Genomic DNA, 115,343 nt, shown 5'->3' with positions numbered 1-115,343 from the left:
GCCTTCGCACGCGGCGACATTCTTCCCGTGGTGCTGATCTCGATCCTGTTCGGCTGCGTGCTGTCGCGGCTCGGCGAGCGCGCGAGGCCGATCCGCGACATGATCGACGGCGGATCGATGCTGATCTTTGGCGCGATCAACGTGATCATGCGCTTCGCGCCGATCGGCGCGTTCGGGGCCATGGCGTTCACCGTGGGCCGCTACGGCATCGCCTCGCTCGGCCCGCTGGTCAAGCTGGTCGGGCTGTTTTACCTGACGTCGGCGGTGTTCGTGTTCGGCATTCTCGGCCCGATCGCCTGGTGGTCGGGCTTCAGCATCTGGAAGTTCCTGGTCTACATCAAGGAAGAGATCCTGATCGTGCTGGGAACCTCGTCCTCCGATCCGGTACTGCCGAGCCTGATGGAGAAGCTCGAGCGGCTGGGCTGCTCCAAGCCGGTGGTCGGGCTCGTCGTTCCGACCGGCTATGTGTTCAACACCGACGGCTCGTCCATCTACATGACGCTGGCCGCCCTGTTCGTGGCGCAGGCCACCAACACCGACCTCTCGATCTCGCAGCAGATCGCGATCCTCGCCGTCGCCATGCTGACCTCGAAGGGCGCCAGCGGCGTGACCGGCGCGTCGTTCATCGCGCTGGTCGGGACGCTGTCGGTCGTCCCCACCATCCCGGTCGCAGGCATGGCGCTGATCCTCGGCATCGACCGCTTCATGAGCGAGGCACGCGCGCTGGTCAATGTGATCGGCAACGGCGTGGCGACGATCGTGATCTCCAGAACCGAGGGCGAGCTCGATCTGGCCCGCGTCAACGCCGTGCTGGACGGCAGGGCGACCGGCGCCGAACCGGAGGAAGCTCCGGCGACTCTGATCGATGACAGCCCGCTGCCTGCCCGCAACCAGGCCTAGCTGCTGCGCCAGCAGCGCGGCGATCTGCTCTGGCGCGATCCCCCAATCCGCGGCGCTCGCGATGTGGGCTCCAAGCCAGCCGGCACGGCTTTGCCAAGCACGTATGCGATCGCGCGAATGTTTCAGCGTCACCAGGGGGAGATCCGTGCCTCGATGCGAGGTCCACACATCGTCGTCCACCCCTCTGCTTCGGTTCGCTTCCGCAGACTCTGGCAACGCTCACTGGATCCTGACCGCGGTCCACGATAGCCGCGCCTATAGCCTCGGCCAAACAGCGAAACCTGGCTGCGATTAGCCGTCCTCTCCCCGATTGACGGAAAGCCTTGCCGCTCTGCCGCCACGCCGGGATTTGGGCATCGCCGCGCAACAAATAACCGTGTCTGACGACGGACACCTCGATAATATATTAGCTATATCAATATGTTATAACCAAGCGAAGGATTCTCGAGAAATTCCCGGAATCTTCTATGGGCTTGAACGTCCGCCCCCTCATAACTGACAAATTGGGGTCGAGATCGCCACTTCGTGAAACGCGGCCGGCGCCATTGCTCGATGCGTGGGATTTTGCCGCTTTTCAACGAAGCAAGTGATCTTGTTGGAGGTTCGCCATGGACATGGATAGGCTCCTCAGAGTTTTCATTCTCCTTATTGGTTCAATTCTATTCGCTTCTCAGCCAGCGTGGGCGACCAAGCGAGTCGCGCTGGTGATCGGAAACTCCACCTATCAAAACGCACCATTACTTACAAATCCAGCCAATGATGCCGCCGCTATCGCCGCTACACTGAAACAGGCTGGATTCGATGTGGTGGACGCTCGGCTGGATCTGGCCTCGAGCGGCATGCGGCGGGTACTGAGGGATTTCGCCGATCAAGTCCGCGACGCCGACATTGCCATCGTCTACTATGCAGGTCATGGCATCGAAATTGACGGCACGAATTATTTGATCCCGACAGATGCCAGGCTCGAACGCGACACCGATATCTATGACGAGGCCTTCTCGCTCGATCGGATCCTATTGGCGATCGAGCCCGCGAAGCGGCTGCGTGTTGTGATAGTCGACGCCTGCCGCAATAATCCCTTCACCGACACAATGAAAAGAACGGTTACTTCTCGATCCATCAGTAGGGGGCTCGCCCGTGTCGAGCCCGCCGCGTCCAATACGTTGATCGCGTTTGCCGCAAAGGCGGGACTCACGGCACTCGATGGCAATAGCAAGAACAGTCCATACGCAACGGCGCTTGTAAAGTATATCGCAAAGCCTGGGCTCGACTTGCGCAGGGCCTTCGGCTTCGTCCGCGATGACGTTTTGCAAGCCACGGGCAATCGACAGGAGCCCTATGTCTACGGCTCGTTGGGCGGCGACGACGTGGCACTCGTACCCAAGCCAGAGGAAGCGGCGCCACCTGTAAACGCCTCTTCCGACATTCGTCGCGACTACGAGCTGGCCCTGCAAGTCGGCAATAAGGCCGCCATGAGCGCATTCCTCGCCCAATATCCTGAGGGCTATTACGCGAATTTGGCCAAGCTTCGCCTCGATCAGATCGACGCTGAGAACGCACGCGTTGCGGCGATCGATAAAGCTCAGCAGGCCGAGCCGAAAGAATCCCAGCCGTTGTCGGAAAATGCCCGGCGCGCCGAGCAGGTCGATGCGGCTGCAGGTGCGAAAACTGCAGATGGCGCCCGTATTGCTGCCGAAAAAGCAAAACAGGCAGCGCAGGAACCAGCGACCGACGCCGAACGGAAGCGGACTTCAGCCGTCGCCTCAACGGTCGCCGTGCTCTCCACGAATGAACCCCTCGTTGACGGCGCAAAGCCGAATAATTCCGAAGTCGCTTCTCCTGTCCAGAATACGGAGGGCACGAAGGTTGCCGCCTTAAGCGCAGGGCCGCCGAAGGCCGATCTTGCCAAGGCGGTTCAGAGCGAATTGAACCGGGTTGGTTGCTTCAGCGGCACGATCGATGGCGACTGGGGCGCGGCTTCCCGCCGCTCACTGACACTGTTTAACCGGCACGCCGGAACCAAATTCGCCGTCGAACTTGCCACCCTCGATGCCCTCGATGCCATCAAGCTGAAGCCGTCGCGCGTCTGTCCGCTGATCTGCGAGCATGGCTACCAACGAGACGGCGACCAGTGCAGCAAGATCACCTGCGCCGAGGGCTCGTTTCTCAACGATGACAACGAATGCGAGAAGCGCCGTGCGAGAAAGCCGCTCGCGAAGCGCGACACGGACGAGCGCCCGGTACGAGCGGCCCGTCCGGTCCGCGAGAGATCCGAGCCGAAGGCGGATGTTCCCCGACGACAGGCGACCGCCAGGACGCCGAGCGGCAGTGGTCAGATCATGTGCGATGCCTATCTCTGCCGCCCGGTCCGTCACGGATGTCATCTCGAGTACCGCGGCGGCGGCGGTCCGGGCGGCGGCACCGGCAATGTTGAGGTATGCAATTAGGACGGGTTCCTTTCACACTTTCCTGCCCGCCTTGCCGGGAATGCTATAACGATTGGAGCGATGCAACCGGGGCGACCAAGTCTGACAGCTCTGAGCGCCGCGCATTTGCGGGCGGCGCATCAGGTGCTGGATGGAGCGTCCATTCTGGCCGACCCCTTGGCCGCACGTATTCTCGGACCCGATGCCAGGTTTTCGCTCGATTACGCGCGCCTGTCCGCATTGGTCTCGCGCGCTGAATTGTCGGGGCCGCTGTTGCGCTGGTTCATCGCCGCCCGCTCGCGCCTTGCGGAAGACGCCCTGCGTAACGCAATAAGCAACGGGGCGACCCAACTGGTGGTGCTCGGCGCCGGCTTCGATACGCTGCCATATCGAATGCCGAGCTTGTCCAATATACGTATTTTCGAGGTCGACCATCCCGCGACGCAGGCGCGCAAACGCGAGCGATTGGCGATGGCCGCAATCGAAGTGCCCGAAACGCTTTCCTACGTCGCGATGGACCTCGAAGAGCAAACGATCGCGGCCCCGCTTCAATCGGCCGGCTTCGAAGCCGCCGAACGCAGCTTTTTCAGCTGCCTCGGCGTGGTGCCCTATCTCACCGAACAGGCAATCGTCGCAATTTTTGATTATGTGGCGCAACTTCGCGGCGGTGCTGAAGTGGTGTTTGACTATGTCTGTTCAACCGGTTCGCTTCGCCCGACCACCTGTGCGCCACCGCCGGCAATCGCCGAAGCGCCTGCGACCGGACAACAGATCCGGAGCTATCTTGAGACAACAGAACTCTGCTCGAAGCTGAGCATGACCGGCTTCCGAACTGTCGAGAACATGGGTCCCGAGCAAATTGCGGCCCGCTTGTTTCCCGATGCGGGTCGTGGCGGTTCTCTAAGCGGCTGCCACATCATGCACGCGGCGACCGGCTGACGAACCGGCTTTCCTGGGGGCATCCACGTCTTGTTCTTGCAGGGAAAGACCTGGATGGCCGGGACAAGCCCGGCCATGACGACGTGGACATGTCAGTTGCAGAAGTACAATCTCTGGCTCAACGACCCCGCTTCTTGGTGTTCTTCCGGCTCGCCTTGGCAGGCTTTTTCTTCGACACCGGCTTTTTTGCGCTCTTGCTCGGTTGGGCCTGCTGCGGCCCACGCAGTTCGGTCCGGAGCGACCGCAAGTCTGCCTCGATCTGATCGGTCAAGCCCTGCAATCCAGAGAGCAGATTGAACATGACAGGATCCGTCTCGGCTGAAACATGCTTTGCAGCCTCCTTGAAATTCTCTCTCGCAATAACGTAACCACTCACAGCGCTCCTCCTCCATTTGTCTCGATTCCGGTGCGTATTGCGAAGATAATCCCTCGTCCACGCCCGCCGCTTTCCTTGCTGGCCAGGGTACCCGGCGGCATCCGTCGAATACTACGCCTCTTCCTCATAGCGCCACAGATCGCCCCATTCGGCATTCCACAGGTTGTCGGGATCGATAACCACTATCGGTATTTTCTTTGAGTTTGCGAGTTGGATCGCCGTCGCCAGCGCGTGCAAGGCGGGTCCTTCCTGGCTTGTCATGTCCGCCGGCAACCGGTCTGGCGCCGCCGTCTTTGGACAATGCACGATCCCCATGTGGGATCCATCCTTGTCGAAAAGCGTCAAGCTGATTGCATCTGGCTGGACTTCATCAACTCGCTCGAAGCGGTTTCTGGACATCTGTTCACCGGTGCTTGGCTCGCGATCGCGCAAATGCAGCCGTCACGGCCCGTTGCGAAAGACTGTCACTTCCATGCATACGCAAACTCGTCATTCTCGATAGAGACCGAAATCTCCTTTACCTCCTCGCCGGAAAGAGATCGCTTGAGAAATTCGCGGGACATCGCCGGCAGCAAGGTGTTGTTGATGATGTTGTCGATCATGCGCCCGCCGGAATCGGGATCATTGCACATCGACACGATGTGATCGACAACAGCCGGATCGTAGCTAAACGCAGCCTCGTGATTCTCGCTGACACGTCGGCCGATCCGATCCAGGGCGAGTTGCACAATTCCACTCAACATCTTGTTCGACAGCGGATAGTACGGGATCGAGACCATTCTGCCGAGCAATGCCGGCGGAAACACCTTCAGCAGCTCCGGCCTGAGCTCTTTCGCCAATGCTTCGGAATCTTCGCGGAATTTCGGGTCAGCCGAGAGCCCCATGATCAGGTCGGTACCGACGTTGGTGGTCAGAATGATCAGCGTATTCTTGAAATCAATTCGCCGGCCATTGCCATCATCCATGAACCCCTTGTCAAACACCTGGAAAAAAATCTCATGAACATCGGGATGAGCCTTCTCGACCTCATCGAGCAGGATCACGCTATAAGGTTTCCTGCGAACCGCCTCGGTGAGGCGACCACCTTCCCCGAAGCCAACATAGCCGGGAGGCGCACCTTTCAATGAGGAGACGGTATGCGCCTCCTGAAACTCCGACATGTTGATGGTGATCATGTTCTGCTCGCCGCCGTAAAGCGCCTCGGCGAGGGCAAGCGCCGTTTCGGTCTTTCCTACGCCCGACGGTCCGCACAGCATGAAAACGCCGATCGGCTTGTTCGGATTGTCGAGACGCGCGCGGTTGGTCTCGATGCGCCGGGCGATCATCGCGAGCCCGTGGGATTGCCCGACCACGCGGCGGTTCAGAATTTCCGGCAATCGAAGCACGTTCTCGATTTCGTCCTTCAGCATTCGCCCGACGGGAATCCCCGTCCAGTCGGAGACCACGCACGCAACAACATGTTCATCGACATGTGCGTAGACCATCCGCTTTTCGGGATCCCGCGACTCCAGCCGCCTGAACGCGTCCTGCAGCTGCTTTCGGACTTCGTCCTTGTCGGATGGCGTGTCCGGCGTGGTCCCTGCGGGTTTGTCGCCGGCAGGACTTTTGGACGAATCGAGACCGCTTCGCAGTCTGCCAATCTCGTCGACAATTCCCTTCTCTGCGGCCCAGCCTGAATCAAGAGCCGCCAATCTCTCCTGCAACGCCGCGATCTCGGCGTCGATTGCGGCGATTCGGGTTTCGCTGCGAACACCGAGTTCGGCGTCGCTGGTCAATGCAACCTTCTCACCTTCGAGCGCGGCGACGGAAGAGGTCACATCTTCGATCATCGCGGGGACTGCGCTCTGGCTGATGGCCACGCGCGCCGCAGCGGTGTCGAGCAGGCTCACGGCCTTGTCCGGCAGCTGACGCGAAGGAATGTAGCGATGCGACAGTCTCACGGCGGCGACGATTGCCGCGTCCGAAATCCGCACCTTATGATGCTTCTCCATCGGACCCAGGATACCGCGCAACATGTCGCAGCATTTCTGGATGTCCGGCTCGTTGATGAGAATGGGCTGAAAGCGCCGCGTCAGCGCCGGATCTTTTTCGATGTATTGCCGGTATTCCGACCAGGTCGTCGCCGCGATCGTCCGGAGCGTTCCCCGCGCCAACGCCGGCTTGAGCAGGTTGGCTGCATCGCCGGTGCCCGCCGACCCGCCGGCTCCAATCAGCGTATGCGCTTCGTCGATGAAGAGGATGATGGGAGTTGGCGATTGCTGCACTTCGTCGATCACCGAACGTAGCCGCTGCTCGAACTCACCCTTCATCGAGGCGCCCGCCTGCATGAGGCCGACATCCAGCACGCAGAGCCTGACGTTGCGCAGTGGCGGCGGCACCTGCCCCGCCGCGATGCGCTGGGCAAATCCTTCGACCACCGCGGTTTTTCCAACTCCCGCCTCGCCGGTGAGGATTGGATTGTTCTGACGCCGTCGCATCAGAATGTCGATGATTTGCCGGACCTCGTCGTCGCGCCCGAGAATTGGGTCCATCTCGCCCGACCGCGCCTTGGCGGTGAGATCCTGGGAGAACCGGTCAAGAGCCGTTGTACCTTTTGCGCCCGCCGCGTGCTCGGCTCCCGGCGTGCCTGACGCCACCGCTCCCGAACCGTCCATCGGGCGCAAGGTTTCCTCTTCGGATCCGGCCCAGATCTTGCGGTGCTCGGCGGTCAACAAATCAACCGAGATCTTTGCGAATTCCGGCGACACGTTGACGAGCGCCCGCGTGAGCTCGCGGGATTGCAATACGCCGACCAGGATGTGGCCGGTCCGGATCTGGGTTTCCCCGAAGAACAACGTCGCGTAATGCCAACCGCGATCAAGGGCGTCCATGACCGTATTCGAGACCGCCGGCATCTCGGTTTCGTTCTTGCGGAAGCCGTTCACCACCGAAGTGATGTCCGCGGACAGCCTGCCGCGATCGAGCTTGAAATGATCCGCCGTGAGCCCGATATCGGTACGCTCGCTTTGCAAGATATGGGCTAGCCAATGCGCGAGCTCGACGTTGCGGTTGCCGGCGCCCTTAGCCTGGCGCAGCGCCTTGAAAAACGCCTCATATCCAAGCCTGTTGAGCTTGCCCGCGACTGCCTCGATACTGATATCGACCATCAGTTCCCCCTTCGCCTTCCCGCGCGCTTGTGTCGCATTCGTTCGGCGGGATGAAAACGCGCGTCGCGGCGGAATGCATCCGTCAACGTCCAGTTTGGCGACATCCAGGTGGTCCATCCGAGCTGGCCGAACAGGCCCAAACGGATCGGCTCCGCTGCGCCCGACGGTATCGCCAGTTCCGCGTCCCAGTCGAGTTGCTCACCATTGTAGAAAAATACGAGGTCAGCCAGCGGCTCGCACAGATCACCGGTCGGCAGGAAGCGCATGTATTGCGCCAGGTTTCTTGTGAAGATCCTGATCCGGATCTTGTCCTGCACGCTGAAGATACGTTGACCAAGCAGTGCGTCGCCGCCAAGAATGTTATACCGAGCCCCGAGCATGGTCCATTCGGACGACTCGATCGTCAGCCGCGTACCGACGAATTCGTCCACTTCTGTTTCGACGCCGAACAGGCCTCGGATCGCCGCGGCAAGACGCGAGGCAGATTTGGCTTTTGCCCCCAGAAGACCGGCAAGGCCGAGCTTCGCTGCGTCTGGAACGCTGTCAAGGTTACCATAAGGTGCCGATCCGACACCTATTGCAGAACCAATATAGGCGACGAAGCGGTCCTGCTCGGGCCTGTCATGCTGAGCGATCGGCCTGGAATCGGCCCAGGCCCGGAAGAACAGCTGAATGAAACGGTGGTTGAAGATATCGAGAAAGCGCGGAAAGGCGTCATCCCGCGCGATCACGTTATGATGCGCTTCTTCGGTAATAGCGAGCGGCAACGCGCCTTGCGGCCCCAACAGGCCAAGATACTTGACAAATATCTTTAGCGGCTTGTCTTCAGCCTGTACCACGCGCGCAATGTTGGAAGCGGGAAAGTCCATGAATGGATCCTGCCCGAAGACGACGAACTCATCCCGCCTCGCCGCACTGTCGCTGATCCGGGGCCGATCCCTGTGCTTGCGTTCGAGATGCCGCAACACGGCAAAGTAATCGAATCGCCAGGGCTCTTCTTGCAGGTCTCGAAGGAAGGTCATGGCCACCTCGGTACTGGCGTCATAACGACCTGCGCTTTCCCATTCGGGGCGGCCAACGCATGACCTCACCGCGCTCGACGGAGCGGACTACGGTCTGAGTGAAATGATTGAACCCGGAATACTCCGCAAAGAACCGGTCGAGGACCGCGCCGAGCAGGAAAATGCCGGCGCCTTCGAACGGCCTCTCATCAATCGTCACGCTGATTTCAATACCCCGTGCAACTCCAATACCGGTGCGCTCGCGAATGCGACGAACAATCGGCCGGCTGTCAACATCCCGGACACCACGAATGCGGCGCTCGGTGATGCTGTCAGCCATGTCCGCGAACATCGCGAGGGTTTCGCGCAGCGCCTGGGCATTGCGACCAGCGCCGCGCTCGACCAGGCCAAGGTGATTGGTGCTCAGCAAGTTGACGAGCCGCCACGTAACCGTGCCGGTGTGTGCTGTTTCGCTCCGGCTTCGCAATTGCGCCACCACGGGCTCGCGTGGAGGCGTAGGTCCCGCCACACATACAAGATCAAGGCTGAAATCATCGAGTAAGCGAAAATCGGCGCCTCCAACGCCGATCGGCAGATGCTCGGTGAGATGCCGATTGGAACACAACGCGCGCACGCTTAGCTCCGCGACGGAGGCCTGCTTGTCGTCCACATTCGGCTCGCTCAGCGAGATGAACATGTCGGTCCCGACGTAGTCGGAAGAAAGGCCTGTGCGCTTCTCTTCTACCGTACGCCGCCGCGGCAGCCGTCGTGTCGTATAGTGAAGACCCGCCGCATGCTGTGACCCATCGAGCGATGCCGCATAGAGTGGCTGGACCGGAATCTTGTCCTGGCCGCCCGGAAAATGAGCATAGACATCGAGCAGCCGGTGCGGTTCGAAGTCAAGGTAATGACTGCGGTCCGGTATCACGTGATACTCGTGCTGGTTCGATTTGAGCGCGATGCGATCGGTGGTCTTTTCGAACAGATTGATGGCGGGCGCTGCATACATCGCGAACATTTCGGGACGTATCGCGGCGGTCAGTCGCGCATTGACTTCGCCGAACACAAAGAGGATGTCGACCGTCTTGGCCTTCAGCAGTGGCAATACCTCGCGCAGGGCGGTCAGATTGCAGCCGAGGAATTTTCGCGGAAACATGAAGTATTCGCGAAGGAGATCAAATCCCTCGAAAAGGCGATGGTCGTTCGGAAACAACCTTTCGTCGCGTTCGAAACCAATCTGCTCAAGACAGTTCGCCGATGCGCGATGAATTACCGGGTCGCCGAACTCGTCAAGGCACCGAAAATAGATACCTTTGCAGTGAGCAAACAGCTGTTCATAGAGGGCGATCGAATCGGCCTCGGGACCGATGAAATAGAACGGCAGATTCGACGTACCACAGCCTGCAAACTGCATCTCGTCCTTGTGGATTCCCTCGGCGTCGGGCGGCTCATCCTCCAGGCGCGGCGTCGTGCGATGCGTCAAGGTCAGCCGCATGCCCGCCAGCCCCTCGGCACCAACCGCAAGGCCGAGCGCCTGGAGTGGCGCAGGCGATGGAAAGTATTCCGCACCGGTCAGCTCAAACGGCCACACCACGATATCGCTGCAAAGCCGGTAACGGCACGCGATTTGACGATCGAGCTGGCGAAAGGTGGCGTCGAGATAAGCTCCGCGGCCGATCGCACGCCCGTCGCGCAACGCCTTGTCACCAAACATCGGGATGACTTTCGTCAGCATCATCGACGGTGTTGGGGCAAGGTAGTGTGGCGCCAGTTGCTCCAGGAGGTTGTTGGTAAACTCCGGAAATTCGTGCTTCAGCTTGAGTTGTACACGCGCTGCCAGAAAAGCAGCCCCCTCCAACAAACCGCCTATCATCGGATCAATGCGGTCGTCGAGGAGGCCGCCCAACCGCTCTGCGATACCCGGATACTCGCCAGCGAATTCGCGCGCCTGCTCGTTAAGCAGCTGAAGTTCCCGATTATATAGATCGAGAAATTCTCGGTCCATGGAAGCTACACACGATTGATAACGATTTTTCCGGCGTCGATCACGTCGGCGATAAACTCGACCGGAACGTGCACCGGATGACACACCAACTCGGCCCGAACGACGAACCGCACCTTGAGCTCGGTCACGTTGACGGTCGTATCGCGCTCAATCTGCAACGAAGACGGCGCTAGCCGAGGTTCGTAGTTAAGGATCGCGGTCCGGATCTCCTCCGGAATATCATCAACCGCAGCCTCGTCGATCGAGAGGCGGGCCAGATCCGCGATCCCGAAGTTGAGGATCGATTTGCGGACATGTGGCACCTCGCTCATATCGATTGTCGATGCCATCGCGATCGTATTGAGCAATGAATCCAGATCGCGGGCGACCTCGCGGCGGAGCGCGGGCTCTGTGATAACCTGGCGGGCTCGCAGCCTGCGACCCGCGATGACGCGTTCGCCGGCTTCATCGCGCAAGTCCACCGTCTTCTGGGCGTCCTTGGCGAGGTGCGCCGAACGGAACACGTGCATCAGCGGTGGGCTGAGACGAGTCTTGATGTCTCGGTCGGCCATCGCCTCGCTTTCCGCAGCAGCCCATTGCGAGAATGCAGTCCAACGCTTCCGATCCAGACCGCAATACACGGCTCGAGGCCGTGATTGCGATGAGGATGCACGTTGAATGGCAGGAATCAGGCGCCGCTATTTAAGATTGGAAGTCTGCTTCTGCAGGTCGTATGTGAACTCAAAATTGCCTTCCGCGCCGCCGGTGATGTCTGCCTGACCCTGGTAGGTGAAATCGATGGCGCCACAGGTCAGCGTTACACTTTCGTGAACGTATTGCTCGGACCCCGACCCGCTGTGCTGCACGCTCGTTATCAGAACTTCGTCCAGCTTGATGATCAGGTATTCGAGCTTGCTCTCGCCGGCAGCCTTGCGGCACGTAATCTTGCCGTCCTTGAAGTGCTTTCCGGTTGCGGCAGCATTCATCAAAGCAGCGCTCGCCTTGTCAACGTACTTGCTGATGTGAAAATCGGAGAAGGTGGGCTTGCTTTGCTGACCGCCCTGCCCCAGCGCAAAGGAGGCCGGATTGCTTACTCCAAAGGACCAACCGATGATATCGATCTCGTCCTTGTGGGCGGGTTTAGCGTCATCTATGGACTCGCCCTTAATTCCGTCGAGCTTCAGAAACATGTCGCCAGCCATCTGAATTACCTCCATGGTGCTGGGCACCATCGCACGCGGTGGTCACCATGACCCGACGCGAGACAAGGCACCCTGTAAAATTTGTCTTCGTATGGCCTCAGCCGTTCAATGCAATTTCACTTCGCGACAGGTAATCGTGACACCAGGCGCAGGCCGATATCCATCCCTTCGAGCTGGAAATGCGGCCGCAGTTCAAACGTCGCAGAGTAGTATCCCGGATTCTCCTCGTTCTCCACGATCGTGATCTTGGCGCCGGCCAGCGGCCTTCGGCACTTGGTGGTCTCGCTGGAGTTCTTCGGATCACCATCGACGTATTCCATGATCCAGTTATTCAGCCACTTCTGCAGTTGATCCTTCTCGTAGTACGAGCCCACCTTGTCGCGCACCATGCACTTCAAGAAGTGCGCGAACCGGCTGACCGCGAACATGTAGGGCAAGCGCGATGCCAAATTGCTGGAGGCCGTCGCCTCGGGATTATTCTGATAGGCCTTCGGCTTGCAGAGAGATTGCGCACCTATGAACGCGGCCCGATCGGTGTTCTTGCGATGAATCAGCGGAATCAAACCTGATTTTGCGAGTTCCGCCTCGCGGCGATCGCTGATCGCTATTTCGGTCGGACATTTCAGGTCGACGCCACCATCGTCGGTTGGGAAGGTGTGGGAGGGCAAATCCTCAACTTCGCCACCCGACTGAACGCCGCGAATACGCGCACACCATCCGTACTCCTTGAAGGCGCGATTGATGTTGGCCGCCATAGCATAGGCCGCGTTCATCCAGGCGTATTTCTCGCCCTTGTGGCCGTCGGTATCCTCCTCGAATGCAAACTCGTCGACCGGCTCGGTCTTGGCGCCGTACGGCAGACGGGCAAGCACCCGCGGCAAACACAGGCCGACATATTTTGCATCGTCAGAATCCCGCAACGACTTCCATGCCGCGTATTCGGGAGTGTCGAACAATTTGCTCAGATCCCGCGGATTCATCAATTCGTTCCACGAATCCATTCCCATCAGGGTCGAGTCCGCGGCAGCGAAGAATGGCGCATGGGCGGCGCCGGCGATCTTGCTGAGATCTCGCAGCAACTGCACGTCAGTCGGCAAATGACTAAAGTAAAAATCGCCGATCAGACACCCGTACGGGTGACCGCCCAGTTGCCCGAATTCCTCTTCATACACTTTCTTGAATAGCGAACTTTGGTCCCAAGCGGCGTTGGGATACTGCCGCAAGTGTCGATAAAGCTCGTTCTTGGACGTGTTCAGAACGCGAATTTTCAGCATCGCGTCCGTTTCAGATTGGAATACCAGATACTTCAGACCTCGCCACGCGCTCTCGATCTGCTGAAATTCGGGCGCATGAAGAACCTCATTCATTTGCGCCGACAGCTTCTTGTCCAGTTGGGCGATCATCTCCTCGATGGTATCCAGCACATCGGACTTGATGAGGCTCGTGTCAGCCAGAGCCTGTGAAACCAGCGTCTGGATCGCGTTTTCAACTTCGGTGGCGGCTCGTTCGGTTCGCGGCCTGAAACTTTGCTTAAGCAGCGCCGCGAATTCATCGACCTCTCGAGTTTCAGAGACGCCTTCTTGGACGGTGCGCGTCGCCGCGGTTTCGGTGGCCATGGCCCAGTCTCCGATCAGGATTTGCTTTCAGTCGTATCGTCGTCCGGGCCGGCTTGCTCGGAAGCACGGTTCTTGACCGCGGCCATGAGTTGCGGGTCCGACAGGAGCTTGCGCAACTGCGCTTCGGCGGCAACCTTGCCGTCCATGTAACGCTGCAGATTGGCCAGCTGCTGCCGCGCTTCCAGCAGCTTTGCCAACGCCGGAATTTGCTTTGCGACCGCCGCTGGCTCGAAATCCGCCATTTTGTCGAACCGCAAACTCACGCCCATTTTTTCGTCGGAGTTTTCGGAGAGCTTGTTTTCGACACGGAAACTGACGCCAGGCTGAATCGCTGCCATTCGAGCGTCGAGATTGTCCATGTCGAACTCCAGGAACTTGCGGTCCTTGAGTTCTGGCTTTTCGACGCCCGGCGCGTTGCCCGACAAATCGGACAACACTCCCATGACAAAGGGGAGCTCGATCTTCTCCTCGGCGTTCGACGGATTCTCGTAAGTGATATGCACCCTAGGCGGGCGATTTCGGCGAATAAACTTCTGGCCGCTATCTCGTGCCATATACAGCCCCAATCTAAAAATGCAGGCCGTCGACCAAAAAACCGCGACAGCCGATCAAGTCCGTTGGATTGGTCGACTAATGCTCTAGATTAGACGGAATTTTTGTTATCCCGTCAATCGTCAAGAACACATCTGGCCATCCTTCCGTTTTAACCAAACTCTACCTTTCGACGCCGATGTTCCTCAGCGCCGCCTTCGGCAATACGTCGCGAAGCACTGCCATGAAATCCCGTTCGGCCAAGGCCCGCGCGCGTTCGCAAAGCCACGGCACCGGGCTCGAGGGCTCGGTGCGGCGAAAATGGCGCTCGACCTGTTCCAGCAGCCCGATCGCCTCTGAACGCGATTCGATACGGTTGCGGGTATGCGGCATGTCTGCTGCACCATCCAAGACCTCGCCCGGCTGTGGGTTCGGGCTCTCGGCCGGCATGTGCAACTCTGGCGGTTTGGGAAGCTTGCCAAGCGGCAATTCGAAGACCTGGTCGCCGCCTATCTGGAACGCCGCCTTCTCGATTTGCGTGGGTACCAACACGCTCATCACCTCGAAGAACGACTTGCCGACGAGCTGGTGGGCCTGCCGAACCAGCGGAAGTGTGGGGCTCGAAGGCTCCGACCTGGCGTAGTAATCGGCAATCGCGGCCAGTGCTTCCTTCGCGTCGGTCAGCGAGCCCGCCGAGAAGCCCGATGGCTGGGATGATGCGCTCGCCATTTCCGGCTCTTCGCCATCGGCAGTTGCCGGTTTGGCACTTTCCGCGGCGCGCGGATCCACGAACGCGAGGATATTGTTGGTCAGTGATGGCAGATTCTCGAGGCCGGCGGAGCCGCCTTGCTTCGCGAATGCATCGCGTATGCGGCTAAGGGAGGCCTTGAGCAGCCGAATGTTCCCGCGTGTCTCCTCGAGCATCGCCGGCTCGGCATCGCCTCTTGCCGAAACGATGCTGGCCAGATTCAGGGCAGGTTCGCCGTCGCGCGCCTTCGCTCCCCCATTCGCGATCATCCAGGCGCGATAGCTGATTGGTCCAATCCGACGCGCCTCGAACAGGGGCGTATATTGCAGCGCGAACACCACTGTCGGCAGTTCCAACGCCGCCAGCGCCGATTGTCGCGCGGTCATTTCGCCGTCCACAACCCTCGGATGCACCGCATCCCAATACAAATCGAGCGACTCGGCTATGGCGGCTATGCTGACTGCGAAACCCTTCAGATCCCGGTTGAGAACCATCAAGCGAGCGCGTGTGACCATCAACCGGATATCGCGGGTACGTCTCAACAACGGCTCAAGCGCATCGATTTGCCCGGGCAGGTCGACCGTAGTCCGGTCAAACGGTTTGCCATCCTCGCTGGAGAAGAACGACGGCGGCAAGATCCCTTCGACAGCGGCGAAGTAGTTGAGGTATGCCGCATCCTCTGCGATGTCCAAGTCCGGTCCGCAAGGATCCTCGGCCGAGATCGGCCGACAGATCGCGGCGACCGCGGGATCCAGTGGAGCGGACGATGTCGATATGGGCATTCCCGCCGGTATGGCGCTCGACGGCGCAGCGCCATCGTCGCGCTCCAATAAGGCCGAAGAATCAAATTCCGACACCGGCGCGCCCCCATCGGGCTTTGGCTTGATGCAAACGCAATCTACCTAACTGAAATCAATAATTCCAACGCGTATGATCTTTGAACGGCAATACTGCTTACCAATACCCTCTTCGACAAACATTTGCCACGGGTCATTGCCGTTCCGACAGAACGCAGGTTAAGGGCCTCCACCAAAGTTCGAGCGAGGCGGTAACGTCCATGCACACTCGACCTGGGTTCGGCGGCGGACCGCAAGCAAATAGCAGAGGTATAATAGCACCTCGATACATTACCCGTGCATCGTGGCGAACAACTCAACGCCGGATTGCCCGATGCAGAACATTGCCAAGAGCTTCCGTATTTCGAGACTCAACGTCCGCGAGCGCAGAGGCCATGGTTGCAAGACGACGAGCCAAACGGACCAGTACGCTGACGCTAGGGCCCGGTGAGTATCACGTATTTATGACGGCCCGAAACGACGTCTGGCGATCGGATCTTTCCCTCGCTTTCCACGAAATTGATCGTCCCCATAAACACCGACTTAACCGGTCCCATGATGCCGCTTTGATAGGTCATAATCGAGCCCGTCGGCCAGGGATCAAAGAAGATGAATTCGTTCCCACTCGCGCTCGCCCCAAACAAGGTGATGTAATGGGTGTTGCTGCTTGGCTTTATGATGCCACCCTCGACAGTCAAGTCCTCGTTGTGGCCGACGAACACCTGCACGAAGTTGCCGTTTTTCAATTGCTGCCTGATCTTCCTCGCCCCGGCAGCGACCGTTTCCTTCTTGAAATGAACTGCCGAGAGCTTCGATGGACTCGGGGTCCTGTAATATAATTGAGCGCCGCTGACGTAATGCCGCGGGGCATACACCGCCCCAAACGTCATCAGCGCGCCGCCACAATTCCACTTTTTTGGATCCGGTCCAGTGTTCTGCTTCAGCGGATTGTCGCTCAGCGCGTCCCACTGATCCCTTGGCAGTTCCTGATTATTGTTGGCATTCAAAACACGGTAGTAGGCAAGCAGATGGTCCGCGTCAGAGCTCATTCCAAGCATTTGAGCCAACAGGTCGGATTCAAAGTTGGCGTGTTTGCTCACCTGTCCCAGTGTGATCCTCAACGTCTCGTCCGCCCGATAGCTCGTTCCGAACGACGTCGTATCGTACTGCATGATGACGTATGAGATACGCTGGTTCACACCGAGCAGAACCACCTCGATGACGAAATCGATGATGCCGTGCCGGTGGACTTTCTGACTGACGATCTTGAGGCTGGGTGAGCAGGACAAGGAAGGGTTCTTGTCGCCGGGCGGAAATTTGCACCGCAATGCAATCCTCCTGCCCCTTCCTGAACCGTCTGCCGACGAATCGATACAAAGCTCGGTAAGCTTGCGTCCCTTGGGTGTCTGGAACTCCATAGCTCCCCCACAGGCGCGAAACACGACGTCTCGCGATAGCTCGTAGAGATCACCTTGAATTATGTCGGCGAACTTGAGGATTGGTTCAAGTTTGTGGACGACAAAGTCGAGCCGCCGCGTCGCTTTGTCTTGATCAGTTTTGACGCGGCGATTGACGCCCGCTCGACTACTAATTGGCAGTTCGATATCGTCGCCGATATTGGCGCAGAAGACGAGACGAGGATTTTTCAATGGCACCGCTTACTCAAACCGACGTCGTCGCAGAACTGACCACACCGCTGGGCAAGGACAAGCTAGTGCTGACCCAATTCACCGGGGTCGAAGGACTTGGCGAACTATTTGAATTCCAGATCGACGCGCTAAGCGAGCAAGGCGACATCAACTTCGACGCGGCGCTCGGCAAGTCGTGCACGATCAAGCTCAAGGCCTATAAGGGGAAGTTCCGCTTTTTCGATGGCATTCTCACACGAGCCCAATGGGTCGGAAAGACGGATGATTTCTTTCATTACCGATTGGTGCTGCGCCCGTGGTTCTACCTGTTGGGCTACAAGGCCGATTGCCGCATTTTTCTCGACAAGAAAGTCAAGGACATCATCGAAGAGGTTTTCACGAAGGGCGGATTTCCCGACTTCGAATTCCGTCTCACCGCGGACTACGACAAGATCCCCTACTGCGTTCAGTATCGAGAGTCCGATCTGGCATTCTGCTCCCGCTTGATGGAGCTCTACGGCATTTACTATTTCTTCGAGCACCGTGAGGGCAAGCACACCATGGTGATGGCTGATGCACGCTCCTCCCACCGGAAGAACCCGGACGTTCCCACGCTACCCTACCTGCCCTTGCAAGGGACCGAACTGCACCTCGATCAATTGCTCGGCGCCTGGGTTTCAGAGCGCCGCTTTCGCACCGGCAAGATCGAATTCAATGACTACGACCCGACCAAGCCCAGCAAGAAGCTCCGAGCTCCCAATGAAGGATCGGAGCGGTACCAGCATTCAAAGCTCGAGGTCTATGACTATCCGGGAAAATACGACGAGCTGAGCAAGGGAAACAAGTTTTCGAAGTTCAGGCTCGAGGCCGAACAGTCATTTGATCACCGCCGCTATGTCGATGGCGACGCCGCTTCACTGTTTCCAGGCACCCTCTTCACCGTCGAACGACATCCAATTGCTTCGGAGAATCGCGAATTCCTCGCGGTCCGATGTTCACATCGATATGGCACCCAGCACTACCGCACCGGGTTCGGAGGCGGGGCCCCCGAGGAGCAAGTCTATTATGGGAATTATGAATTGCAGCCGAGCGATCGCCCCTTCCGTATGCTCCCCGTGACCCCGAAGCCGGTCATCTGCGGCATTCAGACAGCCAAAGTGGTCGGCAAGAAAGGCGAGGAAAGCGAGGAAATCTCGACCGACGAGGACGCGCACATCTGGGTTCAGTTCTTCTGGGATCGCGAGCCGCAGAAGTCCTGCCCGATTCGCGTGGCTCATGCCTGGTCGGGCAAGAAATGGGGGACCCAGTTTATTCCAAGGGTCGGCATGGAGGTGGTTGTGGAATTTCTTGAAGGCGACCCTGACAGGCCGCTGGTTACGGGATGCGTCTACAACGGCGACAACAAAGTGCCCTACAATCTGCCGGGCAAGAAGACGCAGTCCGGGACCAAATCGGAGTCCTCAAAGGGTGACCACGGCTACAATGAATTCATGTTCGAGGACAAGAAGGGGGGCGAATTCATCCGCATGCATGCCCAGGCGGATCACCTCGTGACCATCAATGCCAACCAGACCGGTACCGTGGGCGTGGTCAAGCTGGATTCACCTGCCCTGGGAGGCGACCAGACCTGGACGGTTGGCGGCAACCGGTCATGGACGATCCAGAAGGGCAACGACACCGTGGAACTCCTGCTGGGAAATCAAACCATCACTCTCGATATCGGGCAGCAGACCGTGGACGCGATGATGGGGATCAACCTCACTGTGTGCTTCGGCATGAGCAGCATCCAGATCACGCCGGCGTCGATCTCGATGCTGTCGCCCGTGATCAACATCAATGGAGAGGCCGCGGTCAACATCATGGCTCCTGCGGTCAACATCGGCGCCACGCTCAACACACCACTCCTGGTTGCAGGCGCCGCCGTTGTCAGCGGCATACCCTTGTAGAACCGTCCTTGCGACGCGAGTGGTCCGATGCCCCTTGTGACGCCGGGCTCAATATGCGAATGTCTTGTTATACATTGATTTTTTTGCGTATCCTCCGGAAGCTGACGCCAGAGGTCATTGATGTCCCGAGTCCGTTTCGCGACCGCTCAGGCCTTGTTCGACGCATTTCCCGAAGTATCGCAGAAGGTCAGCGTAAAACCGACCGACCAGCCTCCGGTCGACTTCGCGAGAGCATTGTCGTCGCACGACAAGCTTCCGGAGGCGGTGGCATTCTGCGCCTACCTCTTGCCACGGCGCGAGGCGGTCTGGTGGGCCTGCGCGAGTGTCAGGGCCTTGGCCAGCGGCATCGCACGGGAGCCCGCCGTCGGATTGCTGGCCGCCGAAGCGTGGGCCTATCAGCCCGACGACCAGAACAGGCAGAAGGCATTCGAGATTGGGAGCGATGGCGACCAAAACGACCCTTCGACCTGGTTGGCGCGCGCGGCGGGATGGGCCGGCGGATTTCAGGTGCTTGGAGACCAGCAGGTCCCCACTCCGCAGTACATGACGGCGCGAGCCGTCCGCATCGCAATCTTGCTCAGCGCAGCGCGGATCGGAAGTCCCGAACGCCTGACACGTTTGCGGTCATGTATCACGGATGGAATCAAGCTGGCTGAAACCGGAATTGTCCAGGACGGATGACCGGCAGACAATGGGCAACGACACATACGTTCAAAGTCCACTGGACGAAATCGTCAATGGCAGGCGAGAATTAGCCGCGATGCCAAAGACTAATCCTCTGCAGAGAAGCCGGTTATGGCACTCACGCTCAAGATAGAGAACCAAACGAGTCTGCCGGACGGCGGTCCGCTCAGCATATCTATTCAGGGCAAGCGGGGCATTGATATCGGTCGCAACCAATATCTCGATTGGACCCTCCCGGATCCGAGCCGTCTCATTTCAGGAAGACACTGCGAGGTGCGATGGCGGGAAGGCGGCTATTGGCTGCACGATATCTCATCCAATGGCACCTTTCTGCAAGGCGACAGCAACCGGCTAAAGGAGCCGCACCTGCTGCGCAACGGTGACCGATTTGCCATTGGGCACTATATTATCGCGGTCGAACTCGATGAAGACGCAACGCCGGCCGGCACGCCGGCACCGGGCACTCCAGTCGTGGATTACGGTGGGCTATGGACTTCAACCGAGGATGCCGCGCCTCCCATCGACCGCAAGGAGTTGCGGGGACCTCGTGACCTTCGGCCCGTCGGGCCGGACTTTCTCGACTGGGCCGTGGACGTGCCTTCGGCCCAAGTTCCGCCTTCCAGTCCGCAGGGCGCGCCACGAGGTCTGAAACCAGCGCAGCCACAAGTAGAACCGGCCGAGAGCTGGGCCGATGCCCCTGCAAAGCGGCCCCCGGCAGAACCAGCCATCAATCCCCTGCCAAATCCGCGGCGTGCCTCGCCCGCTCCCGCCGAACCAAACGTGTGGGGTGCGGAGCCGATCGAACCGTCAGCGGCTTCGCTGCCTTCCGGAATTCAGGCGCAACCGACGCGGCCCGAGCCGCGAGAGGTGCCGGCTCCAAATGAAAATGGCGAAGCAGTCGCCGAGAAGGGAACCGGCAAACCCTCAGGGGCAGGAGCGGACTTCAACCGAATGTTTGCCCGCGGGGCAGGACTGTCCGATGACCCGTTCGCGGCGCGTGATCCAGCCGAGTTTGCCGAACAGCTCGGTCAATTGACGCTTCTCGTCATTGAAAACATGAGACAACTTCTCGATGCGCGTCAGCAAGCCAAGCGGCTTGCCCGGAGTGCGGACCAAACCACGGTTCAGGCGTTCGATAACAATCCGCTCAAGTTCGCCCCGACGGTCGAAGATGCCTTGCGCATCATGTTCGGCTCGAAGAATCGCGGCTTCCTCGATGCCCGGGGCGCACTGACACAAGGCTTTGACGACGTGAAGCGTCATCAGGTCAAGACCTACATAGCCATGCAGCAGGCGTTCAAGCTGGTCATTGAGGAATTCGACCCTGCCAACATCGAAGCAAAATCCACCAGCGACCGTGGTTTGGTCGCCATGGTCAGTTCCAACAAGGCGCGCTTGTGGGACATTCACGTAGCGCGTTGGCAGGCCCGGACTCAGCATCATAAGGACGGCATGCTCCGGGCCTTCATGGATTACTTCGCAGAATGTTACGACCGAGCCGGAAACGATGTAGGATAAACTGGTTTTAGCAAGCACTGAGAGAATTGATACTTACGCGACTGATAGTTCAATATGGCATGTTGGCGTAAGCTGACGATAACGCAAACCGGGTCCAGCACGCTATTTTCTTGGACCTAGCGAAATTGACATGGGTCGAGAATGTCCTGGTACACCAAGGTGGCATGGACGGAGGGGCTGTTCTTGCGGCCCCAGCATTTTCAGCAGAATGACCGCTACCATGAGCATCTCCTAACATCGCGGGTCCGCTACGCCACTCCTTATCCATGGGGGTTCTCCTACCTGGAGATCGACCGGGACCTGGCGCAGCAAAGCAAGTTCGGGTTGCGGCGGGCGGCCGGCGTCATGCCGGATGGTACGCCGTTCGACATTCCGGCCGACAGTCCGCTGCCGCCGCCGATCGTGATCCCAGACACTGCGTCCCAACAAATCGCCTGGCTATCGATTCCGGTTGCGGCCGCGAACACCCGCGAGGTCGACGACCGAGACGTCGAAAGCGCATCTCGTTTCGTTTTGAACGCCGAAACGTTCGTTGATTCCAGCTCAGCCCTCCGTCTCGAAGAAGAGATCGATATCGCGTTTCCCAGATTGGGCTACGAGCTCCGGAAATCCGCCAAGCCCGGCTACGTCGGGCTTGGCGTGAGCCGCATTCTCGAGGTCAGGGACAAACAGATCGTATTTGACGAAAAATACGTACCACCGGTGCTGCTGTGCAGCGCCCATCCGGTGGTCAATGGCTGGATCGACCGCGCGATTGGATGGATTGACAACAAGCTCGAGGAATTGGCGCGCTATGCTGCCGACCCGACTGCCGGAGGAGGATTGCAGAGCGCCGATTATTTTGTTCTGCAATTGTTGAACCGCCATATCGCAGTCCTGAAGCATTTCAGCTCTTCCGGGTATCTGCACCCTGAACGATTGTTCGAGGAATTTCTGCGTCTGGTCGGCGAGCTCGCGACATTTGCGACGCCCGAGCGTCGCGCGCGATCCTATCCGGCTTATGACCAGGACGACCTTGAGAACGTCTTCGGACCTGTGATGCGGGATTTACAGGATTTCCTGAGCGCTCGTCTTGGGCGCAGGGCAATTCGTCTTGAAATTATCGAGCGCGCCGCGAACGCCTTTATTTCCCCAATCCGCGATCGAACGCTGTTTCGCAATGCAACGTTCGTGCTCGAGGTGGCCGCGCGGCGTCCCCTCGTCGAAATTCAGAACGACTTTCCGCACCTGTTCAAGGTCGGACCGAACACCAAGATGAACGAAATTGTTCACGCCAATCTTCCAGGCGTTCCCTTGGTGCATTTGCCAACCCCTCCGCCGCATATCCGCGCGATCACCGACCACGTGTATTTTTATCTGGACAGAAAGTCACTGCTCTGGCCTGATTTCAGCACTGCTCCCTCCATAGGCATGCATTTTTCTGGAGACTGGCCGGAGCTCGAATTGTACCTCTGGGCCATTCTAGAAGACCGGCGATGAGCGACAGGGACAAACCGGTAAACCCATTCGGGCGCGAGGAGCGGACGGTTATCCGTCCCAACCCGGGCGGAAGGTTGCCGCAATCTCCCTCTCCACTGCCGTCGCCGGGCGAGTCGAGACCGAGCGTTCCGGATCCCCGGAGTCCGTTTTCACCAACCCCGCTTCCCGTCACCCCTGGATCACCGCCGCCTGCGTCGCAGCACCAACCAGTCCCGCCACCCGTGGCGCCGCTACTGTCGACGCCTTCGCCGTTCGCTGCGGCTCCGACAAGCCCCCAGCCGGAAGAGTGGATCTCTTCGCAGAACCAGCCATCGTCCCAGCTGAATCTGCCGGCGGCCCCGGTGCTGCGCGTCGACGACCTCGTTGCGCCGAACTCCAACCCGATCATGCGCGCCGCCGGGCCACTCCTCCAACTGCTGGGACGGCTTCGCGTGGCGCTGATGCGCGCGTCATTCGCAAGTCTGATGGATCAGGTCGCAGACGCGGTGAAGTTCTTCGAAACGGAGATCAGATCAGCGGGCGTCTCGGAACAGCAGGCAAACACCGCCAAATACATCCTGTGTGCGACCGCCGACGATATCGTTCAGCACATTCCAACCGACGAGCGGCATGTCTGGGCCCAATACAGCATGCTGAGCCGGTTCTTCGGTGAACGGGTCGGCGGAGTGCGCTTCTTTGAAATTCTGGACCGCCTGAAACTGGACCCGCTGACAAACTATCCGATACTCGAACTCCAGCATGCCTGCCTCGCACTCGGCTTCCAGGGCATGCACCGCAGCACAGCGGGCGGCGTGGCCGGATTGCAAACGATCCAGCGCAATCTCTATGAGCTGCTTCGCCAGGTTCATCCGAAGGTCATACGCGATCTATCGCCGCACTGGCGCGGGCAGGCATTGGCCGGCCGCCGGCTCCGGATTCGAATTCCGACCTGGCTGGTGGCTTCCGTCGCTGCTGCGCTTCTGTTTGCCGGCTTCATCACATTGCGCGCCTGGTTGACGTCGAGCGCCGAGAAGGCCGCGCAAGTCGCCTCCTCGTTGCACCCCACCGACAAGATCGAACTGAAGCGAAAGATCATCGCGCCCCCTCCACCGCCGCCTCCGCCGCCTCCACCGGAGCGGATCACGCAGCTGCAACGAATTCGCAACGCCCTGGCGGCCGAGAATACGGCCTGCAAGATGACCGCCGACTACGCCGGAAACTTCATCGTGATCCGGGTCTGCAACCTGATTCTGTTCGAGTCGGCGCAGGCGACGGTTCTGGAGCAATTCAAGCCCGTGGCCGCCCGCCTTGCCGTGACGCTGGACAAGGAACCGGGGAAGATCCGCGTGGTCGGTCATACCGACAACACTCCGATGAGAAGCGCGCGGTTTCCTTCGAACTTCGAACTCTCGCTGGAGCGCGCAAAGGCCGCGGCGGCGACGCTGAAGCGTGGCCTTTCCGACGGGAGCCGGGTCGAGGTCGAAGGAAAGGGAGCTGACGCACCGATCGACACGAATGCCACGCCGGCAGGACGCGCAAACAATCGCCGCGTCGAAATCTTCATCGCGCGAAGCGAGGACTGAGGGGGATGAAGGAAGGCGGAGGGTCATGATCGCCAAGGACATCACTCGCATCGTCCTCTACGGGATCGGCCTCGGGTCGCTCGCGTCCCTGGTCTATTTCGCCGGTCCGCTGGTCGCGATCGGCGGCTGGCAGCCTCTCAGAAATCCGATCATTCGCGACATCGTGCTCCTGTTGCTTACGGCCGGAGTGGCGAGCTTCGCCGGCTTCTCGTTTTATCGGAAGCGGAAAGCCGCAAAGGAAATGGGCGAAGCGGTAGCTGGCGGCGGGAGTGCGCCAGTCAACGATGAGCCAATCCTCAAGGAGCGGATGAAGGACGCCCTGGCGACGCTCAAGTCCGCCAGCGGCGGTAAGTCGGGCTATCTCTACGATCTACCCTGGTACGTCATCATCGGCCCGCCGGGCGCCGGGAAGACCACGGCGCTGGTGAACTCCGGGTTGAAGTTTCCGCTGTCTCACGGCGCGACGCCAACCGCTGTCTCCGGCGTTGGCGGCACCCGATACTGCGACTGGTGGTTTACCGAGGAAGCGGTGCTGATCGACACCGCCGGCCGTTACACCACCCAGGACTCCGACGCAGCTTCAGACAAGCAAAGCTGGCAGTCCTTTCTCGATCTTCTGAAGAAAAGCCGTCCTCGTCAGCCGATCAACGGCGTTATTGTTGCTATCAGCGTCGAAGATCTTCTGACCTTGCCTACGGCTGAAATAACCGCGCATGCCAATGCGATCCGGGCTCGCCTGCTTGAGTTGCATCAGCGTCTCAAGGTCGATTTTCCCGTCTATGCACTTTTCACCAAGACCGATCTGATCGCAGGCTTCGCGGAGTATTTCAGTTATCTTGACGAGATCGGCCGCCGTCAGGTTTTTGGAGCCACCTTCCAGACCGCGATAAAGAAGAAGAACCTTGTAAGCGAGGTGCCCAACCAGTTCGATCAGCTACTGGAATGGCTCAACGAGGGCACGATCGATCGCCTCCAGGAAGAGCCATCGCCCGGCTTTCGGGTCTTGCTGTTCGGCTTTCCGACCCAGATGGCCCGGCTCAAGCATGTGGTGTTCAATTTTCTCAACCAGATTTTCGAGCCGACCCGCTACCATGTGAACGCGACCTTGCGCGGCTTCTATTTTACCTCCGGAACCCAGCAGGGCACTCCGATCGACCAGCTGATCGGCTCGCTCGCTCGAACCTTCGGGGCAGAACAGGTCGCGCGCGCTGGATATTCCGGCGTCGGAAAGAGCTTCTTTCTGACCGATCTGATCTCCAAGGTGATCATCGGAGAGGCCGACTGGGTTTCGACGGACCGCGCCGCCATCAGGCGCGCCCTGATCCTCAAGACCATCGCGTTGACGATCGTCGGCCTCATCTCTGTCGGCCTGTCAATCGCCTGGCTCACGAGCTTCAAATACAACCGCGACCTGATCGCGCAAAACGAGCAGGCCGACCAGGAATATGCGACGGCTGCAGGGCCTCTGGTGCAGCAGACCGTCATCGATGACCGCGAGTTACACAAGGTCCTGCCGCTGCTCCACCGCCTCCGGAACACGCCGGTCGGATACGGCAACCGGGCTTCGTCCACCCCGACTTCGGCAAAGCTTGGCCTTAGCCAGCGCGATCGCCTGCAGTCATCCGCGCAGAACGCCTACCACGTCGCGCTCGAGCGATTGTTTCGACCCCGTCTCCTGTATCGTCTCGAAGAGCAGCTCAATCCCCGGCTTGCCGACGCGGGCTTCGTCTATGAGCCTCTGAAGGTGTACATGATGCTCGGCGGAGTTCAGCCGCCTGACCGCGAGCTCATCAAATCGTGGATGCATCGTGATTGGGCCGAGAATCTCTATCCTGGGCCGACGAACGCCGAAGGTCGGCGGCTACTCGAAGAGCACCTTGACGCTCTATTGGACCTCGAAACCGAAGAGCCGCCACTGGTGGAGCTTGATGGTCGTCTCGTCCAAGAGGCTCAGAAGACCCTGGCTCGCTTGAGCGTCGCCCAGCGAGCCTACCAGCTACTCAAATCGGAAGCGCGAGGGTCGGCAGAAGGTGACTGGGTGGCATCGCGGAAGGGTGGGCTTGATGCATCCAGCGTATTCGAAGCGGACCAGGGCCAGCCGCTCGATTCGATCAGTGTCCCCGCGTTTTTTACCTACAACGGCTTTCAAGACAAGTTCATCGCCAAATTGGCCGACTTGGCAGAGCGGATGAAGCGCGATCGATGGGTCTTGGGCGAAGCGGGCCAACAAGCGGCGCTCAATCAACAGTATGAAAATCTGGCTAGTAATCTCCTCGATCTGTACGGAAACGAATTCATCGGAGCATGGCGTGGTGCTCTGACAAAGCTGAAGATGAAGAAGCTGCTCGCCGACAAGCCAAAATATCAGGCCTTGCGTGCGGTTTCGGCGCCAAACTCGCCACTCAGACTGATGCTCGAATCGATCCGTGACGAAACGGTCTTGACCCGCGAACGGCCGAAGCCTGCAAACACCGGCAACACGTCCTCTCCGCCGGCCAAGCCCCCGTCACAGGCCTTGCTGTTCAATACCCAGGACGGTCCCCCGGGCGCCAAGATCGAGGCCCAATTCAAGCCATTCCATGCCGTTGTCGAAGGCGAGAGTACACGAAGGCCCATCGATTCGATTGTCGCGAACCTGAACGATATCGCTCAAAGCCTGACGTTGATGGTCGAGAATCCCCAAATGACGGCGCAGGCGAATGCGGCCCTGCAGGTTCAGGTCGCGGCGCTCCGCAACAACGCCGCGAGGATGCCCCCGCCGTTCTCGGACATGTTGCGTGGCGCGGCGACGGAGTTCGAAGGTGATATGGCAGCTTCGACGGCGGGCCAATTGCTGGTGGCGCTTCGCGATCAGGTCACGCCGATTTGTCAGCAGATCATCACCAATCGCTATCCATTTACCCGCAGCAGCAATCAGGACGTGCCGTTGGGAGACTTTGCCAAACTGTTTGCCCCAAATGGCATTCTGGACAAATTCTTCACTCAGTCCCTCACCCCCTATGCCGACACCTCAAAATCCGAGTGGGCATGGAGGAAGGAAAGCCCGGTGGGCAATACGCTTTCGGCCGACACGTTGAAGCAGTTCCAGCGCGCGGCCTTTATTCGTGACGCGTTTTTTCAGAACGGAGGGAATCAACCAATGGTGGCGCTCTCCGTTCTGCCTCCCGCCCTCACCGGCGAGGGCGCCAGTGCCAAGATCGAGTTGGCCGGCACCGCCGTCGTAAGCCCCGTTACGCCGGCGGCCGGTACCGGCGCCCCCTCATCGACGCAGCCGGCCCAACCGCAGAGCGCAGCTCCGACGAATGTGCTATGGCCGGGGCCATCGATGAGGACGGCAATCTCCGTCACCAATGACGCTGCGAGCCAACCATCCGTACTTGAACGCACCGGACCATGGTCGATGTTCAGGATATTGGAGGCTGGTTCGATGACTGTTCGCGCCGAAACCGCCAGCAGCACGTTCATTGTAGCCGGACGAGAGCTCAAGTATCAGCTCACGACCGGATCGATCAAGAACCCTCTGAACCTCAGCGCTTTGAGGGAGTTCCGCTGCCCCAGCGGAATTTGAAAGGCCATGCGGTGTGGCTTGTTCGGAAAACTCAGTGCCAAGCGCGATTTTATCGCGCTTGCAACACCGCATAGTTTTCTCAAGGTCTGGGAACCCTGGATTCAAGCTTGCATGTCGGCCAGCCGTCATCAGCTCGCAGCCGAGTGGCAGAACGCGTTCCTCACCGCACCCGTGTGGCGCTTCTGGCTTGGTGCCGACATTTGCGGTGCGACGGTGCTCGGCGCAATGATGCCATCGGTGGATGGAGTCGGACGTTACTATCCGCTGGCGTTACTGACGATGGCTGATCCGTCGTATTGCATTCCGCCACCGGACCAAGATACGCAGGAGCAATGGTTCGCGGCAGCGGAGACGTTTCTGCTTTCGACCCTTGATCAAGCCAAATCGTTCGACGATATCTCGACCGCTCTCGACGCGATGCCTTTGCCGCAAATTGCCGCCAGGGCAGACAATCCTGCCAACACGTTCGCAATCAGCGAGACGATACGCGGCATCGTTACGGCCGGAACGACATTTGAAGATTCGTTACCCCTGCTGCGTCAGAGCCATCCGGATGCTTCAGCAGCTGCGAGCTTCTGGTGGACGGAAGGTGGCGGAAGTTTTCCTCCAATGGCGCTATGTTCGCGGGGAATGCCGGACCCGTCCCGTTGTTCAGTCATGCTGACGGGTCCGTTGGGAGTCGATGCAATCGAGCAACCGTCTTAGGCCGGTGCGGGGAGGATCGATGAACGAGCCGCTTTTCACCTTTGATGCAGGCTCTGCCACCCACGTGGGCAAGGTTCGGGTGAGAAATGAAGATTCTCATCTCGTGCGGAGCGATGCGGGCCTTTGGGCCGTGGCTGACGGCATGGGTGGGCACGAAGCCGGGAATGTAGCAAGCGAGCTCGTTGTTGCGGCCCTAGACACCGTCTCCAGCTCCAAATCCGCAGCCGAATTTCTGGAGCAGGTCCAAAGTCGGGTACTGCTTGCGAATCGCCAGATCCTCGAGTTGAGGCGTCAGCGCGGCGGCATTGTCATCGGGTCTACCGTCACGGTCCTGCTGATCTCGGAGAACCACTACGCGTGCCTGTGGGCCGGAGATAGTCGCCTGTACCTGGCAAGCCGCGGCGCTATCCGACAAGTATCGCGAGATCACACCGAGATTGAAGAACTGCTCGCCAGCGGCGGCGTCACGATCGACGAAGCCAGGGATTGGCCGACCAACGTCATCACGCGCGCGGTGGGAGTCCGCGACAATCCCGAGTTGGAGATCGTGAGTGGCGCGTTCGAGGCTTGCGACATTTTCGTTCTGTGCAGCGACGGACTTACCAGGCACGTGACAGACGACGAAATTCTCGAGTGCGTTTCGACCCGCGACGCGCAAGCCTCATCCACGGCCCTCGTCCACCTTGCGCTGGAACGAGGCGGCCTCGACAATGTGACCGTCATCGTTGTTCGAACGACCAATCAGACGCCAAAGCAGGAACGCACGATTCCAGCCGCAATTTTGCAGGCGCCTCCCGCAGAAGTATGGGAGTAAACGCGTGAACCAACAAGAACCAACTCGGTTGCCGCACTACCGACTGTCGCCCGGGACGCGGCTCAACGGCATCTACGAAATCGACAGTATGATTGGCGCCGGCGGCATGGGCGAAATCTACAAGAGCCACGAGATTCAGACCGGCACGGCGGTCGCGATAAAGATGTTGCTGCCGGAAATGTCCGAGAACGAGGCGGCGCTAGCGCTGTTTCGGAGGGAGGCATCCGCACTCCACTATCTCATGCATGACGCAATCGTCCGGTATTTCGTCTTCACGGTGGAGCCGACTTTGCAGCGGCCTTATCTGGCCATGGAATTCGTCGATGGCCAGTCACTCGCCGACATGCTGTCCGGCGGGCCACTCTCATTCGAGGCACTGCGTCGATTGATGCGCAGGGTCGCTTCCGGACTGAACGCAGCCCACGAGCGGGGTATCACGCATCGCGATGTGTCCCCGGATAACATCATCGTTCCACGAAGCGACGTCGCCCGCGCCAAGATCATAGATTTCGGCATCGCCCGTTCCACGCAGCTCAATGACGCAACGATCATTGGAAGTGGCTTTGCCGGCAAACACAACTACGTTTCGCCGGAGCAGGTCGGCTTGTTCGGGGGCGACGTCACCGGCAAGTCCGACGTCTACAGCTTCGGATTGGTGCTGTTTCATGCCCTGACCGGAACGAAACTCGATATGGGAGGAACCCAGTTTCAGCTCGTGGAGAAGCGACGCCGGGTCCCGGATTTGGGCGCGGTCGATGCTCGAATTCGTCCGCTGCTCGAGAGAATGCTTCAGCCTGATCCCGCTGCGCGACCGACGATGGCTGAAATCGAGAACTGGAACGTTGGCCCAGCGAGAGCGATGCCGGGGTCACCGACTGGAAGCATTGCCGCGGAAGAGCCAAGTCGAGCGATGCGGCCGAGAGTTCGATACGGCTTGCTGGCTACCCTTGCATTGTGCGTGATCGTGGCATCCAGTGTGGCCTATTACGAGTACATCTGGCTGGCTCCGACTGAGGTCGACTCACCTCCTCCAGCAGAGCTCAAAGGACCATCGGCTGAGAAGACGACAGCTCCGGAGCAGCGGCCTCCGCCCGATACGCGCAAGGAGGCAGAGACGGCGCCGCCGAAACCACCGGATGATGCTCCGGTCCGGAGCGATGCAGTCCGCAAGTTTGTTGCGCAATACGACGGTGGTGATTGCTTCTTCGTGATCCCCGTCGCGATTGGCGCGAGCGCGGCCGTTCTCGAGGGCATGGGCGCCTCGACGGCGCCCTTCGAGGCGTTGGACAGGGCATTCAAGAAGAGCCAGGGTTTTGAGCCCTCGATCGGAGTCAGGCTCGTTACGTCGGCACAATGCCCAGCTGTGTCGTTTCTGAGCCGGCTCCGTGGAGAAAGCTCCCGTACCCCCCGAATCTCGCTAGGCTCGGTGAAATTGCGTCCGGGCGAAGTGCTTGCCGGAAACGTCGAGAACTTTGCCAACCGCGTCGTTGAGCTCCTGCTGATCGGCGACGACGGGCAGGTCCAGAATGTCTCCTATCTCTTGAAGCCCGGCACCGATGCCCTGTCGTTCTCAAGCGAGATTCCGCGCACGGACGAGGCGTCGCGCCCAAATTCACCACAGCTGCTCATGGCGGTTACAACACCTCGTGTCCTCGACTCGCTCAGGCAGCCCCGTCCGACGCCTGCTGACCAATTTTTCCTGCAGGTGCTTAGCGAGGCGCAACGAACCAACATCGCAATGAATGCAACGGCGCGGTACATCACGGTTCAGAAGTAACCCGGTCGTTCGACCGAGACGCGCGCGGCTCCGCAGCCTACCTCGAGGAGAAACCTGGGTTAGCCTAGAAGCGGCCGACAAAGAGGAGCTTGATGTCACGATCCGGGACGAAGTCAGCCGCGCTGAAATCAAGAGCCCCGTCAGGCGACTGCTTCAGATTGCCCGCGCAGAAACTGACCAGTTGATCTTTGGCGGGCTTGTCGATCACAAGCCGGAAATTCTTGATCGGTCCTGCCCAGTTTGCGCCGGTCTTGAGAACATAACTGACGCGCCGCTCCTGAATTGGCGCCTTGCTGGCTTGACCTCCACCCGCAATCTTGTCGACCTGACTCAGGAACGCGTCCGTCACGCAGTATTCCTTTCGGTACCTCTCAAACTCGTTCGACATCGCTTTATTTTGCCGCAGTCCCTTGCGCAATATGGTGTCAGAATTGCTGCCAACGCTTGGTCGATAAACGTGCTCGACCGTAACCGATCGATTGGTCGGGAACTCCTGTTCGCGAAGCACTGCAGTCTTGACGAGCCATGCCGTCTCATAGAGCGGACGCCCCCTTTCGTCGCTGCCCATCTGCATGAGAAGCCCACGATTGACGAGCTTGCTACGCGTCGCCTCGGTCAGGTCCTGGGTCCGAAATTGGCGCGCGCCAATGGGCAACACCGGCAGGTTCAGCTCTTTCAAAAGAGAGGTGACATCGTCTTTGCCCACAAATGCGCGCTGATCAATCTTGAAGGTCGTGGGTACGCCGTCGATCTTGGTTGCAAAATCGACGAAATTGACCGGATCGCTCGAAGGGAACGCGATGTTCTGCCCCTCCGACAAATCAATGTCGGGGAGAGGAAAGGCTATCGTGAGAGGGACAGGAGCGGTCCCATTGTTGGCAAACTCGTAACGAACGCTTACTCGCGCGAGCGAAATCTGAAGGAGTTCGCTCTTCATCGTAATACTTCCGGAACGCGTAAACTGGAGGCCTCCGACCGCGAGTTCCGCCGCAGTATCGTTCGATAGCGCTGGACTAATGGTCGCTGCTATCGAAAGCGCTCCAAGCGTGGCCTTCCAAATTGCTGGCGTCATAATCGATCCCGACAAGCGAGCGGGCCTGAAATCGGTGCGGCCGCCACAATAGCACATCGGCCCATTGCCGGGCGACGTCTTGTGCATTCGGCCCGGCTTCAGGACTCAGCATCGGCCATCCGACCTGTTTCCGCTTTCGCACCGTCAAAACGGTCTGTGGTTAAGGCTGACTCCGACGGGATGCCAGCTGCCGCGACCCGCCTGCGGAAAGCGGAGCCGGACAATCGGAAAGTAGCGGGCGTCGCGAAGATGTGTCCTGCAGGCAACACATTGATTGAACGGCGTTTTTTTGGCATACTTGCGGAATACTTCCGGCGGAAGCTTGTCCGGGCCGGGCTGAATTGATAATTTCGTGGGGTTTACTTGTGATTGCGGTCTCAGGGGCTCCTGCGGTGCGCTCTCAGATTCGTTTAGCGCTTATTTTTTTCTTCTTTTTCCTCGTCAGCCCCGAAGCGTTGGCCGGAAAGCGCGTTGCCATGGTGGTGGGCAATTCGGCCTATCAAAACGTGCCTGTGCTCCCCAATCCCGTCAATGACGCCGCGGCCATGGCCGACCTGTTCAAGGGAGCGGGATTTGATGTTGTGCAGGTCTATCAAGACCTAAAAAACTCAGCCCTGCGGCGGACGCTCAACAGCTTCTTCGACAGCGTTCGGGATGCGGATGTTGCGGTCGTGTACTTTGCGGGTCACGGCATCGAGATCGAGGGCTCCAACTACATCATTCCGGTCGACGCTGTTTTGGAACGGGACCGGGACGTATACGACGAGGCTGTGTCTCTCGACCGTATAGTCCAATCGATTGAGCCTGCCAGAAAGCTTCGCCTCGTTATTCTGGACGCTTGCCGCGAAAATCCCTTCACGAAGAGCATGCGCAGATCGGTTGCCGCCCGCGGAATTTCGCGCGGGCTGGCGCGCGTCGACCCCGATACTCCCAATACGCTCGTCGCATTCGCCGCGAAAGCCGGGGCAACGGCAGAGGATGGCGTCGGCGAGCACAGTCCATTCACAACATCGCTGCTGAAACATCTAACTGTCCCGGGGCTCGACGTGCGCCGGGCGCTTGGACTGGTTCGCGATGAGGTGATGAGCTCCACCAACAACCGCCAGGAGCCATTTGTCTTCGGATCCCTGGGCGGCGCGGACGTGGCTTTGGTACCCGCCCCCACCGTAGAGCCGACCCTCAGCTCCAACAATCTGGCGGATGTTCGTGCAGACTACCAGCTTGCCGAGCGAGTAGGCACTGAAGAAGCTTGGGACTACTTTATCGCCGCGCACAAGAGCGGATTTTACTCGGATCTCGCCAAAGCTCAGCGCAACAAGCTGGCCGCCGGCGCTGCGCGCAATGACTTCTCGGAAAAGGGGCGCGTTCCTGCAGCTGCGACCGCTCAGCAGCCGATTGACCCCTCACAAGAGAACGGCGGACAGGGCAAGCTAAAGGTTGCCAACCTGAAGGATCAACTCCCCCTCCCCGCGCAGGATGCGCCGGGCGACAGCAAGATTGCCGTCAGCCCCAAGGTCATTGCGCCAGGCAGAGAGCCCTTGGCCAAGGAAGTCGTTGATTGGGAATCGGTGAAGAACACCACCGATCAATCCGCGCTGGAATCCTTCATAAGGCGCTATCCAAATTCGCCGCTATCGATAACCGCCCGGCAACGGCTGGATGCGTTGAATAGAGCAGCAGAGGAGCGCGAAGCAAAGGCGCGTGCGGAACGCGAAGCCGCCATCAAGAAGGCCGCCGAGGAGCGTGAGGCAAAGGAACGCGCAGATCGTGAAGCGGCCAAGAAGGCCGCCGAGGATGCGCGCATTCAGGCCGAGCAGAAAAAAGCAGAACTTGCCAAGGCCGCCGAGGAGCGCGAAGCGAAGGCCCGTGCAGAACGCGAAGCGGCCAAGAAGGCTGCGGATGAAGCTCGCCTTCAGGCCGAGCAGAAAAAGGCAGAGCTTGCCAAAGCCGCTGAGGAGCGCGAAGCCAAGGCCCGTGCAGAACGCGAAGCGGCCAAGAAGGCTGCGGATGAAGCTCGCCTTCAGGCCGAGCAGAAAAAGGCAGAGCTTGCCAAAGCCGCTGAGGAACGCGAAGCAAAGGCCCGCGCGGACCGCGAAGCGGCCGTCAAGAAGGCCGCTGAGGAGCGTGAGGCAAAGGAACAGGCAGATCGCGAGGCGGCCAAGAAGACTGCCGAGGATGCGCGCGTTCAGGCTGAGCAGAAGAAGGCAGAACTTGCCAAGGCTGCCGAGGAGCGCGAAGCCAAGGCTCGCGCCGATCGTGAGGCAGCCAAGAAGGCCGCGGAGGATGCGCGCATTCAGGCCGAACAGAAGAAGGCCGAGCTCGCGGCCGCAAAGAAGCGTGAAGAAGAAGAGCGCCTTGCCAAGGCCGCTGAGGCAGAGCGGGCTGCAAAGGAGAAGGCTGCCGAGATGAAGGCCGCGGAGGCCAAGAAGGCGGCTGAGGAAGCGGAGAGAAGGAAGTCGGAGCAAGAGGCTGAGGCGCTGCGTGCGGCAGCCGCCGCTCTGCGCGCCGCACGCGAACAGAAGGATCGAGAGGCCGAGGCGGAACAGAAGAAGGCGGAGCTGGCCGCGGCGCAAGCCAAGGCTTGCAAGCAGGAACAGACCCGGTTCGAAGAACTGGATGCCAAGGGCAGCGGCGGCACCGGCGTCACCGATGTTCAGGCTTTTGCGAAGACTGTTACTTGTGATCCACTGCGCTCCCAGGTCGCGGCGCTGGTCGATCGGTTCAAGGCGGAGGTCGCCAAGCGAGCGATGACCTCTCCGAATTCGCCCGAGCTCGTTCGGGCTGCGCAGAACGAACTTGCGAGGATCGGATGCTTGTCGGGCAAGATCGATGGCTCGCTGGAGACCGTCAAGAAGGCACTCGGGCGTTACGCAGCGATAACCGGCTCATCTCCGAGCCCCGCGGAAATCTCGGAAGACGTCGTATCCAGCCTGTCCAAGCAAACCGGGCGTATCTGTCCGCTCGAATGCAAGTCCGGAGAGACAGCCAAGGGTGAAATCTGCGTCGCGGCGGACAAGCCGGCCAAGCCCACCACCGCATCGCGTCGCAAGCACGAGGACGAGGACGACGACACAAGGGCCAGGCGGCGAGCTGCGCCGAAGGTCGTGGCCGAAACGCCAAAACGAGTGCGCGCTGCACCAGCCCCTCAGGCGCGGCAACAAGCTGTTGCGCGCCCGCCGAGTGAATTTAGCGGAGGCGGAGGTGGAGGCGGCGGAGGCGCGCGCACCATGATCGGCGTCGGGTTCTAAAGCAAGGAACCGGAAAGGCATGGTCGGTTTTCAGAGCCGATCATGCTCGAACAGCAAGCTAAGGCGTGATGAGTGGTTTTGACCAGGCAAGGAAGAGGTGGATCATGGTTTCGGCGCGTTTACTAGGACTCCTCCTGGGCAGCACGATTGCGGCTGCGATCTCGATCGCACCTGCTCGATCAGCCGAGAGTATGACGGCCGCACCTGCTGAGGACGTGAAGGCGGCTTTGGGTTCTTCCGCAATAACCATCCCCTCCCTCGCGGAGCCCTCGCCGTCTGCGACCGCCTCCGTTCAGGAGGATCCAGCCCCGCAACCGCAACGAACCTCCTCTGCGACAGACTTGGGTAGTCGCGCCTTGCCAGCGGAAACCCGCACTGCAGCCCGGCACTCTCGCAGCTCGCAGCCGTCCGCATCGGCGCGATTGCCCAGATATCGCCAAGCCAGTGATGCTCCATTTTCGCGAAGCCCGGTCAGGTTCGTCTTGATGGTGGGCATCGCGTACTAAAGCGGGATGGAGTCAGGTTGAATTGGTTTGGCTCTCGGTTCACCTCTCCCCGACGGGAAGAGGTCGATTTGCGCAGCAAATCGGGTGGGGGCTGGTACGATCGAGGGACCGTAAGCCCTCACCCGGCGCTGCGCCATAGCCGAAGCTTCGCTTCGGCGTTCCTGAGGACGGCCGCCAAAGGCGGCCTACGCCTCTCCCAGGCGAGAGGTGAACCTCCGATGGCGCGCCAGTTCAACCTGACTTCATCATGCCTTTGGAGCTTGCCGGCCGGTCACTTTGTCCGCATCCCACTTTGACCGCGAGATATCTGTTCGCGGCCCCTCTGGGTCGACAGATCGACCGACCTCAGCCGGCCTCAGAGGTAGAGCCGAAGGAGATCACGCGAGGTCCCGCGTCAGCAAGGAAAGCCACGTATCCTGATTGTGCGGAGCAACAATGAGCCGATGTAAAAGACCCCGGGCATAACCGCCCGGGGTCCTTGTTTGGATCGATATGGCGGCGACGACTAATACTTGGCCGCGACGAGCGCCGGCGCACCAAACCTGTAGTTAATTCCGATCTTCATCTGACTAACCTCGGACCGATCCGTAAGCTGTGTGGTCCCGTCCGATGCCAGCCGCGTATTGCGATCGAAGGAGATGTAGTTGTATTCGGCCTTGGCGGACCAGTTGCTGCCGAGATCGAACTCCGTACCAACACCGATCAACCATCCAGTACGGGTACCTCCGGTGCTGAACCCGGGCGTGACGACACCCGCCTGGTTGACGCAGGCGGCGCTGCCAAGGAAGCCAGCGACCGTCGCCGTCGGACCCAGAATGCAGTTAGCGGACACGGTGTCATGGGCCCAAGCGCCACCGGCCTTGACGAAGAAGAGGGTTCGCTCGTAGGTCCATCCGAGACGGGCGGCAGCGGTCGCCATCCAGTCCATACGATCCTGGCAGGTAAAGTAAGCCGGGCTAAAGCCACCACCGGCGCCGGGGAGACCGAAGGGCGGGGTCGGCACCAAACCGTTTGCGGTGCCGCACGGCCGTGCCCCATTGACATTTGCTCCCCCAACATCGCCTTCGGCGCCGAACACCCAGTTGTTGACCTGGTAGTTGTAGCCGATTTGTCCTCCGCCCAAGGCGCCAACCGTATACGGCTTGTTGCCCGAGGTTGGGTCGCCCACGAAACCGATGTCGGTTCGTCCGAAAGCCCCGCCCGCAAAGCCGCCGACGTAGAAGCCGGTCCAGTTGGTCGGCCCCACCACCACCGCGCCGCGGGCCTTGACCGGAGCCTTTGTCGGCATAACGGCCGCAATCATCTCGGGCGTAAACTGGTAGCGAAGACCGGCATTACCAGTCCATCCCTCGATGTTTTCGCCGTTGCGGTAGTCGACCCGGACGAAGCCGAGCCAGCCGGTGTTCACAACCTGTCCCGCCAGTCCGAGAGAGTACTGCCCGTAGGTGCCAACCCGCGAAGTGCTGGCCTGCCCGGTGACCGTAAACAGGCCATTCGGAAGGTTCGTCGCGGACGCGATCACATTGCCTGCAAACTCATGGAACACGCTGGCGGATGCGAACGGCTGCCAAACGACATTGCCGTAAGTGGCGGTCGTTCCGACGCGTACGCTGAGCCTACCAATTTCGCTTTCGATGTCGTTTGCGGTGAACGTCCCTCCGGTCCCGATGCCGTTAACGCCCCCGAAATTGAACGGATCGATGCTCGTCCTGGCCCAGATGAATCCGGCCGACGGCTCGATAAACCAGTTGTTGGCAAGAGCGAAGTTGTAGCCAGCAGACGTGGAAACTGAAACGCCGCGCCCGCCCAGCGGTTGGTTGTAGAATCCCAGTCCGGGATCATTGACCTTGATGTTGTAGAACTCTCCGCGGACCATGACATCGGCGAAGAAGCGCCCGTAGGTTGCGACAAGGTAACCGCCGAGGAACGGGACTTCAAAGTCGCTGGTCGTACCGTTGTTGTCGGTCGCATGCGATCCGAGGTAGCCCGCCGTTGCACCGACATGGACATTCCAGCCGCCCCAATTGAGCCGAGCGATGTCCTGCCCCACCTGCACACCCGCGAACGTCTCGCGCACGCTGCTCGCGCAATTCGGGGTGGTAACGGCCGCATTCAGGCCAAGCCCCGGAGGCGCCGTGAATGAGCTCGACGAGTTCGACGTGTTCTTGAAGGTGACTTCGCCGCCCACTCCGCGCACCCATGCGCCGCCGCCTGGCTGGTTCGGTGCCGGATCCGCCGGCGCCGAAACGAAGGCGCTTCCCTGCTGGGTCAGAAAGGCGGTGTTGACGTTGCCGATTGCTCCCGAGAACGCTCCCGCTGCCTGCCCAGCCGTCGACTGGACCCCCGCGAGGAACGTACCGACCGCTTGATTGCCTGTCACGGAGGACGGCACACACTGAGCATAGGCCCCGGACGAGGCTGTCGTTACCACAAGCACTAAAATCGCTTTTCGAAGCATGCGTCCTGCCCCTACAAAAATTCCTTCTAGTTAGCTCCTCCCTGCGGATTCGAGCAACGAGGAATCGTCCAGTTTTACCTCCCGGACAGCAAACTCGCCCGCCGATGTGCTCTTCTAGCCACAGCCAAACAGCCGAAATTCGCAGCAGACCGAAGCGGCGCCGGGCGCGCGCTCGGGCCTGCCTTCCTTGCGCCTGAACGCCCCCCGACACCGATCCACCACCGGGACATGGTTAATTGCATTTGAATGACGTCCAGGATGCCCCTTCTGGCTATCCGAAGGCTTTCCCACCGGCAAACCGGGCTTGACGGCGCCTGCGCGAGGCGACGTTCAAATCGCCGTTAGTCCGCCCCGATTGCTGACTTTTATTCGGGCACGATGTAAGCTGGCGGCTGATTTTTTATCAGTTGGTTGGCCAGATCATGTTGCAGCCGCGGAATGGCTTTTCGGCGCATTATCTGCTGGCTATTTTGGCAGCGCTGTTACCGTACGCCGCTCTTGCTGACGACCTTGTCGTCAAGCGCTTCAGTGGCGGAGACTCGCCGAACTCCGTAGGAATCGCCGAGGCGAGCGAAGATGTCGAATTGACCGGCCCCCAGGCCTTGACGACCGACGGCGGCGGCGACCTCTTCATGCTCGATCAGCTCAACCAGCGAATAGTGCGTTTCGATCCAAAGCGGCCTGCCGAAGAGCCAAGCATTCTCGTGCTGCCGGACAGCGTGCAGCCGAACGATCTGGTGGTTCGGAAAGACGAGATATTGGTATGGGACAACGGCATTCGCACCCTCAAGGCGTCCGGCGATCCGGTATCGACCCGCGGCGTCGGCGGCACGACGACCAAGCTGGAAGAGGTTAGTACGCGCGCCGTCGACGACACGTTTGCGCAGTCCGCATTCGCGCAAATGGGCTCACAACCCCCGGGAAATGCGCTCGAACTGCTCGACCAGAACACGCGCGCGGTCACGCTCAAGCAAGGACGCAAGCCGAGCCGGCAATATATCGCGTCGCGAGGCCGTGGCTCCGTTATCGCCGACATCACTCCCGAGAAGGCGGAAAATAGCGTCCTCGTCGAAGTCCGCTCGATGGACGACAATGCGGTGGTCGCCCAGATACGCCTGCGTGTTCGTGACAAACTGGGGGCCGTCGAATTTCTCGAAATAGATAATAGCAACCGCCTCTATATCCTGGGCGAGAATATCCCGGACGCAGCATCTCGCGCTGCGACGTTTGTCGCGCGTTTCTCGCCAAGCGGTGAGCTGGAAGGCATCTATGAACTTCCGCTGGCCAATACGCCATTGACCCGCCGTTTTGTAACGATCTCTGGCGATGGCGACGTCTATTTCCTGCGCACCGAACGTACCGGGGTCGACGTCGTCGGCGTCGGCTTCCGGCCGCTTCGCAACGCAAAGCTCATCGATGTCCGCCCGCCGCGAAATCAGAATCCCGCGGCATCACCGAACAGCAAGTTCACCGCGATCGCTGCCGTGCGCCCATCGAACCGCCAGCAGGCGATCGAGACCGCATTCGCGTTCGAGGGAGTTCAGTGGCTGCTCACGCCGCAGAACTATGGCAGCGACCCTGACACAGCCTGCTCCGGCTTCAGCCGGATCAGACGACCATGGTATCTGCAGGGCAAGGTCGGACAGCAGGTCCGCGGGGTACCTTACTGCTGGGGCTGCCACGGCTCCCTGGAGAATTTCAGGGCGCAAATGGGGCGCGGCGTCAAGGCCGGAAACGTCTGCACCCGCAACGCGCCGCGCAACGACGTTGCCGGCGTGGACTGCTCGGCATTCGTCAGCGCCACCTGGGGTCTTTCGGTCCACTATACGACCGCGGCGATTCCTGCGATCGCAAGGCCGGTCGAAAATCCGTGGGATTTGCGCCCAGGCGATGCTTTGAACAAGCCCGGCTCGCATGTGATGCTATTCCTGCGCTTCACTCCTGACCGCAAAGCCGAGGTGATGGAATCATCCACCGGCGGTTGCAACGGCAGAGTCTGCCGAAACGTCTACCCTCTCGCAGCGCTTTTGGCTCGCGGATACCAGCCGGTGCGCTTCAAGGGTCTGGCGGACGACACGACTGTCGTCGCGCAAGGCCGCTATGAAGCGGAGACCGCCGCCTCAGGCAAGTCAGCCCAAAAAGATAAGCCAAGTCAGAAGGACAAGTCCGGTCAAACGGACAAGCCAGGGAAGGAGAAGACGGCGTCCAAGGCGAGCAAAGCACGGAACTAGACGATCGCGAGTTCGGCGCGCACCCGATCTTGCCGGGCACCCGTGCTTGCCGGGGCAGCTTGTTTACCGGGCCTCTTGCTGGCGCACGACTTGCGAGAATCGGAATTTGAGCGCCGATGCCAGCCTACGGCCAGATATTCCGTTGGTATGTGAACTACCGCATTTGTCGCTGTTTCACCTGTGTAGTATAAAGCCTTTTTGCCACCATAGCGAATGAATACCCATTGTTCGGTCGTTCGGAGCCCAAGATGATCCGGAACATTTTTGAAGGAAAGTACCGCTGGGGCGCCGTGACGTTGGCGTTCTTGCTTGCTTCGATCTGCCCTGCGCGCGCGGACGACTGCAGCGCTCTTCTCGAACAGTTCAATAACGCGATCGATACTGCGCAGGAAGTCAATGCGCAGGCGATGATCGACAAGATCGCTGGCAGTCCCTATTGCGGCCAGTTTCAGACCCGGGTTCAGCAACGGCTGGCGGTTCTCCGCCTCTCCGCAGCCCAGATCATGATGGCGCGGGGCCGGCCGACCACGGAATACGAGCGGCTCATCACCAGCGCCGAGCGAACCGAAGTCGTCTGGCAGGCATCCGCCACGCTCGGCGAAGTCAGGTTCGGCGAGCGTCGCTTTGCCGAAGCTGCAGAAGCCTATGACCGGGCCATCGCGATCGTCAAAAACGAAACCCTGACGCCTGACAAGCCCGAGAAATTCGAGATCGAGGGCCTGTTGGCCCGCTCGGCCCAGGCCCGATTGCTGGCTGCCAACGTAAAGCTGGCAGATGGAACCACACGGTTTGTCGAAACCGCACGAGACCAGCGCGATGGCACGATCGGCGGCATCTATTCACGCTCGGTACGCGGGATTACGCCGCAAGTCGTTCCGATCCCGATCACTTTTGAATATGCCAAGACCACCTTTACCCCGATCGGTGAACGGGCGGTCCGAGAACTCGCCGATGCTCTCAAGGAGCAGCGTCCGGAGCGCATTGTTCTCGTCGGCCACACGGATATCCGCGGCAGCGATGACACCAACATGAAGCTCTCCGCGGCGCGCGCGGAAGCGGTCGCTGCTTATCTCAAGGAGACCGGGCTTGGCACAACGATCGAAACCAAAGGGGTGGGCTCAAGTGAACCGTTCAAGGTTCTCGATTCCGGGGGGCTCAGCCAAGAGGACATCTATGCGCTGAACCGTCGTGTCGAGTTCATCCGCAGGTAAGGCATGCGGGGTGCCAGCTATGCGCGCTTTAAATACGATACTCCTGGTCGCGATGGCCTGGTTGTTGCTGTCGACGCAGACGAGCCTGGCCGCCTCGCCCATCGTCCTGCACCTGCAAAATCCCGATGGCGGGGCCATTCGAGGCCTCATCATCGGCATCGATGCCTATGAGCATGTTCGTCCCCTCAAGGGATCCGTCGCGGATGCGAGGGACATTGAACAGTCGCTTCGGCAGATGGGAACCAACGACGTCATCACGCTGACCGATGCGCAGGCAAATCGCAGCAGCGTGCTGCAACACATCAGCGATCTCGTTCAACGGACCACGTCCAACGACCTCATCATTCTGTCGATCGCCGGCCACGGCGCTCAGGAGCCGGAAACCATCAAAGGGTCCGAACCTGACGGTCTTCAGGACGTTTTTCTGCTGCCCGGTTTCGCGCCTACTCCGGAAGGTTCGCGGCAACGCATTCTGGGCAGCGAGTTCAACCACTTCATCCGGCAGTTCGAACTGCGCGGTGCAAAGGTTCTGTTCGTGGCCGACACCTGTCACGGCGGCGGCATGGCGCGGGACATCGATCCTCGCGCGGCAGAGATGAGCTTCAGACAGGTGTCGAAATATACGCTGCCCGTCGACAAGCTCGTTCCGGTGACAAACGAATCCGATCCGGTCAGTGACCTTGATCTCGACCGCACGGCGTTTCTCGCGGCCGTCGATCGCAACACCAAGGCGCCCGAGGTCAAGATACCCGGGATCGACGGACTTCGCGGCGCGTTGAGCTACGCCGTGGCGCGCGCATTCGAAGGTGGCGCCGATGCCAACCACGACGGCAAGGTTACGTTGAAGGAATTGTTCGCCAACGTCCGACAGGTCGTCTACCAGTTGTCCGACCAGCGCCAGAACGTGGTGACAAAGGCTTCCCCAGGTCGTTCAGTCGAGAGTGACGTCGTATTCCAGCTGGCGCAGGGACCGACCTTGGTCGCGGCGCCCGGCCCGACCGTTCCTCCCAAATCAATGATTCCCGCGCCACCCGCTGCGCTGTCGCGTGACCTTGCCGTTGCTCCAGCCCCCACGGAAATCTCTGCACCCATACGGTTGGCCGCACTCGGCAGCAGAACCAACAATCTTGCCAAGCTGACCTCCCGGAATGCCGCGATCGAGATCGTTCCGCCTGTCGACAATCCGGATCTCATTTGGGACTCGAAGTCCCGCGATGTCATTTCCTGGGGTGATGTGGTCGCCTACGGGATTGATGAGCGCGACCTCGTGTCGGTCATCGACCGGACTGCCGCCATCAGGGAATTGAAGAGAATTGCGACCAAGACCCCGCAGACCCTTCGCGTTGCACCCGATGATGGCCAGTATCACAAGGGCCGCACCGTTCAGATCGAACTTTCCGACGTCACAAGCCGGGCCATCATCCTGTTCGACATATCTGGGGACGGTACAATCCAGATGCTGTATCCGCTCGGTTCGGATGCTCCGATCTCTCAAACCGGAAATCTGCGTTTGCAGCTCAAGGTACGCGAGCCGTTCGGTGCGGAGCAGGTCGTTGCGGTCACATCGACAAAGCGATTGCCCGATCTCGAGCAGGCAATTCTTCAACTGGATCGGCGAAAGGCCCCTGGCCAGCTCATCAAGATATTGAACACGTATCTCTCCCCCGACGCGCGTGTGGGGTCGATTGGTTTCTTCACTGCACCGTGAGGCGGCTTATGCGGGTCTCAAGTTCTCTCAGGTGCATGACGGGCTTCGTTGCGATGGTGCTCGCACAGAACGCCGTTGCGGCTGTTCTCATCCTCGAGGGAGCGGCTCCGCAGCCAGCAAACCCTGGCCCTGCCATGACAACGCAGAGTCCCGCGCAGCGCGAACCCGTTCCAGCGAACCAGGAAATCCTCAGACCCGCGGCTGCTCCGGCAGATGCTGCGCCGCCCTCCACGGAGGCTGTCGCTCCCCCGCCGGCAAGCCCGAGCGACCTCAGCACGGTGAAGCTGACCAACCCCGCCGAAATCGCCATCGACATGTTGCCCGGCCAGACCGTCAGCATCGGATCGCGCGTCTCCTTCCGGATCACCAGCAAGCGGCCCGGGTATCTCGTCCTCATCGACATCGATGCCAACGGACACCTGTCGCAAATTTATCCGACCACCGCCTCGCTCGTACAAACCTCCAAGCCCAACGGAAACTTCATGAAGGCGGGCACGCTGACCATACCCCTTGCAACCGGCCAGAATGGCGCAACCGAATACGTGGTTACTCCGCCGAAGGGTAACGCCATGGTCGTCGCGGTCTTGAGCGCTCAACCGGTTCAACTTCTCGATTTGCCGGACGCGCCGCCAGGAGCCCGCAGCCAATCCGACGTACTGGCTTATCTTGTCGAACGGACAAGCGAACTACGCATTCCGGACGACGCGACGAGCCGGTTGCGGGAAAATCGCTGGTCCTTCAATGCAAAGCCGTACAGTATTCAGTAGTCCCGAAGCCGCAACGGCCGGTGCCAACAGCGGATGGACACTTGGCGGGACGGCACGAAGAAGATGAGACTGCCGAGTATCAAATTCGCAGGCCCCCTCGATTGGCCCATGATAGGCGCCGTATCGGCGCTAACGGTCGTTGCTGGCTTCGCGATCTTCGAAGTGAGTGGTTTGATCAGGTCCGGCACGGAGCCGGTCAGGAAACAACCCCAGCTTTCACGGTATGAAAGGCCCGTCGAACGATCGATCTATGAACTTCCGGGCTTCGGCACTGGCGGTTCGACCGAACCGCCGCCAAGTTTTCCGCTCATGCGATTGATAGATCCCGATCGCACCTATTCGATCGAAGGCGGAAATCCCCCCCTTGATCCACCCCCGCCGCCGACGCAATCGAAGAAGACGCCTCCTTCAACGGCTCCAGCGAAGGTGGAAGCTCGTGGCGATCCCAAGACGGCAAAGCCGGTCGCACAGGAAACGAAATCGGCCGCTCTGGAAGTCAAGCCGGTTGCCGTTGAACCACAACCACGTCCCGTTCCCGTCCAGTGGCGGGTCATAGTCACGTCGAAAGCGAGCTATTTCAATCTGGGCGGCCATGTCAGCAGCGCCGGAATTGTCGATAGTCTCGCCAGCGGCCACTTGAGAGACGCTCTCAAGGTGCACAAAAACTTTCCGCAGCTCCCTTCCGACATCAAGACGCATATACTTACTCAAGACATCAATCTTCCAAAAATCGCACCGTATCGCGGACTGCTCGGCATCAGCGATAAGGTGATGGAGGAAGAGCAAGGCATCAGATTCGAGCGTGTTGCTGCCAGAGGGTAGGTTCGGCCCATCACCTGTTGGCAGCCGCGCAGACCTGTGGCGTCCGTGAAGCTAGACCGCGCTGTGCTTCGGCCAGCTTAACAACACAACATAGTCCACTTTGTTAGAGAGGCCCTTTCGACAAACTGGAGAGATTTCATGAGTGATTGTATTGCAGCATTTTTTATCTCGCTGTTCATCCACGCAATCTCGGCTAATCCGACACGCAGCAATTCTATCCGCGCGGCCCGGCAACGCCCAACACATGCGCATTGCGCATGAGCTCTTCAATCGTAGAACGGCGACTGGCAGCGATCATCGCCATGGATGTGGTCGGGTACAGCCGCTTGATGGGCGTTGACGAAGTCGGCACGCTGATGGCTCTCAAGGCCCACCGTGCTGAGCTTCTCGATCCCACGATAAAGGACAACGGTGGACGGGTCGTCAAGACTACCGGCGACGGACTGCTCCTTGAGTTCGCGAGCATCGTCGATGCTATCGGCTGCGCGATAGCGATCCAGCAAGGCATGCTGGCGCGGAACGCATCGGTGCCCGCAACCGAACAAATCGTCTTTCGCATCGGAGTGAATATCGGCGACATCATTATCGACGGTGATGACATCCTGGGCGACGGCGTCAATGTCGCCGCCCGGCTCGAAGCACTGTGCGAGCCCGGCGGTGTATGTATTTCGCGCGCTGCCAATGAACAAATTCGCGATAAATTACGCCTCTCGTTCGCCGATCTTGGCGAGCATACCGTCAAGAATATCGCGCGCGCCATCGGCGTTTTTGGCTTGGCAGCCAAAGATATTGCCGCGTTGCCGGAACCGAAAATTCGCGGATCTCATCGCAGTCTTCCCGCCGGGCCGAGCAAATCGACGGTCTTGGCACCTGCGCATGTTGCTTATCCCTGGAAGCGCCGCTTGGCCTTCGCCGGTTTAGCATTCGTGGCTTTTGCAGCTTGTCTCGGCGCGTGGTGGATGCGTCGCGAAGCCGCAACAACGGCGCCTTCGCCCCTGGCCTCCCAGCTCCTTTTGGCCCTGCAGAGACATAGTCCAGGAAGTCTTGCGAACGCCAGGATCGACGAGGTTTCGGCGTATGCGGCCTCGCCGCTGCATCGCGCGCTTGCCGCGCCCCGCGGCCGGTCGGGAATCTGGCATACCGCCAATTGGCCCTCGCGCGAAATCGCTGAAGAAAAGGCGCTGGAAAAATGCCTCCAATTCTACGATGAGCCTTGCGCCTTGATCGCCGCAGATGACGGCGTTACGCCGGCCGACAATGGCATTTGGCCAGTTCGCGATGCGCCGCGTGTCCGTTATGCCGGAGTGTTTAATCCCGAGCGTGTTCCCGCTCTACGCCAGGAAACCTTGCTGCGTCCGGAGATCGCCGAATACACGACGCTCGCCGGTCCAAAGGCTGCGGCGTTTCATGCAACTGGAATATTGATCCTGGTGACTGCAGCGGCGAGCCAACGGGCGGCGGAGGAAAAGGCGTTGAAGGACTGCAACGCCGACCCCGCTCGCAATCCTCCGGGTGGACCATGCTATCTGTATGCCGTCCAAAACAGGGTCGTGCTACCGCTGAGGCTTACAGCGCCAATGACGCCTGACTCAACAGCAGCCCCAGCGTCTTCGTCGGCCGCCGACGTTGCTTCCGCCAATCCCGTGATCTCCCCCCGCCAGAGCCCGGCCGATGTTTTTCGAGCGGCATTGTCCGCAGCAATAACGGACATTGCTCCCGCGATGTCCGAGCAGGGTCGACTGGCCACAGTCACAGGTTACCACGCGGATACCAGTCACAAGGCACTCGCGGTCCATCCCCCGGGCAATAGTTGGCGATCGGCGGATTGGCCGAACGAGTCGGCGGCCGAGCAAGGCGTGCTCGAGGCGTGCCAGCTGCGATATGGCGATCCCTGCGTCCTGGTGGCGGTAGATGACAGGATTCAGAGTAAGCCTTCGGGCGGATACTGGCAGACGCGGCCGATGCCGCGCGCTGCTTATGATGGCCCCTTCGATCCACAGCAAATTCCTCTTCTGAGGGACGCGATGCGTCAGCGCCAGGACGTTGTTGACTACAGGAAGAAAGACGGTCCGAAGGCCGCCGCCGTCCACCCGTGGAGGCGCATCTTCATCACAACGGGGGCAGCCTCGCAGCACGATGCGGAGGTCGCTGCGCTCGCAGATTGCAATTCTGATCCGACGAGAAAAGGCCAAGACGGGCGATGCTGGCTTTACGCAGTTGGCGATCAGGTCGTACTACGGAAGCGTCTGCAATCAGCAATGACGCCCGCGGTCTCGGCCCCGGATGCTCCGCAATCGAGCAACAGCGTCAAACCCGACGCAGTGCCTCGCAAGAGTCCGGCCGAAATATTCCAAGCCGCACTGTCGTCGTTGACGGAGGATCTGGCACCTGCCATGCCGGATAATCGCCGTCTCGAGCAGATCATGCTTTACCATGCCGCGACGAGTCATAAAGCCCTTGCTGTCCACCCACCCGCCGACAGCTGGCGATCGTCGGATTGGCCGAACGAGGCGGCAGCCGAGCAGAACACGCTCGAAGCGTGTCAGATGCGTTACGGCGACCCGTGCATTCTCGTTGCAATCAACGAAAAGGTTCAAGACTCGTCATCGACTGGGTATCGACGCCCGAGATCGATGCCGCGCGTTGCCTATGACGGTCTATTTGATCCGCAACAAATTCCATTTGTGAGAGAAGCAACGCGTCAACGCCAGGACGTTGTCAATTATAGAACAGGCAGCAATCCCAAGGCCGTGGCCGTTCACCCGTGGGGACGAGTTTTCATTGCGACAGGCGCAAGTTCGCAACGCACGGCCCAGGTCGCGGCTCTCGCGGATTGCAATAGTGATCCCTCAAGGGATGGTAAGGATGGTCCGTGCTGGCTCTACGCCGTCGACGATCAGGTTGTACTTCCAAGACGGCTGAAGGAGCCGCTAAGCGCCGCATCAGCAACTCGCTGATCCGTTTTGGCGGCGATTCCCGGTCTTCTCATTACCCACGATGCTGGTAACCGACTTCGCGAACCACCGAGAACTTCTTCGGATTGCTTAAATTGAATTGCGGCACTCCGCTGCGCACACCCGGAGCCAACGCTTCCGCGTCAGGATACTCCATATGCTCGTTGTGCCTCAGGTTCGGGAGAATTTTCGCGGGGCGGTTATCACTAGCGGCGGCAAAGAACGTACAGACCTTTCTCTTCAGCTCCTGAACGTCCTGCCCTCTTTCAGTCAGCAATAGTTCAATTGAACTCCCAGGAGACGTCGGCAAAATATTTGTGCCTCCTGACGTCCGAGTCGAACCGCCCAAATCGATATCATCAGGGTCAATTCTTTCGCCCGCGGCCAAAACGACCAGTCGATAGCCGTGGGTCAAACGTCCCTGGTGAAAGCCGATTGTTCGTTCGATGGTAGAAAAATCATGGAGATCCTTCAGATACTTCCAAAGCGTGAAATTGCCCTTGATTGTCAAAATACCGAAAGCCGGCCGAAACATCTGCGAACTCCGAAATTTGTCCGTCTGGTTTCATGCATCAAACAGCACTTCGCTGTAATCCGTGTGTGGCCGGTACAGCGCCCCGCGACTGTATCAATAATGCGAGTGGAGGGCGATCATCCCAGTGGTCGCGACAATTCCCATGTCCGTGGCCCGAGGCAAAATAGCCGACAGGCTCGGCCACCCCCTTCGCAGGAGCGGCGCCGCATGCTTTGGGTGGCCGACCGGTCGGCTGGTCGCGATCAACGCCGCTAGCTCGCCTCGGCTTTTCGCAGGGGGCAGCACGCTGCTCCGCAGCAAACGCCAGTCAGCATCTGCAGTGGAAGGAATTAAGTCCGGCCTTTCGGCGACTCGGTTCGGATATTTGAAAGCAAGTTGCCCGCAACCGAATTTCGCTTCTCGGCATCAAAACTGAAGTCTGCCACCAATCCGTCCGCCGCCGCCGATGAGATCCTGCCCTCCTCTGACGTCAGCCTGTATGAAGGTCGACAGGCCGCGGCCCCAGTCAAAGTTGAAATTGAAAACTCCCAGTCCTCGCAATTTGCCCTTGTCCGCTAACACGCCCGTTGCGGCCGGTATTGAAGAATCCAAAACATACCCGGAGATTGCAAAGTCATCGTACGCCAACGCAGATATCGTTGCGGTCGTGACAACTTTATTCCAATTGGAAGTCAGTCCGAACCTGACCCCGCCTTGAACGCGCGAGTACTCACCGTTCTGAAGGCCCAACGGTATGCCGGAGCTCCCGTAGATCGACCTCGAGTATTGGAGCCCGATCGTCGGCTCCAACCAAAATGCATTCCCGAAGGTGTAAAATCGATAGTTGAAGAATTGCCCAACCGTGACGTTATCCATGGGGGTCGAGCCGACCGGCGCGGTTAGCGTCGGATCGGTCTGATTGAACGTCAACAGGTCTACCTTAAGATACGTGTCTGTAGAAAAAGCACCCAGAAAATACTTGGCATATGCTCCCACGGAGGGGCCAAACATATTGATTCGTGTCGCTGAGTTGGTGAAGGTCACATTCGCGTTCGAAACCCCAGTCAAGGCGCCGACAAGCAGGGTCCCGTCGATCTTTCCCAAGTCACGGAACGTCCAGTCCGCGCCGATCAAAACGCCCCAGGTACGCGTGAAACGCGTAACATCCACGCCGCTCCCTGGAGCGACATTGCCATGCTGTTCGTAATCGCCGTAGGCTTGGCCCCAAACGGCCGGTGAAACGACCGCCGGGGGCAAAACCACCGGCACAAAATTTGTGCTGGAGGCGGTGACGTGCGTTCTTCGCGGACGAACACAACTGCCGTTACGCAGCTCGAGACCGTCTGGACACTTCGTGAGCTCCCCGGCGCCCCGTTCGCGTACGGCACGGGTCGTTTGATCATTGATTGTACGCGTCGTGCTGTTCGCCGCGACGCCAGACGAGCTCGATGCAGTCGAGGTGCCGCCACTGCTTGATCCGCCAGACGAACTCGACGCAGTCGAAGTGCCGCCACTGCTTGACCCGCCAGATGAACTCGACGCAGTCGAAGTGCCGCCAGTCGATCCACTGGACGAGCTGGCCACCGTCGAAGTGCCGCCAGAGGTCGATCCGGCGGAAGGGCTCGACCCAGTCGAGGTGCCGCCAGAGGTTGATCCGCCGGACGAGCTTGTCCCAATCACAGTTGCGGTTGGCCCGCTTTGCGTCGGTGTCGTCGGCTGCACAGTCGGGACACTCGCAGGTCGGAAGCCACCACCAGTACCTGAACTACAAAGTGTGGGAGTGGCGGCACAATCGATCGCAGGCGGCAGGATCGGGTCAGGTAGCGAAGCTTTTTGCGCAAGGCTTTCGGTGGCGGAGATCGCGGTCAACACCGCTGCAATGCACAAGAGCGGAAAAATCCTAGGCGAAACAATCATAAAATATTTCCTAAAAAACAGAGGGAGCTTAGTATGGAGGGAACTCGGCGTCTGTGACCGAAACGCCACAGATTTTTTTTATGTTGATCGCCAATATGAAGGCTCCCTTTTTTTGGGTGTTTTTCGCTGTCATTTTTTTATCGTCGACGCCGCTTTTGGCCGATCGGGACGATGGGATCCTGTGCGCGCAATCGGCAAAGTCCCCGGATCGAAGTATTCCGGCGTGCACTCGTTTGCTAGCTTCGAAATTGCCGAACGCGGATTTGTCCGCGATTTTCAATGATCGTGGGGTGGCTTGGTACGTTAAGGGTAGATTCGATTCCGCCGTCTCCGACTTCACCCAAGCCATCGACTTAAAACCTGAATTTGCAGCCGCGTATGTGAATCGGGGACTCGCTTGGCGGCGCCTGAATAGTCCCGCAAAAGCTTTGGCCGACTTTTCGACTGCTCTGGAAGTCGACCCCAACAATGTAGATGCTCACAGCGAGCGCGCTGCGGCCTTGTATGACCAGGGAGAAATTGAATCGGCTATCGCGGATTATGATGAGCTTATACGACTACGCCCCGATTATGTGAGAGCGTATATCAATCAAGCCGCTTGCTTCGAGTTGAAATATGAGTTCGACAAGGCGCTTGCTCAAGTTAACGAAGCAATGCGCCGCGCCCCCGATGACCTGGAAATCCATCATCGGCGCGCAGAAATACTCGTTCGAAAGAATGATTTTGAAGCAGCACTTGCTGAATTTGAGTCCATTTTAAAGCTCGCCCCCAAAGACTGGCGTGCGCTTGCAGAGCGGGGGGACTTGAGACGAATCCAGCGGCAGCTTCCCGCAGCACTGGACGATCAGAACTACGCATTGAAGATCAAGCCCGATTCTTCCGTGATTCTAGCTCGTCGCGGAGACGTATTTAAGGATATGGGCGATTTCGAAAAAGCAATTGCGGACACAAGCAAGGCCATTTTGCTGGATAATACTAACGCTGACGCGTTCGCAACTCGTGGCGACGTTTGGCGACTGAAAAGTAATTTCGCGCGAGCCAAGAAAGATCTCAATAGAGCGATCGAGCTTCAGCCCAAGGACCCCGAGAACTTTACGCTTAGAGCCAATATGTCGTTGGATGAAGGTGCGCTCGATTTGGCGCTAACCGACTACGACGCCGCCCTCCGCCTACAGCCAAGCTACGTGGCGGCCATTGTTGGTAAGGGGCGTGTCTACGAAGCAAAACGCGACAAATCGACTGCGACGAAATTATATCAACGAGCGTTATCCCTCCCTTCCGCAGACCCGCGAACGAGCATTTCGGCACAGTCCGAAGCTCGATCGCGCCTCAATGAATTCCAGCGCATAGAGCAGGCGGAAGCATCCGCAAAGGAGGAAGCGCGCTCGCTGGCGAACGCTAAACAACTATCGGAGATTGAAGCCAAGGCGAGAGCTGAAGCCGAAACGAAGGCCAAACTCGAGTATCAGCAGCGATTGGCTGCCGAAATCCTGGCTCGAAACGAGACCGCTGCGTTTGAAGCGCGAAACAAGCAAGCTGTCGAAGAAGCCCGCCTGGCTAGCGAAGTTGGCATACGCGTGGCCCTTGTCATCGGGAACTCGGCCTATGAGGCCGTTCCAATGCTTCCGAATCCGCAGCGAGATGCAGAAGCTGTTGCGGCGGCATTCAAGAAGTTGGGCTTTCAAACCGTCATTCCAGGACGAAACCTCACGCGTGCAGAGTTCCTGAGCAAGATCCGCGAGTTTGAAGATCTGGCCGCAGCCGCGGATTGGGCCGTCATTTTTTACGCCGGGCACGGTTTGGAGATGAATGGACTCAATTACCTTCTCCCCATCGATGTTCGTCTTCTGTCGGACCGAGATGTCCAGGACGAGGCAATCTCGCTTGATCGCATGCTCCAGGCTGCCGAAAGGGCAAAGAAGCTGAGGTTGGTCATTCTGGATTCGTGTCGGGACAATCCATTTCTGTCGACAATGCGTAGAACCGTCGCCACCCGATCTATTGGGCGCGGATTAGCACGCATTGATCCGGAAGTGGGGACCTTGGTCGCCTATGCTGCTCGAGAAGGCCAAATCTCTCGGGACGGCAATGGCGATCACAGCCCATTCACGACCTCATTTCTGAAAAACATTGTTGATCCCAAGCTGGAGATCAACATGCTCTTTCGTCGTGTGCGAGATGAAGTCCTTCAGGAAACGCAACGTCGCCAAGAGCCGTTTATGTACGGTTCACTCCCAGGCGAGAGCTTTTACTTCGCGATAAGATAACATCTCCTCGTTTGGTCGAGCGACGCCAAGGTGCCGGTGCAAAATTGCACGGCAATTCATGATTTGGAGTTGCGCGAAATTCAAAAGCCGCCGAACGCTGCCAGCTCGTTTGGTCGATCAGCACGCACGTGCTCTATCGGAGTGGTTGGACACACAGTCCGCGCGCGACAGCAATGGCGATAACGGAGCCTGGCGCCTGAGGCCGTGCCGGTCGCTAATGTTCGTCGATGGTGCCGGCGAACTTGACCAGAAGCACGACCAGGCTTGGCGCGGCAGCTTATCTCCTCTCGACGAGGACGCGTCGCACACCGTGTGACCACGAAAAGCGTCGCATGAGCGCAATTTGTTCCATCGGCTAAAATGTAAAAAGCCCCGCAGGGCCAATCCTTACGAGTGGTGGGCGCACCAGGGCTCGAACCTGGGACCCGCTGATTAAGAGTCAGCTGCTCTACCAACTGAGCTATGCGCCCGGAACTTGTCCGGAAATGACCCTCGCAAGAGGGCCGTCGTTTAGCAAAGCGATTCCGGTATGTCCAGCAAGCTGGACGATTTTTCCTGACTTTTACCGGCCTTGCGGACGCGCCGAAGGCCGCCGGATTCCGGCGACCTTTCAGCCACTTGACCGACCTCCTGGCGAGGCCGCCGCGACCCGCTGCTCAGAGCCGGCCGGAACGCTCCTGGTCGCCGCCGCCGTCGCGGTCGTAGCGGTCATGGTCGAAGCCGCGGCCGCCGCGCTCCCAGCGGTCGAAACCGCGCTCGAAACGGTGGCGGCGCCAGCCCTCGGCGCCGAACCCCCGCCCCTCCAGATGGGTGAGCAGGCTCAGCCGCCGCTTCTGGCCGTCGTCGAGCGTCTTGTAGAGCGGCTCGGCGGCATCGGCGATCTGCTTCAGCGACGCCGCGGTCGCCGCCATGCTGTCGGCGCGCTCGCGCAGGCGGGCGACCGGATTATCCCCCGTCTCGGCCTTGCCGGCGTCGGACTTGTCCGCTTCCATCCGCGCATTGGCCCGATCGATCCGCATCTTGGCGAAGTCGCGCACCGCAGCCTCGACCGGCGGCCACAGCTTCTCCTGATCCGGGCTGAGCTTCAGCCCGGCATGCACGGCGGCGATCCGCGCGTCGAGGAAGGCCGCCCGGTCCTCCGGGCTCATCCGCATCGGACCATGAAACCAGGGACGATGCTGGGCATAGACCACGGTCGATCCGGCAATCGTGAGCGCCGCGACGCCGGCGAGCAGAGCTTTCTTCATACCAACCTCCTTTGAAGGTTGCTCGAAGATGATGCGTCTTGCCCCCGTCTTCAACTTACAGATTGGTCAGGCAGACCTCTGTTACCAAGATGTAACGCCGTTCATGGCCTGCAGAAACATTTCTAAATCATTCCCAACAATCGCGGCAGCCACAGCGAGATCTCCGGCACGTAGGTGACGAGGCCGAGGAACACCAGCATCGCGCACAGCCACGGCAGCACCGCGATGGTGATCTCGCTGATCCCCATCTTGGCGATACTACTCGCGATGTAGAGGTTGAGCCCGACCGGCGGGTGGCACAGCCCGACCTCGGTGTTGACGATCATCAGGATGCCGAGATGCACCGGATGGACGCCGAGCTTGGTCGCCAGCGGAAACAGGATCGGCGCCATGATCAAGAGGATCGACGACGGGTCCATCACGTTGCCGGCAAGCAGCAGGATGATGTTGACCACCAGCAGGAACATCCAGATCGAGAAGTTCTTGTCGATGATCCAGGCCGCCATCGCCTGCGGGATCTGCTCATGCGTCATCAAGAACGAGAACAGCACCGCGTTGGTGATGATGTAGAGCAGCATCGAGCTCATGCTCGCCGCCTGCAGCAGCACCTTCGGCACCTCGGAGAGCTTTAGCTCCTTGTAGACAAACACAGTGATGAAGAAGGCATAGGTCGCGGCGACCGCGGCGGCCTCGGTCGGCGTGAAGATGCCGCCATAGATGCCGCCGAGCACGATGCCGATCAGCAGCAGGCCCCAAAGGCTCTCGCGGAACGCCTTGAACTGCTCGCCGATCGTCGCCCTCGGCATCTTCGGATAGCCGTTGCGCTGCGCCACGACGAAGGTCACCGCCGCCAGCATCAGCGCCAGCACGATGCCCGGCACGATGCCGGCCATGAACAGCGCGCCGATCGAGGTGTTGGTGGACACGCCATACAGCACCAGGATGATCGAGGGCGGCACCAGGATGCCGAGCGCGCCCGAGGTCGAGATCACGCCGACGCCGAACCGCTTCGGATAGCCGTGATCGACCATCGCCGGCATCATGATCGAGCCGATCGCCACCACGGTGGCGACGCTGGAGCCCGAGATCGCCGCGAACATCGCGCAGGCCGCGACGCCGGCGAGGCCAAGGCCGCCCGGCAGATGGCCGACCAGCGAGGTCGTGAACGCGATCATGCGCCGCGCCACGCCGCCGCGGGTCAGGAAGGTGCCGGCCAGGATGAAGAACGGGATCGCCATGATGCCGAAATTGTCGAGGCCCGAAAACAGCTTCAGGCCGACGCTCTCGATCGGCACCTGCGTCATGGTGAACAGGAAGGTGAGCACGGTCAGGCCGAGCGAAATCGAGATCGGCATGCCCGTCAGCATCAGGGCGAACAGCAATACGAAGATGATGGTGGCGTTCATCACGCTTCTCCAAGCGCGACGGGCGCGGTCTTGCTGGTCTCGACGCCCTCGACATGGGCGGCGTCATGATGCGGCAGGTCGTTGTGGAACCAGTAATTCCAGCACACCTGCAGGAAGCGGAAGCACATCAGATAGGAGCCGAGCGGGATGCAGGCGTAGACGATCCAGCTCGGGATCTCCATGTCGGGCGACACCTGCGTGGTCTGCATCAGCTCATAGACGAACTTGGCGCCCATGGTGCCGACGATTCCGGTGAACAGGGCGCCGCCGAGCAGGCCGAACAGGATGACGCCCTTCCGCCAGCGATCGTTGAGGCGGTTGATCAGGACGTCGACGCCGACATGGACGCCGGCGCGCACGCCATAGGCGGCGCCGAACTTCGCCATCCAGATGAACATGTAGATGCAGAGTTCCTGCGACCAGGCGAGGTTGATGCCGAACAGGTACGGATACAGGAACGGCACGTCCACCAGGAAGCGGTGCAGCACGGTGACGAAGGTGAGCAGCGTCGCGGCGCCCATCAGGCTTGCGATGATGATTTCCTCAAGCCTGTCGAGAATCTTTAGCAGCATTGATCTCCCCAGTGGTGGCCGCCCCATCGGCCAGAGCGCTCCCTCTCCCCGTTCTTACGGGGAGAGGGTTGGGGTGAGGGGCTCTCTCCTCGCGCACGATGATCCGTTGCGCCCGCGGAGGCTCCCCCTCACCCGAAATTCAAGCTTCGCTTGAATTTCGACCTCTCCCCGCAAGCGGGCGAGGTGTTTACGGCCTCAGTTCATCGGGCTGCGGTCGGTCTCCTTCAAAAACTCGTCGATCAAGGGCTGACCGACGCGCGAGGCGACGTCCTTGTAGACCGGCATCATCGCCTTGCGCATCGCCTCGTCCTGCTCGGGCGTCAAGCTGACGATCTCGGTCTTGCCGGCCTTCTTGATGTCGGCGAGCGCGTCCTCGTTCTCCTTGGCGGACTGGCCGTTGCCGAACTCGGTGGCTTCCTTCATCGCCTTGGACAGCTGATCGCGGACGTCGGCCGGCAGGCCGTCCCAGAACTTCTTGTTCACGACCACGACGTAGCCGATATAGCCGTGGTTGGTGGTGGTGGCGAATTTCTGCACCTCATGCATCTTCTGGGTGTAGATGTTCGACCAGGTGTTCTCCTGCCCGTCCACGACGCCGGTCTGCAGCGCTTGGTAGACTTCCGAGAACGCCATCACCTGCGGGATCGCGCCGAGCGCGCGGAACTGGGCTTCCAGCACCTTCGACGACTGGATGCGGAATTTCAGCCCCTTGTAGTCGGACGGCGCCACCAGCTTCTTGTTGGCGGTCATCTGCTTGAAGCCGTTGTCCCAGTAGGCGAGACCGGTCATGCCCTTGTTGTCGAGCAGCTTGAGCAGCCGGGCGCCGAGCGGGCCATCGGTGACCTTGCGCAGCGTCTTGAGGTCCGGGAGGATGTAGGGCAGATCGAAGACCTCGAATTCCTTGATGCCGATCGGGCCGAACTTCGAGTTCGACGGCGCCAGCATCTGCACGGCGCCGAGCTGCAGCGCCTCGAGCTCTTCCTTGTCCTTGTAGAGCGTCGAGTTCGGGTAGACCTCGACCTTGACCTTGCCGGCGGTATATTTCTCGGCCAGTTCCTTGAACTTGTCGGCCGCCTTGCCCTTCGGCGTGTCGGACGCCACCACGTGGCTGAACTTGATCACGATCGGCGACTGCGCCGAGGCCGGTCCCACAAAAGTCAGCGCTGCGACCGAAGCCGCAGCCAGAATGAACTTACGCATTTTTCCTCCCGCGTAATTGCGGAGCGCGAACCGCCGGCCCCGAGACATCCGGTCGCACCTTTACAGAGAAGCGACCGCGAATGCCATTGCCCCTTTAGCAGGGTCTGATTTCATCTTTGCTGCACCGCAAAATACGCTGCAGCCAGTGTCCGTATCGGCCGTTGCGACCGTTCGATGACACCCCGCTGTGCCCGGTCGTGGCGGCGAGGTCAATGACGGGTGCGGAAATGACCAATTCGCGGAACGCGAACGCTCGCGGCGGTTGCCGTGTGAAGGCCGACGACATCCGGATTGATCTCGATCAGCGCACGCACATCAAAGGCACGGCGCTGTGGGAAGCCGCGGGTCGACCCTGTCCGAATTGACGCCTTCGCGGTCGCCGCTGCCAGGAGACGCCGGTTTGACCTTCTCGATCGACTCCGTCCGCCGGGACCCTCGCTCACGATTGCCGCCAATTGCGCCAAGCAGCATCGCGACGAGGATCATCACCAGGATTCCGGCAAGGCTCAGCGCGATCTGCATCGCGAGCCGGTCGGAGATGTCGAGCAGCGTCAGGTGGCTGGCGAGCGCCAGCAGAACGCCGAGACAGTAGATCGGCAGTGAGTTCGCGCCACAGCTCCGCGCCCGGCGAAGCACCGGCGTCGACAGCCCTCGCCAATCCCGAGGGACCAGCCGTAGCGCGACAATTGCAAGAGCCAGAAAATGCAGCAGCCGCAACGGACTGAGATTCGATTTGTCCAGCGGGAAAAGCAGGTCCGTCAACGCGTGCGGGACCACGGACTTGACGCCCCAGCTCAATGCAAGAACCAGGCTGAGAGCCAGATAGAGAACCGCAACAACAAGCGCCGCGCGCGAGGTCAGCCACGGCCGGACTTTGTCGCCCGCGACGACCCACCACGCGCCGATCACGAACAGCAATTGCCAGGCCAGCGGATTGAAGTACCAGCTGCCGTTCGGCCAGGCTGGAACGCTCCAGCCGAACAGGTGCACGAGCGCATAGAGCAGCAGCGACCCGCCAAGCGTCGCGTTTGGCGCCCGCAGCAGCAGCCAGAGCAGCGGTGCGAACAACACGTGACCGAGCACGAAGACCGGCAAGATGTCGGTGTTGACGGGGCGATATTGCAGCATCGCAGCATGCGCAAACGTCGCGCCCGGCTGTTCGAACAGAATCCGCGTGTTGCTGTCGTCGGCAAGATCATCGCTGCCCGAGAAGTAGACGAGGACGGCGCAAGCGAGCGTGAGCAGCAGGAACGCGGCATAGATGTCCCATCCCCGCCGCAGCGATCGTCCGATCATGCCCCTCCAGCCCTCGCGCTGGCGCGCCCTGCCGTAGGCCAGCGCGCAGGTCACGCCCGAGATCAGCATGAATATTTCGGCGGCATCGCAGAAGCCGTAGTTGCGGGGCGTCAGCCAGCTTCCGATGTTGTTGGGAACATGATCGAGAAATATCCACCACAGCGCGATGCCGCGACAGACATCGAGGCGCAGGTCGCGGCCAGCCCCTTCAAACTCCGGCGGGGCTTCGCGGAGCAATCGCTGCGGGCCGTGCGTTCGATCATGCATCTGTCGACCTGTCCGTATGCCCGCACGCCTTCATCAGGCGCGCTTCGATGACGCGTCTGGGTGCGCCGGCAGTTGCGTGCCGCGCGGGTCGCCGACCAAGAGGATGCGGTTACGTTCCCACCTATCCGGTGATTGGCAGTTCTTTCGTCGCCCAATCGTTCGCCTGATCGCCGGCGTCGGAAGGATCGCCGTCCTCCCGAGGAGCTTGCAGGATGTCGTCGCTGTCAACCGGGATCAGAAGCGCCTTGCGCATTTCGGCGAGGCGAGCACGGCAGAACTCACGGTACAGCATGTCCAAAATGGTGGGCATGATCGAACCCTCACACTTGATCATCACCATTGACGTCGCACCTGACAAGAATTGCTGATTTCACCCGGCAGCAGAGCCGGGAGTAATGCGTGTCCGCAGTTCTCAAATGACGATGTGGCGGCCGTGCGACACGAAATCGGTGTCAGGGGCCAGCCAAGTTGTGCAGAACAGTCCGCCCGCAGATCGTTGAGTTCGATCAGTCGCGAACGGCGTCGTGAAGCTGCATTTGCGCTCGCATTCTGCAAGGGATGCCGAAATTGACCTCCAAAGCAGCAATTACAAATAGAGCCATCACGACCATCTCCTCTTAAAGGAGATTTTTGGCACGACTTGCACAGTCAGTATGCCTGAATTTTCAGACCGGCTACGTGAACCAGCTCACACCGCACGATCACAGATCATTGAGACTATCAGGCGAAAGGCGTAGCTTCTTGGACTCATGCGCACATTGCGAGGGAGGCGGTGCGCGAATTGCAAATGCGGATACCAGACAGCAGTCGCAAGCGTTCATCCCGTTGTCCTGTCAAGGCGGGAGGTGCCCGATGTCTACGAACGCAGCCGATCTCGTATCGCATCGATTCTCGACGCGCGAGCTTCCGGGACCAATGCGGCTCCCGCTATGGCGCGAGAGCTTTGTGCGAGGGATCGTTCACGCCGATATCGAGCCGCTATCGAGCGCACCGTTTCAGGCCGAAGCAAGGCTGCAGGCGATCCAGGGCCTGCGCTCGCTCGCACTGAAAGGCTCCGCGATGCGCTTCAAGCGCTTGCAGCCGAACATCACCGATGGTGACGATTCGATCGGATTCATCGTCTGCTCCCGCAGCAGAAGTCAGCTCGCGCAGCGCGGCCAGGACGTCGAGCTTCGCGGCGGCGACGCAATCGCAATCCTGCATTCGGAGCCCGCCATCGTCACCTATGTCGACGGCTTGCTGCTCGGGCTGGCCGTGCCGCGCGACGCGCTTGCGCAGCGCGTGACCGACGTCGAAGGCCTCGCGATGCGGCCCATTTCGCGCAGGACTGAAGCGTTTCGACTCCTGATGGCGTATCTGAGGTCGGTGTTCAAGCAGCGAGCGCTGGCCGCACCCAAGCTGCGCGGCACGGTCGTGGCTCACATCCATGATCTCGTCGCGCTCTCGATCGGCGAGTATGCTCCCCTGGGCGAGAGCGGTGCCAGCGCAGTGGTGGCCGCGCGCCACAGCGCCGTGCTCGCCTACATCGCCGCACACTTTCAGGACCCGGGGCTCAGCGTTCAGGCTGCGGCCCGCGGCCAGGGCATCTCGCCGCGTTACCTGCAGCGCCTGATGGCGTCATCGGGATCCTCATTCACCGGGCATGTCAACGAGTTGCGTCTTCAACAAGCATTCAAGTTGTTGTCCGAGTTCAAGGCCGGTCCGCAGCGCATCTCCGACATCGCGCTTGAGGTCGGCTTCTCGGATGTTTCGCATTTCAACCGCCTGTTCCGGGCGCGCTTCGGCGACTCGCCGAGCGGCGTTCGCGCCGCCGGACGGAATTCGATCTGAGACGCGGACTCTGCGCGCTATCTGCATCGCCGGGGCAATCCGCGGTGTGCACGAAAGTCGCCGCCTTGATCTAAGTCAACGAAGCACTGCCCCAAATCGCTGAATGAAGGACTTGCGCTTGGCCAGCCTGGGCAGGCGTCTTACCGCGTGGAGTGAAGGCAAATGCGTCCATTCCTGACCGCTCGCAGGCTGCCATGATTGCCCAACTCACCCGGAACGAGCGGCAGACCGCCATTCTGATTTGCCTCATGGTCGCGAGCTTCGGATTTCTGCTTGGCGTGGCCGGCCGGGATGATCCGATCGGCATTCACGGTGCGCTGATCCTTTTATTCTGCGTCCTCATCATCTTTCGCATCGGCAAGGATTACTACGCCCCTGAGCCGTCGGCCGAACGGTTCGCCCATTACTATGACGATCCCAGCAAGGCGGGCATCGTTCTGGCGATGGCATGGGTCGTTGTCGGGCTTGCGTTCGGCGACTGGGTGGCGTGGCAACTGGTCTATCCGGACCTGACCTTCGGCGGCGGCTGGTCGAGCTTCGGCCGGATCCGCCCGGTCCACACCACCGCCGTCATCTTCGGCTTCGGCGGCAACGCCCTGATCGCGACCTCGCTCTACGTCCTGCAGCGAACCTCGCGCGCACGGCTGCCCGACCAGCTCAGTCCCTGGTTCGTGCTGATCGGCTACAATCTGTTCTGCCTGCTCGCCGTCACCGGCTACATGCTGGGCATCACCCAATCGAAGGAATATGCCGAGCCGGAATGGTACGCGGACCTCTGGCTGGTCGTCGTCTGGGTGGTGTATTTCCTGATCTATCTGCGGACCCTGGCGCGGCGCAAGGAGCCGCACATCTACGTCGCCAACTGGTACTACATGGCCTTCATCGTGGTCGTGGCCATCCTGCACATCGTCAACAACCTCGCGATCCCGGTCTCGCTCGGCCACGCCAAGAGCTATTCCGCGTTTTCCGGCGTCCAGGACGCCATGACCCAATGGTGGTACGGCCACAACGCCGTGGCGTTCTTCCTCACCGCCGGCTTCCTCGGCATGATGTATTACTTCCTGCCGGTGGTGTCGGGCAGGCCGATCTTCTCCTACCGGCTGTCGATCATCTCGTTCTGGGGCATCACCTTCTTCTACATGTGGGCGGGGTCGCATCACCTGCACTACACCGCGCTGCCGCAATGGGTGCAGACGCTCGGCATGACGTTCTCGCTGATGCTGCTGATCCCGTCCTGGGCATCCGCGGGCAACGCGCTGCTGACCCTCAACGGCGCCTGGCACAAGGTTCGCGACGACGCGACCTTGCGCTTCATGATGGTCGCGGCGGTGTTCTATGGCTTAAGCACATTCGAGGGATCGTTCATGGCGATCCGATCCGTCAATTCGCTGTCGCACTACACCGACTGGACCGTCGGGCACGTGCATGCCGGCGCGCTGGGCTGGGTCGCGATGATCACCTTCGGCTCGATCTACGCAATCGTACCCTGGCTCTGGAAGCGCACCGGCCTGTACTCCGCGCGGCTGATCGAAGCGCATTTCTGGCTCGCGCTGTCGGGCACCGTGATCTACGTCTTTGCGATGTGGAATTCCGGCATCATCCAGGGACTGATGTGGCGGACCTACAGCGATAGCGGGACGCTGGCCTATTCCTTCGTCGATTCCCTGATCGCGATGCGGCCCTATTACATCGCCCGCGCCTTCGGCGGACTGCTGTTCCTGATCGGCGGCTGCGTCGGCGCCTACAACATCTGGATGACGATCAGGGAGCCCCGCGAAGCGGCGGCGCGAACCGGCGATCTGCCCGAGCCAAGGCTCGCCGCGCAGCCGGGGGAGTAGACCGTCATGTCGATCTTCGGATTTCATTACCGGCTGGAAAGCAAGGCGATCGGTCTCGTGCTCGGGATCGTGCTGGTCGCCAGCATCGGCGGGCTGGTCGAGATCGCGCCGCTGTTCACCATCCACCGCACCGTCGAGGACGCCCCGGACATGCGGCTCTACACGCCGCTCGAGCTCGCCGGCCGCAACATCTACATCCGCGAGGGCTGCTATGCCTGCCATTCGCAGATGATCCGGACGTTGCGCGACGAGGTCGACCGCTACGGCCCCTACTCGCTGGCGGTCGAATCCAAATACGACCACCCGATGCTGTGGGGCTCCAAGCGCACCGGCCCGGACCTGGCGCGGATCGGCGAAAAATACTCCGACCAGTGGCAGGTCGCCCATCTGATCAATCCGCGCGACGTGGTGCCGGTGTCGGTGATGCCGGCCTATGACTGGCTGCTGTCGACCGATCTGCGCACCGACGATCTGTCCGCGCACCTCAAGGCGCAGCGCGCGGTCGGCGTGCCCTACACCGACGACATGATCGCCAATGCCGCGCCCGACGCCTACGGCCAGGCCAATCCGGATTCGGCGCGAGCCGAGGGCGTCACCAAGCGTTACGGCAAGGCGACCACGGTGCGCCCGTTCGACGGGCTGCCCGGCCGGCTGACCGAAATGGATGCGGTGGTCGCCTACTTGCAGGTGCTCGGTCGCCTCACCGACGCGGCCCGCAAGCCGGTGGCGCAGGCAGGAGCGGTGCAATGACCATCGAACACGACGTGCTCGTCGGCTTCTCCAAATCGTTCGGCCTGTTCTACCTGATCGCGCTGTCGATCGCGGTCGTGATCTATGCCTGCTGGCCGTCCAACAAGCAGCGGTTCGATCGCGCCGCGCAGTCCATCCTCGACGACAGGGACACGCCATGGCGGTAGAGGAACGCGACAGCCACACCGGCTATCTGACCACCGGTCATGAATGGAACGGCATCAAGGAATTGAACACGCCGGTGCCGCGCGCGGTGTATTTCTTCCTGATCATCGCCTTCCTGTTCTCGGTCGGCTACTGGATCCTGATGCCGGCCTGGCCGCTGGGGGTGACCTACACCAAGGGACTGCTCGGCATCGACCAGCGCAACATCGTGGCGGACTCACTGAAACAGGCGGCGACCGATCGCAGCGTCTGGACCAACAAAATCCAAACCGAAAGCTATGCCGCGCTGCTGGCCGATCCGAAAATGATGGCGATCGTGCGCGAAGTCGGCCGCCCGCTGTTCGGCGACAATTGCGCGGCATGTCATGGCCGCGATGCCAAGGGTGGCCCCGGTTTTCCGAACCTGACGACGTCGTCGTGGCTGTGGGGCGGCAAGCCGGACGACGTCTTCAATACCATCCGCGTCGGCATCAACGCCGCGCACAAGGACACCCATGTGTCGCAGATGCCGGCGTTCGGACGCGACGCGATGCTGCCGCGCGGCGACGTGCTGAAGGCAGCGACGTTCGTCTATTCGCTGTCGAACCCCGGCGCCAAGAACCTCGATCCTGCCGCGGTCGCGGCCGGCAAGAAGGTCTTCGCCGACAATTGCGCGTCGTGCCACGGCGACAATGCCAAGGGCAATGTTGAACTCGGCGCGCCCGATCTGACCGACAAGTTCTGGATCTACGGCGGCAGTCTCGACGCCATCGACACCACGGTGTGGGGCGGCCGCCAGGGTCACATGCCGAGCTGGGAAGGCCGCCTGTCCGAGCTCGACCGCAAGATCCTCACGCTCTATCTGCTCGACAAGCGGACCGAGGCGCCATGAACGAGCTCGCCATGACCGGCAGACAACCACGCAGACGGGCCCTTCTCCTGCTCTGGATGCTGTTCGCTGCCGCCGTCGTCCTGGTCTTCGTCGCGGCCAACGCCCACCTGATCTACGTCGCCGCCATGTCGCAACCTGCCTGCGTGACGCATCTGAAGCACGGCCAGGGCGATGCGGCGCGCGGGCAGTTCAGCGCCGCGGTGTCGTCATGCGCGCCGCCGGCCGTCACTCACTCCCCAGCAACGGATTAACGCCATGCCGGTGATCCCTCCGGTCGTATCGCCGCTCCCGATCCCCAACCGCTGGGCGCGGCCGCTTGCGACCGACGATCCCATGAAGTGGCTCGCCCTGGGCTGGCGCGATTTCATGACCCAGCCGGCGATGAGCATCGCCTACGGCGCCCTCATCTTCCTCGTGTCCGCGTTCTTTGTCGGCGGCCTGATCGCGCTCGGCGGCGACTACATCCTGTTTCCGGCCTTCGCCGGCTTCATGGTAGTCGGGCCGATCCTGGCCATCGGCCTCTACGAAAAGAGCCGCCGCATCGAGGCGGGCCTCCCGCTGCACTGGATCGACATCTTCCTCGTCAGACCCCGCTCCGGCGGCCAGATCCTGTTCACCGGCGTGCTGCTCTGCCTGCTGATGATGGTGTGGATGCGCGCGGCCGTCATCATCTACGCGCTGTTCTTCGGCCTGGTGCCGTTCCCCGGCCTCGGCCGAATCGCGCCGATGCTGTTCACAACGCAGACCGGATGGGCGATGCTGGTGGTCGGGACCGCGGTCGGCGGGTTGTTCGCGGCGTTCTCGTTCGCGATCAGCGCGTTTTCGATTCCCATGCTGCTCGACGAGGACACCGACGCGCTCACCGCGATGGCCAGCAGCATGGCGCTGGTATGGGCCAATCTGCGCGTGCTGCTGATCTGGGCGGTGATCGTGCTGGGGCTGTTCCTGGTGAGCCTTGCGACCGGCATGCTTGGGCTGATCGTGATCTACCCGCTGCTCGGACATGCCACCTGGCACGCCTATCGCGCGATGCAGCCGTCCGCCGGCTAAAGCGCGATGAATCGTCATCGCGCTTTAGCTCTTTGTTTGGAGCATGATCTTTTCGGAAAACCGCTTCACACTTTTCCGGATCATGCTCTCGGGCGCCGGTTGCGAAATGGAGCCGATCGATGAGTTGCTGCGCTCCCGGCGCCGAATGTCTCGCCGACGCCGGCACCTCGAACGAGGAACTGCTGCTGGCCAGCCGGACGCTGCGCGACGGCCTGCGCCAGACCGACCTCTCGGTACCTGGCATTCACTGCGGCGCCTGCCTGCAACGCATCGAGGCCGCGCTCGGCAGGCTCGACGGCGTCGCCTTCGCGCGCGCGAACTTGTCGACCCGGCGTGTTTCCGTGCAATGGCACGGCGGCCGCCCGCCGCCGCTGATCGCAGCGTTGAAGCAGATTGGCTACCAGGCGCATCTCCACGATGCCGCCGCCGACCGCAGCGATCCCGAGCTGACAAGATTGTTGCTGGCGCTCGCGGTCGCGGGATTTGCCTCCAGCAACATCATGCTGTTGTCGGCGTCGGTCTGGTCGGGCGCCGAGGCGCAAACGCGCGACCTGTTTCACTGGATCTCGGCGGCGATCGCGCTGCCGACGCTGGCCTATTCCGGCCAGGTGTTCTTCCGCTCGGCCTCGCGCAGCCTGCGTCATGGCCGCACCAACATGGATGTGCCGATCTCGATCGGCGTATTGCTGGCCTTCGCCCTCAGTCTCTATGAAACGACCCAGCACGGCCGGCACGCCTATTTCGACGCATCGGTGTCGCTGCTGTTCTTCCTCTTGATCGGGCGCACGCTCGACCATGTGATGCGGGCGCGGGCGCGGCAAGCGGTCGCGGGGCTGGCGCGGCTCTCCGCGCGCGGCGCGCTGGTGGCCCGGCCGGACGGCACGCAGATCTACCTGCCGGTCGATGAGATCGAACCTGACATGACCATCCTGCTCGCGGCAGGGGAGCGCGTGCCGGTGGATTGCCGCGTGGTCAAGGGCCGCTCCGAGCTCGATCGCTCGCTGGTGTCGGGCGAGAGCGCGCCGCAATTGGCCGTCGAGGGCACAGCATTGCAGGCAGGAACCCTCAACCTCACCGCTCCGCTCACGGTGGTCGCAACGGCGGCGGCAAAAAACTCCTTCCTCGCCGACATGGTGCGGATGATGGAGGCGGCGGAAGCCGGCCGCTCGGCCTATCGCCGCATCGCCGACCGCGCGGCGCGACTTTACGCGCCGGTCGTTCACGCCACCGCGCTCTTGGCCTTCATCGGCTGGATGATGGCGACCGGGGATGCCCACCGCGCCATCACCATCGCGATCGCCGTGCTCATCATCACCTGTCCCTGCGCGCTCGGGCTCGCCGTGCCGATGGTCCATGTGGTTGCCACCCGGCGCCTGTTCGAAGCCGGCATCATGATCAAGGACGGCAGCGCGCTGGAGCGGCTCACCAATGTCGATGCCGTGGTCCTCGACAAGACCGGCACGCTGACGGCCGGCCGGCCGCGTCTCACCCTGGTGGTCGAGACCCGCACTGAGGCGCGCGCGCTGGCGGCCGCGATCGCCGCGCATTCGCGGCATCCTTATTCGCAGGCGCTGGCCGCGCTCGGTGAGGCGCAGACACCAGTCGCGCTTGATGCCGTGGCGGAAGTTCCGGGCGCCGGCCTGGAAGCGCGGTCGGGCGAGACCATCTATCGGCTGGGACGGCCGGACTGGGCCGCCGCTCCCCTTTCCGTGCCCCCGAATGCCGCCGTCGTGTTGTCGGCCAACGGCGCCTGCCTCGCCGCCTTCCGCCTCGACGATCAACTGCGCAGCGGCGCGCAGGAGGCCATCGCCGCGCTGACGGCGGCGGGCCTCAGCATCGAGATCCTGTCGGGTGACAGCGAGGCGCGCGTCAGCGACATCGCGGGGCGGCTCGGCGTGCGCTTCACCGCCAATGCGCGGCCTGCCGACAAGGTCGCGCGCATCGCCGCGCTGAGGCAGACCGGCGCCAAGGTGCTGATGGTCGGCGACGGCTTGAACGACGCCCCGGCGCTGACCGCCGCCGATGTTTCGATGGCGCCGGCGTCGGCCGCTGATATCGGCCGCAACGCCGCCGATCTCGTATTCCTGCGCGAAGACCTGCAGGCGGTGCCGCGCGCCGTCGCGGTCGCGCGCCAGGCCGCGCGACTGGTCCGGCAGAATTTTGGCCTGGCGATCGCCTATAATGTGGTGGCGATCCCGGTTGCGGTTCTCGGCCAGGTCACGCCGCTGATGGCGGCGGTTGCGATGTCGGCATCGTCGCTCGTCGTCATCGCCAACGCATTGCGCCTCGGCGAACGCCGGTGGCGACCGCCCGCAGCGGTTCGCGCCGGGCTCACGCCGCCTCTGACGCCAGGATTGGTGCCATGATCGATTTCTTCTTTCTGGTCCCGATTGCGATCGGAATGGGGCTGGCGGGCCTCGCCTCGTTCATGTGGACGCTGAAGAGCGGGCAATACGACGATCTCGAAGGCGCGGCCCAGCGCATCCTGTTCGAGGGTCATGAAGGACCTGTCGTGGAGGAGAAACGTCCCGCACCCCCCACCGGCATCAGGACGTAATCCTGCCCACCCGCCCGGTTTCGATCGCACAGAGGTGGTCGAGCATCAGGCGGCTGCTCGCCGACAGATGCGCGGCGTCGCGAACCACGATCTTGAGTTCGCGCCGGCCCCAATCGTCGCGCAGCGGAATCGCCGACAGTCCCATGCCGGCGCCGACCACCTCGAAGGCGCGGTCGGGGATCAGGCCGAGACCCATATTGGCCTGCACCATGCGGCAGACCGCATCGAAGCCCGGCACGTTGATGCGCAGCCGCATCGTCTTGCCGGCCTGGGTTGCCGCATATTGCGAGCGCAGATAGATCGAGCTCGCGGTGTGCAGACCGATGTGATCGTAGTCGAGCGTCTCGGTGAACAGCAGGCTGTCGCGGCCGGCCAGCGGATGGTCCGGCCGCATCACCACGACCAGATTGTCGTAGCGGTAATGGAAAGCTTCGAGCCCGCGGCTGTCGGCCTCGGCCGAGCAGATGCCGATCTCGGCCGCGCCCTCCTCGATGCCGCGCACCACCTGCCCACTTGGCCGCTCCTGTAAATCGACGCGCAATAGCTCATGCGCGGCAAAGAAGGCGGACAGATCCTCCGGCAGATACTGCACGATCGCCGACAGGTTGGCGAGCATGCGGACATGGCCGCGCACGCCTTGCGAATATTCCGACAGCTCGACCGCGATCTTCTCGACATTGAGCAGCGTGACGCGGGCGTGATGCAGCAGCGCCTCGCCGGCCGGCGTCAGCGCCATGCCTTTTGCGAGACGCTTGAACAGCGTGACGCCGAAGGCGAGCTCGAAATCGTTCATCCGCTTCGACACCGCGGAGGCCGCAATGCCCTCGCGCTGCGCGGCGCGGGTCAGGTTCTGCTCGTCGCAGACGGCGATGAACAGCCGCAGCGTGGTGAGATCGACGCGCCGCGTCAGCGCGGTCTCCGCGGCCGTCGGGCTGCGCTGCGGGTCTGAGACAATGGAGGCAAGCGACATCGATGGCGTCCTTCGGGCATGGACGCCAGTAAGGTTAGCGCCGGCGGGAGCGCAAAAAATCCCAATTGTGGCGGCGGCCGGAGCGCCGTGTGGGACGCCATTCCAATATTGCCGCGAAAATGCGCGGCAGATTCCAACCTGGCCCGCTCACGTCAGTGAGGCAGCCTACCGTCGAAAAAACGACCGCGGAGGTGCCCACCCTTCCCGGCGTGCTGGTGATGTGGACATGGCGCAAGTGCGCCTTTGTACACCCGAACCTTCCCGACCGTCACCCTGAGAGGATGTGAGGCTATATCCTCATCCATCGCTGTCGCCCGGCCTGTGCGCAATTGCGCACATGGACCGGGCGATCCAGTACGCCGCGGCCCCTCGGCTCAAGCACTGCGGCCTCTGGAATACTGGATCGCCCGCATGCGCGGGTGATGACACTGAGCAAGCTGAGCAAATCAATCCGTCACCCCGCGCAAAGGCTTCGCCTTTGTCGCAGGACGTGCGAGCCTCTTCGGCGAGCCTCGAAGGGCGACGGCCCGACTCGCTCCGCAAGAAAGCGGATGCGTGCGCTGAAGCATCCAGGCCGTGCATCCTTCGAGACGCGCGTGCCGCGCTCCTCGGGGGTGACGGAGATTGGCAGCACCGTTTCTCCACGCGTCGTCCCGGCGAAAGCCGGGACCGACCCGATGCAGACATCACTACTGGGCTGGAGAAGCGATCGGCTTTCCCTTCTCGACAACATAAGTAGCAATTACTTTCGCGCCGATCGGACCAGTTTTGGCGTCGTGAACGGCACCTGGCGGAATTTGATAGCTCTCACCCGACTTCAAGGTCTTGTCTGCTTGACCATCGACCATGAGCACCATCTCGCCTTCCAGCAGAAAGCCTGACTCCGGACCGGGATGCGTATGGCGCCCGATATTCACGTTGGGCCCGACTTCAGCTATTCCAATGATCGTCTCATAGTTTGTGCCGGGCACGTCAAACTTTTGTAGCGGCGTCCGCTTTATCGTCGCGGTTTGCTGGGTTGCCGCAGGCAAATTCTGCTGGGCAGCGGCGATACCGGTCATCGACAACGTGACTACGGCAGTGCAAAGCAAGAATTTGACAAGCATCGTTTCCTCCAAAATACATAATAGAATACGCGGAATAGTATCAAATCTTCAGCCCCCTGCCATGTCTCAAATTGCCGCTTAGCTGGGCGGCTCAAACGAAAAACGCGGCGCCGAGGCGCCGCGTTTGCTGTCGCATCCATGCAGCCAATCGTCAGCTCGCGGCGGCCGCCGCGGGGACGTCGCGCTGGCGCTTCATCACGATCTTGTTCAGGGCGCCGAGATAGGCCTTTGCAGACGCGACCAGCGTGTCCGGATCGGCGGCGCGGGCGGTCATCGAGCGGCCCTCATGGGCGAGGCGGACCGAGACTTCGGCCTGCGCGTCGGTGCCTTCGGTCACCGCGTGCACCTGATACAGTTCGAGCTTGGCCTCGTGCGGCACCAGGCGCTTGATGCAGTTGAAGACGGCGTCGACCGGACCGTTGCCCTCGGCCTCCTCGATCCTGATCTGGCCGTCGACGTCGAGCTTCATGGTGGCGCGCTGCGGGCCATGGGTGCCGGCGATCACGGTCAGCGAGGTCAGCTTGATGCGGTCGTGCGCGGCGGCCATCTCCTGGTCGACCAGCGCCTCGATGTCCTCGTCGTAGATGTCCTTCTTGCGGTCGGCCAGCGCCTTCATGCGCGTGAACGCATCCTCCAGCTGGTTGGCGCCGAGCTTGTAGCCCATCTCCTCCAGCTTGTGGATGAAGGCGTGGCGGCCGGAATGCTTGCCGAGCACCAGCGACGACTGCTTCAAGCCGACCATCTCGGGCTTCATGATCTCGTAGGTCGAGGCGTCCTTCAGCACACCGTCCTGATGGATGCCACTCTCATGGGCAAAGGCGTTACGGCCGACGATCGCCTTGTTGTACTGCACCGGAAACGAGGTCGCGGCCGACACCACCTTCGAGGCGCGGGTCAGCTGCGTGGTGTCGATCTTGTTCCAGTACGGAAAGCGGTCGTTGCGCACGTTGATCGCCATCACGATCTCTTCCAGCGCGGCGTTGCCGGCGCGCTCGCCGATGCCGTTGATGGTGCATTCGACCTGGCGCGCGCCACCCATGATGCCGGCCAGCGAGTTGGCCACCGCCATGCCGAGGTCGTTGTGGCAGTGCACCGAGAAGATCGCCTTGTCGGAGTTCGGCACCCGCTCGATCAGCGTCCGCATGAAGTGGGTGTATTCCTCCGGCACGGTGTAGCCGACGGTGTCGGGGATGTTGACCGTGGTGGCGCCGGCCTTGATGACGGCCTCGACGATCCGGCACAGATAGTCCATGTCGCTGCGGGTGCCGTCCTCGGCCGACCATTCGACGTCGTCGATCTGGTTGCGGGCGCGGGCGACCATCGCGACCGAAGTCTCGATGACCTCCTCGGGGGTCTTGTTCAACTTCACCCGCATGTGCAGCGGCGAGGTCGCGATCACGGTGTGGACGCGGCCGCGTTTTGCAAACTTCACCGCCTCGGCGCAGCGATCGATGTCGGCCGGATGGGCGCGCGACAGGCCGGCGATCACGGAGTTCTTCGAGCGGCGGGCGATCTCGCTGACCGCCTGGAAATCACCTTCCGAGGTGATCGGAAAGCCCGCCTCGATGACGTCGACGCCCATGTCGTCCAGCAGCTCGGCGACCTCCAGCTTCTCCTCGAAGGTCATGGTGGCGCCGGGGCACTGCTCGCCGTCGCGCAAGGTGGTGTCGAAAATGATGACGCGGTCCTTATCGGACTTGTTCTGGGTGGCCATATCGGAAATTCCTTTGAAGCTTTGCGCCCGTTCGGCAGCTTGTCGACCTCAGGGCGATGTCAGGGTCTGGTGATCTCGTCAAACCCCTGAGTGCCCAGGCACAAATGCCCAGCCGGCCCTCAGGGGCAGGTAAGAAGCAGGCCGCCAATCAGGAGGGTGGGCGCTGCGGCCGGGATCGTGGCGGTAGCCGAGGCCACCTCCCGCAAAATCCCATCAATTTGGCCGCGAATCAGCATTGCCAGACCCTTTTGAGCGCCAGATCCTCGGGCAAAACCGTTGACGGTTGGTTGCCGGGACGCGCCTTGGTGGCGTCGTTCTAGACGATTATGGCAAGCCGCCGCAATGGGGAAAGATGGGCAGCAGGGTTGACCTAACCCATGCGCAACCAATGGCCCCGATTGATCTGCGCCTCTCCCACGCCCGGTGAGCATCGTCTGCACGATTTCGGAATTTTGGAAGAATACCGGTGAGTTGCCCGACGTGTCAAGTTGCGGTTGCGGAATACCGGCGGGCTACTTTGCATGGGGTTGTTTTTCGTGTTTTGGCACTCGGCGGACATGAGGAGGAAGCCGACCGCTGTGCTCGCGTAAGGAACGCCCCGGCGGAAGGGTTCCCTCCCCCCTTGCGGGGGAGGGTTAGGGAGAGGGGTACCACACGGGTGGTCGCTCGATCGTGCGTCGCGACGAGCAGTAGCCGCGAGATTGCGAGCGCAGCGCTGCATCGATCATCTCGCCCGGGGCCACCCCTCTCCTCAGCCCTCCCCCGCAAGGGGGGAGGGAGCCCGAACAGCGTGCTCACCTTACATGTCCGTCGCGACGGACTCATCGCTTGCTACTTCTTCTTCGCCGCCGTCTTCTTCCCCTCCGCCTCGCCCTTCCCTTCCGCCAGCAGCGCGTCGCGGACGCGCTTGAACTCGCTCAAGTCCGCCTTGTCGACTTCGGGGAATCTCAGGTCGAGCTTGTCGAGGGCGTTGACGATGGTCGAGCCGATCACGACGCGGGCGAACCATTTGTGGTCGGCGGGGACGATGTGCCAGGGCGCCTCTTTCGTCGACGTGTGGTGAATCATGTCCTGGTACGCGGCCTGGTACTTCGCCCACAACTTCCGCTCGGCGATGTCGGCCATCGAGAACTTCCAGTTTTTCGCGGGCTCATCGAGGCGATCGAGGAAGCGCTGGCGCTGCTCCTCCTTGGAAACGTGCAGGAAGAATTTCAGGATCACGGTGCCGTTGCGCGCAAGATAGCGCTCGATCGCGGAGATGTCCTCGAAGCGCTCGCGCCAGATGTTTTTTGTCACCAGCTTCTTCGGCATCTTCTGCTTGGCGAGCACCTCGGGGTGCACGCGCACTACCAGGCATTCCTCGTAATAGGAGCGATTGAAGATGCCGATGCGGCCGCGCTCCGGCAGCGCGATCATCGCGCGCCACATGAAGTCGTGATCGAGCTCGCGGGTTGACGGCTGCTTGAACGACCACACCTCGCAGCCCTGCGGGTTGACGCCTTCGAACACGCTCTTGATCGCACTGTCCTTGCCGGCGGCATCCATGCCCTGGAAGATCAGCAGCATCGACCAGCGGTCCTGGGCGTAGAGCTTTTCCTGGAAATCGTTGAGCCGCTTGCGGTTGGCTTCGATGATCTTGCTCCCGGCATCCTTGTCGATGCCGCCCTTCTCGGCGGTCGGGAATGATTTGAGGTGGAATTCGCCGGCGCCGTCGTGGCGGAACGGCGCGACGAAGGGCTTCAGCTCATCGGCGAGCGACGGGGACGGTTTGTTGTTCATGACCTCTCGGCGGCTTGCGTGGCGATTTGACCAGGTCGATCACGCTACCAAGAATGCCCTTGGGCAGGAAGATGATGAACAGCACCAGCAGCACGCCATAGACCAGATTGTCCCAGCCGACCGCCTTGGTGCCGAACGAGATGCGCAAGACTTCCGCGAGCAAAATGGTGATGACGGCGCCGACCGTCGGTCCCAGCGCGACATAGACGCCGCCGACGATGGCCGCGAACACCATCTGCAGGGAGACCGCGATGCCGCTCACCGTGTCGGGCGAGATGAACATCTGGTACTGGCAGTACAGCGCGCCGGCGAGCGCGGTCATCAGCGCGCTGATCAGGGTGATCTTGAGCTTTTCGGCGGTGACGTTGACGCCGGCCGCGGCCGCCGCGTCCTCGTCCTCCGAGATCGCTTCCATGGCGTGCCGGATCATGCTGCGGTCGATGGCGCGCCAGACCACGAGGCCGACCACCCAGACCGCGAGCGCGATCAGGTACCAGGTCGCCTTGTCGTCGAACTGTAGCGCGAGCAGCCCCTTGCCGCTCGGCGCGCGCTGCGGCGTGTAGCCGAGCGAGCCGCCGGTATAATCGCGCGTCGCGGTGATCACCTGCAGCACGATGCCCGACAGCGCCAAGGTCACCAGCACGAAGTAATGGCCGGTGATGCGGAAGCGGAAGCAGGGATAGGCGACGATCAGCGCCAGCACGCCCGCTGTGACCATGCTCAAGGGAATGCCGATCCACGGGGTGATGCCGAGATGATTCCACAGCAGCGCGGTGACATAGGCGCCGATGCCCATGAAGCCGCCATGGCCGAGCGAGACCAGGCCGAAGCGGCCCATGATCGACCACGACGTATAGGCGAACGACCAGATCAGGATCAGCACCATGATGTGCAGATGATAGGGATCGCGGTGCACGAACGGCACCGCGACGAGAACGATCAGCGCAATGATCCAGCCGGCGAGTTGCCTGTTCACGAGCGCCTCGCCAAAAGGCCCGCGGGCCGGATGAACATCATGATGATGAAGAAGGCGAACGCCAGCACGTAGCCCCATTCGAGATCGGAGAACAGGCCGCCGAGCGAGATGATCTCGGCGAACACGAAGGCGGCGATGAAGCCGCCGATGAAATTGCCGAGGCCGCCGAGCACGCAGATCAGGAAGGTGATCGGGCCGAACGACAGGCCGACGAACGGATGCACGTCGTATTGCAGCACGAGCAGGCAGGCGGCGAGGCCGGCAAGCCCGCCGCCGATCGCCGAGGTGACGAGGTAGATCCGTTTCGCATCGACGCCCATCAGCGGCATGATCTGGCGGTCCTGCGCGATGGCGCGGATTGCGGTGCCGGTGAAGGTGCGGGTCAGGAATAGATAGACCCCGATCATGCCGAGCAGCGCGGCGCCAAACGACAGCAGCCGTGCGTAGGAGAAATTCATCTCGCCGAGCGCCAGCACCGGCATGCGGATGCCGAGATTGCGGAAGTCGATGCCGAAGGCGACGGTGGCAAAGCTCTGCAGGATGAACAGCACGCCGCCGGTGGCGAGCAGCTGGTTGATCGGCGGCGCGGTGAGCAGCGGCGCGATGACGAGGTAGTGCAGCGCGGCGCCCATCAGCGCTACCAGCAGGATGACGAGCGGCGCGGCGGCCCAGTACGGCAGATGGAAGACCTGCACGAGGTAATACATGCCGTACATGCCGATCATGACGAGCTCGGCGTAGCAGATCCAGGTGACGTCGATGACGCCGAAGATCAGGTTGAGCCCGAGCGCCAAGAGCGCCAGCACGCCGCCGAGCAGGATGCCGTTGATCACGGCCTCCAGCAGGTAGATGTCGAAGATGTCGAGGAAGGATTGCATGCTGTCACACTGCCTTAGATCGCGACGTCGTCGTCTAGCTGAATAAGCGGAACCGTCATCCTGAGGTGCGCGCTCTTGCGCGCCTCGAAGGATGCACGGCCCGTCTGTGGCCGATTCATCCTTCGAGGCGAGCCTAGTGGCGCTGGCGCGCCACTAGGCTCGCACCTCAGGATGACGGGAAACTGTGTGAGCACGCCTGCGGGATCTGTTGTCATCATCCTCACACCCCCAAATATGCCTGCTTGATGGTGTCGCTGGCGGCGAGTTCGGCGGCGGTGCCGGCGGCGCGGATGCTGCCGGCTTCCAAGAGATAGGCGCGGTCGACCACGCGCAGCACCTGCTGCACGTTCTGCTCGACGATCAAGACCGTGAGCCCGCTGGCGCGGATACGCTTCACCAGCTCGAACACCTGCTGCACCACGACCGGCGCGAGGCCCGCCGATGGCTCGTCGAGCAACAGCAATTTCGGGTTCGACATCAGCGCGCGGCCGATCGCGCACATCTGCTGCTCGCCGCCGGACATGGTGCCGGCCATCTGGTTGCGCCGCTCCTTCATGCGCGGGAACAGGTCGAACACGAATTCGAGCCGCTCGGCATACTTTGCGCGCGCGCCTTGCATGTACGCGCCCATCTTCAGATTGTCTGATACGGTCAGCCGCGGAAACAGCCGGCGGTTCTCCGGCACATGGGCGATGCCGAGGCTGACAATGCGGTGCGGCGGGGTCGCACCGACGTCGGTGCCCTCCATCGCGATGCGGCCCTTGAGCGGGCGGATCAGACCGGAGATCAGGCGCATCAGGGTGGTCTTGCCGGCGCCGTTCGGGCCGATCACGCCGACCGCCTCGCCCGCCTTGACGTCGAGGCTGACGTCGAACAGGGCCTGAAAGCTGCCATAGCCTGCATCGATCGATTTTAGTTCCAGCATGCGTCAAGCCCCGATCCGGCGGCGCGCCTGCGCCGCGGCGGCGGCCGCCAGCGAGGCGTCCGCATCGGTGCCGAGATAGACCTCGATGACACGGCGGTCGCCGGCGACATCGGCCGGCAGGCCCTCGGCGATCTTCTCGCCGTGGTCGAGCACCATCACGCGATCGACCACCCGCATCAAGACGCCCATGATGTGCTCGACCCAGATGATGGTGATACCGAGCTCGTCGCGGATCCGGCGCAGCATGTCGGCGGCCTGGTCCATCTCGTGCTCGTCGAGCCCGCCGAGGCTTTCGTCGGCGAGCAGCAGCTTTGGCCCGGTGGCGAGCGCCTTGGCGAGCTCGAGCTTCTTCAACCCGGCGGCGCCGAGGCCCTCGACGCTGGCGTGGCGATCGGTCGGCAGGCCGACCATCGCCAGCGCGCGCTCGGCGGCCTCCTCGGCCTTGGCGCGGCTGTGGCGGCCCTGGCCGTAGAAGCCGGCCAGCGAAACGTTGTCAAAAATGCTGAGGCGATGGAACGGCCGCGGAATCTGGAAGGTGCGGCCGATGCCGCCATTGATGATCCGGTGCGGCGCGAGCCCCGCGATCTCGCGGCCGTCGAACATGATCGAGCCTGACGTGGGCGGCAGCGTGCCGGAGAGCATGTTGAAGATCGTGCTCTTGCCCGAGCCGTTCGGACCGATCAGGCCGAGGATCTCGCCCTGCTCGACGCGGAACGAGACATTGTTGACGGCGCGGAAGCCGCCAAACCGCTTGACCAGGCCTTCGACGGCGAGCACGGCGATCCTTTCCGAAAGCTACTTATAGCTGTAGGTGGTGCCGGCCGGCAGCGGCAGCACGGTCTCGCGCTGCATCTGGCTCTTCGGCCACACCACATAGGATTTGTCGTCGATATATTGCAGCACCACCGGGAACGAGCGCGAATTCTGGCCGGCGAACTGCTCGCCCTCGCCGTAGAATTTGACGCCGAAGCCGAGCATGGTGCCGCCTTCGGGAATGTCGGTGTCGAGCGCGGCCTTGCGCAGCGCGTCCGGATCGACGCCGCCATACTTCTTGATCGCGCGCGGCAGCACGTCGTCCATGAACACAAAGGCATTCGACGCGCCGATGCCGACATGGGCGGAGCGGATCGGCACCCCCGCCTTGAGCTTGTCGAACTCCTCGCCGACCATCTTGATCACCGCCGGCAGCTTCTTGTCCATGCCGGTCTGGTTGGCGAGCCAGATCGAGATCGGGTCGGTGTTAAAGAGATAGTTGGCGTCGCCGCCAAGCCCTTCCTTCAGCTTTTCATAGACGCCGTAGCCGGCGCCGTGACCGACGATGGCGCCGAACTTCAGCCCCTGCTCGCGCGCCTGGCGGAATAAAAGCGTGATGTCCGGATTGTAGCCGGTGTGGAAGATCACGTCGGGCCGGGCGCGCTTCAGCTTGGTCACCAGTGCCGACAGGTCCGGCGCGGTCGCCGAATAGCCCTCCTTCAGCACGATGTTGAAGCCGGCCTTCTTGGCGCCGGCCTCGTTGCCCTTGGCGACGTCGACGCCATAGGCGCCGTCCTCGTGGATGATGGCGACGCGCAGGTCCTTCGGCTCCTTGCCGAACTTGGCTTGCGCCTGGTTGGCAATGAAATCCATCGTCATCTGGCCGAACTGGTCGCCGCTGGCCTGCGGGCGGAACACGTATTTGTAGTTCTTGCCGTCGAACACCGATGACGAGATGCAGGTGGTCATCCACATGAACTTCTTCAGCTGCTCGACGCGGGCCGCCACCGGCACGCACTGCGCCGAGGAGAAGAAGCCCATCACCAGGTCGACCTTCTCCTGCTCGAGCAGACGGACCGACTCGTTGATCGCGATGTCTGGCTTGCTCTGGGCGTCGGCATAGACCGCCTCGACCTTGTAACCCTCGACGCCGGTCTTGGCGTAGTGGTCGAGCATGATCTTGACGCCGGTATATTGCAGCTCGGAGCCACCGCCGGCGAGCGGGCCGGTGAGGTCGAAGATCACGCCGATCTTGATATTCTTGTCCTGCGCCTGCGCGGTGTCAGTGGCGCCGAGCGCTGCAACCGCGACGGACAGACCCGCAAACCAACGGGCAGCCTTCATGACCGGCATGAAATCCCTCCCCAGAGATTGTGCACTGCATTTTATTGTTTGTCGTGCCGCCTTATCACAGGGGGAGCCGCCGATGATGTCAAGCGTCATGGCTGCGTCCGCGCGGCGCAGGGCTGATCAAAGCTTCATCAGATGGTCGCAGATGCGACGCAGCTTATCCGCGCGGCCGCTCCATCCCCGCTCGCTTGATTGCTGCACGCATGAGGTCGGTGTCGGCGGAAAGGAAGTCGATCAGGCGCCTGGCTGCCTCAGGCGCCCTGGAGTCGCTGACAACAGCGGCTGTGAAGGTTTGGACGAGCTGGAAATTTGGCGGGAGCAGGCCAACGACCTCGATGCCACTCTCCTGCACCAGTTCGCTGGTGGGCCCAATCGAGAGATTTGCCTTGCCTGCTCTCAGCGCTTCAACCGCCTCGGTTCCACGCGCCTCGAAGCTGAGCGTCACCGTCTCCGGCAAATTCAGCTTCGGGAATACCTTGTCGCGGAAATACTGGCCGCTGGTGCTGCTCGGCGCCACCACCTGGCCGGCGTCGATCAGGGCTTTGCGGAGTGCGGCCTCATCGCTGATGTCAGGCTTGGGACTGCCGGCCCGAACCGCGGCGGCCAAGGCCGCCGTCGCCAGCCCCGCTTCGGATCCCGAACGAATCCATCCGTCCTCGTTCAGCGTTCGAAGTCCTTCGCGTGACAGGATCACCACATCCGCTTTGGTTCCGTTGGCAAGCTGGTGCCTGATGGTTTTCGGACCGGTGCCCTCCGACGCGCCGGATCCGGTCTCCACCGCGATGCCCGTGCTGCGCTCGAATGCAGGCAGCACCTCGCGGTAGACCGCAGCGAAGCCGCCCGAGATGATGACCTTGATGGTTTTGGGGGTATCGGCGGTGGCGGCTTGTTCCGTCATTGCGCATTTCCTTGGCCTTCGAGGTGAAGCTAGCATGACCCCTGAGGACCACGCGGTCATGTTGTCCTACTTGCCGCGGTATCTCAGAGCCTCGACCAGCAGCGTGAAAGCCGGTGAGGCTTGCCGACGGCTCGGATAGTAGAGGTGATAGCCCGAGAACGGTGGACACCAATCCGCCAGCACGCGAATGAGCCGACCGTCGGAGACGTATGGCCGGACGTGTCCTTCGGTGAGGTAGGCCAGGCCCAAGCCTTTCAGCGCCCCGTCCAGAAGAAGGCCGGCGCTGTTGAACACAAGCTGTCCCTCCACCCGAACGTTGAGCTCCCGCGCACTCTTCTCGAACTCCCATGCATAGAGACGGCCGCCATGGGTCGGCAGTCGAAGGTTGAGGCAGTTGTGCTGGGTTAGATCCTGAGGCGTCTTCGGCCGCTTGCGATCGGCGAAGTAGGACGGCGACCCGACGACGGCCATTCTGAGATCGGGGCTGATGCGCACGGCGATCATGTCCTTCGCGACGAGCTCGCCGGGGCGGATGCCGGCATCGACCTGCTGCGCCACGATATTGGTGAGCCCGTAATCGATGATCACCTCGACATGGATGTCGGGGTACTTGGGCAGAATCTTCCCGAGTGCCGGCAGCAGGATCTCGGCGGCGGCGAACTCCGTCGCCGTCAGGCGGACGGTTCCGGCTGGCTTCTCGCGCAGTTCGCTGAGTGCAGCGAGATCGGCATCCATCTCGGCGAACTTGGGGCCGACGCTCAGGAACAACCGTTCGCCGGCCTGGGTTGGCGTGACGCTGCGCGTCGTCCGGTTCAGCAATCGAACCCCGAGCCGCTCCTCCAGATTCCGCACGATCTGGCTGAGCGCGGACTGCGTCATGCCGAGCTTCGCCGCGGCCCGCGTGAAGCTGCGCTCCCGCGCGACCGCGAGGAAGGCGATGAGATCGCTGGCGTTGTCCCGGTTCATTCATAAGCCTGACTAATGACTGCATTCACAATCTATCACCTAATCGCGCGGGCGCGGAAGACCTAGGTTCTGATCAGCCATCGATCCGCAGCACGTGTGGCGACCGAACGGATCGAATGATCCTGCAACATGAAGCGAGGAGTGGATGAGCCCGATCTATGACTTCAAAGGACAGGTGGCCCTGGTCACCGGTGCCGCCAGCGGCATGGGACTGGCAACGGCACGGATGTTCGCCGAGAGCGGCGCCTCCGTCGTTCTGGCCGACCTCGACGGCGATCTCGCCGCGAAGGAGGACGAGCGGATCGTCCGTAACGGCGGCACGGCCATTGGCCTCGCCTGCGACGTCGCCGACGAGATGCAGGTGGCAGCGATGGTCGACCGCGCGGTCGCAGCGTACGGACGGCTCGACATGGCGTTCAACAACGCCGGCATCCAAGTGCCGCCATCGGACGCCGCCGAGGAACCGATTGAGCATTTCGAGCGCGTCGCAGCGGTAAACCAGCGGGGCGTCTGGGCCTGCATGAAGCATCAGCTGCGCGTGATGCGCGATCAAGGGAGCGGCGCGATCGTCAATTGCTCTTCGTTGGGCGGTCTCGTCGGCCTCCCGCAACGCGCGGCCTATCACGGCACCAAACACGCCGTGCTTGGCATGACCAAGAGCGCGGGTGTCGAATACGCCCCCCGCGGCATCCGCATCAACGCGGTCTGCCCCGGCACCATCGACACGCCGATGGTCGCTGACATGCTCAAGGGCCAAGCCGCCGCGATGGCCGAAATCATGAAGCAGCAGCCGATCGGCCGCCTCGGCCGGGCCGAGGAGGTCGCGGCCGCCGTCTTGTGGCTATGTAGTCCCGCCGCAAGTTTCGTGATCGGCGTTGGCCTGCCGGTCGATGGCGGCTTCACCGCGCACTGAAGATCATAGCAAGGCGTTTCCAATGAGAGCTGTCGCAGCAATCGCCTTTTCGCTCTGCCTGGCGCTCCAGGCCTCTGCCCAGACGGCAGCGACCAGAATGGAAGGAAACAAGGTCATGCCAACGATGGAAGACATTCGCGCCACCGCGCCCGCCCTCGAAAAGTATGGCAAAGATGTCCTGCTCGGCGATCTCTGGAAGCGACCGGGCCTTTCCCGCCGGGACCGCAGCATCGTCACCGTCGCCGCGCTGATCGCCCGCGATCAGACCGTCGAACTGCCGTACTACCTGACCCTCGCGCTCGACAACGGCGTGAAGCCGTCGGAGATTTCGGAGATCATCACGCACCTTGCCTTCTACACCGGCTGGGCGAATGCGATGGATGCGATCCCGGCGGCGCGGGATGTGTTTCGGAGCCGCAACATCGGAGCCGATCAGCTCCCGCTGGCCTCCGGGCCTCAGCTTCCGCTCGACGAGGCGGCGGAGAAGCAGCGGGCGACGCGTGTCGGAGAGCAGTTCGGACAGGTCACGCCGAGCCTCGTCCAGTACACGACCGACGTGTTGTTCCGGGATCTCTGGCTCAGACCGGCGCTGGCTCCGCGTGATCGCAGCCTGGTCACCGTGAGCGCTCTCATGGCGACGGGCCAGGTCGCGCAGATCACCTATCACCTGAACCGCGCGATGGACAACGGGCTCACGCGCGGGGAAGCTGGCGAGGTGCTCGGCCATCTCGCCTTCTACGCCGGCTGGCCCAACGCTTTTTCCGCGGCACCGGTCGTCAAGGACGTCGTCGAAAAGCGCGCGCATTGAAGGAAACCGTCATGCCGCACGTCGTCGTCAAGCTCTACTCGGGACGATCCGCTCAACAGAAGCAAGCGCTCGCGCACGCGATTACCAGAGCGGTGACCAGCACGCTCGGCTCCGGCGAAGAGTCCGTATCGGTCGGCATAGAAGATGTGGCGCCGCAGGACTGGGCGAGCCGCGTTTACGGACCAGACATCGTCGGCAAGCCCGAGACCATCTTCAAGCAGCCCGGCTACGATCCTCGCTGAGCGAAGCAAGGCGATGATCACCCGCAGAAGCATACTCATCGGCGGCGCCGCCGCCGCCCTGACAGATGTCGGCCGATCGTCGGCGCAGACGACCGACAGTTCGAAGGAATTTCGCATGGATATGGACATCAAGAGAAACGGGTCTCGGCCTTCCCAGAAGGGCTCACAAGATTGGTTCACCGGGACCGTTCGCATCGACCCGCTATTTCAGCCGCAGGATCCGGCGCGTGCCGGTGCCGGTCAGGTCACGTTCGAGCCCGGCGCCCGGACCGCCTGGCACACCCATCCGCTCGGGCAGACGCTGATCATTACGGCGGGACTCGGCTGGGTGCAGCGGGAAGGCGGTCCGGTCGAGGAAGTCCGCCCCGGCGACGTCGTCTGGTTTCCTCCAGGATTGAAGCACTGGCATGGCGCTTCACCGACGACGGCGATGACCCACATTGCCGTCCAGGAATCCTCCGGCGGCAAGAACGTGGATTGGCTGGAGAAAGTGAGCGACGAGCAGTATCGGAAGTGATGCGCGGGCGCTGTAGAGTGCGTGCCGAAACATCCGGAGGAGCAGCACATGGCGATCGTATTCATCACCGGCAGCACGGACGGTCTCGGCCGTGCGGCGGCGCAGTCGCTCCTCGATCAGGGGCACCGGGTGGTGCTGCACGCACGTTCGGCCGATCGCGCCGCTGCGCTCGGAGAGCTGGCCTCGCGCTCCGAGGGAGTTGTGGTCGGCGACCTGCAGAGCGGCGCCGAGACGAAAGGCATCGCGGATCAAGTGAACGCGATCGGGCGCGTGGATGCGGTCATCCATAATGCCGGCGTCTACACGCAGCGCAGCCGCGGCTCAACGCCGGAAGGTCATGCCGTCACGTTGGCGATCAATACCATTGCGCCGTACATGCTGACGGCACTGATCGAGCGCCCCGCCAGGTTGGTCTATCTCAGCAGCGGGCTGCACCGCGGCGGCGATGGCTCGCTGGATGATCTCGATTGGACGAAAAGATCCTGGGATTCGGCCAAGGCCTACGCCGAGAGCAAGCTGCACGTCGTCGCGTTGGCGTCCGCGCTGGCGCGACGCTGGCCGCGGGTCCTGAGCAATGCGGTCGATCCCGGCTGGGCGCGCACGAAGATGGGCGGCGCGGGCGCCCCGGTCGATATCGAAACAGGTCAGAAGACGCAAACCTGGCTGGCCGTGAGCGACGATCCTGCCGCGCTGGTCAGCGGCCGCTACTGGCATCACCTCCGGCAGCAGGAGCCGGCTAATGAGGCGACCGATCCGAGTTTTCAGGACGAACTCGTCGACAAGTTGGCCAAGCTGACCGGAGTTAAACTACCGGCGTAGCTTCATCGTCAGAGGCGGGCCTTCACGAGCGCACGCCTACGCCGGCAGCTGCGCCTCGATGAAGGCGGTGACGAAACGCGGCATAGCGGCGGTGAGGTCGGCGCGGCTGCGCACCAAATGGATCGCGGCGAGTTCGGGATCGTCCTGCTGCGCGAGGTTGGCCTCGATCCGCGCACGCAAGGCCTCGCCGGACATGCCGACGCGCAGGATCCGCATCATCGCGAGCGCGGGCCCGGTGTAGATGCAATGCCAGTCGGCGTCGGCGCGGCAATCCGCCGGCGTCAGGCCGGTCTCCTCCTCCAGCTCGCGCAGCACGCTCCCGGCGATATCGACGGTCTCGCCGCGTATGTCGTCGAGATCGGGCGTGCCGGAAGGAAAATAGATCCGTCCGGGATTGGAGGTGTGCTCGCCCATCTCGCCGAGCACGAAGGCGCCGTCGTCGGAGAGCAGCGCGCCCATGCCGAAGCCGTTGAAAATCTCGCGGTCGGGAAAGCCCCAATCGCGCCAGGCGAGGAAGCTCGCAAAGTCGGTCTCGAAATAGCTGGCGCTGAGCCGCCCGTCCGAAAACACCGGATCGCGGCCGAGCAGCACGCGGCCGTTCCACAGGCTCGGCTTGGCGCGCTGCTCGGCTTCGAAATGCGCATCGATGTCGGCGCGCCGCTGGTCCGCGAACGGCCAAGGCCGCCGCTGCAACGTCAGGTCAAGCGCACTGACGCGATGAATGACCGGTGCCTGCGTGCCACTCATCGTGCTTGGCTACTTCGCGTTTCCGGTCGTCTTCTTGACCTGGTCGACGAATTTGTTGGTGTAGGTCTTGGTCACGTCGATGCCGGCCTTGGCGACGTCGGGCGAGCCGGTGCTGAACACCGCGAGCACGGCTTCCGCTCCCTTCGGGTCCATCTTGCCGGTCTGCGAATACATCGGGATCGTGTTCTTCAGCGCGGCGAGATAGAGGTCCTTGTTCTTGCCGACGAGCTCGTCCGGCATCTTGGCCATGATCTCCTCGGCCGAGTGCGAATGGATCCAGGACAGCGTCGCCATGATCGCGTTGGTCAGCGCCTGCACTTCCTTCTCGTGACCGTTGACCCAGGCCGTGGTCGAGTAAAGCGCGCCGCCGGGATACTCGCCGCCGAACACTTCGAGCGTATCGTGCTGGGTGCGGGTGTCGCTGAGGATCTTGAGATCCTTGTAGCTGCCCTGCAGCACGGTGACGGACGGATCGAGCATCACGGCCGCATCGATCTGGCCCTGCTCCATCGCGGCAACCGCGGTGGCGCCGAGGCCGACGCCGATTACGGCGGTGTTCATCGGATCGACGCCGTTCTTCTTCAACAGATACTTCAGGAAGAAATCGGTCGACGAGCCGGGCGCACTGACGCCGACCTTCTTGCCGGCGAGGTCCTTGATCGATTTGATCTCGCCGGTGTGCTTCGGCGAGACCACCAGCACCAGGCCGGGATAGCGGTCATAGACCACGAAGGACTGCAGCTCCTGCTTCTTGGCCGCGAGATTGACGCAGTGGTCGAAATAGCCGGAGACGACGTCGGCGCTGCCGCCGAGCACGGCTTTCAGCGCATCCGAGCCGCCCTTGAGATCGACCAGCTCGACCGCGAGCCCGGCCTTGTCATACTCGCCGAGCTGCTTGGCCAGCACCGTCGGCAAATAGCACAGGCAGGCGCCGCCGCCGACCGCGACCGTAATCTTGGTTTGCGCTGCGGCAAGGCCCGTGGACATAGCGAGCGCCAGCAGCGTTCCGGCCAGCTTGCCAAGCAGTTTGTTCATGACGTCCTCCGTTCGACTGGCCGGCAAGATAGAGGAGCGAGCCCGGCTTGAGAAGGCGACTTTGGTGCCAAGGTTCGGCGAAGGAATGGCTGCCATGTTCGGCCGCTGACGGTTTATTCCGCGCACGCCATGCGATCTTTTCGTCGCATCGAGCACATCGGGCGCGCCCGAGTGCTGGCCAAGGCCGGCGCCGCCGCATAGCATCGCCGTCACAAAAAAACACCAGGGGAGGATTTCCATGAATCGCATCGCCACGACGCTGTCGATCGTTGCCGCTTTCGCCGCCGGCTGCGCCGTCACCCACGTGTTGCGGCCGGCGCTCGCTGCCGAAAACATCACCGCGCAGATCATCCACACCGGCGAGATGGAAGGCGACAAGCTTGGCGATGCCAACAAGGTCGGCTTCCGCTCAAAGATGTTCGTGTCGGCCGACGGCGCCACCGTGTCGATCCAGGACGGCAACGTGCCGAAGCACCTGCATCCCAACACCAACGAGCTGCAGTACATTCTCGAAGGCACCGGCACGATCTGGCTCGGCGACAAGGAAGTGACGGTGAAGCCGGGCGATCTCGTCGTGATCCCGAAGGGCACGCCGCATGGCGGCACCAAGCCGAACGGCCGGCCGCTGAAAGCTATTGCGATCAAGACGCCGCCGCAGGCGCCGGATGATACCAAGATGCTGGATTGACGACCGCCGCCTCCACGTCATTGCGAGCGAAGCGAAGCAATCCATGCTGCGGCGTACGCGGAGCAATGGATTGCTTCGTAGCTTCGCTCCTCGCGATGACGGCGGGGTGAGCAGGTCGGGTCGGCCGTATAAGCCCTACGGTTCCATCGTTAGATGACACGCAGCATATAATTGACTTGCCCCGGACCGCGCCCTCCCATAATATGATGGTTGACATCTTATACAGGGCAACGCCATGAGCTTGGACGATCATCCCACGGTCAGGGCCGTGCGCGCCCGCAGCGGCCAGACGGTCCACGACGCCGCGATCTCCTCGGAATTCATCAAGCAGATCGCGCGGGACTGCGGCGCCGACGACGTCGGTATCATCGAGTTCGAACGGGCGGCGATCGCGCCGCAGCGGGACTCGATCCGGAAAGTCTATGGCCGAACCCGCGCGCTGCTGGCGATCGCCTGCCACATGAACCGGGAGCCGGTGCGCTCGCCCACCCGCTCGGTCGCCAACGAGGAATTTCACGGCACCTACGATCACGTCAACGAAACCGCGCGCGCCATCGTTCGCGCGCTCGACGAGCACGGCATCGCGTCCTGCAATTCGGTCGCTGCCTTCCCGATGGAAATGGACCTGCCCAAGATATTCATGGTCCAGCACAAGCCGATCGCGGTGGAAGCGGGCCTCGGGCGGATGGGCATCCATCGCAGCGTCATCCATCCGAAGTTCGGCAGCTTCGTCCTGCTTGGCACCATCCTGCTCGGGCGCGAGGTCGACGCCTACGACCAGCCGATCGACTACAATCCCTGCCTCGAATGCAAACTGTGCGTCGCGGCCTGCCCGGTCGGCGCCATCAAGCCGGATGGCGGCTTCGATTTCATGTCGTGCTTCACCCACAATTATCACGACTTCCTCGGCAACTTCTCGCAGTGGGTGGAGAAGGTCGCCGACGCCAAGGACGCCAAGGATTATCGCGCCCGCGTTCCCCGCAGCGAGACCATGAACGTCTGGCAGTCGCTGTCGTTCAAGCCGGGCTACAAGGCGGCCTATTGCATCTCCGCCTGCCCGGCCGGCGAAGACGTGATCGGCCCGTTCCTGCACGATCGCGACGCCCATTTTGCCGACGTGGTGAAGCCGCTGATCGACAAGGACGAGTTCGTCTACGTGATCCCGGATACCGACGCAGAGGACACGGTGACGCGGCGCTTTCCGCACAAGAAGGTGCAACACGTCGAGTCCGGCCGCCACACCGGCAGCATTCAGGGCTACCTGTTCTCGCTCTCGCTCGGATTTCAGCGCGGCCGGGCAAGGGGCCTCGATCTGGTAGCTCATCTGAGCTTCACCGGCGCAACCACGCTCGATGCAACGGTGACCATCAAAGGAAAGGACCTCCAGGTGGTGCCGGGCCGTCACGTCGGAGAGGCGTCCCTGCGCATCACGGCCGACACCAAGGCATGGTTGAGTGTTCTCAACCGCGACCTCGAGCTTGCCGACGCGATCAACGCGGGCCTCGTGAGCCCGAGCGATGAAAAGTTGTTCGCGGCCTTCATGCGGTGCTTCCCGCTCTGAGCGACCGGGTGAGCAAAGGCGCGAAGCGCCGTGCCCACCATGCCTTAGTGAGGTGAGCACATTGGCCGGGCTCCCTCCCCCCTTGCGGGGGAGGGTTGGGGAGAGGGGTAAGCCCAGGGCGAGATCGCGGATGGAGCCGCCGCTTTCGCAACTACGGTCATGCATGCATCGATACGGATATCGAGAGAGCACGCCGTGTGGCCCCCCTCTCCCTAACCCTCTCCCGCAAGGGGAGAGGGAACCCTGGCATTGTGCCCGCCTACGGTTACCCTGTTGTCCGCGCCCATGCGCTACGGTGCGAAATACGCCGGATGATCGATATCGGCGAGCAGCCCGGGTTGTTGCGGCTGCCAGTCGAGCCGCACGCGGGTGCCGGCGCTCGAGGTCGGCACATCGAAGCTGGCGAAGCGGCCGAACCAGCCGAAATGCTCGGCCGCCGCCTCGGGCGATTTCGATACCAAGGGAATGTCGAGGCGTCGGGCGATCACCTCGGCGATCGCCTTGAGCGGCACGCCCTCGTCGGCCACGGCATGGAATGGCCCGCCCTCGACGCCGCGTTCGAGCGCGAGGCGATAGAGGCGCGCGGCGTCGAGGCGGTGCACGCCGGGCCAGCGGTTTTGCCCGTCCCCGATATAGGCGGAGGCGCCCTTCTCGCGCGCGATCGCGACGAGGCGCGGCACGAAGCCATGGTCGCCATGGCCGTGCACCGACGGCGGCAACCGCACCACGGCGGCGCGCACGCCGCGCGCTGCCACCGCCATCGTCGTCGCCTCCGAGGCACGCGGATATGATTCGGAAACCGGGATCGGCGGATCCCGCTCGGTCGCGACGCGGCCCTGCGCGACGCGGGCGACGCCCGACGTCGTGATCAACGGGCGTTGTGAGCCTTCGAGCACGGCGCCCAGCGTCTCAATGGCGCGGCGGTCATCTTCGCAATTCTTGGCGAATTTCGAGAAGTCGTGATTGAAGGCGCAATGTATCACCGCATCCGACTGCGCCGCGCCGCTGCTGAGGCTGTCGAGGTCTTCGAGCGTGCCGTAGTGAACCTCGGCGCCGGCGGCGGCCAGCGCTGCCGCACCCTGGTCCGAACGGGTCATGCCGAGCACCTGATGGCCGGCGGCGATCAATTCCTTGGTGACGGCCGAGCCGACCCAACCAGTGGCTCCAGTGACAAACACGCGCATGCAGGTCTCTCCAGGTTTGGCTGGAGACAAATCTCGCCGCTTAAACTATCCTGGTAAACTAGTGACGTTATCATGGTATAATAGCTAACAGGATGAGCGAACCCACCCTGCAGGAAAACCTGCTCGGCGCCTATCTGAAGGACCGCCGCAGCAAGCTCGATCCGGCCGCGTTCGGCTTTCCCGCCGAGCGGCGCCGGACGCCGGGGCTGCGCCGCGAGGAGGTGGCGCAGCGCGCCAATATCAGCCCGACCTGGTACACCTGGCTCGAGCAGGGCCGCGGCGGCGCGCCGTCGGCCGACGTGCTCGACCGCATCGCGCGGGCGCTGATGCTGACGAGCATCGAGCGCGAGCACCTGTTCCTGCTCGGTCTCGGCCGCCCGCCCGAGGTGCGCTACCAGCGCAGCGAAGGCGTGACGCCGCGGCTGCAGCGCGTGCTCGACGCGCTGTCGCCGAGCCCCGCCGTGATCCGGACCGCGACATGGGACATCGTCGCCTGGAACCGGGCGGCGACCGTGATGCTGACGGATTACGGCGCGCTGCCGCCGACGGAGCGCAACATCCTGCGCTTCATCTTCCTCGATCCGCGCGTCCGCGCCGCCCAGCATGACTGGCAGAGCGTGGCGCGCTTCGTGGTCGGCGCGTTCAGGGCGGACGCGGCGCGCGCCGGCGCCGCCGCCGTGGTGCAACCGTTCGTCGACAAACTGTGCCGGCTCAGCCCCGAATTCGCGGCGCTGTGGCGCGACAATGACGTCCGCACCCATGGCGATGGGGTCAAGCATCTGCGGCACCCGATCCTCGGCCCGATCGCGTTCGAGTACTCCGCGTTCGCGGTCGATGGCCGGCCGGATCTCAGCATGGTGGTCTACAATCCCGTGGACGCCGAGGTCGTGGAGAAGATCCGCGGGCTGATCGACGCGGCGCTTTAGCCGCGCGTCCGGTCGCGTAGGTCGTTCCACGACGTGCATCGACCATCAATCTCAAGGCGGATCACTGGCAATCGCCGTCTGCGATCCGGCATCTTGTTGCGCGACGGTTTTTTCCAGCCGGGCGATGTTTTCCAGCAGGCGCTGGCTGGTCAGGACGAGAAAATAATAGCCGAATTGCGGGCTTTGAAAGTAGAGCTCAAGCAGCCTGTCATAGGTGATGGTGAGAACTTGTCCGTCCTCTATGCATTCGACCGTTCCGGTTCGCCGGTTATTCGGCGTCAGGAAGCCTAATTCTCCCATGAGACGCCCTGGCGGAAGCTCGACGTCGATTTCCTTGACCAGGAATCGTCCGGTGACGGTCAGAAACATTTCCGTCGCTACGTCACCCTTCTTGAACAGCCGGTCGCCCCGCTGATATCGGCGTTCGGTCATGAATGGCCTGAGCCATTCCATCGACATGTCACCCTGCGCCGCGGTACGCGCCTTCTTCACCAGCCTGAGCATTTGACGAAGGCGAACGGCATTGATCGGCAGCAACAACAGATAGAGCAGAAAAGTGCTGACGTTTCCTGTCAGCGCGCCAAAGGTCGCGAAGAATGTGCAGCCAGCCATATTGGCGACGCGCAGCGGCACCATCGTCTGCATCAGCAAGGTCGCGACAAAGAAGATTGCGCCAATCAATGCAAACATGTTGGCAAGCGTTATGTTGGCCAATCCAATCTCGAGCAGCCGATTGAACAGCGCATCGTAGGTCACGTTATTGGGATCGAGTCCGAGCTGAACCAGAATCTTTGCGACCCTGAGATTGTCCGCGGCGGTATCGAGGATACGGTTGAGTATCGTCGAAATATCTGCGCTGTTGAGCTCCATTGCATCTTCTCTTCGCGAAGCTGATTAAAAACTGTTCAATTCTTGAGAAACGTGTAGGCGACGATCAGAGCCACCATGGCAGCGAAGATCAGCAGGGCCGGCACGGATTTCCGGCCGGCGGGCCTGTCGGGAGCGGCCGCGGCCAGCCGAGCCGGCGGAGTCATACGCGGTGTCGGAGACCGTGCGGCACCTTTAGTCGCCGATGCCGCGGCGGCTTCCAGGTCCGGCGCCGTGCCAAGGCCTCCCATCTCGCGATAATAACTGGTGTAAACCTCGCGAACTGCCGCTACTTTCGACTCGGCCTCGCTCATCCCCTCGAGCCTCGCTCTATAATCAAGCAAAACCGCCTGCGCATTCGCGGGCAGGTCATCGAAGCTTCCGAGCTTCGCCATCATGAGCCATGTGGCAAAGTCCGCCTCAGCTTTGAAGTGGGCTTTTCGGGCGATCCTGATGCTCGGGCGTGAGGCCATCATTATCTGATCGACTTGCAATGCAAAATCGCGGCATTTCATGACGTACGCTGAACGGTTCGCCTAGGTGTGCGAGCTATCCAGGCTGGCGTCAAGTACCGCGTGGTGATTCGCCTCCTGCGCCGCTCTCACGTGAGCGCCCACGCCTACTACTTTCCTATAACGTTGCCGTAACAGCCGTCTTGAAAACACCTATGCAACGTGCGGCCAACGGGTATAGCCGAGCCTAATCCTGGCGCACCGCCGTCGGCCGCCACACCAATAGCCGCTTCTCCACCATGGTCACGACCATGTCGATCAGGATCACGAAGGCGGACAGCACGAACATGCCGGCGAAAACGCCGGCGACGTCGAACACGCCCTCGGCCTGCTGGATCAGATAGCCGAGGCCGGCGGCGGCGCCGAGATATTCGCCGACCACGGCGCCGACCACCGCGAAGCCGACCGAGGTGTGCAGCGAGGAGAACATCCAGGACAACGCCGATGGCCAGTAGACGTGCCGCATCAATTGCCGCTCGCTCATGCCGAGCATGCGGCCGTTGTCGAGCACCGTGGTCGGCACCTCCTTGACGCCCTGGTAGACGTTGAAGAACACAATGAAGAACACCAAGGTGACGCCGAGCGCGACCTTGGACCAGACGCCGAGCCCGAACCACAGCGCGAAGATCGGCGCCAGCACCACGCGGGGCAGCGCGTTGACCATCTTGACATAGGGATCGAACACCGCGGCGACGCGCGGCTGCCGCGCGAACCAGAAGCCGACCAGAATGCCGCCGGCCGAGCCGATCACGAAGGCGAGGATCGATTCCCACAGCGTGATCGCAAGATGCTTCCAGATCACCCCGGTCGCAAACCATTTGATGATCTGCTCGAGCACGTCGACCGGATTGGAGAAGAAGAACGGCGGCAGCAGGATCTTGCCGAACACCGGCACGCTGGCGAAGAACTGCCACAGCCCCAGCACGACGACGGCGACCAGGATTTGAAGCGCGAGCAGCGTGATGCGCGACATCAGGCGGCCCCCGCCTGGGTCGACTGCACATAGCCCGTCATCACCTCGTCCTTCAGCACGCTCCAGATCTCCCGGTGCAGGGCATGGAAATCCTTCTCCATGCGGACTTCCGAAATATCGCGCGGCCGCGGCAGCGTGATCCGCCAGTCGCCGATGATGCGGGCCGAGGGGCCGGCCGACATGATCACGACGCGGTCGGCGAGCGCGATCGCCTCCTCGAGATCGTGGGTGACGAACAGCACTGCCTTGCGGTCGGCGGTCCACAATTCCAGCAGCAGATTGCCCATGATCTGCCGGGTCTGCGCATCGAGCGGGCCGAACGGCTCGTCCATCAGCAGGATCTTTGGATCGCGGATCAGGACCTGGGCCAGAGCCACGCGTTTGCGCTGGCCGCCGGAGAGCATGTGCGGATAGCGGCCTGCGAAGGCGCCGAGCCCGACCGAGCCCAGCCACTTCTGTGCGCGCGCCAGCGCCTCGGCGCGCGGCGTGCCGCGGATCTCGAGGCCGATAGCGACATTGTCGATCGCGGTCTTCCACGGGAACAGCGCATCGGCCTGGAACAGGTAACCGGCGTCGCGGTTGAGGCCCGCGAGCGGCTTGTCGAAAATCCGCACTGCGCCGCCGGCCGGCCGCAGCAGGCCCGCCGCGACGTTCAGGAGCGTCGATTTTCCGCAACCCGTGGGCCCGACGATGGCGACGAACTCGCCATTGGCGACCGCAAAATTGGCCTGCTCGACCGCGGTATAGACCCGCCCATCCGCCAACCGAAACGCCACCGTCGCACTGTCAAGCGCGACCGCCGTCGGCTCTGTCTTCTCCACCACGCTGCCTCCCGCGTTTGCCGGATGGCTTAGCGGTTCGGGCCGGCAAGTTCAACGCCGGGATGCTCACGTGGTTTTCACGGAAAGCGGGTTGAGAATTGAGCTGAGATCGCCGAGGCTGGGCCCACAGGCGGCGAACGCAAGGAGACGGATCATGCGGATTGCAGTGGTGGGCGCAGGCGGCGTCGGCGGCGGCTTTGGCGCGGCGCTGGCGCATGCCGGGGCCGACGTCACCTTCATCGCGCGCGGCGCGCATCTCGCGGCGATGCGGAGCGAAGGGCTCAAGGTTCAGGGCGGCCGCGGCGAGACCCATCTGGTGCCGACCAAGGCGACCGCCGATCCGACTGAAGTCGGACCGGTCGATATCGTGCTGTTCTGCGTCAAGCTGTGGGACGTCGAAAGCGCTGGCGAGCACATCAAGCCGATCGTCGGACCAAACACCGCGGTGATCCCGCTGCAAAACGGCGTCGACGCGCCGGACCGGCTGATCCCGATCCTCGGACGCGACGCCGTGATGGGCGGTGTCGCGCAGATCAGCGCGTCCATCATCAAGCCCGGCGTGATCAACCAGGTCGGCACCTTCATGCGCATGATTTTCGGCGAGCTCGACGGCAGCGTCACGCCGCGCGGCAAGGCGTTGCTGGAGCTCTGCCTGAAGGCCGGCTTCGACGCGACCTTGAGCGAGCAGATCACCACCGAGCTCTGGATGAAGTTCGTGCTGCTCGCCGCCAATGCCGGCATGACCGCCGTGACCAGGCAGCCGATCGGTAAGCTGCGTGACGATCCCGACTTGCGCCCATTGTTCGTCTCGGCCTGCGAGGAGACCATCGCGGTCGCCCGCGCCAACAGCATCAAGCTGCCTCCGGACGCATTGACAAAAGTGCTCGACTTCATCGGCCACGCGCCGCCGGCGATGAAGGCCTCGATGGCGCTCGATCTCGAGCGCGGCAACCGGCTCGAACTGCCCTGGCTGAACGGCAAGGTGGTCGAGCTCGGCCGCAAGCTGGGCGTGCCGACGCCGACGCACAGCATGCTGTATGCGGTGCTGAAGCCCTACGCGATGGGCGCGCCGGCTGACGAGGCTCACTCATCGCGATAGCGATGCGCCCGGCGCTTCGGCGGCTGCTTCGGACCGGCGTAGAACGGATTTACCGAGCATGTCGCCGGCCGCCCGGAGGCCGTGGCCCGGCACTCCGGCAGCGAGGTAAACCTGCAATCGATGTAATCAGACGTCAGCGTGCCGCCATAGACCCGCAGGCATACCGGATAGTTCGGATCGTAGGCCTGCGCGGCGGCTGGCCCGGTGAGACCGACGCCAACGAGACACACCCCAAGGGCGGCGATCACACAGGTGCGCAGGCGCATCAGAGTCTCCTTGTCGTTACCGCGGGTGGCGCGCGGCTATTGCTGATTGTCCGGCTTGCCGTCGTCCTCGCCGAGGCAGCGGATGACGAAGGCGGGCGTGTCGCGCGGCAGGATCTGCGCAGCGCGGGCCTTGAGACGGCATTCGAGCTGGGCGATCTGCCGCGCCCGCCGCCGCTCGCTCGGCAGCGCCGACTGCCGCAACTTGCGAAGTGTCATCGGCGAGCCATCGGATTGGAAGCTCAGCTCGTAGGTCTTGCCGTTGCGGTCGGTGGCGGCACAGCTGATGCTCGACACCTGCCGCGTCACGAAGCTTCCGATCTGCCGGCACGAGCCGGTCGACATTTCGACCAGCGGCGACGGCAGCCCATCGACCCGCGGCCGGTCCTTCGACTTCAGCAGCATGCGGTCGACCGCAAGCTCGAACAGATTGTCCTGGGTCCGCCCCACGCTCTCGCCGGAGAACGAAACGATGTGGCTGCTGTCGGCGGGATCGTCCAGCACGACGGTGAATTCGGAGCGCCCGCTCTGGGTGTGGAAATAGGCCACCGCCTTGCAGGTGTAGTTGCGGCCGGCGATGTTGACGTTGCGGCAGGTGCCGGACATCAGCGCGTACATGTCGACATCATAGACCGGGCCGGCCGCGAGCGCAGGCCAGCAGGTGATCGCAACGGCAATCAGCAGTACGAGACGGGAGATCATGCTGGATCGGTCGAAAGCACGGTCGGCGGGAAGGTTCATGGCTTCAAGGTCGCTGATTTAGATCGACTGTGCAACCGCTGAAGCAGGCCGAAATATGGTGGTCGCGCCGATCACCCAGGGAAAGACCTGAAAGCAGCGTTGAAAATCGGGAACCAGCAGCTGCGTCAGATTTGCGGACCGGACAGCGTGACTTCGCGCTCGGCACGAAACACGTTGCTGTAGAGGTTCGCGATCCATTGACGGCCGCGCGCCGTCATGTTGAGCGAGTGGATGGCGCCCTGGATATGCGGCGCCACCATGCTCCAATAGAACTGCGGATAGCGGTCGACGATGTCGGCCGGCGATTCGTAGCCGAGCTGCCGGTTGATGCCGACCTCCTCGAACTCGTGATAGAGCGCGTTGGCTTTCCGGATGTAGTTGGGATCGCCGAGCTGCCCGATGAAATCAGCAGCGCGCACGATCGCCGCCTCGTCGTCATATTCCTGGCCTTCCGGCGCCGGAAAGCGGGTGCCCTCGATGTTGCGCGCGACACGTTCGCGGTCGAGCGGAATGACCTGTTCGAGCCGGTCCAGAACGTAGAGCTTCGAGCGATCGACGTGATAGGGCATCAGGCCGGCGTCCGACGAGCCGCGCGGCAGCACCACCTTCCTGCCGGCCGCATCGATGACATAGCCGTCCGGTCCGTCGCCCTTCAGGACGCCGCGCACATAGCCGATGTCGTGGGTGAGGCAGGCGATGATCGTGTGGGTGTAGTCCTCTGCGGTGACATGGGTGTGCAGCATGCGGCCGCAGATGATCTGGTGCCCGGCCAGCGTGACCAGCATCGTATGCTCGACATTGTGATAAAGCGCGTCGCTGTTGCCGATGCATTCCAGCGCGATGCGGGCGGCGGCCGGGAGCAGTTCGCCGAAGCGCGTCTGCGCGGCTCCGAAGGTGCGGCTCACATGCGCGGCGAGAAACTTCTCCAGGGCGCGTGCCGCCAACTCAGGTAACGTCATCATCGATGCAGCCCCGACCGCGCAACGTTCCTCGCTGGCCTCGATCTTTGGTCGTAGTTGGGCCGCGAGTATAGCGTATCCACAGACGGGCGGCTACGCACCGCCTGGTGCGGCGGTCGCTCGCCGGGCCGTACTTTCCCGGGCTTGCTCACAACGATACCGCCGCCGCTGATAGTGGCATGAACCCTGCATGAGTCGGTTTAGAAATATGAGTCGGTTCAGAAATCCTGTCAGACCGGGTTATCCCACCGATAAGGACCATCATGCTCGTTACGCTCGTCGCCATCCTCTGCAATGCTCAACTCTGTATGGAAAAGGTCGTCACAACCAGTGATCAATCCGGCATCACCATGGGGACCTGCGCGGTCAATGCGCAAATCGGCATCGCCGATTGGCTCGCCAAAGGGCCGTATCACGATTGGCGTTTGCGCAGTTATAAGTGCATCATGGGCAAATATGTGCCCAAGAACGAAGTGTGATCCGCTCTCGGGCCTCGAAGCCAGGGGCTGATTGCGGATAGGAACTGCCCGCGAAGGCGCGCAGCGCACGCTTGCGGCTCACGTCAAAGCCCTCTTTTATGGGCTGTCGCTGTCGTCACGACGGCGAGACATGAGGTCGCCAGGAAATGCCTGCAACGCCGCTGATCGCCTACGCGCATGTCGGCAAGAGTTTTGACGCCGGCCGCGTGGTGGCGGTCGACGATGTCTCGCTCGACGTCGCCGCCGGCGAATTTCTGGCGATCGTCGGCGGCTCGGGTTCGGGCAAGACCACGCTGCTCAGGCTCGCCAACCGGCTGATCGAAGCCGATCGCGGCCGGATCGCGATCGAGGGCGAGGATGTCAGCCGCATCGATCCGATCCTGCTGCGACGCCGCATCGGCTACGTCTTCCAGAGCGGGGCCTTGTTTCCGCATCTCACCGTCGCCGGCAACATCGGCATCACGCCGCGGCTGCTGGGCTGGCCGCAGGCGGAGATCTCGGCGCAGATCGACGAACTGCTCGACCTGGTGCGGCTCGAGCGGATGCAATACCGCGACCGCATGCCGCACGAGCTGTCGGGTGGCCAGCGCCAGCGCGTCGGCGTGGCGCGTGCGCTGGCTGCGAAGCCGCGCATCGTGCTGATGGACGAGCCGTTCGGCGCGCTCGATCCCCTCACCCGCGATGCGCTGGGCGACGATTATCGCGCCCTGCACCGCGAGCTCGGCCTGACCACCGTCATGATCACCCACGATATGACCGAGGCGCTGCTGCTCGCCGATCGCGTCGCGGTGATGCATGCCGGCCGGCTGCTGGCGCTGGGCACGCCGGCGGAGCTGTCGGCGAGCACCGACGCTTACGTCGGCCAGCTCTTGCGCACGCCGCGGCGCCAGGCCGAGCGGCTCGGCGCGCTGCTGCCGCGGGACGGCGCGGCATGAGCCTGTCCGCCGATCCACGCTGGGGCGAGGCGCTCAGCCACCTGGGCGACTATCTCGGCAATCACGTGCGGGTCAGCGTCGCCGCGCTGGCGCTCGGGCTGCTCATCAGCCTGCCGCTCGCGCTCATCGCCCGCAACCGGCCGGTGCTGCGCGGCGCGCTGCTCGGGCTTGCCAGCATCGTGCAGACCGTGCCCGGCCTCGCCCTGCTCGCGCTGTTCTATCCGCTGCTGCTGGCGCTCGCGGCGCTGACCGCAGCCTGGCTCGGCTTCAGCTTTTCCGCGTTCGGCTTCCTGCCGGCGGTGCTGGCGCTCGCGCTCTATTCGATGCTGCCGGTGCTGCGCAACACCATCACGGGCCTGTCGGGCGTCGACCCGGCCGTGCTGGAGGCGGCCCAGGGCGTCGGCATGACGCCGCGGCAGTCGCTCACCATGGTCGAGCTGCCGCTGGCCCTGCCGGTGATGATGGCGGGGATCCGCACCGCGGCAGTGTGGGTGATCGGCACCGCGACGCTGTCGACGCCGATCGGTCAGACCAGCCTCGGCAACTACATCTTCGCCGGACTGCAGACCCAGAACTGGGTGTTCGTGCTGTTCGGCTGCATCGCCGCCGCCGTGCTCGCGCTCGTGGTCGACCAGTTGCTGGCGCTGATCGAGCACGGATTGCGCAACCGCAGCCGGCTGCGCACCGCGCTCGGCGGGCTCGGCATCGCGGCGCTGATCGCGGCAACCCTGGTGCCGGCAATAGCCCGCCCGCACGCACGTTACGTCATCGGCGCCAAGACATTCACCGAACAATATGTGCTGTCAGCGCTGGTCGCACAGCGGCTGCAGGCGGCCGGATTGCCGTCCACGACCCGCGCAGGGCTCGGCTCCAACGTGATCTTCGAGGCGCTTGCCGCCGGCGACGTCGATGTCATCATCGACTATTCCGGCACGCTGTGGGCCAACCAGTTCCACCGCACCGACGCCAAGCAGCGCACTGAGCTGCTCGGCGAGCTGAAAGAGACGCTGGCGCGGCAGAACATCACCCTGCTCGGCGAGCTCGGTTTCGAGAATGCCTATGCGCTGGTGATGCCGAAGCAGCGCGCCAACGAACTCGGCATCCATTCGATCTCCGACCTCGTGTCGCACGCGCCGGCGATGTCGATCGCCGGCGACTATGAATTCTTCTCGCGGCCGGAATGGGCCCGCGTCCAGAAGACCTACGGGCTCGCGTTCCGCACCCAGCGGCAGATGCAGCCGGATTTCATGTATGCCGCGGTCGCTGCCGGCGAGATCGACGTCATCGCCGGTTACACCAGCGACGGGCTGATCGCGAAATACGATCTGGTCGTGCTCGACGACGACCGGCACGCGATCCCGCCCTATGACGCGATCGTGCTGCTGTCGCCGAAGCGGCGCGACGACGACAAGCTGGAGGCCGCCTTGCGGCCGCTGCTCGGCAAGATCGACATCGCCGGCATGCGCGAAGCAAATCTGAGGGCGTCGGGCAACGACGCGTCGTCGTCACCCGATGCCGTAGCAAGGTGGCTTTGGGAGAAGATTGGGAAATAGCGTAGGATGGGTAGAGCGAAGCGAAACCCACGCCTATCGCCGCGCGGCGTCATGATGGGTTTCGCCTCGCTCTACCCATCCTACGGCGCTACAGTCCCTTGATCATGCCCGCGTCGATCAGCATGCGGTTGAAGCGGCGCGCCTCGGCGCCGTCCTTGCAGGAATAGAATTTGCCCTTGCAGCGGAGCATGATCGCCTTCTGCTCCTCGAACGACGGATCGAGCGGGATGCCGGCGGCCTCCTGGATCACCAGCGGCAGATAGGCAGCATCGATTGTGTCCATCACGGCCGGGCTCTTCACCGGCTCGAAGTTGATGGCGTCGATCGCGTAATAGGTCGCGTAGTAGCGCGGATCGTAATCCATCAGCTTCTTGCCGATGCCGGCCTCGTCGAGCTCGGGGTCGAGCAGTTGCGGCGAGAATTCCGGCTGGTGGTCGCCATAGCGCACGATCAGGAACGGCTGCGCCGGAAACTTCTTCTTCAACGCCGCGACGAAGCTCGCATAGTCGTTGGCGCTCATCGCCTGCCGGCGCAGATATTCGTCGATTGACGGCACGTTGCCCGGCCGCTTCCAGGCGGGCAGCATGTCGGGGCGGAAGGTCGTCTCCCAAGGGAAATGATTGGCGGCGAGATAGACGAAGGCGAACAGCGGTGTGCCCGGCCGCTCCCGTTCCGTCATCAGCTTCACCGCCTTGTCGTAGAAGAAGCTGTCGGGCTCGACATCTTTCGCATGCAGATCATGCGCGTCGTAGAAGTGCTGAATGCCCGTGGTGGCCTGGAAGCCGCGCGCGCCCATGAAGCCGCCGAAGGCCGGATAGAGCGAGAGCGTGTCGTAGCCGCAGCGGCGCAACGACAGCGGCAGGCCGCGCTCGACCCGTCCGGAGGCGATGCGGGTGACGAAATAGGCGAAGCGGCCGAACGAGCGCGACGACAGCCCCGCGAGCACGTTGTACTCGGTGAACCAGCTCGGCCCGCCATTGCTCTCGGCGAGGAATTTGCGCGCGACGCCGTCGTAGGACTTGAACTGGCTGCCATAACCCGGCGGCACCCTGACGCCGGCGGCGGCGCGGATGTCGAAGCTCGACTCGTCATGGATCATGATGATGTTCGGGCGCCGGCCTGCCGGATGGCAGGCATCGACCAGCGGCACCTTCAACGTCTCGCTCGAGGCCGGGTCCGACTCCATGAAGCCGTGCGCGATGAAATCGGACACCGTGGTGACGCCGGAGCGCGCGAATTTCGACAGATAGCCGTCGTCGTAATAGCCGCGCCAGGCTTCATCCGGCCAGGCAAAGGCATAACCGGAGAGCGCCGCAGTACAGGCAAGGCAGGCGGCCGCCGCCGGCAGCCGGCGGATGCGGAACGGATCGAGCCACCACAGCGCGTACATCAACGGCAGCGTGACAAGGCCGGTGCCGATGATCGACCAGCGCAGATTCGGGAAGATCGTGAGCAGGAACGCCGCGGTGTCGCGGTCGATCACCATCAGGTCGACGAAGTTCGCGGTCATCTGCACCACGTCGTGCTTGAAGCGCGACAGCAGCACCACGATCACGGTCAACGTCAGCGACAGCGCGCCCGACAGCGCCGGCCTGCGCAGCAGGGCGATGAACAGGAAGTTCATGATGCCCCAGGTCAGCAGGAAGCAGAGCCGCGAGCCGAAATCGGTCTCGGTCCGCAGCATCACGATCAGCGCGCCGAGATGCGGCGCGGCGACCGCCATCAGCCGCCAGATGCCGATCGCGGCAAGACCGCCGGCCAGTGCGGCAACGGAGGAGTTCTGCTGAGGCGCGGGCGCCATGGGCGGGACGCAATACAACCCGGCGCAATGCAACGGCCTTGGGCTGGCAACGGCCAGGAGGCACACCGCACAGCCGGTATCTGTGCCGCGTCATAAAACCGTAATTGAATCGTCATGAACGCGCAATGAATTTGCCGCTGCGAATTCGGAGTAGTCAGCGGCTGCGCGGCTTAGCCTTTCGCCGCGGGCGCGCGCCGGGCGATCCCGGCGATGAAGAGATCGACGATGCTTGCGGCCATCGCCTCGGCCTCCGCGTCGCTGACGCCCCAGCGCGGCAAGTGGCCGTCGATATGCATCCGTGCAAAACCATAGACCAGCGCGCGGCCGGCGATCTGGACCTGCTTCAGATCGTGCGCCCCGAGCTGGCCGGCCGAATGCGCATCCGCGAGCGTGCGCGCGGTGAGCGCGATCAGCTCGGCATTGTCGCTGGAGACCTCGGCCGAGCGATCGTGGTCGAAAAAGCGGCGGCTGGAGATGATCTCGAAATGGGTCGGGTTCCGCATCGCCCAGCGCAGATAGGCGATCCCGAGGCAGCGGAAGCGGCCTAGCGGATCGCCCGGCGCCGCACCGGCCAGCGCCGCCTCGATCTCGGCGCGGAAGCGGCGCTGCGCCTCCTCCGCCACCGCGTTCATCAGGGCGTCCCGGCTCGGGAAATGCCGGAACGGCGCCCCCGGCGATACCCCGGCACGGCGGGCGGCCTCGCGGACGCTGACCGCGTCCGGCCCGCCCTCGCCGACCAATTGCATCGCGGCCTCGATCAGGACCCGCCGGAGGTCGCCGTGGTGATAGGGCCGGGCCGCCGGCGGAGGCGCCGCGGCCGCACGCGGCTTGGGCGATCGGCGTTTGGCGAGCGAGCTCTTGGCAGGCGGGTTCTTGGCGGGGCGACGCATGCCGGATGCTCTAGCATCACCGGCTTGTGAATGTAAGCGCTGATTACACCGATTGACGACACCTCGCCCCGCTATGTAACTGGTGATTACATTAAAGACGGGAGGCAGCACATGGCGATGCGTCAAGACTGGTTCGAGGGCTGGCGGCTGTTCGCCCTGCTGGCGCTGACCCTGATCGGGCTTTCGATCTGGATCGCTGGGATGCGGCAGTTCGAGGTCGAGGGCGTGCGGATGGTGATCCGCTTCACGGCGCGCACCTCGCTGCTGTTGTTCTGCCTCGCCTTCTCCGCCGCGGCCCTGGCGCGGCTCTGGCCGAACGCCTGGACGCGCTGGCAGCGCCGCAACCGCCGCTATCTCGGCGTCAGCTTTGCGGCCTCGCACGCCGTCCATGCCGTCGCGATCGGCTGCTTCGCGGTGCTCGATCCGATCGGCTTCGCGGACGCCACCTCGGTCGTGTCCTACATTTTTGGCGGCATCGGCTATGCCTTCATCATCGCGCTGACCGCGACCTCGTTCAACCGCACCGCGGCGATGCTCGGCCCGCGCGCCTGGCGCGCGCTGCATCTTGTCGGCGGCTATTATCTGCTGGCGCAGTTTGCGGTGTCGTTCGGCAAGCGCATCCCGGAGATGCCGCTGTACGCGCTGTTCCTGATCCCGCTCGCCGCTGTGTTCGCGCTGCGGATGATCAGCATGGCCCAGCGGTCCGCGCCGCGCCCGGTGCGAGCCGGCTAGGGCATGATCCGGAAAAGTGTGAAGCGGCTTTCCGAAAAGATCATGCTCAAGAAAAAGAACTAAAGCGCGATGATGGCTCAACCCAATCTCATCGCGCTTTAGCGCTACACCAGGCGGAATTTGCGGCCAAGCTGGCGATGCACCGACAGGACGCCGCGGTCGACATCGCTGATCAGGCTGTCGCCCAGCACGACATTCGGGATCTCCCAGTTGCGGCCGATCCGCACATCCGGCAGCGCGACCACGACAGGCACGCGCGCCGTTTCGCATCCCGGCTGGGCGCGCAATGCATCCTCCGCAAGGCGGGTCAGTTCATCCTGGTTTTTCGCATCGATCATGGCGGTCGGCGTGCCACCGGAAGATGGCTCACTGATGGCCGAGAGGTTCCCGTTCCCCGGTCCTGCGATCAGGTCGGCGTAGTCGGACGGCCCACGAGCGCAATGGCATGCAAGCCCGGCCGATCGCAAAACCAGGGGGCGCGGCGGCTGGCCATCCCGCCCCGCGCGGGATATCTCAGACAGTGTGGAGGGATCATGCGGCGCTCGCTGATGCCTGCGGTCGTTCTGGCGGTGTTCGGCCTGCTCGTCGGCGGGCTGTTTCGCTATGTCTTCGACCAATCCGACGAGGCGTCGGTCGCGAACTATCTGCGCAGCGCCCTCGAAGGCGCCGCCATCAGCCTGATCATCTGGAGCACGCACCTCTATCTGACCGCACGCGGCGCCTGGCTGCGGCGGCGGCCGCTCATTGTCGATCTGCTCGTCCGCTCCGTCATCCTGGCCGTCGTCGTCGCGGTCGCCGCGATGGTGCTGGAAGTCATTCTGTACGGGCACGGGCTCGAGGCGAAGTGGATCCGCGAGACCTTTCTCAAGATCATCGGCCTCTCGCTGCTGCTCTCGATCCCGATCACGACCATCTACGAGCTGGTCCGGATGATCGGCGGACGCACGCTGTTCAACGTCGCGCTGGGACGCTACCGCCAGCCGGTGCGCGAGGAGCGCGTGCTGCTGTTTCTCGATCTGGTCGGCTCGACGACGGTCGCCGAAGCCGTGGGCGAATTGCGCGTGCAGGAGCTGCTGACCCGCTTCTTCTTCGACATCGACGAAGCCATCGTGGCGCATGGCGGCGAGGTGCATGCCTATGTCGGCGACGAGGTGATCGTGACCTGGCTGGTCGACACTGGGCGGCCGTCGCGGCGCTGGCTCGACTGCGTGTTTGCGATCGAGGACCGCCTGGCGCAACGCGCCGACCACTACCGCAAGGAATTCGGCATGGTGCCGGCGTTTCGCGCCGGGATCCATGCCGGTCCTGTCGTCGTCGGCGAATGCGGGGATTCGCGGCGGCAGATCGCCTATTTCGGCGACACCATGAACGTCACGGCGCGGCTGCAGCAGCACTGCAAGGAGGCGAACCGGCCGCTGTTGATCTCGGGCGAGCTGAACCGCCTGCTTCCTCAGGCCGACGACCTCGTCATCGAGCCGCTCGGCGCGACCCAGTTGCGCGGACGTGCGGCGCCGGTCGAGGTCTTCGCGGTCGCGCCCGCCGCCGCCGTCGTGCTGAAAAAATCCTTAAAGTTGTGAAAGTTGAAGCCGGTCCGGTCGCGGCCTGTTAAGGATGCATTGCACCCGTATTTGCCACGGGTTTCGGCTTAACACAGGCGTAACATCACATGTTGCATCGTGATCGCAGGTGTCATCCAACAAACAACAAGGTTGCCCATCAATGGCGCAACAGGCGTCAGAATCGATTATTGCCGAACTCGAAGATGCGGTCCGGGACGGGACCTCGACCAGGCGCGTGCAGACGCTGCGCCGGGTCACGGACCTGTTCCTGAACGACGGCGACCGGCTCAACGATGAGCAGGTCAAGGTGTTCGACGACGTGCTCTGCCTCCTGGTCGCGCGCGTCGAGACGCGGGCGCGGGCCGAGTTGTCCAAGCGGCTTGCGCCGCGCGACTACGCACCATTCGAGGTGATCCAGTATCTCGCCTGGGACGACGATATCAGCGTCGCCGGCGAGGTGCTGACCCATTCCAGCCGCCTCAGCCCGGAGGCGCTGCGCGAGATCGCCAGCACCAAGGGACAGGATCATCTGTTTGCGATCTCGGCGCGCGAGAACCTGCCCGAGGTCGTCACCGACGTGATCATCGGCCGCGGTGAGGACCGGGTGATCCGGCGGCTCGCCAAGAACGCCAGCGCCCAGTTCTCCGACGACGGCTATTCCAACATCGTCGCCCGCGCCGAGCAGGACGACGAGTTGGTCGAGATCCTCGGGCTGCGGCTCGACCTTCCGGCCAAGCTGCTGCATGACCTGCTGGCCCGCGCCAAGGCCACGGTGCGCGCCCGCTTGCTCGCGATCGCGCCGCCCGCGGTGCGCGACGATATCCGCCAGGTGCTCGACCACATCGCCGAGCAGGAGGCCGCCACCCCGCGCCGCAATTACGGCATCGCGGAAGAGTATGTGAAGCTGATGAAGCAGCTCAACGAGCTCGACGATGCGGCGGTCTACAAATTCGCCGAGGCCGGCAAGTTCGACGAGGTCACGGTCGCGCTCGCCGTGCTCAACGACATGCCGATCGTGATGGTGGAACGCCTGATGCTCGGCATGCGCTCGGACCTGATCCTGATCCCGTGCCGCTCGGCGCGGCTGAACTGGCCGACGGTGGAATCCATCCTGCGCCGGCGGCCGCTGCCGCATCCGCTCGACGACGCGACCCTTGAGGTCGCACAGCGCGACTACCGGCGGCTGTCGCTGGAAACGGCGCAGCGTACCGTGCGGTTCTGGCAGCTCCACAACCGGATCGAGAAGCAGCCGGCGGCGGTAGGGTAGCCTCCGGCGTCGTACATCCCCGTCATTCGAGCCAACGGATCGCGCGAATGCGCGCCCGATGACAGGCTCCGCGAAGCAATCCATGTCTCCGCTTGCCGCACGATGGATTGCTTCGCTTCGCTCGCAATGACGAAAGCGGACCACACGGTGGGCACGGCTCAGCGTGCCCACCCTGCGCAGTCTCAGTTCTTGCTCTTGTCGACCAGCGCGCCCTTCTTGATCCAGGGCATCATGTCGCGCAGCTTCTCGCCGACCTGCTCGATCGGGTGCGCGGCGAGCTTGGCGCGGGTCGCCTTGAACGAGGTCTGGTTGACCTTGTTCTCCAGCATCCAGTCGCGGGCGAACTTGCCGGACTGGATGTCGTTGAGGACGCGCTTCATCTCCTTCTTGGTCTCGTCGGTGACGATGCGCGGGCCGGTGACGTACTCGCCGTATTCGGCGGTGTTGGAGATCGAGTAGTTCATGTTGGCGATGCCGCCTTCATAGATCAGGTCGACGATCAGCTTCACCTCGTGCAGGCACTCGAAATAGGCCATCTCCGGCGCGTAGCCGGCCTCAACCAGCGTCTCGTAGCCGCCCTTGATCAGCTCGACCAGGCCGCCGCAGAGCACCACCTGCTCGCCGAACAGATCGGTCTCGCACTCTTCCTTGAAGGTGGTCTCGATGATGCCGGCGCGGCCGCCGCCGATCGCCGAGGCGTAGCTGAGGCCGAGGTCATGGGCGTTGCCGGAGGAATCCTTGGCAATCGCGATCAGGCAGGGCACGCCGCCGCCGCGCTGATATTCCGAGCGCACGGTGTGGCCGGGGCCCTTCGGCGCGATCATCAGCACGTCGAGGTCGGCGCGCGGGTCGAGCAGGTTGAAGTGCACGTTGAGGCCGTGGGCGAACACCAGCGCCGCGCCCTTCTTCATGTTGTCGTGCAGATGCTCGCGATAGATGTCGCCCTGCAGCTCGTCCGGGGTCAGCATCATGACGAGGTCGGCCCATTTGGCGGCCTCGGCGACTTCCATCACCTTGAAGCCGGCGTTCTCGGCCTTCTTGGCCGAGGCCGAGCCCTTGCGCAGCGCGATCGCTACTTCCTTGACGCCGGAATCCTTCAGGTTGAGCGCATGGGCGTGGCCCTGGCTGCCATAGCCAACGATGGCGACCTTCTTGCCCTTGATCAGGTTCAGGTCGGCATCGCGATCGTAGTAAACTCGCATCGTGGTTTCCTCGTTTGCAGGGGGCCGAACATCGGCCGATGGATCAGGCTTTCGGAAGGACAGAACCGCCGGGCGCCCGCGAATTTCCGGCGTTGTCTAGAGCATTTTCCCCGTCAGGGGAAACCCCCATCTCGCATGGCGCGGTGCGGCATCATGCGTCCATGAAGACCGGGTAGAGCGAGGCCAGGAGCAGGATGGCCATCGCCACATTGAAGATCCGGATCGCCAGGTGCGAGGTCAGGATCGGCCGCAGCGCGGTGCCGAACAGCGCCCAGACCGTACAGGACACCGTGCCCAGCAGCAGGCTGAGGCCGACCTGGATCGCGATATTCCAGGGAAATGTGGCAATCGCGGCATAGGCGGTGATGGTGCCGATCACCATCACCCAGCCCTTGGCGTTGATCCACTGGAACATGGCCGCGCCCCAGAACGTCATCGGGCCGCGGCCCGCCTTCTCGTCCTTGTCCGCCGAGGGCGGCTCGGCCATGGCGATGATGGCGGCCAGATAGATCAGATAGGCGACGCCGCCATATTTGAGGATCGTCTGCAGCACCGGATAGGCGAGGAAGATGGTGCCGAGCCCGACGCCGACCGCGCCGACCATGAAGGCGAAGCCGACCGTGATGCCGGCGATATGCGGCACCGTGCGGCGGAAGCCGTAGGTCAGGCCGGACGACAGCAGCATGATGTTGTTGGGGCCCGGGGTGAAGAACATCACGACGGCGAACACGACAAAGGCGAACAGCAACGAACTGGACATGGTGCCCTCACGCGACTTTCGGCAGAACTTTAGGCCGCTTCGACAGCAGCATGACGGCGATGCCGGCGATCACCGTGATCATGCCGGCCAGCCGCAGCGGCCCGAATTTTTCACCAAATACGATGCTCGAGGCCGCCGAGCCGACAAACGGCACCAGCAGCGCGAACGGCACCACCTGTGCGGCCGGGTAGTCCCGCAGCAGCCGACCCCACAGCCAGTAGGCGATGCTGGTCGAGATGGTGCCGACGAACAGCATCGAGACGATGCCGGCCGGTGACAGATGCCACAGCGCCTGCCCCAGCGGCAGCGGTCCCAGGGTGACGAATGACAGGATGAACAATGGCACCGCCGCGCAAAGGCACAGCCACGCGAACAGGTCGAACATGCGCGCGCCCTGCGCCGGCCGCAGCAGCAGGTTGCCGATCGCGAACGAGATCGGTGAGATCATCAGGATGGCAAAAGCGGTGACGCTGAAGTCGTAGCCGACGGTACCGCAGATCATCAGCAGGCCGAACGCGGCAATCGCAATGCCAACCGTCTGCATCCGCGACGGTAGTTCGCCGAACAGCACGGCGGCAAAGCCGATGGTGAACAGCGCCTGACTTTGCACGATCACGCTGGTGAGCCCGACCGGCACGCCATGCGCGATGGCAATCGACTGCGCCAGGAATTGGCCGAGGAACAGCGTGAAGCTGATGGCGATCAGGAGCGGCCACGAGACCTGGGCCGGCTTGCGCACGAACAGGCACGGCACCGCCGCGATGCCAAAGCGCAGCGCGGTCATCAATTCCGGGGGCAGCTCATCGAGCGCGATCCGGCTTGCGACGAACGCAAGCCCCCAGATCACCGCGACCATGACGGCGATGCCAACATCGGCCGGCTTCATTGTTGTTCGTCTTTTGCTTCCGTTTCGCTTCTGGCGTCGGCGTCTAGATCTGTTCGTCCGGCTTCGGTTTGCGCAGCAGATAAGTGCCGTGCAGCGGCGCGTGATAGTCGGCCGAGACCAGCGCGAAGCCGGTCTCGGTCAGCATGCGCTCCATCACCCAGCCGAAGGTCGAGTATTCGTCACGCATGTGGGTCATCACGCTGTCGCGCTCGAAATCGTGGTTCTTGATCGAGAAATCCGCCCAGCCCTCGACGTCGCGCTCGACGCCGTCGGGCATGCTGACGAACACCATGTCGCGCAGATAGAAGTTGGCGCCCGGCTTCAGCGCGTTGAAGATCCGCGACATCGCCACCGCCTTCCAGAAGTCCGGCAAGTGGTGCAGCGTGAACTCGCTGACGATCAAATCATACGAATTCGCCTGATAGGCGAAGGACAAGAGCCCGGCCGGCTGGGTCCGGATGTTCGCCTTGCGGTCGCGCGCGTAAATCTCGGCGAGCCCGAGCATCGCCGGCGAGATGTCGATGGCGTCGACTTCGGCGCCCATCAAGGCGGCCTCGGTCGCCAGCACGCCGTTGCCGCAACCGATGTCGGCGACCCGCCAGCCCGGCTTGACGCCGAGCGTGGTCAGCGCCTGGCGGGCGCGGGCATCGCTGTCCTCGGTGACGTCATAGATCGAGGCCACCGCGGTATCGAGCCCGACCCGCCGCCGTTGGGTGTAGTACCAGTCGCGCGCCAACATGATTCACATCCCTTCCGGCCCGCGCGTGATCGCGGCCACCCCGGTTCGTGACACCTCGACCAGCCCCAGCGGGCGCATCAGGTCGATGAACTGATTGATCTTGGACGAATTGCCTGTGATCTCGAACACGAAGCTCTCGGTCGTGGCGTCGATCACCCGGGCGCGGAACGCATCGGCCAGCCGCAGCGCCTCGACGCGGTGGTCGCCGGTGCCGCGCACCTTGACCATCGCGAGCTCGCGCTCGATCGCCTGCCCGGTCAGCGTCATGTCGACGACGCGATAGACCGGGATCATGCGATCGAGCTGATGCTTGATCTGCTGGATCACCATCGGCGTGCCCGTGGTGACGATGGTGATGCGCGAGAGATGTTTCTGGCTCTCGGTCTCCGAGACGGTGAGACTATCGATGTTGTAGCCGCGGCCGGAGAACAAGCCGATCACGCGGGCGAGCACGCCGGGCTCGTTCTGCACGAGCACGGACAGCGTGTGCGTCTCGTTGGGATCGTGGCGCTCTTCCAGGAAGTAGGCGGATGCGGGCTGGTTCATTGTCGTCCCCTTGGATTCTTCTCACGCCACCGCGCGCTGCGCGGCCGGCGCGGCCTCCGTCCCGATCCATGACCGGAACAGATCGAAATCGATATTGCCGCCGCTCAGGATCAGGCCGACCCGCTTGCCGGCGAGCCTGGCTTTTTCCTGCAGCGCGGCAGCGAGCGCCGCGGCACCGGCGCCTTCGGCGAGATTGTGGGTATCGGTCCAGTAGGCGCGGATCGCGTCAGCGACCTCGTCGTCAGTGACCTGCACGATGCGCGAGGCGCCCTTGCGGATTAGCGCCAACGCCTCGGGATCGGGAATCCGCGTCGCCATGCCATCGGCCCGGGTATTGCTTGTCTCGGTGGTGACGATCTTGCCTGACGCAAATGACAACGCGTAGGACGGCGCCTCGGTCGACTGCACGCCGACGATCTCGGTCTTCAGTCCGAGCAGGTCGCGCGCCATGATGCAGCCGCAGATGCCGGAGCCCTGCCCGATCGGCACATAGAGCGTGTCGAGGTCCGCCGTCGCGCGGAACAGCTCGAGCGCGTAGGTCGCAACCCCCAGCACCAGGTCCGGGTGGAATGACGGCACCATGTGCAGCCCGGCGAACTGGGCGCGGCGCTCGGCCTCTTCCCGGGCGGCCTGAAAATCGTCGCCGTGCTCGACCAGCTCGGCGCCGAACGCGCGCATGGCGCGATTCTTCTCGACCGAGTTGCTGCGCGGCACATAGATCACCGCCGGCACGCCGTGCCGGCCGGCGGCAAAGGCGAGGCTCTGGCCGTGATTGCCGCGGGTCGCCGAGATGATGCCGGGCACATCGGGCCGCTCGCGCTTCAGCCGCTCGAGATAGACCAGGCCACCGCGCACCTTGAAGGCGCCGATCGGCGTGTGGTTCTCATGCTTGACCACGACGGAAGTGCCGAGCCGCTCCGCCAGCAGTGGCCAGGCATGCGTCGGCGTCGGCGGCACCGCGGTGCCGACGATCCGGTGGGCGCGTTCGAGCTCGCTGAGATCAAACATGGGTGCTTTCTGACCGACCTTCGTTGCTGTCATCCCCGCGAAAGCGGGGATCCAGTATTCCAGAGACACTAGCGATCAAACGAGACGCCGCGGCGTACTGGATCGCCCGGTCAAGCCGGGCGATGACAGCGGAATGTGTGTCCCCCATCGTCACACCAGCGCCTTGCCGGCGGCAAAAGCGTTGGCGGTGGCCTCGCTGGTCGCCTCTTCCGGCAGCAGCATCTCGTTGTGTGCCTTGCCCGACGGGATCATCGGGAAGCAGTTTTCCAGTGCCGCGACGCGGCAATCGAACAGCACCGGGCGCTTGATCGAGATCATCTCCTTGATCGCGCCGTCGAGATCGGCCGGCTTGGACGCCCGCAGCCCGACGCAGCCATAGGCGTCGGCGAGCTTGACGAAGTCGGGCAGCGCCTCCGAGTAGGAATGCGACAGGCGGTTGCCGTGCAGCAGCTGCTGCCACTGCCGCACCATGCCCATGTACTGGTTGTTCAGGATGAAGATCTTGATCGGCAGCTCGAACTGCACCGCCGTCGACATCTCCTGGATCGTCATCTGCACCGAGGCGTCGCCGGCGATGTCGATCACCAGGCTGTCGGGATGCGCGACCTGCACGCCGACTGCGGCCGGCAGGCCGTAGCCCATGGTGCCGAGGCCGCCCGAGGTCATCCAGCGATGCGGCTCCTCGAAGCCGTAGAACTGCGCCGCCCACATCTGATGCTGGCCGACTTCGGTCGTGATGTAGGTGTCCTTGCCGCGGGTCAGCTCGAACAGCCGCTGAATGGCATATTGCGGCAGGATGATATCGTTGTTCTTCTTGTAGGACAGCGAGTTGCGCGCGCGCCATTGCGCGATCTGCTGCCACCACGACTTGATGTCGGGCTTCTTGGCCTCCGCCTTGAACACCTGCAGGAGGTCGCCGAGCACGTTGGCGGCGTCGCCGATGATCGGCACGTCGACGCGAATGTTCTTGTTGATCGAGGACGGATCGATGTCGATATGGATCTTCTTCGAGTTCGGCGAGAACGCGTCGGTGCGGCCGGTGATGCGGTCGTCGAAGCGCGCGCCGACGCACAGCATGACGTCGCAATCATGCATGGTCATGTTGGCTTCGTAGGTGCCGTGCATGCCGAGCATGCCGAGCCAGTTCGGCCCCGAGGCCGGATAGGCCCCGAGCCCCATCAGCGTCGAGGTGATCGGGAAGCCGGTGGCCTCGACGAACTGGCGCAGCAGCTTCGAGGCTTCCGGGCCGGCATTGATCACGCCGCCGCCGGAATAGATCACGGGGCGTTTGGCGTTGGCGAGCAGCGCCACCGCCTTGCGGATCTGCATCGCATCGCCCTTGACGCGCGGCGTGTAGGAGACATGCACGTCGGACTTGCGCGGCGGATGATAGGTGCCGGTCGCGAACTGCACGTCCTTCGGCACGTCGACCACGACCGGGCCGGGCCGGCCGGTGGTGGCGACATAGAAGGCCTCGTGCAGCACCCTGGCGAGGTCGTTGACGTCGCGCACCAGCCAGTTGTGCTTGGTTGCGGGCCGCGTGATGCCGACGGTGTCGCATTCCTGGAACGCGTCATTGCCGATCAGGTGCGTCGGCACCTGGCCGGTGATGCAGACCAGCGGGATCGAGTCCATCAGCGCATCGGTCAGCGGCGTCACCATGTTGGTAGCGCCGGGGCCCGAGGTCACCAGCACCACGCCGGGCTTGCCGGTCGAGCGCGCATAGCCCTCGGCGGCGTGGCCGGCGCCCTGCTCATGGCGGACCAGGATGTGCTCGACCTCGCTCTGCTGGAAAATCTCGTCATAGATCGGAAGCACCGCGCCGCCGGGATAGCCGAAGACATGCAGCACGCCGTGATCGATGAGCGCGCGCACGATCATCGCGGCGCCGGTCATCTGATTGGGATCGTGGCTCTTGTCGGTCATGGCTCACTCCGGATGCGCCTGGTTTGGCGCGGTTTTCTTGCAAGCTTGCTTCGGGAAATAAAAAAGGGCCCCAGAGGCCCCATGCACACCGCCTGAATTTGGATGGCCGCTAGCCATCCCCGGCGGTGTGCCTGGGTACGACGGCGATAAGCAGTTTGGTAATAATGTTGCGCATGCGACTGCTCGGGCTTCCCAAAGGTTGCGCGAAACATAGCGGCCAAAGCCCGAATGTCAAGGCAAGGCAAGCATTTTCGCGGCTTTTTGGAGTGTAACGGGGTTCCGGCCGTTCGGCGAGTGTTTTTGCGTGGCAAAACGCGCATGGCAGACGGGCGCGGGCCGCCAGCAGCAGACGGGTAGCCCGGATGGAGCTAAGCGCAATCCGGGAGAGGCCCCTCCGTGGCTGCAGACCCCCCGGATTACGTTGCGCTCCATCCGGGTTACGAAATCCCGAGCCATTCCCCGGCGCCCTCCGGCGCCACCCATTCGAATTCCGGCAGCTGGTGACGAAACCAGGTGAACTGGCGCTTTGCATAGTGACGGGTATCGGCCCGGCCGATCTCGGCGGCGTCATCCCGGCTGATCTCCCCTTTGAGGTGGCGTATCAGCGCCGGCACGCCGTGGGCCTTCATGGCCGGCAGCAGCGGATCGAGCCCGCGGGCCGCCAGACGTTCGACCTCGTCGAGCGCGCCGGCCTTGAGCATGGTGCCGAACCGCGCATCGATCCGCTGATACAGCCGCTCGCGCTCGGGCGCGAGAAACAGCGCGCGGAACTCGCCGGTCGGCAGCAGCGGCGGCTGGCCTTCGCGATGCCAGTCCGGCAGCGCCCGCCCGGTGGCCTCCACGACCTCGAGCGCGCGCGCGATGCGGGTGCGGTCGCGCGGCTTCAGCCGCTCGGCCGACACCGGATCGCGCTGTGCGAGCGCGGCATGCAGCGCCTCGACGCCGCCCTGCTCCAGCCGCGCGCGCACGGCTTCGCGCACCGCGGCGGGGATCGGCGGCACCGCCGACAGCCCCCGCGTCAGCGCCTTGAAATAGAGACCGGAGCCGCCGATGAAGATCGCCGTCCGCCCTTGCGCGCGCACCTCCGCCAGCACCCTCGCCGCGTCGGCCACCCAGGCGCCGGCGGAGAAATTCACGGCAGCATCGACATGGCCGTAGAGCCGGTGCGGAACCAGCGCCTCCTCGGCCGCGGTCGGCCGCGCCGTAATGATCCGCAAATCGCGGTAGACCTGCATGGAGTCGGTGTTGATCACGACGCCGCCGGTTGCCTGGGCGAGCGCCAGCGCCAGCGCCGACTTGCCGCTGGCGGTCGGCCCTGCGATAAGCACGGCCTTGTCCAACAATTTCGAATGCGCCTGCATGTCCCTCGTTGCCACGCTGATCTGCAATCCCGCAAGCCCCGCGCTCGACTCCACCATCGTCGACGGCGCGCGGGCGGTGCTGCCGTCGGCCGGCCCGGCGCATTGGCTGTTCAACGAAGTTGCCGTGGACATTCCGTTCGAGAGCCAAGACACCGGCAGCGCGGACGTCAAGGCCATCGAAGCCCGCCTGCGCGCGGCGCGCGGCGACCTGCCGATCGACATTGTCGTGCAGCCGCGGATCGCCCGGCGCAAGAAGCTTTTTCTGGCCGATATGGATTCCACCATGATCGGCCAGGAGTGCATCGACGAACTCGCCGATTTCGCCGGGCTGAAGGCCCACGTTGCAGGGATCACCGAGCGCGCGATGCGCGGCGAGATCGACTTCGAGCCGGCACTGCGCGAGCGCGTGGCGCTGCTCAAGGATCTCCCGGTCAGCGTGGTCGACGAGGTGCTGGAGAAGCGCATCACGCTGACGCCGGGCGGCCGCCAGCTTGTCATGACCATGCGCGCGCACGGCGCCTACACCTGCCTGATCTCGGGCGGCTTCACGCTGTTCACCAACGTGGTCGCGGAGCGGATCGGCTTCCAGGAGAACCGCGCCAACCGGTTGCAGGTCGAGAACGGCAAGCTGACCGGCGAGGTGATCGAGCCGATCCTCGGCCGCGCCACCAAGCTCGCCACCCTGATCGAGCTGACGGAATCCTTCGACCTCGACGACATCGACACGCTGGTGGTCGGCGATGGCGCCAACGACCTCGGCATGATCGAGGCCGCCGGCCTCGGCGTCGCCTATCACGCCAAGCCGGCAGTCGCGGCCGCCGCCGCGGGCCGGATCGATCACGGCGACCTCACCGCGCTATTGTATGCGCAGGGCTATCGGCGCGACGAATTCGTGGAATAAGGCGGTCCGCAGGGCGATCGCGGGGGCGAACTGCCAATATGGCGAAAACAACCCCATGCAAAGTAGCCGGCGGTCGACCGGGCGACTTGACACGTCGGGCAACTCAGGGGTAATCTTTTATTATTCCGAAATAGTGTGCCCTCGCCCCGGGGACGGTCCGCAGGACCGAGCCCCGAACCTCAAGTCGGGCAAATCGTTCGAGCTTCCGGGTTCGATGCTTCGCATCGCCCCGGAATGACTCTGCAGGGGTCTACTGCACGCCGAGCGCCACGAACCGCAGTTCGCCGTCCCCGTTGGAGACCAGCAGCAGCACCGACTTCTTGCCGTCCTTCTTGAGCTGGTCGACGCGCTTCTTGATGTCGGCGGCGTTGCTGACCGCCTCCTGCGCCACCTCGACGATGACGTCGCCGGCCGACAGCCGCTTCTCGGCGGCATCGGAATTGTTGTCGACCCCGGTGACGATGACGCCCTTCACGCTGTCCTTGATCTTGTACTTGGTGCGCAGGTCCTTGCTCAGCGCCGCCAGATCGAGACCGAGCGCCTTCTGGGTCACCGGCTTCTCGGCGGTATCATCCTTCGGCTTGGCGTTGACCTGCTGGACCTTGTCGTTGTCCTCGAGACGGCCGAGGGTGACCTTGCGCGTCTCCTCATTACCCTTGCGGATGACGACGACCTCGACCTCCTTGCCGACCGCGGTG

The 115,343-nt window shown here is 62.3% G+C and carries 100 protein-coding genes and 1 tRNA gene (2 of these 101 running past the window's edge); 46 read left to right on the top strand and 55 right to left on the bottom strand.

The window, feature by feature from the left end; all coding sequences use genetic code 11:
• The 3 genes from CI41S_RS31950 to CI41S_RS31940 all read left to right on the top strand — a co-directional run.
• Positions 1 to 900: the 3' portion of a dicarboxylate/amino acid:cation symporter gene (locus tag CI41S_RS31950; protein WP_139863084.1), read on the top strand. It extends 459 nt beyond the left edge of the window; only the last 900 of its 1,359 coding nucleotides appear in the window; its start codon lies beyond the left edge, outside the window; the stop codon is at positions 898 to 900.
• Between the two features lie 614 nt (positions 901 to 1,514).
• Entirely contained in the window at positions 1,515 to 3,347 is a 1,833-nt protein-coding gene (locus CI41S_RS31945) for a caspase family protein (protein WP_139863550.1), read from the top strand.
• A 60-nt stretch (positions 3,348 to 3,407) separates the two neighbouring features.
• Entirely contained in the window at positions 3,408 to 4,265 is an 858-nt protein-coding gene (locus CI41S_RS31940; RefSeq protein WP_139863083.1) for a class I SAM-dependent methyltransferase, read from the top strand.
• Between the two features lie 118 nt (positions 4,266 to 4,383).
• Here the strand turns inward: CI41S_RS31940 and CI41S_RS31935 are convergent, their stop codons facing one another.
• The 11 genes from CI41S_RS31935 to CI41S_RS31885 all read right to left on the bottom strand — a co-directional run bounded on the left by CI41S_RS31935 (position 4,384) and on the right by CI41S_RS31885 (position 17,360).
• A complete protein-coding gene (locus CI41S_RS31935) occupies positions 4,384 to 4,641 on the bottom strand; it encodes a hypothetical protein (RefSeq protein ID WP_139863082.1) in 258 nt (85 codons plus the stop codon).
• Between the two features lie 111 nt (positions 4,642 to 4,752).
• Positions 4,753 to 5,040: a hypothetical protein gene (locus CI41S_RS31930; protein ID WP_139485523.1), complete on the bottom strand. Its 288-nt coding sequence runs from the start codon at positions 5,038 to 5,040 to the stop codon at positions 4,753 to 4,755.
• 65 nt (positions 5,041 to 5,105) lie between these two features.
• Positions 5,106 to 7,787 (bottom strand): type VI secretion system ATPase TssH, encoded by a 2,682-nt coding sequence (gene tssH / locus CI41S_RS31925; protein ID WP_139863081.1) that lies wholly within the window; start codon positions 7,785 to 7,787, stop codon positions 5,106 to 5,108.
• Positions 7,787 to 8,809 (bottom strand): type VI secretion system baseplate subunit TssG, encoded by a 1,023-nt coding sequence (gene tssG, locus CI41S_RS31920; protein WP_139863080.1) that lies wholly within the window; start codon positions 8,807 to 8,809, stop codon positions 7,787 to 7,789. Before tssG ends, tssH begins: the two co-directional genes overlap by 1 nt.
• Before the next feature lie 19 nt (positions 8,810 to 8,828).
• On the bottom strand, positions 8,829 to 10,793 hold the full coding sequence (gene tssF / locus CI41S_RS31915) for a type VI secretion system baseplate subunit TssF (RefSeq protein WP_139863079.1): 1,965 nt from the start codon (positions 10,791 to 10,793) through the stop codon (positions 8,829 to 8,831).
• A gap of 5 nt (positions 10,794 to 10,798) precedes the next feature.
• The gene (gene tssE / locus CI41S_RS31910) at positions 10,799 to 11,344 is read right to left on the bottom strand and encodes a type VI secretion system baseplate subunit TssE (protein ID WP_244626750.1); all 546 of its coding nucleotides are present in this window, start codon (positions 11,342 to 11,344) and stop codon (positions 10,799 to 10,801) included.
• 126 nt (positions 11,345 to 11,470) lie between these two features.
• Positions 11,471 to 11,974: an Hcp family type VI secretion system effector gene (locus CI41S_RS31905; RefSeq protein WP_172627061.1), complete on the bottom strand. Its 504-nt coding sequence runs from the start codon at positions 11,972 to 11,974 to the stop codon at positions 11,471 to 11,473.
• Between the two features lie 116 nt (positions 11,975 to 12,090).
• Positions 12,091 to 13,590, bottom strand: a complete 1,500-nt coding sequence (gene tssC / locus CI41S_RS31900) for a type VI secretion system contractile sheath large subunit (protein WP_139863078.1) — start codon at positions 13,588 to 13,590, stop codon at positions 12,091 to 12,093.
• Between the two features lie 14 nt (positions 13,591 to 13,604).
• Positions 13,605 to 14,144, bottom strand: a complete 540-nt coding sequence (tssB, locus tag CI41S_RS31895; RefSeq protein WP_139485529.1) for a type VI secretion system contractile sheath small subunit — start codon at positions 14,142 to 14,144, stop codon at positions 13,605 to 13,607.
• Positions 14,145 to 14,304: 160 nt separating this feature from the next.
• Entirely contained in the window at positions 14,305 to 15,726 is a 1,422-nt protein-coding gene (locus tag CI41S_RS31890; RefSeq protein ID WP_139863077.1) for a type VI secretion system protein TssA, read from the bottom strand.
• 416 nt (positions 15,727 to 16,142) lie between these two features.
• A complete protein-coding gene (locus CI41S_RS31885) occupies positions 16,143 to 17,360 on the bottom strand; it encodes a hypothetical protein (RefSeq protein ID WP_139863076.1) in 1,218 nt (405 codons plus the stop codon).
• Between CI41S_RS31885 and CI41S_RS31880 the strand changes: the two genes are divergently transcribed.
• From CI41S_RS31880 to CI41S_RS31840, 9 genes are all read left to right on the top strand, one after another.
• Positions 17,354 to 19,279: a type VI secretion system Vgr family protein gene (locus tag CI41S_RS31880; protein WP_139863075.1), complete on the top strand. Its 1,926-nt coding sequence runs from the start codon at positions 17,354 to 17,356 to the stop codon at positions 19,277 to 19,279. The two genes, CI41S_RS31885 and CI41S_RS31880, sit on opposite strands and share 7 nt — an antisense overlap.
• A 153-nt stretch (positions 19,280 to 19,432) precedes the next feature.
• The gene (locus tag CI41S_RS31875; protein WP_139863074.1) at positions 19,433 to 19,960 is read left to right on the top strand and encodes a DUF6931 family protein; all 528 of its coding nucleotides are present in this window, start codon (positions 19,433 to 19,435) and stop codon (positions 19,958 to 19,960) included.
• A gap of 114 nt (positions 19,961 to 20,074) precedes the next feature.
• Positions 20,075 to 21,481, top strand: coding sequence for a type VI secretion system-associated FHA domain protein TagH (gene tagH / locus CI41S_RS31870; protein WP_139863073.1), 1,407 nt, complete (start codon positions 20,075 to 20,077; stop codon positions 21,479 to 21,481).
• A gap of 141 nt (positions 21,482 to 21,622) precedes the next feature.
• The gene (gene tssK, locus CI41S_RS31865; protein ID WP_139863072.1) at positions 21,623 to 22,960 is read left to right on the top strand and encodes a type VI secretion system baseplate subunit TssK; all 1,338 of its coding nucleotides are present in this window, start codon (positions 21,623 to 21,625) and stop codon (positions 22,958 to 22,960) included.
• Positions 22,961 to 23,301: 341 nt separating this feature from the next.
• Positions 23,302 to 24,522 carry a type VI secretion system protein TssL, long form gene (tssL, locus tag CI41S_RS31860; protein WP_244622421.1) on the top strand — a complete coding sequence of 407 codons (1,221 nt, stop codon included), beginning with the start codon at positions 23,302 to 23,304 and terminating at the stop codon, positions 24,520 to 24,522.
• A gap of 25 nt (positions 24,523 to 24,547) precedes the next feature.
• Positions 24,548 to 28,090, top strand: coding sequence for a type VI secretion system membrane subunit TssM (gene tssM / locus CI41S_RS31855; protein WP_139863071.1), 3,543 nt, complete (start codon positions 24,548 to 24,550; stop codon positions 28,088 to 28,090).
• An 18-nt stretch (positions 28,091 to 28,108) separates the two neighbouring features.
• The gene (tagF, locus tag CI41S_RS31850) at positions 28,109 to 28,795 is read left to right on the top strand and encodes a type VI secretion system-associated protein TagF (RefSeq protein ID WP_244626749.1); all 687 of its coding nucleotides are present in this window, start codon (positions 28,109 to 28,111) and stop codon (positions 28,793 to 28,795) included.
• Between the two features lie 19 nt (positions 28,796 to 28,814).
• Entirely contained in the window at positions 28,815 to 29,609 is a 795-nt protein-coding gene (locus tag CI41S_RS31845; protein ID WP_139863069.1) for a PP2C family protein-serine/threonine phosphatase, read from the top strand.
• Between the two features lie 4 nt (positions 29,610 to 29,613).
• Entirely contained in the window at positions 29,614 to 31,386 is a 1,773-nt protein-coding gene (locus CI41S_RS31840; protein WP_244626748.1) for a serine/threonine-protein kinase, read from the top strand.
• A gap of 64 nt (positions 31,387 to 31,450) precedes the next feature.
• Here CI41S_RS31840 and CI41S_RS31835 read toward each other — a convergent pair whose 3' ends face one another.
• The gene (locus tag CI41S_RS31835; RefSeq protein ID WP_139863068.1) at positions 31,451 to 32,458 is read right to left on the bottom strand and encodes a DUF4424 domain-containing protein; all 1,008 of its coding nucleotides are present in this window, start codon (positions 32,456 to 32,458) and stop codon (positions 31,451 to 31,453) included.
• A gap of 392 nt (positions 32,459 to 32,850) precedes the next feature.
• On the opposite strand from CI41S_RS31835, the gene CI41S_RS31830 reads away from it, so the two are divergent.
• Positions 32,851 to 35,706: a caspase family protein gene (locus tag CI41S_RS31830; protein WP_244626747.1), complete on the top strand. Its 2,856-nt coding sequence runs from the start codon at positions 32,851 to 32,853 to the stop codon at positions 35,704 to 35,706.
• A gap of 1,011 nt (positions 35,707 to 36,717) precedes the next feature.
• Here the strand turns inward: CI41S_RS31830 and CI41S_RS31825 are convergent.
• The gene (locus CI41S_RS31825) at positions 36,718 to 38,670 is read right to left on the bottom strand and encodes an autotransporter domain-containing protein (RefSeq protein WP_139485541.1); all 1,953 of its coding nucleotides are present in this window, start codon (positions 38,668 to 38,670) and stop codon (positions 36,718 to 36,720) included.
• Positions 38,671 to 39,092: 422 nt separating this feature from the next.
• On the opposite strand from CI41S_RS31825, the gene CI41S_RS31820 reads away from it, so the two are divergent.
• The 6 genes from CI41S_RS31820 (at position 39,093) to CI41S_RS31795 (ending at position 48,366) form a co-directional block, all read left to right on the top strand.
• A complete protein-coding gene (locus tag CI41S_RS31820) occupies positions 39,093 to 40,901 on the top strand; it encodes a hypothetical protein (RefSeq protein ID WP_139863546.1) in 1,809 nt (602 codons plus the stop codon).
• Positions 40,902 to 41,149: 248 nt separating this feature from the next.
• Complete coding sequence (locus CI41S_RS31815) at positions 41,150 to 42,112, top strand: OmpA family protein (RefSeq protein ID WP_139863067.1); 963 nt, start codon at positions 41,150 to 41,152, stop codon at positions 42,110 to 42,112.
• A 19-nt stretch (positions 42,113 to 42,131) separates the two neighbouring features.
• On the top strand, positions 42,132 to 43,820 hold the full coding sequence (locus CI41S_RS31810) for a caspase family protein (protein ID WP_139863066.1): 1,689 nt from the start codon (positions 42,132 to 42,134) through the stop codon (positions 43,818 to 43,820).
• Positions 43,821 to 43,855: 35 nt separating this feature from the next.
• Positions 43,856 to 44,587, top strand: coding sequence for a DUF4384 domain-containing protein (locus CI41S_RS31805; RefSeq protein ID WP_139863065.1), 732 nt, complete (start codon positions 43,856 to 43,858; stop codon positions 44,585 to 44,587).
• A 108-nt stretch (positions 44,588 to 44,695) separates the two neighbouring features.
• Complete coding sequence (locus CI41S_RS31800; RefSeq protein WP_139863064.1) at positions 44,696 to 45,409, top strand: hypothetical protein; 714 nt, start codon at positions 44,696 to 44,698, stop codon at positions 45,407 to 45,409.
• A gap of 257 nt (positions 45,410 to 45,666) precedes the next feature.
• Positions 45,667 to 48,366 (top strand): adenylate/guanylate cyclase domain-containing protein, encoded by a 2,700-nt coding sequence (locus tag CI41S_RS31795; RefSeq protein WP_139863063.1) that lies wholly within the window; start codon positions 45,667 to 45,669, stop codon positions 48,364 to 48,366.
• Positions 48,367 to 48,397: 31 nt separating this feature from the next.
• Here the strand turns inward: CI41S_RS31795 and CI41S_RS31790 are convergent, their stop codons facing one another.
• Together CI41S_RS31790 and CI41S_RS31785 are read right to left on the bottom strand one after the other, a co-directional pair.
• A complete protein-coding gene (locus tag CI41S_RS31790) occupies positions 48,398 to 48,898 on the bottom strand; it encodes a hypothetical protein (protein ID WP_139485547.1) in 501 nt (166 codons plus the stop codon).
• A 405-nt stretch (positions 48,899 to 49,303) separates the two neighbouring features.
• Positions 49,304 to 50,146 carry an autotransporter outer membrane beta-barrel domain-containing protein gene (locus tag CI41S_RS31785; RefSeq protein WP_139863062.1) on the bottom strand — a complete coding sequence of 281 codons (843 nt, stop codon included), beginning with the start codon at positions 50,144 to 50,146 and terminating at the stop codon, positions 49,304 to 49,306.
• 148 nt (positions 50,147 to 50,294) lie between these two features.
• On the opposite strand from CI41S_RS31785, the gene CI41S_RS43805 reads away from it, so the two are divergent.
• Both CI41S_RS43805 and CI41S_RS31780 read left to right on the top strand, forming a co-directional pair.
• On the top strand, positions 50,295 to 51,077 hold the full coding sequence (locus tag CI41S_RS43805; protein ID WP_172628266.1) for a hypothetical protein: 783 nt from the start codon (positions 50,295 to 50,297) through the stop codon (positions 51,075 to 51,077).
• On the top strand, positions 51,058 to 53,061 hold the full coding sequence (locus CI41S_RS31780) for a tetratricopeptide repeat protein (protein ID WP_172628265.1): 2,004 nt from the start codon (positions 51,058 to 51,060) through the stop codon (positions 53,059 to 53,061). Before CI41S_RS43805 ends, CI41S_RS31780 begins: the two co-directional genes overlap by 20 nt.
• A 394-nt stretch (positions 53,062 to 53,455) precedes the next feature.
• Here the strand turns inward: CI41S_RS31780 and CI41S_RS31775 are convergent.
• The 7 genes from CI41S_RS31775 to CI41S_RS31745 all read right to left on the bottom strand — a co-directional run bounded on the left by CI41S_RS31775 (position 53,456) and on the right by CI41S_RS31745 (position 59,389).
• Positions 53,456 to 53,531, bottom strand: a tRNA-Lys gene (locus tag CI41S_RS31775).
• Positions 53,532 to 53,717: 186 nt separating this feature from the next.
• Entirely contained in the window at positions 53,718 to 54,308 is a 591-nt protein-coding gene (locus CI41S_RS31770) for a Spy/CpxP family protein refolding chaperone (RefSeq protein ID WP_139863060.1), read from the bottom strand.
• A gap of 122 nt (positions 54,309 to 54,430) precedes the next feature.
• Positions 54,431 to 55,714 carry a TRAP transporter large permease gene (locus CI41S_RS31765; protein ID WP_139485549.1) on the bottom strand — a complete coding sequence of 428 codons (1,284 nt, stop codon included), beginning with the start codon at positions 55,712 to 55,714 and terminating at the stop codon, positions 54,431 to 54,433.
• Positions 55,714 to 56,286 carry a TRAP transporter small permease gene (locus CI41S_RS31760; RefSeq protein WP_139485550.1) on the bottom strand — a complete coding sequence of 191 codons (573 nt, stop codon included), beginning with the start codon at positions 56,284 to 56,286 and terminating at the stop codon, positions 55,714 to 55,716. The genes CI41S_RS31765 and CI41S_RS31760 overlap by 1 nt, the downstream gene beginning before the upstream one ends.
• 195 nt (positions 56,287 to 56,481) lie before the next feature.
• Positions 56,482 to 57,486 (bottom strand): TRAP transporter substrate-binding protein, encoded by a 1,005-nt coding sequence (locus CI41S_RS31755; RefSeq protein ID WP_139863059.1) that lies wholly within the window; start codon positions 57,484 to 57,486, stop codon positions 56,482 to 56,484.
• A gap of 315 nt (positions 57,487 to 57,801) precedes the next feature.
• Complete coding sequence (locus CI41S_RS31750) at positions 57,802 to 59,049, bottom strand: OpgC family protein (protein ID WP_139863058.1); 1,248 nt, start codon at positions 59,047 to 59,049, stop codon at positions 57,802 to 57,804.
• 121 nt (positions 59,050 to 59,170) lie between these two features.
• Positions 59,171 to 59,389, bottom strand: coding sequence for a hypothetical protein (locus tag CI41S_RS31745; RefSeq protein WP_139863057.1), 219 nt, complete (start codon positions 59,387 to 59,389; stop codon positions 59,171 to 59,173).
• Positions 59,390 to 59,901: 512 nt separating this feature from the next.
• Here CI41S_RS31745 and CI41S_RS31740 point away from each other — a divergent pair.
• From CI41S_RS31740 to ccoS, 9 genes are all read left to right on the top strand, one after another.
• Positions 59,902 to 60,879, top strand: coding sequence for a helix-turn-helix domain-containing protein (locus CI41S_RS31740; RefSeq protein WP_139863056.1), 978 nt, complete (start codon positions 59,902 to 59,904; stop codon positions 60,877 to 60,879).
• Positions 60,880 to 61,073: 194 nt separating this feature from the next.
• Positions 61,074 to 62,717, top strand: coding sequence for a cytochrome-c oxidase, cbb3-type subunit I (gene ccoN / locus CI41S_RS31735; protein ID WP_139863055.1), 1,644 nt, complete (start codon positions 61,074 to 61,076; stop codon positions 62,715 to 62,717).
• Positions 62,718 to 62,723: 6 nt separating this feature from the next.
• Positions 62,724 to 63,467, top strand: coding sequence for a cytochrome-c oxidase, cbb3-type subunit II (gene ccoO / locus CI41S_RS31730; RefSeq protein ID WP_172628264.1), 744 nt, complete (start codon positions 62,724 to 62,726; stop codon positions 63,465 to 63,467).
• Positions 63,464 to 63,634 (top strand): cbb3-type cytochrome c oxidase subunit 3, encoded by a 171-nt coding sequence (locus tag CI41S_RS31725; protein WP_139863054.1) that lies wholly within the window; start codon positions 63,464 to 63,466, stop codon positions 63,632 to 63,634. Before ccoO ends, CI41S_RS31725 begins: the two co-directional genes overlap by 4 nt.
• Positions 63,625 to 64,503: a cytochrome-c oxidase, cbb3-type subunit III gene (gene ccoP / locus CI41S_RS31720; RefSeq protein ID WP_139863053.1), complete on the top strand. Its 879-nt coding sequence runs from the start codon at positions 63,625 to 63,627 to the stop codon at positions 64,501 to 64,503. The genes CI41S_RS31725 and ccoP overlap by 10 nt, the downstream gene beginning before the upstream one ends.
• Positions 64,500 to 64,754, top strand: coding sequence for a hypothetical protein (locus CI41S_RS31715; RefSeq protein WP_244626746.1), 255 nt, complete (start codon positions 64,500 to 64,502; stop codon positions 64,752 to 64,754). Before ccoP ends, CI41S_RS31715 begins: the two co-directional genes overlap by 4 nt.
• A gap of 4 nt (positions 64,755 to 64,758) precedes the next feature.
• On the top strand, positions 64,759 to 65,553 hold the full coding sequence (locus CI41S_RS31710) for a DUF2189 domain-containing protein (RefSeq protein WP_139863052.1): 795 nt from the start codon (positions 64,759 to 64,761) through the stop codon (positions 65,551 to 65,553).
• 119 nt (positions 65,554 to 65,672) lie between these two features.
• Positions 65,673 to 67,919 carry a heavy metal translocating P-type ATPase gene (locus CI41S_RS31705; protein ID WP_139863051.1) on the top strand — a complete coding sequence of 749 codons (2,247 nt, stop codon included), beginning with the start codon at positions 65,673 to 65,675 and terminating at the stop codon, positions 67,917 to 67,919.
• On the top strand, positions 67,916 to 68,110 hold the full coding sequence (gene ccoS / locus CI41S_RS31700) for a cbb3-type cytochrome oxidase assembly protein CcoS (RefSeq protein ID WP_139863050.1): 195 nt from the start codon (positions 67,916 to 67,918) through the stop codon (positions 68,108 to 68,110). The genes CI41S_RS31705 and ccoS overlap by 4 nt, the downstream gene beginning before the upstream one ends.
• Here the strand turns inward: ccoS and CI41S_RS31695 are convergent.
• From CI41S_RS31695 to CI41S_RS31645, 11 genes are all read right to left on the bottom strand, one after another.
• Complete coding sequence (locus tag CI41S_RS31695; RefSeq protein WP_139863049.1) at positions 68,100 to 69,080, bottom strand: LysR family transcriptional regulator; 981 nt, start codon at positions 69,078 to 69,080, stop codon at positions 68,100 to 68,102. The two genes, ccoS and CI41S_RS31695, sit on opposite strands and share 11 nt — an antisense overlap.
• A 689-nt stretch (positions 69,081 to 69,769) precedes the next feature.
• The gene (locus tag CI41S_RS31690; protein ID WP_139863048.1) at positions 69,770 to 70,186 is read right to left on the bottom strand and encodes a cupin domain-containing protein; all 417 of its coding nucleotides are present in this window, start codon (positions 70,184 to 70,186) and stop codon (positions 69,770 to 69,772) included.
• A gap of 151 nt (positions 70,187 to 70,337) precedes the next feature.
• Positions 70,338 to 71,900: a 2-isopropylmalate synthase gene (locus tag CI41S_RS31685; protein WP_139863047.1), complete on the bottom strand. Its 1,563-nt coding sequence runs from the start codon at positions 71,898 to 71,900 to the stop codon at positions 70,338 to 70,340.
• Between the two features lie 831 nt (positions 71,901 to 72,731).
• Positions 72,732 to 73,679 carry a polyphosphate kinase 2 family protein gene (locus CI41S_RS31680; protein ID WP_139863046.1) on the bottom strand — a complete coding sequence of 316 codons (948 nt, stop codon included), beginning with the start codon at positions 73,677 to 73,679 and terminating at the stop codon, positions 72,732 to 72,734.
• A complete protein-coding gene (locus CI41S_RS31675; RefSeq protein ID WP_139863045.1) occupies positions 73,645 to 74,655 on the bottom strand; it encodes a branched-chain amino acid ABC transporter permease in 1,011 nt (336 codons plus the stop codon). The genes CI41S_RS31680 and CI41S_RS31675 overlap by 35 nt, the downstream gene beginning before the upstream one ends.
• Positions 74,652 to 75,533 (bottom strand): branched-chain amino acid ABC transporter permease, encoded by an 882-nt coding sequence (locus CI41S_RS31670; RefSeq protein WP_139863044.1) that lies wholly within the window; start codon positions 75,531 to 75,533, stop codon positions 74,652 to 74,654. Before CI41S_RS31670 ends, CI41S_RS31675 begins: the two co-directional genes overlap by 4 nt.
• A gap of 220 nt (positions 75,534 to 75,753) precedes the next feature.
• Entirely contained in the window at positions 75,754 to 76,458 is a 705-nt protein-coding gene (locus tag CI41S_RS31665; protein WP_139863043.1) for an ABC transporter ATP-binding protein, read from the bottom strand.
• A 3-nt stretch (positions 76,459 to 76,461) separates the two neighbouring features.
• Positions 76,462 to 77,235, bottom strand: coding sequence for an ABC transporter ATP-binding protein (locus CI41S_RS31660; protein WP_139863042.1), 774 nt, complete (start codon positions 77,233 to 77,235; stop codon positions 76,462 to 76,464).
• Between the two features lie 18 nt (positions 77,236 to 77,253).
• Positions 77,254 to 78,564 (bottom strand): ABC transporter substrate-binding protein, encoded by a 1,311-nt coding sequence (locus CI41S_RS31655; protein WP_139863041.1) that lies wholly within the window; start codon positions 78,562 to 78,564, stop codon positions 77,254 to 77,256.
• A gap of 154 nt (positions 78,565 to 78,718) precedes the next feature.
• On the bottom strand, positions 78,719 to 79,459 hold the full coding sequence (locus CI41S_RS31650) for a substrate-binding domain-containing protein (RefSeq protein ID WP_139863040.1): 741 nt from the start codon (positions 79,457 to 79,459) through the stop codon (positions 78,719 to 78,721).
• Between the two features lie 66 nt (positions 79,460 to 79,525).
• Positions 79,526 to 80,425: a LysR family transcriptional regulator gene (locus tag CI41S_RS31645; RefSeq protein WP_139485571.1), complete on the bottom strand. Its 900-nt coding sequence runs from the start codon at positions 80,423 to 80,425 to the stop codon at positions 79,526 to 79,528.
• 145 nt (positions 80,426 to 80,570) lie between these two features.
• Between CI41S_RS31645 and CI41S_RS31640 the strand changes: the two genes are divergently transcribed.
• From CI41S_RS31640 to CI41S_RS31620, 5 genes are all read left to right on the top strand, one after another.
• The gene (locus CI41S_RS31640) at positions 80,571 to 81,338 is read left to right on the top strand and encodes an SDR family oxidoreductase (protein ID WP_139863039.1); all 768 of its coding nucleotides are present in this window, start codon (positions 80,571 to 80,573) and stop codon (positions 81,336 to 81,338) included.
• Between the two features lie 22 nt (positions 81,339 to 81,360).
• Positions 81,361 to 82,146: a carboxymuconolactone decarboxylase family protein gene (locus CI41S_RS31635; RefSeq protein ID WP_139863038.1), complete on the top strand. Its 786-nt coding sequence runs from the start codon at positions 81,361 to 81,363 to the stop codon at positions 82,144 to 82,146.
• Positions 82,147 to 82,157: 11 nt separating this feature from the next.
• Entirely contained in the window at positions 82,158 to 82,388 is a 231-nt protein-coding gene (locus CI41S_RS31630) for a tautomerase family protein (RefSeq protein WP_139863037.1), read from the top strand.
• A 121-nt stretch (positions 82,389 to 82,509) separates the two neighbouring features.
• A complete protein-coding gene (locus tag CI41S_RS31625; RefSeq protein ID WP_139485647.1) occupies positions 82,510 to 82,905 on the top strand; it encodes a (R)-mandelonitrile lyase in 396 nt (131 codons plus the stop codon).
• 48 nt (positions 82,906 to 82,953) lie between these two features.
• Positions 82,954 to 83,724: an SDR family NAD(P)-dependent oxidoreductase gene (locus CI41S_RS31620; protein WP_139863036.1), complete on the top strand. Its 771-nt coding sequence runs from the start codon at positions 82,954 to 82,956 to the stop codon at positions 83,722 to 83,724.
• 36 nt (positions 83,725 to 83,760) lie between these two features.
• On the opposite strand, the gene CI41S_RS31615 is transcribed toward CI41S_RS31620, so the two are convergent.
• Together CI41S_RS31615 and CI41S_RS31610 are read right to left on the bottom strand one after the other, a co-directional pair.
• On the bottom strand, positions 83,761 to 84,471 hold the full coding sequence (locus CI41S_RS31615; protein WP_139863035.1) for an NUDIX hydrolase: 711 nt from the start codon (positions 84,469 to 84,471) through the stop codon (positions 83,761 to 83,763).
• A 9-nt stretch (positions 84,472 to 84,480) separates the two neighbouring features.
• A complete protein-coding gene (locus CI41S_RS31610) occupies positions 84,481 to 85,506 on the bottom strand; it encodes an ABC transporter substrate-binding protein (protein WP_139863034.1) in 1,026 nt (341 codons plus the stop codon).
• Positions 85,507 to 85,744: 238 nt separating this feature from the next.
• On the opposite strand from CI41S_RS31610, the gene CI41S_RS31605 reads away from it, so the two are divergent.
• A complete protein-coding gene (locus tag CI41S_RS31605; protein ID WP_139863033.1) occupies positions 85,745 to 86,194 on the top strand; it encodes a cupin domain-containing protein in 450 nt (149 codons plus the stop codon).
• 235 nt (positions 86,195 to 86,429) lie between these two features.
• Positions 86,430 to 87,755 (top strand): 4Fe-4S binding protein, encoded by a 1,326-nt coding sequence (locus CI41S_RS31600; RefSeq protein WP_139863032.1) that lies wholly within the window; start codon positions 86,430 to 86,432, stop codon positions 87,753 to 87,755.
• Between the two features lie 290 nt (positions 87,756 to 88,045).
• On the opposite strand, the gene CI41S_RS31595 is transcribed toward CI41S_RS31600, so the two are convergent.
• Positions 88,046 to 88,939, bottom strand: coding sequence for an SDR family oxidoreductase (locus tag CI41S_RS31595; protein WP_139863031.1), 894 nt, complete (start codon positions 88,937 to 88,939; stop codon positions 88,046 to 88,048).
• A gap of 92 nt (positions 88,940 to 89,031) precedes the next feature.
• Here CI41S_RS31595 and CI41S_RS31590 point away from each other — a divergent pair, with 92 nt between their 5' ends.
• Entirely contained in the window at positions 89,032 to 89,865 is an 834-nt protein-coding gene (locus CI41S_RS31590; RefSeq protein WP_139863030.1) for a helix-turn-helix transcriptional regulator, read from the top strand.
• Positions 89,866 to 89,916: 51 nt separating this feature from the next.
• Here the strand turns inward: CI41S_RS31590 and CI41S_RS31585 are convergent, their stop codons facing one another.
• The 4 genes from CI41S_RS31585 to CI41S_RS31570 all read right to left on the bottom strand — a co-directional run bounded on the left by CI41S_RS31585 (position 89,917) and on the right by CI41S_RS31570 (position 93,038).
• Entirely contained in the window at positions 89,917 to 90,735 is an 819-nt protein-coding gene (locus CI41S_RS31585) for a Crp/Fnr family transcriptional regulator (protein ID WP_139485581.1), read from the bottom strand.
• 35 nt (positions 90,736 to 90,770) lie between these two features.
• Positions 90,771 to 91,205, bottom strand: coding sequence for a hypothetical protein (locus CI41S_RS31580; protein ID WP_139863543.1), 435 nt, complete (start codon positions 91,203 to 91,205; stop codon positions 90,771 to 90,773).
• Between the two features lie 226 nt (positions 91,206 to 91,431).
• On the bottom strand, positions 91,432 to 92,217 hold the full coding sequence (locus CI41S_RS31575) for an ABC transporter permease (RefSeq protein ID WP_139863029.1): 786 nt from the start codon (positions 92,215 to 92,217) through the stop codon (positions 91,432 to 91,434).
• Positions 92,217 to 93,038 carry an ABC transporter ATP-binding protein gene (locus CI41S_RS31570; protein ID WP_139863542.1) on the bottom strand — a complete coding sequence of 274 codons (822 nt, stop codon included), beginning with the start codon at positions 93,036 to 93,038 and terminating at the stop codon, positions 92,217 to 92,219. Before CI41S_RS31570 ends, CI41S_RS31575 begins: the two co-directional genes overlap by 1 nt.
• Positions 93,039 to 93,192: 154 nt before the next feature.
• Between CI41S_RS31570 and CI41S_RS31565 the strand changes: the two genes are divergently transcribed.
• Entirely contained in the window at positions 93,193 to 94,137 is a 945-nt protein-coding gene (locus CI41S_RS31565; RefSeq protein WP_139863028.1) for a 2-dehydropantoate 2-reductase, read from the top strand.
• Here CI41S_RS31565 and CI41S_RS31560 read toward each other — a convergent pair.
• The 3 genes from CI41S_RS31560 to CI41S_RS31550 all read right to left on the bottom strand — a co-directional run bounded on the left by CI41S_RS31560 (position 94,122) and on the right by CI41S_RS31550 (position 96,103).
• The gene (locus CI41S_RS31560; protein ID WP_139863027.1) at positions 94,122 to 94,403 is read right to left on the bottom strand and encodes a DUF3551 domain-containing protein; all 282 of its coding nucleotides are present in this window, start codon (positions 94,401 to 94,403) and stop codon (positions 94,122 to 94,124) included. The two genes, CI41S_RS31565 and CI41S_RS31560, sit on opposite strands and share 16 nt — an antisense overlap.
• 36 nt (positions 94,404 to 94,439) lie before the next feature.
• On the bottom strand, positions 94,440 to 95,102 hold the full coding sequence (locus CI41S_RS31555; protein WP_244626745.1) for a hypothetical protein: 663 nt from the start codon (positions 95,100 to 95,102) through the stop codon (positions 94,440 to 94,442).
• 164 nt (positions 95,103 to 95,266) lie between these two features.
• Positions 95,267 to 96,103 (bottom strand): metal-dependent phosphohydrolase, encoded by an 837-nt coding sequence (locus CI41S_RS31550; RefSeq protein ID WP_172628262.1) that lies wholly within the window; start codon positions 96,101 to 96,103, stop codon positions 95,267 to 95,269.
• A gap of 260 nt (positions 96,104 to 96,363) precedes the next feature.
• On the opposite strand from CI41S_RS31550, the gene CI41S_RS31545 reads away from it, so the two are divergent.
• From CI41S_RS31545 to CI41S_RS31535, 3 genes are all read left to right on the top strand, one after another.
• Positions 96,364 to 96,579 carry a hypothetical protein gene (locus CI41S_RS31545; protein WP_139863026.1) on the top strand — a complete coding sequence of 72 codons (216 nt, stop codon included), beginning with the start codon at positions 96,364 to 96,366 and terminating at the stop codon, positions 96,577 to 96,579.
• A 146-nt stretch (positions 96,580 to 96,725) separates the two neighbouring features.
• Positions 96,726 to 97,514, top strand: coding sequence for an ATP-binding cassette domain-containing protein (locus CI41S_RS31540; RefSeq protein ID WP_139863025.1), 789 nt, complete (start codon positions 96,726 to 96,728; stop codon positions 97,512 to 97,514).
• Complete coding sequence (locus CI41S_RS31535) at positions 97,511 to 99,067, top strand: ABC transporter permease/substrate-binding protein (protein WP_139863024.1); 1,557 nt, start codon at positions 97,511 to 97,513, stop codon at positions 99,065 to 99,067. The genes CI41S_RS31540 and CI41S_RS31535 overlap by 4 nt, the downstream gene beginning before the upstream one ends.
• An 88-nt stretch (positions 99,068 to 99,155) precedes the next feature.
• Here CI41S_RS31535 and CI41S_RS31530 read toward each other — a convergent pair whose 3' ends face one another.
• Together CI41S_RS31530 and CI41S_RS31525 are read right to left on the bottom strand one after the other, a co-directional pair.
• Complete coding sequence (locus CI41S_RS31530; RefSeq protein ID WP_139485588.1) at positions 99,156 to 100,868, bottom strand: sulfatase-like hydrolase/transferase; 1,713 nt, start codon at positions 100,866 to 100,868, stop codon at positions 99,156 to 99,158.
• A 170-nt stretch (positions 100,869 to 101,038) separates the two neighbouring features.
• Positions 101,039 to 101,758 carry a TetR/AcrR family transcriptional regulator gene (locus CI41S_RS31525; RefSeq protein WP_139863023.1) on the bottom strand — a complete coding sequence of 240 codons (720 nt, stop codon included), beginning with the start codon at positions 101,756 to 101,758 and terminating at the stop codon, positions 101,039 to 101,041.
• A 111-nt stretch (positions 101,759 to 101,869) separates the two neighbouring features.
• Between CI41S_RS31525 and CI41S_RS31520 the strand changes: the two genes are divergently transcribed.
• Positions 101,870 to 102,490, top strand: coding sequence for a hypothetical protein (locus CI41S_RS31520; protein ID WP_139863022.1), 621 nt, complete (start codon positions 101,870 to 101,872; stop codon positions 102,488 to 102,490).
• Positions 102,491 to 102,594: 104 nt separating this feature from the next.
• Here the strand turns inward: CI41S_RS31520 and CI41S_RS31515 are convergent, their stop codons facing one another.
• Positions 102,595 to 102,828 (bottom strand): hypothetical protein, encoded by a 234-nt coding sequence (locus tag CI41S_RS31515; RefSeq protein WP_139485652.1) that lies wholly within the window; start codon positions 102,826 to 102,828, stop codon positions 102,595 to 102,597.
• 195 nt (positions 102,829 to 103,023) lie between these two features.
• Here CI41S_RS31515 and CI41S_RS31510 point away from each other — a divergent pair, with 195 nt between their 5' ends.
• Both CI41S_RS31510 and CI41S_RS31505 read left to right on the top strand, forming a co-directional pair.
• Positions 103,024 to 104,067: an adenylate/guanylate cyclase domain-containing protein gene (locus CI41S_RS31510; protein ID WP_139863021.1), complete on the top strand. Its 1,044-nt coding sequence runs from the start codon at positions 103,024 to 103,026 to the stop codon at positions 104,065 to 104,067.
• 142 nt (positions 104,068 to 104,209) lie between these two features.
• Positions 104,210 to 105,316, top strand: coding sequence for a DUF2336 domain-containing protein (locus CI41S_RS31505; RefSeq protein WP_139863020.1), 1,107 nt, complete (start codon positions 104,210 to 104,212; stop codon positions 105,314 to 105,316).
• Positions 105,317 to 105,498: 182 nt separating this feature from the next.
• On the opposite strand, the gene ilvC is transcribed toward CI41S_RS31505, so the two are convergent.
• From ilvC to miaA, 8 genes are all read right to left on the bottom strand, one after another.
• Positions 105,499 to 106,518: a ketol-acid reductoisomerase gene (ilvC, locus tag CI41S_RS31500; RefSeq protein ID WP_139485593.1), complete on the bottom strand. Its 1,020-nt coding sequence runs from the start codon at positions 106,516 to 106,518 to the stop codon at positions 105,499 to 105,501.
• A 151-nt stretch (positions 106,519 to 106,669) separates the two neighbouring features.
• Positions 106,670 to 107,278 carry a LysE family translocator gene (locus tag CI41S_RS31495; protein WP_139485594.1) on the bottom strand — a complete coding sequence of 203 codons (609 nt, stop codon included), beginning with the start codon at positions 107,276 to 107,278 and terminating at the stop codon, positions 106,670 to 106,672.
• Between the two features lie 7 nt (positions 107,279 to 107,285).
• A complete protein-coding gene (locus CI41S_RS31490; protein ID WP_139863019.1) occupies positions 107,286 to 108,164 on the bottom strand; it encodes an EamA family transporter in 879 nt (292 codons plus the stop codon).
• A gap of 43 nt (positions 108,165 to 108,207) precedes the next feature.
• Positions 108,208 to 108,903: a class I SAM-dependent methyltransferase gene (locus CI41S_RS31485; RefSeq protein WP_139863018.1), complete on the bottom strand. Its 696-nt coding sequence runs from the start codon at positions 108,901 to 108,903 to the stop codon at positions 108,208 to 108,210.
• 3 nt (positions 108,904 to 108,906) lie between these two features.
• A complete protein-coding gene (gene ilvN / locus CI41S_RS31480; protein WP_139485597.1) occupies positions 108,907 to 109,449 on the bottom strand; it encodes an acetolactate synthase small subunit in 543 nt (180 codons plus the stop codon).
• Positions 109,450 to 109,470: 21 nt separating this feature from the next.
• Positions 109,471 to 110,457 carry a threonine dehydratase gene (locus CI41S_RS31475; protein ID WP_139863017.1) on the bottom strand — a complete coding sequence of 329 codons (987 nt, stop codon included), beginning with the start codon at positions 110,455 to 110,457 and terminating at the stop codon, positions 109,471 to 109,473.
• A 150-nt stretch (positions 110,458 to 110,607) separates the two neighbouring features.
• Positions 110,608 to 112,383 carry an acetolactate synthase 3 large subunit gene (locus tag CI41S_RS31470; RefSeq protein ID WP_139485599.1) on the bottom strand — a complete coding sequence of 592 codons (1,776 nt, stop codon included), beginning with the start codon at positions 112,381 to 112,383 and terminating at the stop codon, positions 110,608 to 110,610.
• A gap of 437 nt (positions 112,384 to 112,820) precedes the next feature.
• On the bottom strand, positions 112,821 to 113,744 hold the full coding sequence (miaA, locus tag CI41S_RS31465) for a tRNA (adenosine(37)-N6)-dimethylallyltransferase MiaA (protein ID WP_139863539.1): 924 nt from the start codon (positions 113,742 to 113,744) through the stop codon (positions 112,821 to 112,823).
• Here miaA and serB point away from each other — a divergent pair.
• The gene (serB, locus tag CI41S_RS31460; RefSeq protein WP_139863016.1) at positions 113,743 to 114,645 is read left to right on the top strand and encodes a phosphoserine phosphatase SerB; all 903 of its coding nucleotides are present in this window, start codon (positions 113,743 to 113,745) and stop codon (positions 114,643 to 114,645) included. The two genes, miaA and serB, sit on opposite strands and share 2 nt — an antisense overlap.
• 250 nt (positions 114,646 to 114,895) lie before the next feature.
• On the opposite strand, the gene CI41S_RS31455 is transcribed toward serB, so the two are convergent.
• Positions 114,896 to 115,343, bottom strand: partial view of a Do family serine endopeptidase gene (locus CI41S_RS31455; protein ID WP_139485602.1) — the final stretch only. The gene runs 1,058 nt beyond the window's last position; the window shows 448 of its 1,506 coding nt (coding positions 1,059–1,506); its start codon lies beyond the right edge, outside the window — the gene reads right to left on this strand; it ends in the stop codon at positions 114,896 to 114,898.

The sequence above is a fragment of the Bradyrhizobium ivorense genome (assembly GCF_900696085.1).
GTDB lineage: Bacteria > Pseudomonadota > Alphaproteobacteria > Rhizobiales > Xanthobacteraceae > Bradyrhizobium > Bradyrhizobium ivorense.
This window is presented reverse-complemented; position numbering and strand designations above follow the sequence as displayed.

Coding starts and splice junctions, on each gene's coding strand:
- CI41S_RS31495 (WP_139485594.1), bottom strand. CDS start 107,278: ATGTCCAGTTCGTTGCTGTTCGCCTTTGTCGTGTTCGCCGTCGTGATG.
- CI41S_RS31880 (WP_139863075.1), top strand. CDS start 17,354: ATGGCACCGCTTACTCAAACCGACGTCGTCGCAGAACTGACCACACCG.
- ccoN (WP_139863055.1), top strand. CDS start 61,074: ATGATTGCCCAACTCACCCGGAACGAGCGGCAGACCGCCATTCTGATT.
- CI41S_RS31905 (WP_172627061.1), bottom strand. CDS start 11,974: ATGGCTGGCGACATGTTTCTGAAGCTCGACGGAATTAAGGGCGAGTCC.
- CI41S_RS31650 (WP_139863040.1), bottom strand. CDS start 79,459: ATGACGGAACAAGCCGCCACCGCCGATACCCCCAAAACCATCAAGGTC.
- ccoO (WP_172628264.1), top strand. CDS start 62,724: ATGTCGATCTTCGGATTTCATTACCGGCTGGAAAGCAAGGCGATCGGT.
- CI41S_RS31820 (WP_139863546.1), top strand. CDS start 39,093: ATGTTGCAGCCGCGGAATGGCTTTTCGGCGCATTATCTGCTGGCTATT.
- CI41S_RS31805 (WP_139863065.1), top strand. CDS start 43,856: ATGACGGGCTTCGTTGCGATGGTGCTCGCACAGAACGCCGTTGCGGCT.
- CI41S_RS31535 (WP_139863024.1), top strand. CDS start 97,511: ATGAGCCTGTCCGCCGATCCACGCTGGGGCGAGGCGCTCAGCCACCTG.
- CI41S_RS31645 (WP_139485571.1), bottom strand. CDS start 80,425: ATGAACCGGGACAACGCCAGCGATCTCATCGCCTTCCTCGCGGTCGCG.
- CI41S_RS31490 (WP_139863019.1), bottom strand. CDS start 108,164: ATGAAGCCGGCCGATGTTGGCATCGCCGTCATGGTCGCGGTGATCTGG.
- CI41S_RS31740 (WP_139863056.1), top strand. CDS start 59,902: ATGTCTACGAACGCAGCCGATCTCGTATCGCATCGATTCTCGACGCGC.
- tssM (WP_139863071.1), top strand. CDS start 24,548: ATGATCGCCAAGGACATCACTCGCATCGTCCTCTACGGGATCGGCCTC.
- CI41S_RS31770 (WP_139863060.1), bottom strand. CDS start 54,308: ATGAAGAAAGCTCTGCTCGCCGGCGTCGCGGCGCTCACGATTGCCGGA.
- CI41S_RS31945 (WP_139863550.1), top strand. CDS start 1,515: ATGGATAGGCTCCTCAGAGTTTTCATTCTCCTTATTGGTTCAATTCTA.
- tssF (WP_139863079.1), bottom strand. CDS start 10,793: ATGGACCGAGAATTTCTCGATCTATATAATCGGGAACTTCAGCTGCTT.
- CI41S_RS31520 (WP_139863022.1), top strand. CDS start 101,870: ATGGCGATGCGTCAAGACTGGTTCGAGGGCTGGCGGCTGTTCGCCCTG.
- CI41S_RS31655 (WP_139863041.1), bottom strand. CDS start 78,564: ATGCCGGTCATGAAGGCTGCCCGTTGGTTTGCGGGTCTGTCCGTCGCG.
- CI41S_RS31750 (WP_139863058.1), bottom strand. CDS start 59,049: ATGCATGATCGAACGCACGGCCCGCAGCGATTGCTCCGCGAAGCCCCG.
- CI41S_RS31765 (WP_139485549.1), bottom strand. CDS start 55,714: ATGAACGCCACCATCATCTTCGTATTGCTGTTCGCCCTGATGCTGACG.
- CI41S_RS31615 (WP_139863035.1), bottom strand. CDS start 84,471: ATGAGTGGCACGCAGGCACCGGTCATTCATCGCGTCAGTGCGCTTGAC.
- CI41S_RS31470 (WP_139485599.1), bottom strand. CDS start 112,383: ATGACCGACAAGAGCCACGATCCCAATCAGATGACCGGCGCCGCGATG.
- CI41S_RS31565 (WP_139863028.1), top strand. CDS start 93,193: ATGCGGATTGCAGTGGTGGGCGCAGGCGGCGTCGGCGGCGGCTTTGGC.
- tagH (WP_139863073.1), top strand. CDS start 20,075: ATGGCACTCACGCTCAAGATAGAGAACCAAACGAGTCTGCCGGACGGC.
- CI41S_RS31800 (WP_139863064.1), top strand. CDS start 44,696: ATGATAGGCGCCGTATCGGCGCTAACGGTCGTTGCTGGCTTCGCGATC.
- CI41S_RS31505 (WP_139863020.1), top strand. CDS start 104,210: ATGGCGCAACAGGCGTCAGAATCGATTATTGCCGAACTCGAAGATGCG.
- CI41S_RS31695 (WP_139863049.1), bottom strand. CDS start 69,080: ATGTCGCTTGCCTCCATTGTCTCAGACCCGCAGCGCAGCCCGACGGCC.
- ccoS (WP_139863050.1), top strand. CDS start 67,916: ATGATCGATTTCTTCTTTCTGGTCCCGATTGCGATCGGAATGGGGCTG.
- CI41S_RS31560 (WP_139863027.1), bottom strand. CDS start 94,403: ATGCGCCTGCGCACCTGTGTGATCGCCGCCCTTGGGGTGTGTCTCGTT.
- CI41S_RS31745 (WP_139863057.1), bottom strand. CDS start 59,389: ATGGTGATGATCAAGTGTGAGGGTTCGATCATGCCCACCATTTTGGAC.
- serB (WP_139863016.1), top strand. CDS start 113,743: ATGTCCCTCGTTGCCACGCTGATCTGCAATCCCGCAAGCCCCGCGCTC.
- tssH (WP_139863081.1), bottom strand. CDS start 7,787: ATGGTCGATATCAGTATCGAGGCAGTCGCGGGCAAGCTCAACAGGCTT.
- ilvN (WP_139485597.1), bottom strand. CDS start 109,449: ATGAACCAGCCCGCATCCGCCTACTTCCTGGAAGAGCGCCACGATCCC.
- tssC (WP_139863078.1), bottom strand. CDS start 13,590: ATGGCCACCGAAACCGCGGCGACGCGCACCGTCCAAGAAGGCGTCTCT.
- CI41S_RS31815 (WP_139863067.1), top strand. CDS start 41,150: ATGATCCGGAACATTTTTGAAGGAAAGTACCGCTGGGGCGCCGTGACG.
- CI41S_RS31630 (WP_139863037.1), top strand. CDS start 82,158: ATGCCGCACGTCGTCGTCAAGCTCTACTCGGGACGATCCGCTCAACAG.
- CI41S_RS31665 (WP_139863043.1), bottom strand. CDS start 76,458: ATGCTGGAACTAAAATCGATCGATGCAGGCTATGGCAGCTTTCAGGCC.
- CI41S_RS31540 (WP_139863025.1), top strand. CDS start 96,726: ATGCCTGCAACGCCGCTGATCGCCTACGCGCATGTCGGCAAGAGTTTT.
- CI41S_RS31760 (WP_139485550.1), bottom strand. CDS start 56,286: ATGCTGCTAAAGATTCTCGACAGGCTTGAGGAAATCATCATCGCAAGC.
- CI41S_RS31600 (WP_139863032.1), top strand. CDS start 86,430: ATGAGCTTGGACGATCATCCCACGGTCAGGGCCGTGCGCGCCCGCAGC.
- CI41S_RS31620 (WP_139863036.1), top strand. CDS start 82,954: ATGGCGATCGTATTCATCACCGGCAGCACGGACGGTCTCGGCCGTGCG.
- CI41S_RS31590 (WP_139863030.1), top strand. CDS start 89,032: ATGAGCGAACCCACCCTGCAGGAAAACCTGCTCGGCGCCTATCTGAAG.
- CI41S_RS31680 (WP_139863046.1), bottom strand. CDS start 73,679: ATGAACAACAAACCGTCCCCGTCGCTCGCCGATGAGCTGAAGCCCTTC.
- CI41S_RS31605 (WP_139863033.1), top strand. CDS start 85,745: ATGAATCGCATCGCCACGACGCTGTCGATCGTTGCCGCTTTCGCCGCC.
- CI41S_RS31525 (WP_139863023.1), bottom strand. CDS start 101,758: ATGCGTCGCCCCGCCAAGAACCCGCCTGCCAAGAGCTCGCTCGCCAAA.
- CI41S_RS31575 (WP_139863029.1), bottom strand. CDS start 92,217: ATGTCGCGCATCACGCTGCTCGCGCTTCAAATCCTGGTCGCCGTCGTC.
- CI41S_RS31670 (WP_139863044.1), bottom strand. CDS start 75,533: ATGCAATCCTTCCTCGACATCTTCGACATCTACCTGCTGGAGGCCGTG.
- CI41S_RS31545 (WP_139863026.1), top strand. CDS start 96,364: ATGCTCGTTACGCTCGTCGCCATCCTCTGCAATGCTCAACTCTGTATG.
- CI41S_RS31725 (WP_139863054.1), top strand. CDS start 63,464: ATGACCATCGAACACGACGTGCTCGTCGGCTTCTCCAAATCGTTCGGC.
- miaA (WP_139863539.1), bottom strand. CDS start 113,744: ATGCAGGCGCATTCGAAATTGTTGGACAAGGCCGTGCTTATCGCAGGG.
- tssB (WP_139485529.1), bottom strand. CDS start 14,144: ATGGCACGAGATAGCGGCCAGAAGTTTATTCGCCGAAATCGCCCGCCT.
- CI41S_RS31715 (WP_244626746.1), top strand. CDS start 64,500: ATGAACGAGCTCGCCATGACCGGCAGACAACCACGCAGACGGGCCCTT.
- CI41S_RS31485 (WP_139863018.1), bottom strand. CDS start 108,903: ATGTTGGCGCGCGACTGGTACTACACCCAACGGCGGCGGGTCGGGCTC.
- CI41S_RS31635 (WP_139863038.1), top strand. CDS start 81,361: ATGAGAGCTGTCGCAGCAATCGCCTTTTCGCTCTGCCTGGCGCTCCAG.
- CI41S_RS31825 (WP_139485541.1), bottom strand. CDS start 38,670: ATGCTTCGAAAAGCGATTTTAGTGCTTGTGGTAACGACAGCCTCGTCC.
- CI41S_RS31930 (WP_139485523.1), bottom strand. CDS start 5,040: ATGTCCAGAAACCGCTTCGAGCGAGTTGATGAAGTCCAGCCAGATGCA.
- CI41S_RS31555 (WP_244626745.1), bottom strand. CDS start 95,102: ATGATCTCCCGTCTCGTACTGCTGATTGCCGTTGCGATCACCTGCTGG.
- CI41S_RS31940 (WP_139863083.1), top strand. CDS start 3,408: ATGCAACCGGGGCGACCAAGTCTGACAGCTCTGAGCGCCGCGCATTTG.
- CI41S_RS31510 (WP_139863021.1), top strand. CDS start 103,024: ATGCGGCGCTCGCTGATGCCTGCGGTCGTTCTGGCGGTGTTCGGCCTG.
- CI41S_RS31595 (WP_139863031.1), bottom strand. CDS start 88,939: ATGCGCGTGTTTGTCACTGGAGCCACTGGTTGGGTCGGCTCGGCCGTC.
- CI41S_RS31835 (WP_139863068.1), bottom strand. CDS start 32,458: ATGACGCCAGCAATTTGGAAGGCCACGCTTGGAGCGCTTTCGATAGCA.
- ccoP (WP_139863053.1), top strand. CDS start 63,625: ATGGCGGTAGAGGAACGCGACAGCCACACCGGCTATCTGACCACCGGT.
- CI41S_RS31685 (WP_139863047.1), bottom strand. CDS start 71,900: ATGGCCACCCAGAACAAGTCCGATAAGGACCGCGTCATCATTTTCGAC.
- tssK (WP_139863072.1), top strand. CDS start 21,623: ATGTCCTGGTACACCAAGGTGGCATGGACGGAGGGGCTGTTCTTGCGG.
- CI41S_RS31755 (WP_139863059.1), bottom strand. CDS start 57,486: ATGCGTAAGTTCATTCTGGCTGCGGCTTCGGTCGCAGCGCTGACTTTT.
- CI41S_RS31690 (WP_139863048.1), bottom strand. CDS start 70,186: ATGCTTGTCAAATTCTTGCTTTGCACTGCCGTAGTCACGTTGTCGATG.
- CI41S_RS31530 (WP_139485588.1), bottom strand. CDS start 100,868: ATGGCGCCCGCGCCTCAGCAGAACTCCTCCGTTGCCGCACTGGCCGGC.
- ilvC (WP_139485593.1), bottom strand. CDS start 106,518: ATGCGAGTTTACTACGATCGCGATGCCGACCTGAACCTGATCAAGGGC.
- CI41S_RS31625 (WP_139485647.1), top strand. CDS start 82,510: ATGGACATCAAGAGAAACGGGTCTCGGCCTTCCCAGAAGGGCTCACAA.
- CI41S_RS31795 (WP_139863063.1), top strand. CDS start 45,667: ATGAGCTCTTCAATCGTAGAACGGCGACTGGCAGCGATCATCGCCATG.
- CI41S_RS31515 (WP_139485652.1), bottom strand. CDS start 102,828: ATGATCGATGCGAAAAACCAGGATGAACTGACCCGCCTTGCGGAGGAT.
- CI41S_RS31550 (WP_172628262.1), bottom strand. CDS start 96,103: ATGATGACGTTACCTGAGTTGGCGGCACGCGCCCTGGAGAAGTTTCTC.
- CI41S_RS31810 (WP_139863066.1), top strand. CDS start 42,132: ATGCGCGCTTTAAATACGATACTCCTGGTCGCGATGGCCTGGTTGTTG.
- CI41S_RS31705 (WP_139863051.1), top strand. CDS start 65,673: ATGAGTTGCTGCGCTCCCGGCGCCGAATGTCTCGCCGACGCCGGCACC.
- tssE (WP_244626750.1), bottom strand. CDS start 11,344: ATGGCCGACCGAGACATCAAGACTCGTCTCAGCCCACCGCTGATGCAC.
- CI41S_RS31585 (WP_139485581.1), bottom strand. CDS start 90,735: ATGGAGCTCAACAGCGCAGATATTTCGACGATACTCAACCGTATCCTC.
- CI41S_RS31640 (WP_139863039.1), top strand. CDS start 80,571: ATGAGCCCGATCTATGACTTCAAAGGACAGGTGGCCCTGGTCACCGGT.
- CI41S_RS31580 (WP_139863543.1), bottom strand. CDS start 91,205: ATGGCCTCACGCCCGAGCATCAGGATCGCCCGAAAAGCCCACTTCAAA.
- CI41S_RS31475 (WP_139863017.1), bottom strand. CDS start 110,457: ATGTTTGATCTCAGCGAGCTCGAACGCGCCCACCGGATCGTCGGCACC.
- CI41S_RS31790 (WP_139485547.1), bottom strand. CDS start 48,898: ATGTTTCGGCCGGCTTTCGGTATTTTGACAATCAAGGGCAATTTCACG.
- tssG (WP_139863080.1), bottom strand. CDS start 8,809: ATGACCTTCCTTCGAGACCTGCAAGAAGAGCCCTGGCGATTCGATTAC.
- CI41S_RS31710 (WP_139863052.1), top strand. CDS start 64,759: ATGCCGGTGATCCCTCCGGTCGTATCGCCGCTCCCGATCCCCAACCGC.
- CI41S_RS31610 (WP_139863034.1), bottom strand. CDS start 85,506: ATGAACAAACTGCTTGGCAAGCTGGCCGGAACGCTGCTGGCGCTCGCT.
- CI41S_RS31845 (WP_139863069.1), top strand. CDS start 28,815: ATGAACGAGCCGCTTTTCACCTTTGATGCAGGCTCTGCCACCCACGTG.